The organism is Mesorhizobium sp. CA5 (genome assembly GCF_020165105.1).
Lineage (GTDB): Bacteria > Pseudomonadota > Alphaproteobacteria > Rhizobiales > Rhizobiaceae > Mesorhizobium.
The window spans coordinates 1-95985 of record NZ_JAIUHJ010000023.1 but is presented as its reverse complement, the minus strand read 5'-3'; the positions used below and the strand labels follow the sequence as shown (position 1 = coordinate 95985).

The 95985-nt window shown below is 63.7% G+C and carries 82 protein-coding genes, 4 tRNA genes and 2 pseudogenes; 44 read left to right on the top strand and 44 right to left on the bottom strand.

Going from position 1 to position 95985, the window contains the following annotated elements:
• Positions 1–120: 120 nt before the first annotated feature.
• The 9 genes from LB529_RS24770 to LB529_RS24730 all read right to left on the bottom strand — a co-directional run bounded on the left by LB529_RS24770 (position 121) and on the right by LB529_RS24730 (position 11491).
• Positions 121–948 (bottom strand): tetratricopeptide repeat protein, encoded by an 828-nt coding sequence (locus tag LB529_RS24770; RefSeq protein ID WP_095765008.1) that lies wholly within the window; start codon positions 946–948, stop codon positions 121–123.
• Entirely contained in the window at positions 935–2659 is a 1725-nt protein-coding gene (ilvD, locus tag LB529_RS24765) for a dihydroxy-acid dehydratase (RefSeq protein ID WP_224601726.1), read from the bottom strand. Before ilvD ends, LB529_RS24770 begins: the two co-directional genes overlap by 14 nt.
• 293 nt (positions 2660–2952) lie before the next feature.
• Entirely contained in the window at positions 2953–4194 is a 1242-nt protein-coding gene (locus tag LB529_RS24760) for an OmpP1/FadL family transporter (RefSeq protein WP_224712555.1), read from the bottom strand.
• Positions 4195–4555: 361 nt separating this feature from the next.
• Complete coding sequence (locus LB529_RS24755) at positions 4556–7339, bottom strand: valine--tRNA ligase (RefSeq protein ID WP_224712554.1); 2784 nt, start codon at positions 7337–7339, stop codon at positions 4556–4558.
• A gap of 209 nt (positions 7340–7548) precedes the next feature.
• Complete coding sequence (locus LB529_RS24750) at positions 7549–8379, bottom strand: DUF2497 domain-containing protein (RefSeq protein ID WP_224712553.1); 831 nt, start codon at positions 8377–8379, stop codon at positions 7549–7551.
• Between the two features lie 279 nt (positions 8380–8658).
• Positions 8659–10041, bottom strand: a complete 1383-nt coding sequence (locus LB529_RS24745) for a TolC family outer membrane protein (RefSeq protein ID WP_095765004.1) — start codon at positions 10039–10041, stop codon at positions 8659–8661.
• Between the two features lie 186 nt (positions 10042–10227).
• Positions 10228–10902, bottom strand: a complete 675-nt coding sequence (locus LB529_RS24740) for a protein-L-isoaspartate O-methyltransferase family protein (protein WP_224712552.1) — start codon at positions 10900–10902, stop codon at positions 10228–10230.
• A gap of 92 nt (positions 10903–10994) precedes the next feature.
• A tRNA-Cys gene (locus LB529_RS24735) sits at positions 10995–11068 on the bottom strand.
• A 162-nt stretch (positions 11069–11230) separates the two neighbouring features.
• Positions 11231–11491 carry a hypothetical protein gene (locus tag LB529_RS24730; protein WP_095765002.1) on the bottom strand — a complete coding sequence of 87 codons (261 nt, stop codon included), beginning with the start codon at positions 11489–11491 and terminating at the stop codon, positions 11231–11233.
• A gap of 208 nt (positions 11492–11699) precedes the next feature.
• On the opposite strand from LB529_RS24730, the gene LB529_RS24725 reads away from it, so the two are divergent.
• Positions 11700–11774 (top strand) — tRNA-Asn (locus LB529_RS24725).
• A gap of 338 nt (positions 11775–12112) precedes the next feature.
• On the opposite strand, the gene LB529_RS24720 is transcribed toward LB529_RS24725, so the two are convergent.
• Positions 12113–12400: a hypothetical protein gene (locus LB529_RS24720; protein WP_095765001.1), complete on the bottom strand. Its 288-nt coding sequence runs from the start codon at positions 12398–12400 to the stop codon at positions 12113–12115.
• A gap of 532 nt (positions 12401–12932) precedes the next feature.
• Between LB529_RS24720 and LB529_RS24715 the strand changes: the two genes are divergently transcribed.
• The gene (locus tag LB529_RS24715; RefSeq protein WP_224712551.1) at positions 12933–13703 is read left to right on the top strand and encodes a hypothetical protein; all 771 of its coding nucleotides are present in this window, start codon (positions 12933–12935) and stop codon (positions 13701–13703) included.
• Between the two features lie 597 nt (positions 13704–14300).
• Here LB529_RS24715 and LB529_RS24710 read toward each other — a convergent pair.
• A complete protein-coding gene (locus LB529_RS24710) occupies positions 14301–14537 on the bottom strand; it encodes a hypothetical protein (protein WP_224712550.1) in 237 nt (78 codons plus the stop codon).
• A gap of 206 nt (positions 14538–14743) precedes the next feature.
• Here LB529_RS24710 and LB529_RS24705 point away from each other — a divergent pair, with 206 nt between their 5' ends.
• The 3 genes from LB529_RS24705 (at position 14744) to LB529_RS24695 (ending at position 18074) form a co-directional block, all read left to right on the top strand.
• Complete coding sequence (locus LB529_RS24705) at positions 14744–15961, top strand: HlyD family secretion protein (protein ID WP_224712549.1); 1218 nt, start codon at positions 14744–14746, stop codon at positions 15959–15961.
• Positions 15958–17574 (top strand): DHA2 family efflux MFS transporter permease subunit, encoded by a 1617-nt coding sequence (locus LB529_RS24700; RefSeq protein ID WP_224712548.1) that lies wholly within the window; start codon positions 15958–15960, stop codon positions 17572–17574. The genes LB529_RS24705 and LB529_RS24700 overlap by 4 nt, the downstream gene beginning before the upstream one ends.
• Before the next feature lie 68 nt (positions 17575–17642).
• Positions 17643–18074 (top strand): cupin domain-containing protein, encoded by a 432-nt coding sequence (locus LB529_RS24695; protein WP_224712547.1) that lies wholly within the window; start codon positions 17643–17645, stop codon positions 18072–18074.
• 42 nt (positions 18075–18116) lie between these two features.
• Here LB529_RS24695 and LB529_RS24690 read toward each other — a convergent pair whose 3' ends face one another.
• The 3 genes and pseudogenes from LB529_RS24690 to LB529_RS24680 form a co-directional block, all read right to left on the bottom strand.
• Complete coding sequence (locus LB529_RS24690; protein WP_224712546.1) at positions 18117–18572, bottom strand: carboxymuconolactone decarboxylase family protein; 456 nt, start codon at positions 18570–18572, stop codon at positions 18117–18119.
• A gap of 87 nt (positions 18573–18659) precedes the next feature.
• Positions 18660–19115, bottom strand: coding sequence for an SRPBCC family protein (locus tag LB529_RS24685; RefSeq protein WP_224602259.1), 456 nt, complete (start codon positions 19113–19115; stop codon positions 18660–18662).
• A 12-nt stretch (positions 19116–19127) separates the two neighbouring features.
• A pseudogene (locus tag LB529_RS24680) lies at positions 19128–19292 on the bottom strand (SRPBCC family protein); the annotation flags it as partial.
• A 231-nt stretch (positions 19293–19523) separates the two neighbouring features.
• Between LB529_RS24680 and LB529_RS24675 the strand changes: the two are divergent.
• The 4 genes from LB529_RS24675 to LB529_RS24660 all read left to right on the top strand — a co-directional run bounded on the left by LB529_RS24675 (position 19524) and on the right by LB529_RS24660 (position 21880).
• Positions 19524–20279 carry a copper homeostasis protein CutC gene (locus tag LB529_RS24675; RefSeq protein ID WP_224712545.1) on the top strand — a complete coding sequence of 252 codons (756 nt, stop codon included), beginning with the start codon at positions 19524–19526 and terminating at the stop codon, positions 20277–20279.
• An 11-nt stretch (positions 20280–20290) separates the two neighbouring features.
• A complete protein-coding gene (locus LB529_RS24670) occupies positions 20291–20785 on the top strand; it encodes a GNAT family N-acetyltransferase (protein WP_140840509.1) in 495 nt (164 codons plus the stop codon).
• A 150-nt stretch (positions 20786–20935) separates the two neighbouring features.
• The gene (locus LB529_RS24665; RefSeq protein ID WP_140840510.1) at positions 20936–21298 is read left to right on the top strand and encodes an Imm8 family immunity protein; all 363 of its coding nucleotides are present in this window, start codon (positions 20936–20938) and stop codon (positions 21296–21298) included.
• A gap of 93 nt (positions 21299–21391) precedes the next feature.
• Entirely contained in the window at positions 21392–21880 is a 489-nt protein-coding gene (locus LB529_RS24660) for an SRPBCC family protein (RefSeq protein ID WP_140840512.1), read from the top strand.
• Between the two features lie 6 nt (positions 21881–21886).
• Here the strand turns inward: LB529_RS24660 and LB529_RS24655 are convergent, their stop codons facing one another.
• The 4 genes from LB529_RS24655 to LB529_RS24640 all read right to left on the bottom strand — a co-directional run bounded on the left by LB529_RS24655 (position 21887) and on the right by LB529_RS24640 (position 27008).
• Entirely contained in the window at positions 21887–22906 is a 1020-nt protein-coding gene (locus LB529_RS24655) for an acyltransferase family protein (protein ID WP_224712544.1), read from the bottom strand.
• A 206-nt stretch (positions 22907–23112) separates the two neighbouring features.
• Positions 23113–23910 (bottom strand): FAD binding domain-containing protein, encoded by a 798-nt coding sequence (locus LB529_RS24650; RefSeq protein ID WP_140840516.1) that lies wholly within the window; start codon positions 23908–23910, stop codon positions 23113–23115.
• Positions 23911–24029: 119 nt separating this feature from the next.
• Complete coding sequence (locus LB529_RS24645; protein WP_224712543.1) at positions 24030–26375, bottom strand: xanthine dehydrogenase family protein molybdopterin-binding subunit; 2346 nt, start codon at positions 26373–26375, stop codon at positions 24030–24032.
• Between the two features lie 132 nt (positions 26376–26507).
• Positions 26508–27008, bottom strand: a complete 501-nt coding sequence (locus tag LB529_RS24640; protein WP_140840520.1) for a (2Fe-2S)-binding protein — start codon at positions 27006–27008, stop codon at positions 26508–26510.
• 262 nt (positions 27009–27270) lie between these two features.
• Between LB529_RS24640 and LB529_RS24635 the strand changes: the two genes are divergently transcribed.
• From LB529_RS24635 to LB529_RS24620, 4 genes are all read left to right on the top strand, one after another.
• Positions 27271–28455, top strand: coding sequence for an FIST signal transduction protein (locus LB529_RS24635; RefSeq protein WP_224636216.1), 1185 nt, complete (start codon positions 27271–27273; stop codon positions 28453–28455).
• Positions 28456–28461: 6 nt separating this feature from the next.
• Entirely contained in the window at positions 28462–29799 is a 1338-nt protein-coding gene (locus tag LB529_RS24630; RefSeq protein ID WP_224712542.1) for a hybrid sensor histidine kinase/response regulator, read from the top strand.
• A gap of 239 nt (positions 29800–30038) precedes the next feature.
• On the top strand, positions 30039–36251 hold the full coding sequence (locus tag LB529_RS24625) for an RHS repeat-associated core domain-containing protein (protein WP_224712541.1): 6213 nt from the start codon (positions 30039–30041) through the stop codon (positions 36249–36251).
• 11 nt (positions 36252–36262) lie between these two features.
• Positions 36263–36727 (top strand): Imm26 family immunity protein, encoded by a 465-nt coding sequence (locus tag LB529_RS24620; RefSeq protein WP_140846127.1) that lies wholly within the window; start codon positions 36263–36265, stop codon positions 36725–36727.
• A gap of 235 nt (positions 36728–36962) precedes the next feature.
• Here LB529_RS24620 and LB529_RS24615 read toward each other — a convergent pair whose 3' ends face one another.
• Complete coding sequence (locus LB529_RS24615; protein ID WP_224625947.1) at positions 36963–37646, bottom strand: response regulator; 684 nt, start codon at positions 37644–37646, stop codon at positions 36963–36965.
• A 208-nt stretch (positions 37647–37854) separates the two neighbouring features.
• Between LB529_RS24615 and LB529_RS24610 the strand changes: the two genes are divergently transcribed.
• Genes LB529_RS24610 through LB529_RS24600 form a run of 3 tightly spaced genes read left to right on the top strand, consistent with a single transcriptional unit; the run spans position 37855 to position 40259 of the window.
• Positions 37855–38553, top strand: coding sequence for a fumarylacetoacetate hydrolase family protein (locus LB529_RS24610; protein WP_224712540.1), 699 nt, complete (start codon positions 37855–37857; stop codon positions 38551–38553).
• Positions 38550–39200 carry a maleylacetoacetate isomerase gene (gene maiA, locus LB529_RS24605; RefSeq protein WP_224712539.1) on the top strand — a complete coding sequence of 217 codons (651 nt, stop codon included), beginning with the start codon at positions 38550–38552 and terminating at the stop codon, positions 39198–39200. Before LB529_RS24610 ends, maiA begins: the two co-directional genes overlap by 4 nt.
• An 18-nt stretch (positions 39201–39218) precedes the next feature.
• Entirely contained in the window at positions 39219–40259 is a 1041-nt protein-coding gene (locus tag LB529_RS24600) for a zinc-dependent alcohol dehydrogenase family protein (protein WP_224712538.1), read from the top strand.
• Between the two features lie 67 nt (positions 40260–40326).
• Here LB529_RS24600 and LB529_RS24595 read toward each other — a convergent pair whose 3' ends face one another.
• Positions 40327–41190, bottom strand: a complete 864-nt coding sequence (locus LB529_RS24595; RefSeq protein WP_224625951.1) for a DMT family transporter — start codon at positions 41188–41190, stop codon at positions 40327–40329.
• 102 nt (positions 41191–41292) lie between these two features.
• Between LB529_RS24595 and LB529_RS24590 the strand changes: the two genes are divergently transcribed.
• Positions 41293–42711, top strand: a complete 1419-nt coding sequence (locus tag LB529_RS24590) for a PLP-dependent aminotransferase family protein (RefSeq protein WP_224712537.1) — start codon at positions 41293–41295, stop codon at positions 42709–42711.
• Between the two features lie 17 nt (positions 42712–42728).
• Here LB529_RS24590 and LB529_RS24585 read toward each other — a convergent pair whose 3' ends face one another.
• The 3 genes from LB529_RS24585 to LB529_RS24575 form a co-directional block, all read right to left on the bottom strand.
• Complete coding sequence (locus LB529_RS24585) at positions 42729–43226, bottom strand: MaoC family dehydratase (protein WP_095764985.1); 498 nt, start codon at positions 43224–43226, stop codon at positions 42729–42731.
• Positions 43227–43406: 180 nt separating this feature from the next.
• A complete protein-coding gene (locus tag LB529_RS24580) occupies positions 43407–43835 on the bottom strand; it encodes a phasin family protein (protein ID WP_095764984.1) in 429 nt (142 codons plus the stop codon).
• Between the two features lie 65 nt (positions 43836–43900).
• Positions 43901–45196, bottom strand: a complete 1296-nt coding sequence (locus LB529_RS24575; RefSeq protein WP_224712536.1) for a DUF445 domain-containing protein — start codon at positions 45194–45196, stop codon at positions 43901–43903.
• 200 nt (positions 45197–45396) lie between these two features.
• On the opposite strand from LB529_RS24575, the gene rirA reads away from it, so the two are divergent.
• Positions 45397–45858, top strand: coding sequence for an iron-responsive transcriptional regulator RirA (rirA, locus tag LB529_RS24570; protein WP_140543679.1), 462 nt, complete (start codon positions 45397–45399; stop codon positions 45856–45858).
• Between the two features lie 285 nt (positions 45859–46143).
• On the opposite strand, the gene LB529_RS24565 is transcribed toward rirA, so the two are convergent.
• From LB529_RS24565 to hemP, 5 genes are read right to left on the bottom strand one after another with little or no spacing between them, the layout of a single operon-like run.
• Entirely contained in the window at positions 46144–46932 is a 789-nt protein-coding gene (locus tag LB529_RS24565) for a heme ABC transporter ATP-binding protein (protein ID WP_224712535.1), read from the bottom strand.
• Positions 46933–46939: 7 nt separating this feature from the next.
• A complete protein-coding gene (locus LB529_RS24560; protein WP_224712534.1) occupies positions 46940–48037 on the bottom strand; it encodes a FecCD family ABC transporter permease in 1098 nt (365 codons plus the stop codon).
• A gap of 6 nt (positions 48038–48043) precedes the next feature.
• Positions 48044–48937 carry a hemin ABC transporter substrate-binding protein gene (locus LB529_RS24555; RefSeq protein ID WP_224712533.1) on the bottom strand — a complete coding sequence of 298 codons (894 nt, stop codon included), beginning with the start codon at positions 48935–48937 and terminating at the stop codon, positions 48044–48046.
• Between the two features lie 14 nt (positions 48938–48951).
• A complete protein-coding gene (locus LB529_RS24550; RefSeq protein ID WP_224712532.1) occupies positions 48952–50013 on the bottom strand; it encodes a hemin-degrading factor in 1062 nt (353 codons plus the stop codon).
• Between the two features lie 46 nt (positions 50014–50059).
• Entirely contained in the window at positions 50060–50266 is a 207-nt protein-coding gene (gene hemP / locus LB529_RS24545) for a hemin uptake protein HemP (protein WP_095765558.1), read from the bottom strand.
• 199 nt (positions 50267–50465) lie between these two features.
• Between hemP and LB529_RS24540 the strand changes: the two genes are divergently transcribed.
• The 3 genes from LB529_RS24540 to LB529_RS24530 all read left to right on the top strand — a co-directional run bounded on the left by LB529_RS24540 (position 50466) and on the right by LB529_RS24530 (position 54249).
• The gene (locus tag LB529_RS24540; RefSeq protein ID WP_411962574.1) at positions 50466–52682 is read left to right on the top strand and encodes a TonB-dependent hemoglobin/transferrin/lactoferrin family receptor; all 2217 of its coding nucleotides are present in this window, start codon (positions 50466–50468) and stop codon (positions 52680–52682) included.
• Positions 52683–52933: 251 nt separating this feature from the next.
• Complete coding sequence (locus tag LB529_RS24535; protein WP_224712530.1) at positions 52934–53890, top strand: energy transducer TonB; 957 nt, start codon at positions 52934–52936, stop codon at positions 53888–53890.
• A 44-nt stretch (positions 53891–53934) separates the two neighbouring features.
• Complete coding sequence (locus LB529_RS24530; protein ID WP_224625968.1) at positions 53935–54249, top strand: antibiotic biosynthesis monooxygenase family protein; 315 nt, start codon at positions 53935–53937, stop codon at positions 54247–54249.
• A 36-nt stretch (positions 54250–54285) separates the two neighbouring features.
• Here LB529_RS24530 and putA read toward each other — a convergent pair whose 3' ends face one another.
• Entirely contained in the window at positions 54286–57894 is a 3609-nt protein-coding gene (putA, locus tag LB529_RS24525; RefSeq protein ID WP_224712529.1) for a bifunctional proline dehydrogenase/L-glutamate gamma-semialdehyde dehydrogenase PutA, read from the bottom strand.
• 165 nt (positions 57895–58059) lie between these two features.
• Between putA and LB529_RS24520 the strand changes: the two genes are divergently transcribed.
• On the top strand, positions 58060–58512 hold the full coding sequence (locus LB529_RS24520) for an Lrp/AsnC family transcriptional regulator (RefSeq protein WP_040981793.1): 453 nt from the start codon (positions 58060–58062) through the stop codon (positions 58510–58512).
• A gap of 1 nt (position 58513) precedes the next feature.
• Here the strand turns inward: LB529_RS24520 and LB529_RS24515 are convergent, their stop codons facing one another.
• Entirely contained in the window at positions 58514–59719 is a 1206-nt protein-coding gene (locus LB529_RS24515) for a cytochrome-c peroxidase (RefSeq protein WP_224712528.1), read from the bottom strand.
• Between the two features lie 7 nt (positions 59720–59726).
• Complete coding sequence (locus LB529_RS24510; protein ID WP_224609327.1) at positions 59727–60170, bottom strand: FixH family protein; 444 nt, start codon at positions 60168–60170, stop codon at positions 59727–59729.
• A 158-nt stretch (positions 60171–60328) separates the two neighbouring features.
• On the opposite strand from LB529_RS24510, the gene LB529_RS24505 reads away from it, so the two are divergent.
• On the top strand, positions 60329–61246 hold the full coding sequence (locus LB529_RS24505) for a sugar kinase (RefSeq protein WP_224712527.1): 918 nt from the start codon (positions 60329–60331) through the stop codon (positions 61244–61246).
• Between the two features lie 45 nt (positions 61247–61291).
• Here LB529_RS24505 and LB529_RS24500 read toward each other — a convergent pair whose 3' ends face one another.
• The 3 genes from LB529_RS24500 to LB529_RS24490 form a co-directional block, all read right to left on the bottom strand.
• On the bottom strand, positions 61292–62317 hold the full coding sequence (locus tag LB529_RS24500) for an aldose epimerase family protein (protein WP_224712526.1): 1026 nt from the start codon (positions 62315–62317) through the stop codon (positions 61292–61294).
• Positions 62318–62501: 184 nt separating this feature from the next.
• Complete coding sequence (locus tag LB529_RS24495) at positions 62502–63959, bottom strand: NAD-dependent succinate-semialdehyde dehydrogenase (protein WP_224712525.1); 1458 nt, start codon at positions 63957–63959, stop codon at positions 62502–62504.
• 170 nt (positions 63960–64129) lie between these two features.
• Positions 64130–65080, bottom strand: coding sequence for an AEC family transporter (locus tag LB529_RS24490; protein WP_224712524.1), 951 nt, complete (start codon positions 65078–65080; stop codon positions 64130–64132).
• A 174-nt stretch (positions 65081–65254) separates the two neighbouring features.
• Between LB529_RS24490 and LB529_RS24485 the strand changes: the two genes are divergently transcribed.
• Entirely contained in the window at positions 65255–65803 is a 549-nt protein-coding gene (locus LB529_RS24485) for a histidine phosphatase family protein (RefSeq protein WP_224609313.1), read from the top strand.
• A gap of 1 nt (position 65804) precedes the next feature.
• On the opposite strand, the gene LB529_RS24480 is transcribed toward LB529_RS24485, so the two are convergent.
• Together LB529_RS24480 and LB529_RS24475 are read right to left on the bottom strand one after the other, a co-directional pair.
• Positions 65805–66269, bottom strand: coding sequence for a hypothetical protein (locus LB529_RS24480; protein ID WP_224712523.1), 465 nt, complete (start codon positions 66267–66269; stop codon positions 65805–65807).
• Complete coding sequence (locus LB529_RS24475) at positions 66253–66471, bottom strand: hypothetical protein (RefSeq protein ID WP_224712522.1); 219 nt, start codon at positions 66469–66471, stop codon at positions 66253–66255. The genes LB529_RS24480 and LB529_RS24475 overlap by 17 nt, the downstream gene beginning before the upstream one ends.
• A gap of 301 nt (positions 66472–66772) precedes the next feature.
• Here LB529_RS24475 and LB529_RS24470 point away from each other — a divergent pair.
• The 8 genes from LB529_RS24470 to LB529_RS24435 all read left to right on the top strand — a co-directional run bounded on the left by LB529_RS24470 (position 66773) and on the right by LB529_RS24435 (position 73590).
• Positions 66773–66847, top strand: a tRNA-OTHER gene (locus LB529_RS24470).
• Between the two features lies 1 nt (position 66848).
• Positions 66849–66916 (top strand) — tRNA-Thr (locus LB529_RS24465).
• Positions 66917–67278: 362 nt separating this feature from the next.
• The gene (locus LB529_RS24460) at positions 67279–68478 is read left to right on the top strand and encodes a slipin family protein (protein ID WP_224712521.1); all 1200 of its coding nucleotides are present in this window, start codon (positions 67279–67281) and stop codon (positions 68476–68478) included.
• A gap of 173 nt (positions 68479–68651) precedes the next feature.
• Positions 68652–68933, top strand: coding sequence for an acyl carrier protein (locus LB529_RS24455; RefSeq protein ID WP_027167184.1), 282 nt, complete (start codon positions 68652–68654; stop codon positions 68931–68933).
• 55 nt (positions 68934–68988) lie between these two features.
• The gene (locus LB529_RS24450) at positions 68989–70176 is read left to right on the top strand and encodes a beta-ketoacyl-ACP synthase (protein ID WP_224712520.1); all 1188 of its coding nucleotides are present in this window, start codon (positions 68989–68991) and stop codon (positions 70174–70176) included.
• A 78-nt stretch (positions 70177–70254) separates the two neighbouring features.
• Complete coding sequence (locus tag LB529_RS24445; protein ID WP_095764965.1) at positions 70255–71526, top strand: beta-ketoacyl-ACP synthase; 1272 nt, start codon at positions 70255–70257, stop codon at positions 71524–71526.
• Between the two features lie 36 nt (positions 71527–71562).
• Positions 71563–72591: a zinc-binding dehydrogenase gene (locus LB529_RS24440; protein WP_224522664.1), complete on the top strand. Its 1029-nt coding sequence runs from the start codon at positions 71563–71565 to the stop codon at positions 72589–72591.
• A 6-nt stretch (positions 72592–72597) separates the two neighbouring features.
• On the top strand, positions 72598–73590 hold the full coding sequence (locus tag LB529_RS24435; protein ID WP_224712519.1) for a lipid A biosynthesis lauroyl acyltransferase: 993 nt from the start codon (positions 72598–72600) through the stop codon (positions 73588–73590).
• A 1-nt stretch (position 73591) separates the two neighbouring features.
• Here the strand turns inward: LB529_RS24435 and LB529_RS24430 are convergent, their stop codons facing one another.
• Positions 73592–74023: a L,D-transpeptidase gene (locus LB529_RS24430; protein ID WP_140846163.1), complete on the bottom strand. Its 432-nt coding sequence runs from the start codon at positions 74021–74023 to the stop codon at positions 73592–73594.
• Positions 74024–74284: 261 nt separating this feature from the next.
• Here LB529_RS24430 and LB529_RS24425 point away from each other — a divergent pair, with 261 nt between their 5' ends.
• The 5 genes from LB529_RS24425 (at position 74285) to LB529_RS24405 (ending at position 80724) form a co-directional block, all read left to right on the top strand.
• Entirely contained in the window at positions 74285–75562 is a 1278-nt protein-coding gene (locus tag LB529_RS24425; RefSeq protein WP_224712518.1) for an acetylornithine deacetylase/succinyl-diaminopimelate desuccinylase family protein, read from the top strand.
• Positions 75563–75679: 117 nt separating this feature from the next.
• Positions 75680–77161 carry an ABC transporter substrate-binding protein gene (locus tag LB529_RS24420; RefSeq protein WP_224712517.1) on the top strand — a complete coding sequence of 494 codons (1482 nt, stop codon included), beginning with the start codon at positions 75680–75682 and terminating at the stop codon, positions 77159–77161.
• Between the two features lie 28 nt (positions 77162–77189).
• Positions 77190–78239, top strand: coding sequence for an ABC transporter permease (locus LB529_RS24415; protein WP_224712516.1), 1050 nt, complete (start codon positions 77190–77192; stop codon positions 78237–78239).
• Positions 78236–79105 (top strand): ABC transporter permease, encoded by an 870-nt coding sequence (locus LB529_RS24410; RefSeq protein WP_224712515.1) that lies wholly within the window; start codon positions 78236–78238, stop codon positions 79103–79105. The genes LB529_RS24415 and LB529_RS24410 overlap by 4 nt, the downstream gene beginning before the upstream one ends.
• On the top strand, positions 79102–80724 hold the full coding sequence (locus LB529_RS24405) for an ABC transporter ATP-binding protein (protein WP_224712514.1): 1623 nt from the start codon (positions 79102–79104) through the stop codon (positions 80722–80724). Before LB529_RS24410 ends, LB529_RS24405 begins: the two co-directional genes overlap by 4 nt.
• A 4-nt stretch (positions 80725–80728) precedes the next feature.
• On the opposite strand, the gene LB529_RS24400 is transcribed toward LB529_RS24405, so the two are convergent.
• Entirely contained in the window at positions 80729–81214 is a 486-nt protein-coding gene (locus LB529_RS24400; protein ID WP_224712513.1) for an NUDIX domain-containing protein, read from the bottom strand.
• 38 nt (positions 81215–81252) lie between these two features.
• A complete protein-coding gene (locus LB529_RS24395) occupies positions 81253–81678 on the bottom strand; it encodes a TerB family tellurite resistance protein (protein ID WP_224712512.1) in 426 nt (141 codons plus the stop codon).
• A gap of 108 nt (positions 81679–81786) precedes the next feature.
• Between LB529_RS24395 and LB529_RS24390 the strand changes: the two genes are divergently transcribed.
• From LB529_RS24390 to LB529_RS24375, 4 genes and pseudogenes are all read left to right on the top strand, one after another.
• Positions 81787–82572: a TSUP family transporter gene (locus LB529_RS24390; protein WP_224712557.1), complete on the top strand. Its 786-nt coding sequence runs from the start codon at positions 81787–81789 to the stop codon at positions 82570–82572.
• Positions 82573–82625: 53 nt separating this feature from the next.
• Positions 82626–82796: a hypothetical protein gene (locus tag LB529_RS24385; RefSeq protein ID WP_095764956.1), complete on the top strand. Its 171-nt coding sequence runs from the start codon at positions 82626–82628 to the stop codon at positions 82794–82796.
• Between the two features lie 84 nt (positions 82797–82880).
• A complete protein-coding gene (locus tag LB529_RS24380) occupies positions 82881–83714 on the top strand; it encodes a helix-turn-helix domain-containing protein (protein ID WP_224712511.1) in 834 nt (277 codons plus the stop codon).
• A gap of 83 nt (positions 83715–83797) precedes the next feature.
• Positions 83798–84213 (top strand): annotated as a pseudogene (locus LB529_RS24375) (VOC family protein).
• Positions 84214–84477: 264 nt separating this feature from the next.
• On the opposite strand, the gene LB529_RS24370 reads toward LB529_RS24375, so the two are convergent.
• Both LB529_RS24370 and LB529_RS24365 read right to left on the bottom strand, forming a co-directional pair.
• Positions 84478–85953 (bottom strand): cobyric acid synthase, encoded by a 1476-nt coding sequence (locus LB529_RS24370; RefSeq protein WP_224712510.1) that lies wholly within the window; start codon positions 85951–85953, stop codon positions 84478–84480.
• A complete protein-coding gene (locus tag LB529_RS24365) occupies positions 85953–86558 on the bottom strand; it encodes a dimethylsulfonioproprionate lyase family protein (RefSeq protein ID WP_224712509.1) in 606 nt (201 codons plus the stop codon). Before LB529_RS24365 ends, LB529_RS24370 begins: the two co-directional genes overlap by 1 nt.
• Positions 86559–86696: 138 nt before the next feature.
• Between LB529_RS24365 and LB529_RS24360 the strand changes: the two genes are divergently transcribed.
• Both LB529_RS24360 and mmsB read left to right on the top strand, forming a co-directional pair.
• On the top strand, positions 86697–87863 hold the full coding sequence (locus LB529_RS24360; protein WP_224712508.1) for an isobutyryl-CoA dehydrogenase: 1167 nt from the start codon (positions 86697–86699) through the stop codon (positions 87861–87863).
• A 20-nt stretch (positions 87864–87883) separates the two neighbouring features.
• Positions 87884–88768, top strand: coding sequence for a 3-hydroxyisobutyrate dehydrogenase (mmsB, locus tag LB529_RS24355; RefSeq protein WP_095764951.1), 885 nt, complete (start codon positions 87884–87886; stop codon positions 88766–88768).
• A gap of 330 nt (positions 88769–89098) precedes the next feature.
• On the opposite strand, the gene LB529_RS24350 is transcribed toward mmsB, so the two are convergent.
• From LB529_RS24350 to LB529_RS24340, 3 genes are all read right to left on the bottom strand, one after another.
• Positions 89099–90478, bottom strand: coding sequence for an aspartate aminotransferase family protein (locus LB529_RS24350; RefSeq protein ID WP_224712507.1), 1380 nt, complete (start codon positions 90476–90478; stop codon positions 89099–89101).
• Positions 90479–90695: 217 nt separating this feature from the next.
• Positions 90696–92768 carry a prolyl oligopeptidase family serine peptidase gene (locus LB529_RS24345; RefSeq protein ID WP_224712506.1) on the bottom strand — a complete coding sequence of 691 codons (2073 nt, stop codon included), beginning with the start codon at positions 92766–92768 and terminating at the stop codon, positions 90696–90698.
• 72 nt (positions 92769–92840) lie between these two features.
• Positions 92841–94001 (bottom strand): MFS transporter, encoded by a 1161-nt coding sequence (locus LB529_RS24340; RefSeq protein WP_224712556.1) that lies wholly within the window; start codon positions 93999–94001, stop codon positions 92841–92843.
• A 309-nt stretch (positions 94002–94310) separates the two neighbouring features.
• Here LB529_RS24340 and LB529_RS24335 point away from each other — a divergent pair, with 309 nt between their 5' ends.
• On the top strand, positions 94311–95888 hold the full coding sequence (locus tag LB529_RS24335; protein ID WP_224712505.1) for a trimethylamine methyltransferase family protein: 1578 nt from the start codon (positions 94311–94313) through the stop codon (positions 95886–95888).
• The last annotated feature ends 97 nt before the right edge of the window (positions 95889–95985 follow it).

The following is a 95985-nucleotide window of genomic DNA, read 5'->3' as shown; positions in this document are numbered from 1 at the left end:
CTACCCCGTCGATCGGGGGAGAGGTGGCTCGGCGAAGCCGAGACGGAGTGGGGGTCGACCAGCGCTACATAAGACAACACATGCGCCAAGCTGCCATGCACCCTATCGCCAAACCGGCGCTTACTGGTCGCCGTTGTTGCCCTTGGTCAAGATATCGTCGGCGAGCGAGATCGCGGTCCGGCGATCGGCCTCGCCGGCCGCGGCGAAAGCCTCTTCCTGCATGTTGCGGATCCAGGGCTGGTCGGCCGCCGGAGCCCGCGCCAGCGCCGCGGTCATCATCGCCAGGCCGCGCACGACCTTGCCGCTCTGGAACAGTAGATTGCCGAGCGTCGCCTGCGCGCCGGCATGGCCCTTCTCGGCCGCGAGCTGCAGCCAGCGGCCTGCCTGCTTGACGCTGGCCTTCACGCCGCCCTCGCCCTTGAGGAACATCTGGCCGATCTCAAACTGGGCGTTTGGATTGCGGTAGTTGGCGGCGGCGCGCATATAATATTCCTGCGCCGCGACGTCGTTTTCCTCGACCGGGGTGCCGGGAATGCCCTTGCGAAGATAATCGCCGAGCGCCACCAGCGCGTCCGACACATAGCTTTCTTCCGGCGAGCCGGGCTCGACATCCTGATCGACGATTTCCGAGAAGAACTTGAAAGCGGCGTAATCGTCGCGCGTCACGCCGTCGCCTTCGGCATACATGCGCGCAAGCTTCCAAGTGGCGCCGATCTGGCCGTTCTCGGCGGCATATTTATAGGCTTCGACCGCCTGATCCTTATGGCCGCTCTTGTAGGCGGAGAACCCGAACTGGAACACCGCCCAGGGGCTCGACTGCGGCTTCACGCCGGTCTTGTCGTCGAACACCTTGTCGTCGAAGGCCATGGCCTGCCCGACGGCGCCCAAGGTCGCCAGAGCGACCAGTGCCGAAAAGACAGACGACCTCAACACCTCAGATGTCCGCATAGCAGTGCGTTTCTTTGGCGGCGCCCGGATGGGTCACCGCGCCGTCGCGGGCCGACCCGACGGCCTGCGCATATTTCCAGATCGCGCCGGACTGATAGTCGGTCTTGCGCGCCTTCCAACTCTTTGCCCGGGTCGCCAGTTCGGCATCCGACAGGGCCACCTCGATCGTGCCTTTCACGGCGTCGATCGAGATCACGTCGCCATCCCGGATCAGCCCGATCGGCCCGCCGACCGCCGCCTCGGGCCCGACATGGCCGATGCAGAAGCCGCGCGTGGCGCCGGAGAAGCGCCCGTCGGTGATCAGCGCCACCTTGCCGCCCATGCCCTGGCCGTAGAGCGCCGCCGTCGTCGACAGCATCTCGCGCATGCCCGGACCGCCGCGCGGCCCCTCGTAGCGAATGACGAGAACCTCGCCTTCCCGGTAGTTGCGCTGCGTGACCGCCTCGAAGCACTCTTCTTCCGAATCGAAGCAGCGCGCCGGACCGGAGAATTTCAGTTCCGACATGCCCGCGACCTTCACGATCGCGCCTTCGGGGGCAAGGTTGCCCTTCAAGCCCACAACGCCGCCTGTCTTGGTGATTGGCCGATTGGCGGGACGCACAACATCCTGGCTTTCATTCCAGGAAACGTGCTCCATATTTTCGGCCAAAGTGCGGCCAGTGACCGTCAAGCAGTCGCCATGCAGATAGCCGTGGTCGAGCAGCGTCTTCATCAGAAGCGGAATGCCGCCGGCCTCGAACATATCCTTGGCGACATATTTGCCGCCCGGCTTGAGGTCGGCGATATAGGGCGTCTTCTCGAAGATCGCCGCCACGTCGAACAGGTCGAACTTGATGCCGGCCTCGTGCGCGATCGCCGGCAGGTGCAGCGCCGCGTTGGTCGAGCCGCCGGTGGCCGACACCACGGTCGCCGCGTTCTCCAGCGCCTTGCGCGTGACGATGTCGCGCGGCCGGATGTTCCTGGCGATCAGCTCCATGACCTTTTCGCCGGAGGCGAAATTGAAGCGGTCGCGCATCTCGTATGGGGCCGGCGCGCCGCAGGAATAGGGCAGCGCAAGGCCGATCGCCTCGGCAACGGTCGCCATGGTGTTGGCGGTGAACTGGGCGCCGCAGGAACCGGCAGAAGGACAGGCCGCCTGCTCGATCTCGAGCAATTCGGCGTCGCTGATCGATCCGACCGAATGCTGGCCGACCGCCTCGAACACGTCCTGCACGGTGATCTGCCGGCCGCGATAGCTGCCGGGCAGGATCGAGCCGCCATAGATGAAGATCGACGGCACGTTGAGGCGCACCATCGCCATCATCATGCCGGGCAGCGACTTGTCGCAGCCGGCGAGCCCGACCAGCGCATCGTAGCAATGGCCGCGCATGGTGAGCTCGACCGAATCGGCGATGACCTCGCGCGACACCAGCGACGACTTCATGCCCTGGTGACCCATGGCGATGCCGTCGGTGACGGTGATGGTGCAGAACTCGCGCGGCGTGCCGTTGGCGGCCGCAACGCCCTTCTTGACCACCTGCGCCTGGCGCATCAGCGAGATGTTGCAGGGGGCAGCCTCGTTCCAGCAGCTGGCGACGCCGACCAGCGGCTGCGCGATCTCGGCCGCCGACAGGCCCATGGCATAGAGATAGGAACGATGCGGCGCCCGCGCCGGACCTTCGGTCACGTAGCGGCTGGGCAGCTTGGCCTTGGAGATTGCCTTGGCGTCCATCATCGTCCTTGCCGCACACCCCGCGGCCGGTCCCATCGCCGCGCCAACCTGGCACGCATCCCGGGACATATCTCGGGTGCTCCGGGTTTATGGCGGGAAATGGGCAGTTCCCCTCTCTCTGACTTCTACAGCAGGGGTTGTTCATAAACTGTTGCTGAAACGTCACAATCCTATCGGGGGGCCGGTGGTGCAGCGGATCTGCAACAGCGTGCGGGAGGGCGAAGCCATAGTGGCATTCACGCAATGAAAAAGGCCGGACATTGCCCGGCCTTTTTTATTGCATTTTCAGCAACTTAGAACTTGATCTTGATTCCGCCCGAAATCGCCGTGACCAGATCGTTACCGACGTCATATGTAGCGTCTTCGCCTGCGGTATAGCCATTCTCGTCGGTGAGTGTTCCAGAGTGGCCGCTGGTCATGACGCCGATAGCACCAGCCAAGCGTAGCTCGATGTTTGGCCGAGGCGTATAGGCGACGCCGCCGCCGAGCGTCCAGGTATCGGTTTGGACACCATAGCCATGTGAGGTGCCGCGATCCCAAGTGAGCTGACCAGCGGCACTCCATTGATCATTGAACTTGTGGCCGATACCGCCGGAAACGGTCCACCCGTCACGATACATCAGGTCAAGCGAAGTCGGTCTGACAGCCGGGTTCGTCACGCCGCTGTTACATGCCGCACCGAGCGCCTTCGATTGATCGGTACAAATCGGGACGATCTGGAGAACGCTCCAATTCACCCATTTGACCGAACCGAAAGCGAGCCAACCGGGCGCGATACCCGACTGCAGTTTGAACTCAAGCGTGTCCGGCATGGACTGGGTTGGAGCGTAGATCGGGGTGGAGACGACGCCCCCGATGTCCAAGGTGCCAGAAATGTTGTCGAGCTTCACCTGCGAGTTGTAAACAAGGCTAGCGCGCAAAGCGATGTCCGGGATTTCATACGCGATACCCGCGCGCCACCCCCAACCGCTACTGTCAAGATCGACACGCCCGACCATGGGGCCAAGCCCGATGTCCGTCAGACCTTCCTTGAAGCCATAGACCTTCTGGTAGAACACACCGCCGAGGAAGCGAAGCTGGCCCTTGCCCGCATCCATCTTGTAGGAGCAGGTCGCCGCATAATTGTCGCTCTTGATGTCGGTTTCGATGTTTGAAACCGCTCCGTTCCAAGTGCTGCCCGGGGCTGTATGTGCGCCCCACGGCTGCGAGTAGTCGAACATGCAGTCGACGCCTTGGACGACCTGGGCTTTGACGCCGATGCGCGGCACCCAATAAGGCTCCGCTCCATCGGCCGTAGAGCTAAAGCCCGGGCCCAGCGGAGCACCGCCTGGACCAAGTGCATTTTTGTACTTGCGATCCGGCATCACATATGTGGCTTCCGCTTCCGTCGCGACCGGCGCCGGATCGAACAGCAGATCGATGTCGTAGCCGCCGCGTTCGAGGCCGCCGGCATGCGCGGGATGCATCGCGCCGCCCATCAAAGCGATCGAAAAGCACCCTGCCCCCAGCAGCGCTTTGACTCGCAAAATGTTCATGGAAATCCCTCCCCAAAATACAAGTGGCTCAAGCTAGAACCAATTCGGGTTAATGACGCAACAACGATTTCAGGGGCTGTACATGTACATCTTGACAGCACCTATTTTTGCCATGGTCATCGACGCCGCAATCGGCGCCTAAGTCGCGCGAACCGGCCTCAAAAGATCGAAAAATCCGGGGAAACTGCCAAAAACGGGGCAAAAACAGCCGGTTTTGGGTCTGACGGCCCTCATTGTTACATTATGGCAACAATGGGGCGCAAACTTTCCGTTTACGTCAAAATTAACGTAGCGGCAGCCGCATTTTCGAGGCAGCTAACGTACCGGAAAGCGCCTTCGGAGCGGCGGCGAATCTTGCCGTTCAGCCGGCGTCGCGGACCCTGGTCAAAGCCACCGAAAGCTTCTCCTGCGCCTCGCGATATTCGGCAAGTTTCTCGCGCTCGGCCTCGACCACTTCTTCCGGCGCGTTGGCGACGAACTTTTCGTTCGAAAGCTTCTTGTGCAGGCGGGCGATCTCCTCGGTCACCTTGGCCAGTTCCTTCTGCAGCCGCGTGGCCTCGGCCTGGAGGTCGATCAGGCTGCCGAGCGGCAGGCTTACCGTCGCCTCGTTGATCACGATCTGCGCCGAACCTTGCGGCGGCGCATCGGCGAGCGCGATATCGCCGACACGCGCCAGCCGCTTGATCGCCTGCGCGTGGCGCTCCAGCCGCTCCTGCGTCAGCGTGTTGGCGCCGATCACCGTGAGCGGCGCGATTGCCGCCGGCGGCACATTCATCTCCGAGCGCACCGAGCGGACGCCCGAGACGAGATCGACCAGCCAGTTGATGTCGGCGGCGGCCTCCTCATCCTCGAAATCGGGCGACGGCCATGCGGCGTGGCAAAGCAGCGACGAGCGCTCCTTGCCCTCGCCCGCGGTCTGCGCCCAAAGCTCCTCGGTCATGAACGGCATCATCGGATGCAGGAGCTTGTAGATTTCGTCCAGCACGAAGGCGACGCAGGCCCGGCTCTCGGCCTTGGCAGCCTCGTCCGTGCCCATGAAAACCGGCTTCAACAGTTCCAGGTACCAGTCACAGAACAGGTTCCAGACGAAACGGTAGGCAGCACCCGCCGCTTCGTTGAAACGATAGCTGGTGATGCCTTCGGTGACCGCGCGCGCCGCCCGCGTCAGCTCGGTCAGGATCCAGCGATTGACCGGCAGCTTGGCGTCGTTCAGCCAGAACTCGTCGTTGCGCGCGACGTCGTTCATCTCGGCGAAGCGCGTCGCGTTCCACAGCTTGGTGCCGAAATTGCGGTAGCCGGCGATGCGCGCCGGATCGAGCTTCACGTCGCGGCCTTGCGCCGCCATGACGGTCAGCGTGAAGCGCAGCGCATCGGCGCCATATTCGTCGATCAGGTCGAGCGGATCGATGACGTTGCCTTTCGACTTCGACATCTTCTGCCCGTTCTTGTCGCGCACCAGCGCGTGTACATAGACGGTGTGGAACGGCTCCTCGTCCATGAAGTGCAGGCCCATCATCATCATGCGGGCGACCCAGAAGAAGATGATGTCGAAGCCGGTCACCAGCACGTCGGTCTGGTAATAGGTCTTGAGCTCCGGCGTCTGGTCGGGCCAGCCGAGCGTCGAGAACGGCCACAGCGCCGACGAGAACCAGGTGTCGAGCACGTCCTCGTCGCGGGTCAGGATCTCGCCGGGCTGGAAGTTCTCGAGCTTGTCCTCGACCCAGGCCTTCCACGGTCCTTCCAGCGCCAGGTAATATTCGATTGCCGCAGCGAGCGCCTCTTCCTCGGTCTTCTCGACGAAGACGTGCCCGTCCGGTCCGTACCAAGCCGGGATCTGGTGACCCCACCAGAGCTGGCGCGATATGCACCAGGGCTGGATGTTCTCCATCCAGTCGAAATAGGTCTTTTCCCAATTCTTCGGCACGAAGTTGGTTCGGCCCTCGCGCACTGAAGCGATCGCCGGCTTGGCGAGCTCGGCGGCGTTCACGTACCACTGATCGGTCAGGAACGGCTCGATCGGTACGCCGCCGCGGTCGCCATGCGGCACGCTATGACGATGGGCCTCGATCTTGTCGAGGAAGCCGCCGGCCTCCATCAGCTCGACGATCTTCTTGCGCGCCGTGAAGCGATCGAGCCCATCCAGCTCGTCCCATACCGCCTGGCGCTCCGGCGTGACCTCTAGGCCGGCCAGGAAGTCCTCATTGTCCTTCAGCTTGATGGCCGCTTCGACCGTCAGGATGTTGATCGCCGGCAGCTTGTGGCGCTTGCCGACCTCGAAGTCGTTGAAATCATGCGCCGGCGTGATCTTGACCGCGCCGGAGCCTTTTTCCGGATCGGAATACTCGTCGGCGACGATCGGTATCTTGCGGCCGACGATCGGCAGCACGACGTTGTGGCCGACCAGACCGGAGAAGCGCTCGTCATCGGGATGCACGGCCACGGCCGTGTCGCCGAGCATCGTCTCGGGACGCGTCGTGGCGACCGTGATGAAGGTCTTCGGGTTCTCAGGGTCGAACGCCTCGCCGTCGATCGGATAGCGGAAGTGCCAGAGATTGCCGTTCACCTCGTGCTGCTCGACCTCGAGGTCGGAAATGGCGGTGAGCAGCTTCGGGTCCCAGTTCACAAGGCGCTTGTCCTTGTAGATAAGGCCTTCCTTGTAGAGGGTGACGAAGACTTCGAGCACGGCCTTGGACAGCCCTTCGTCCATGGTGAAGCGTTCGCGCGACCAGTCGGCCGAGGCGCCGAGCCGCTTCAGCTGGTTGAAGATCGCGCCGCCGGATTCGGCCTTCCACTCCCAAACCTTCTCGATGAACTCTTCGCGCGTCAGATCGCGGCGGTGGATCTGCTTTTCCATGAGCTGACGCTCGACCACCATCTGCGTGGCGATGCCGGCGTGATCCATGCCGGGCTGCCAGAGCACGTTCTTGCCGCGCATGCGCTCGAAGCGCACCAGAATGTCCTGCAGCGTGTTGTTGAGCGCATGGCCCATATGCAGCGAGCCGGTGACGTTCGGCGGCGGGATGACGATGGTGAAGGCTTCGGCCCCTTCCTCCGCGCCGGCGCCGGCCCGGAAGGCGTCTGCCTCTTCCCAGATTTTGGCGATCTTCGGCTCGACGGCTTTGGCGTCGTAGGTCTTATCAAGCATGGAGGAGGTCCGAACTGTCGGGAACAAGCGTCCGGTGTAAATCGGAAGGTCTTGGCCGAGTCAACCGCGAGAGCAGCGATCGCTTCCACAGATAGGTCTGCCGCGGCCAGCGGCAATGCCGGCTAAGCCAGGACAGACGCGTTCATCCAGGCACCTTAAACAAAAGCGCCGCCCCAAGGCGGCGCTTGTCAGCCTGCATGTTGCGGCGGTTACTGCGCCCCGCGCGCCACGCGCTCGATCTCCTCGCGTACCAGCCTTTCGACCAGCGTCGGCAGGTTGTTGTCGAGCCAATCCTGCAGCATCGGCCGCAGCATCTCCTCGGCCATGTCGTCGAAGCTTTTCTTGCCGCGGCTGGCAAAAGCATCGGAAAGCTCGCCAAAGGCTGCTGCGACCTGCCGGCCCGTACGCTCGGAAAGGATCGCGGGCCGGGCCGGCTGCGCCTCCGGTTCGGAGGCCCGGGAGCCGCCGGCTTGCGCGGAAGCTTCCGCCGCCGACCGGACCTCTTCCTTTTCGGCCTCGACCTTCTCGATCTCGACCCGCGGCGCGGCTTCCGGCGCCCGGGCGGTCGGCTTCGCGGTGACCGTGCTGCCGCCCGCCGCGGCGATTTCCCGCCGCCAATCGGTGACGATGGTCTCCGCGGTCTGCGGCGCGTTTGCCGCGGCGGGCTTGCTGGCCGCCGGCGACACACTCGGCTGAGCAGCGCTGCGGGCCCCGAGCTCCGACAAGGTCGTCGGCGTGGATGTCGCCCTGACCGGCTCGTGGCGAGCCTCGGCACGCGCCGACGCGGGATCGGTCGCCGCAAGCTGGGCCTGGACCTCCGCCAGCGTCGGCGGCTTGCGGACGTCGGCATGCAATTCGGAACGAAAGGCATCCACCTCGACAGCCGGCACGCCAGCCGCGGCCGGCTCTAAATCCTGGCGCAGTTCGCCGGCCTCGGCCGGTTGCTTGCGCCCGGTGTCGCTGTCTTCGATGATCCTTCGGATGGAAGCCAGTATCTCTTCCATGGAAGGTTCGCGCTGCGCGCTGCTTGCCGTCGCCATCGTCACATCCGCCGCCCTAGTGACCTGTCCAAGAACTTGACCTGTTCCAGAACCGACCGTTCAAGAACTTGACCCGCCCAAGAATTCCGTCCTGCCCGGGCCGGAATTCGAATCAATGGAAACAGCGTAACCGACCGATCGTCATCCGAGAATCCCCAATCTGGGGACACGTTGGATTTCAACAGATTAGGCGGCACGCAGCCCGATGAGCCTCCCGGAAAGACAAACGCCGCGCGTCCATCGGACACGCGGCGCTCGCAGGAAGCATGCTGTCGGCAATCAGCGCCCGTCGGGCGTGCGCAGTCCGATCCACTTGTCCTTGACGGCGTTGTAGTGCTCTTCCGGCCGGTATTTGGCGACTGCCAGGCCAAGACGGTCGACCGACAGCCGGCCCATCGCCGACAGGATGGCATAGCTCGCCACCACCACGTCGCGCTCGGAACTGGCCTGGTTGATCTTGGCAGTGATGACCGCGTTCTGCGCGTTCAACACGTCCAGCGTCGTGCGCTGGCCGACATTGCGCTCCTCGATGACGCCGTTGAGCGCCAGTTGCGCGGCATCGATCACCTGCCTGTTGGCATCCACGCTCTGGCGCGCGGCGACATATTGCGTCCAGGCCGAGACCACGGCCTGGCGCACCTGGTCGCGGCTGACATCGACCTGGATGCGCGCCTCGCCCAGTGATTCCTTGCTCTGCCGCACCAGCGCCGAGGTCCGGCCACCCGAATAAATCGGAATGGTGAGCGAAGCGCCGATATTGGCCGATGTCGAACTACCGTTAGGACTGGTGATGGAACTGGGAACGGTGTGGGTGTAGTTGTCCGAAACGCCGGCGGAAGCCGTAAGCTGCGGCAGCAGCGCGCCTTCCGACGACTTCACCGCAAAAGCCGCGGCATCGACGAGGTGCTGTGTGGCAAGAATGGCGGGATGTTCGGCGGAAGCGATGGCCAAGGCGGAATCGACGCTACCCGGCAGCAGCTTGCCAAGCGGCGAGGCTGCCTTGAGCTTGCCCGGCTCGTCGCCGACGATCTGGTGATAGGTGGCGGCGCTCGCCAGCGCCGTCGCGCGGGCGGCGCTCAGCTGCGCCACGGCCGTCGCACGCGAGGCATCGGCCTGGGCCACGTCGGTGCGGGTGCCCTCGCCGACCTCGAAGCGCGAGCGGGCGGCGCGCGCCTGCTCGGTCAGGAACTGCAGGTTTTGCTCGGTCAACGCCGCGACCTGGCGGTCGCGAATCACGTCCATATAGGCGCTCGCCGCATTGAACAGGATATTCTCTTCGGTGTTGCGCAGGCTTTCGACCGAAGCCTTCACCTGCGATTCGGCGGCGGCGACATTGTTCTTGGTCTGAAACCCGTCGAACAGCGTCTGGTTGATCTGCACTCCGAAGCTGCCCGTCGTTAATCTCCGGCTGGTGCCAAAGCCATGTATGTTGGTGTAGTCGATGTTAGCCGAACCGGTGACGGTCGGGCGCCAGCCCGACTTGGCGATGGCCACGCCCTCATCGGTGACGCGAACGCCGGCGCGGGCCGCGTTGAGCTGCGAATTGTACTGATAGGCTTTGGCGAGCGCGCCCGTGATGGTTTCGGCGGAGGCGGCCAGCGGCGAAAGCGCGGTGGCCGAAACAAGGATAGCTACTAAAATACTCTTGCGTAGAGGCGGCACGTTATATCCCTCATTCGTTTTGCATGGGAACCACGCCACGCCAACCTATCCTTACGGATCGGCCAGCGCCGCGTTGTTTATCGTTCCCCCGCTGACGGCCTCCCAAAAACACCCGGTTAACCAAATCAGCAACGATTGTCAGGCGCAAGCGATCATGACAGCGCCTTCGCTGCAAGGCAAAAACGCTCAGAATTCAAATGCGTGAGCACGTTCGAAGCCCGGTAGTGGCTTAATTGCCGCATTAAAGGCACGCCTTCCGGTTACAACCCCCCCTGCCTTGACAAACAGCCGGGCCACGCCAGAGTTGCCACGCCCTTCGACCGCAACCAGGCGTCCATCTTCCGCGAGCTGGTCAAGCAATGCCTGCGGCACTTCCTCGACGCTGCCGCCAATGAAGATGACATTGTAGGGCCCTTTGGCGGCCTGCCCTTGCGGCAGCGGCCCGGTAACGACCGTGACGTTTTGGCAGCCAAGGCTGGAAAGTGTTGATTTCGCGGCCTCCGCCAGCGCTGCATCGCTCTCCAGCGCTACGACGGAACGCGCGAGCCTGGACAGCAACGCGGCGGAATAGCCGGTGCCGCAACCGACATCGAGCACCGAATCGCTCGCGTCGATCTCGGCCAGCTGCAAAAGCTTGGCGAGCGGCGACGGCTCCATCAGGTAGCGTGCGCCGCTGCCGTCAGCGCCGTCGGAAATGCGGATGTCTTCGTCGATATAGGCCAGATCCTGCTGTCCGGCGCCGACAAAGGCCTCGCGCGGAACGCTCAGCATCGCTTCGATGAGCGGCGCGCTGGTCACGTCTGTGGTGCGGATCTGGCCGTCGACCATTTTCACGCGGCGTTCGGAGAAATCAGCGTTCATGTCCCAACAATCCGCTCCCCGCGCCAGGCGCGCGGCCAAAACTTCAACCGGAACCCCGCTCCGGCGCGATTGCGCTGGAGCCCGCAAGCATCTGGAGGCCTCGCCCGGAATCGAACCGGGGTGCAAGGATTTGCAGTCCTCTGCGTAACCACTCCGCCACGAGGCCTCGCAATGCTCCCGGCGTTCCGAGCGAACTCATTATGTTGGCGCTCAAAGGTCGTCAAGCGCTCGCGCGTCATTCCCGGCGCTTTCGCATCGAGCGCCAAAGTGGTGATTACCAATCGGTTTCATGGGTCCGGAATCACTGCGGCGGAGGCCGCCCGTGCTCTCAGTCGGGCCGCCGCCGGCGTTCCCACCAGACGACGAAACGCCGCCGGTGGCGTCGGATCATGGCGAATTCATAGGATAGAACCAGGAGACCGAGCGGAATCATCCAGAAACCGAGAATCGGCAGAAAGCCCAGAAGCCCGCCGAGCGTAAGCAGCATGCCGATCGCGATTCGCCAGCCGCGCGAGCGCGGCATGGTGAACTCGCGGCCGAAGATCGAAATCTTCCGCGCTGGGGCGTTGTCATCATCCGCTGCGGTCATTCAAGCCAGATCCCATCTGCTGCCTAAGCCATATCAAGACGACAACCGGCCGCCTTGTTCCGCGCCGGTGTGAAGCCCTTCATATGTGGGCGCGCCGGACGATGGCACAAATAGCCGCATCAAAAACTGGAGAAAAATTGCGAAATGCTTCTTTGCAAAGCCGAAAGGTGTTTGCTATAGGCTGCGCCACTCACGTCAGAGCCTCCGTTCCCCGGTAGCTCAGTGGTAGAGCAACCGGCTGTTAACCGGTTGGTCGCTGGTTCGAATCCGGCCCGGGGAGCCAAGTTCCACTCGGAACGCCTTGTATCTCGACGTTTTCAAAGCCCGGCCTTTCCCAGCGGTCCACATTCCGGCACGCTCGAGGTTCAACCTCAAGGTAATGTCCGTCAAGCGCATCCACGACTGTGCCGAAACCGTCTGATTGTTGTCTGTTTCCAGATGCTGGCGATGCAGAATTGAGGGCAGGCGCCCGCCAAAAAAACCCGCCGCCCCATGGCAAGGCAGCGGGTTTTAAACGGCGGCCGCATCCATGCGGGATCGACCGCCTCAACCCGTCACCCGAGCGCATGGCGATTATTCGCTAGCGGGACAACGGTGTAACGGGCTCATAGAGGGGAGGCTTCAGCCTCCCATCTTCTTGGCCATCGCGCAGAAGTCCGCGTGCGCCTTGTTGATGGTTGCGTCGCCGCAGTCTTTCAAAATCGCTGTACGCTCATCCGGCTTCATGGCCATCCAGGCAGTCTTGAAATCCGCCTCGGTTCTCAATGTTTTCATGCCAGCGTCGGTGAAGAACGGCGACATCTTGGCCGGGTCATCGAGCGCGGACGTCCCGGTACTACTACCGGCCATCGCGGCACTACCCATCATTGCGAGCGCAACTGCGCTCATGCAGAGCATCTTGATTTTCATTTGAATATCCTCCGGTTAGGTCCCAATGAAATGTGACCGTGACGAAAGAACGCGCAGTCATTCGAGACGTTCCCACGCGTTGCAAACAACCAAGGCGGTTGCGCCCGAATTACAGTGACGGTGCAGCCTCACATTGCTCCAGGAGCGCTGGCTCTGATCATTAGCCACCGTAATTCCGCCAATCTGAAGCCTGGCATCTCGATTGCTCACCAATTGAACAACGCAGACAACGACGTTAGGCCCAACGGAATGGGGCATTCAGTCCAAATTGCTGGTCTTCACGCGGCCAAATAACCTCGTGAAGGAAAGGCAGGGGCAAATGGCCTGGAAACGAGCGATTGCTGTCAAAGACTGGTCTTGCGCCATGAGTGACGAGATTGGCCGCGTGGTCTTGGCCATAAACTCGACCGAAGGTGAAACGACCTACGTTCTGATGACAACCTTCCAGGCGGCGAAAATGGCTCAGGAGCTGCGGTCGCCGAAGATGGTCCCCCGATACGACATGTAGCCAGGCCAGCGGGGTTCCTAACGCATGATTGTTGAATTCGCAGGTCCGGCTGGGTCAGGGAAAACGACATTTGCGCATGCGCTTTATGAACAGTTGCGGGCTCACGGACACCCTGCACGGATCGTTCTCACTGACCGGCGGGTTGTTCACCGATCCATGCTGGACCCCGGCGGCATTGTCACTGCGATGTGTCGAGTCGCTCGCGCGGCTGCACGCTCGATTGGCATGGCCTGTCGCCCATCCGCTAATGCCGTCGACTTCAGAATTCGCGCAAACCTGGTGCAGACACTGCCTCCCAGAAACGTGATCTGGCGCATCAGGCTAAGTCAATACGTTCTCCGCCTTGCCCGCGCATGGCGCCAATCTGCCGCCAGCGAGGAAATTCTTATTTTCGACGAAGCCTTCGTTCAGGCGGTTTCAATGCTCGCCTGCTTCAGTGGAACAGCAGATGAGACGTGCCTTGCACATGCGCTGGATTTCATCCCGGAGTCGGACGTGGTGATTAGAATCGACGCCTGCGAGCAACTTCTCATCGAGCGGCTTGACCGGAGACAGAAGAGCCACACCTTTGCCGAGCGTTTGTTCGAAACCGGATTGGACAAAAGGCTTCAGTCGGCCACCGTCGTGGCGCGCGTATGCGGCTTGCTGACGGAGCGCGGCCGGTCGATCATTGACGTCGACGCCAACAATCAACGTGCACTAACGCTGGCGATCGATAAAATCGAAGAGGAAATCTTGGCGAGGTACAAACGCGGCTTGCACTCAGCAGCCTATCCGCCAATCCCGCTGGATTGATTGGCGGCCTACAACGGACTTCCAGTCACTGTCGGCGAAGACGGCTGCAGCCGCCAAACGTCTACACCCGCATGGGCAGTTCGGTCACCGTAGTTCCAGGAACAGCCGTCGGGACTTATTGGAAGGCGGGGTCTTGGTTCACACTGGCCGGCTAGGCATCCTCCATTTGTATGGCAAGAATCTTGGGTCGGACTGATAGGCTCGATCTCAGCCGGAGCGTTGCGAGCCTTGCTGGTCAGGCCCGGCCTGACTGGTTCTACCCCGCCAGCCTTGCCGGGCCGCTTCGCCGAGGTGACGACCCGCTGTCGTCGCCGGCTAGGCCTCGTCCTCTTCGATCCCATTGCTGTCCCGATCGCCACGGACCTTGTTCCGATCCCAGTCGTTGTTTTGTCGGGCGGCAGCATCTCGGATTTCGCATTGCTTATCCTTGCGCGGCTTGGGACCGGGCAGATCGCGCGATGATTTGGGGTCGATTGAGCTTATCCCTGCGGTCGAACGCCAAGGGCAGGCGGGCCCGAATATCCTGTTATGGGATGCAGCCGCCCGACTTGTAAGCGTTCGCCGCTGCTTGCCAGGGCCGGCGGCGCCGGCGCGAGGCTAGCAAGCCAGGTGGCTTGGCAGCGCGGCGGTTCGCCGTCGATATCCGTCGTCGCCTTCATTCAACAGTTCCAGCAGCGCGGTACAATCGATCAGATCGTGAAACTGGGCGCTTGGGTCAAGCCGAAGGCAGGAGCCGTAAGATCGCAGGCTTCGCAGCCCCTGCATTTTTTGCAGCCTCGCCCGACGTTCCGCTTCTCCCGGCAATGGCAAAGTTGAGCTTTTGTTCTTTTCCATCGGAGACTGCATGAGCAGCCCCTCCCTGAGGTTTCGGTCGCAGCAACGATCCTATAACTCGCGCAGCAACGCTGCCATCATCTATTTGCAGGCCAACGCCTCCGGCGGGACTGAGGAGAACCCGGCATCCGGCGACAGGAACCTTTGCGGAAAACACCCGTTGACCCTGCTGCGAGAGGGGTCGACGATATCTGGGGTCCGTTGCCTTGGACGCAAAAACTGACAGAAAAGAGCGCAAAACCGCTCCCGCCGAAGAATCGCGTGCTCAGCCGCGGTCCGATCGGCAGCAACGCCCGCCGGGCGACGACAAGCGCGTCGAAGACAGACCCGTAGAAGACAAGCGCGACGACGAGCAGGCGCAAGACAGGCAGGCGAATGACGGTTCGTCCGACGGCAACAAGCCCGGCCTCATCAGACGCCATCCCTATATAGCGGCGATCGTCGCCATCCTAATCCTGTTGGTCATCGCGGCCGTAGTCATCTGGTGGATCAACGCTCGGCACTATGAATGGACCGACGACGCCTTCATCGACGCGCGAACGGTAACGGTCGGCGCGGAAATTGCCGGGCGCATCACCGACGTTGCCGTGACCGACAACCAGCCGGTCGAGGCCGGCGCCGTGCTTCTGCGCATCGACGACAGCGACTACCAGGCCTCGCTCAAACAGGCACAAGCCGGCGTGGCGGCGGCGCAGGCCGAGATCGCCAACGTCCAGGCCCAGACCCAGGCGCAGAACGCCAAGATCGATGTCGCCGGAAAGCAGGTGGCCCAGGCGCAGGCCGCGTTCGAATTCGCCAAATCCGAGGACCAGCGCAACCGCGAGCTGCTCGTCAAGGGCACGGCGACGCAACAACAGGCACAGCAGGCCGCTTCGACCTTGCGCCAGGACCAGGCAGCGCTCGATGCCGCCAACGCCAATGCCGAGGCGGCGAAAAGCCAGGTTGCGGTTCTGCAGGCACAAGGCAAGAGCGCCGAGGCCAAGCTTCGGCAGGCTGAAGCCACCGAGGATCAGGCCAGGACCACTCTCGCCCGCACGATGATCACGGCGCCCGTGGCGGGCCACGCCACCAACATCACGGTGGCGAAAGGCACCTATGCGCAGCCCGGCCAGGTGCTGATGATGTTCGTGCCCAAGGACGTCTGGGTGAAAGCGAATTTCAAGGAGACGCAGCTCGACCTGATGCGGCCGGGCCAGCCCGTCGACATCGCCATCGACGCCTATCCGGAAAAGACCTTCCATGGTCATGTCGACAGCGTCCAGGCCGGCAGCGGCACGGCGTTCAGCCTGCTCCCGGCCGAAAACGCCACCGGCAATTTCGTCAAGGTGGTGCAGCGCGTGCCGGTCAAGATCATCTTCGACCAGCCGCCCGGCGTCTATCTCGGTCCCGGCATGTCTGTGGTGCCGACGGTCAAGGTCAGATGAGCGATGCCGCAACAGTCCAGGGCGACCAAAGCCGGTCGGCGGCCGGCGGGCGTAATCCCTGGCTCATCGCGATCGTCGTCTCGATCGCCACCTTCATGCTGGTGCTCGACACCTCGATCGCCAATGTCGCGCTGCGCAACATTGCCGGCAGCCTGGCCGCCGGCATGGATGAAAGCACATGGGTGATCACCACCTATCTCGTCGCCAACTCCGTCATCATCCCGGTCAGCGGCTGGCTCGCCAGCGTCATCGGCCGCAAGCGCTATTACATGATCTGCGTGGCCACGTTCACGCTCGCATCGCTGCTGTGCGGGCTGGCCCCCAATCTGCCGACGCTGATCGCCTTCCGCATCCTGCAGGGACTCGGCGGCGGCGGCATGGCGCCGAGCGAGCAGTCGATCCTCGCCGACACTTTTCCGCCGGAGAAGCGCTCCCAGGCTTTTGCCCTCTATGGCATTGCGGTCATCGTTGCGCCAACGGTCGGCCCGACCATCGGCGGCTGGCTGACGGACAATTTTTCGTGGCACTGGATCTTCTTCATCAATGTGCCGTTCGGCATCATGTCGCTGGCGCTCGTGCAATGGCTGGTCATCGAGCCCGACATTCTCGAGCGCGAGCGCCGCGAGCGGCTGAGCAAGGGGCTGAAGGTCGACTGGATCGGCTTCATCCTGGTGGCGATGGCGCTCGGTTGCCTTGAAGTCTTTCTCGATGAGGGCCAGCGCAACGACTGGTTCGCCTCGACCTTCATCACCATCTTCGCCGTGATCTCGGCGGTGTCGTTCCTGCTGCTTGTTCCTTGGGAGTGGACGAGGCGCGACCCGATCGTCGATATCCGCCTGCTTTTCAGCCGTCAGTTCGGCATGTCGTTCCTGGTCATGATGGCGGTGGGCGCGGTGCTCTTCAGCACCACCCAGCTTTTGCCGCAGCTGCAGCAGACGACCTTCGACTACACCGCCACCCTATCCGGCCTGTCGATGATGCCGGGCGGCATCGCCATGCTGATGCTGATGCCGATTTCGGGCTTTGCCGCCGGTATCGTTCAGCCGCGCTATCTCATCATGCTGGGCATGTCGGTGGTCGCGGTCGCGCTCTGGCACACGACTTCGCTGACGCCCGATGCCAGCTTCGGTTTCTTCGCCTATGCGCGCGTCTATATGATGATCGGCCTGCCGTTCCTGTTCATCCCGATCTCGACCGCCGCCTATGTCGGTCTACCGCCGCAGAAGACCGATCAGGCGTCCTCGCTGATCAATGTCGCGCGCAACCTCGGCGGCAGCATCGGCGTGTCGCTGTCCAACACGGTGATTGCCCAGAACGCCCAGCTCCATCAGTCGGTGCTGGTCAGCCACACTGCACAATCGAGCGACACCTATCAGCAGACGCTTCGCCAGATAACCGACCATTTCGTCGCCGAAGGCTCACCGCTGGCCGAGGCCAGGCAACAGGCCGTGGGTTGGATCGGCCAGGAGATCGGCCGCCAGGCTTCGCTGCTCGCCTATGTCGATGTCTTCTTCTATTGCGCGGTAGCGACGGCGCTGCTCGTGCCGCTCGCCCTGCTGTTGCGGCCGCCGAAGTCCGGGACAGCCAAACGGCAGGACAGCCCCGCTGTGTGACAGAGCCGCTTGCAAAAGGATGCTTGTGCGTCAATGTCGGGCGATGGTGCGGCAATTTGGAGGGGACTATGCGCAACATCACAATACCGGCACTGCTGGCGATAGCCGCCGTCTACGCGACTGCGGCCAACGCTTTGGACAGCGGCAACACGCCGGTCGTGGTGACGCCGCTGGCGGCGAAGACGACGACCGCATCGGGCCAGCCGATCACGCTGCCGCAAAAGAATGTCGAGGTTCAAGTCTCGTCATACCAGATAGCCCCCGGCGCTACCCTGCCGGTGCACAAGCACCCCTTCCCGCGCTATGCCTATGTCGAGCAAGGCACGCTCAGGGTCGCCAATGTCGAGACCGGTGCCGCCAACACCTACAAGACCGGCGACTTCATCGTCGAGATGATCGGCCAGTGGCACCAGGCCACCAATATCGGCACCGATCCGGTGAAGCTGCTGGTGATCGATCAGGTCGAGCAAGGCGCCAAGAACACGATCCTGAAACAATAGCCGGCGAGAGGCCCGCTTCAGAGCGGGCGCCCTCCTTCCACCTTATCTCCAGGCGCCCACGGGTTGCCGCGTGGTGGCGTTCAGGCGGTTGAACGCATTGATCAGCGCGATCTGGATCACCAGGGCGGCGAGCGCCTTGTCGTCATAGTGACGCGCGGCCTCGTCCCAGACGTCGTCCGGCACCGCGTCGGAGCGGTCGGCCATGCGCGTCGCGGCTTCGGCAAGCGCAAGCGCCGCGCGTTCGGCTGCGGTGAAATAAGGCGTCTCCCGCCATGCCGACACGGCGAAGATCCGCTCGTCCTTCTCGCCGGCCTTCTTCAATTCACGCGCATGCATGTCGACGCAGACGGCACAGGCATTGATCTGGCTGGCACGCAGATGAACGAGCTTGCGCGTCACATAAGGCAAGCCGCCGGCTTCGGTCGACTTGTCGAGCGCCAGCAGCGCCTGCAGCGCGCCGGGAATGAGCATCACCGGGTTCTTCAATCTTGCTTCCATCGTCGGTCTCCTTCAGACGTTTTTCTGCGAGCCCTGGATGCAGACGCATCAGGGGACTTGCACCACATGCCGGCGCAAATGTCGGGATCAGCCCGGCCGGGCGGCAACCTGCTCAAGCCGCTCCAGGATGCGCGGCCAACCGCTTCCCATGCCTTTGTAGCCAGGCTCGTCCTGCGGCCTGAAGCCGGATTGCTCCATCCGTACCCGGGTGGCATCGCCTTCTGGCGTCAACGACCATGTCACCACCGTCTTCAGGCCACTGTCGGACTCGCTTCCGTCGCCCCAGCTGTAGGCGAGCAGCCTTGGCGGTTCGACCCTCAGCACCACACAGTTCGTCACGCCCGACCAGCCGGGCACGGGCTTTGCGCGAAAGGTGAAGCGATGGCCTTCGACCGGCGCGAAGTCGTTCTCCATCAGCCATTCGGCAACGAGATGCGGAAACGTCAGCGCACGCCAAACCTTGTCGGCGCCGTGTGGAATGAGCCGCTCGACAACGATCGATTTGGTTTCATCCTTCGTCGGATCTTTGGCGATATCGTCCATGGCATCCTCCTTGTCCAATTGTTCCAACAATTTCTGCAAAGCCGCGAGACAGCGCTTCCAGTGACGGCTGGCGCGTCGATAGCTCTGCGCATCCCGCGGTCTGAAGCCCGATTGTTCCACGCGCAGATGGGTGCCGGTTTCGGTCGGCGTCAGCGTCCAGGTGACGACAGTACCCAGGCCGGTCTTTGTGCGATCCTCTTCACCATCTCCAGGCGGCACGCCGTCCTTCCCATTACATCAATAACTCACCAGCTATGGGTCATCTATAACCTGACAGTTATGAATGTCAACGGCATTCTGCACCAAGCCCCGATAATCACCGCCGGACCCTGGATCGATCGTTGCGGCTTTCGCGGCAATCGCCGCGATGCTAGGGCTGGCGATCTGTTGAAATATGGATGGACATTGGTGACCCACGCCCGACTCCCCCTGATCGAAATTTGCGTCGAAGGCATTGACGGGCTGCTCGCCGCGCAGGCCGCCGGCGCCGACCGGGTCGAGCTCTGCGCCAGCCTGATCGAAGGCGGCATCACACCGAGCCTGGGCACGGTGCGCGCCGCGCTCGAAAGCGCGACCATTCCCTTCCATGTCATCGTGCGCCCGCGCGGCGGCGACTTCCTCTACAGCGAGGCCGAATACCGCTCGATGCTCACCGATGTCGAAGCGCTGCGCGAGCTCGGCGTGGCCGGGGTCGTCGTCGGATGCCTGACCGCCGACGGCGCCATCGACGAGGCGCGCATGAGCGCATTGGTTGAGGCCGCCGGCCCGCTCAACGTCACCTGCCACCGCGCCTTCGACATGACGCGCGATCCGGCCGAGGCGCTCGAAGCCTTGATCCGCTGCAAGGTCGGCCGCGTGCTGACCAGCGGCCAACGCGACACGGCGGTCGAAGGCGTCGGGCTTCTGGCGGAACTCGTTCGCCAGGCCGGCTCGCGCATAATCATACTCGGCTGTGGCGCACTCGCCCCCGACACGATTGGCGAGGTCCGCAGGCGTACGGGACTGACCGAGATGCATTTTGCAGCACTTGCGGACGTGCCGAGCGCCATGCGCTACCGCAACCCGAATGTCGGCATGGGCGGCACCGACCTCGACCGCGAATACCGCAACACGGTGACCGATCAAGCCAAGGTGGCTGCGACGATCGCGGCCGCGAGAGCTTGATGGCGCAAGTGATGAGCAAGGAATTGTTGCCGATCGAACGCGTCTCACCCGCCGACGAGCCCGCGATCCTCGCGCTCAACAACCAGCATGCGGCGGAGCTGTCCTGGCTCGAGCCGGAACGGCTTTCCTTCCTGCTCGGCGAGGCTTTCTACACCCGCCGGATCGGCGCGCTCGAAGCCTTCATCCTATGCTTCGACCAAGACGCAAGCTACGACAGTCCGAACTTCCTCTGGTTCCGCGAGCGCTATACGCGCTTTGTCTATGTCGACCGTGTGGTGGTTGCGGCCGGGGCGCGCGGCCGTGGCCACGCCCGACGACTTTACGAGGATCTGTTCGAGCATGCCCGGCGCGCCGGCCAAGCAATCGTCACCTGCGAGGTCAACGCTGATCCGCCCAATCCGGCTTCCGACGCCTTCCACGCAGCGCTCGGCTTCGCCGAAGTCGGCGATGCGGTGATCCACGGCGGCAAGAAGTCGGTGCGCTATTGGGCGAAGCCCGTCGCCTGAAGGAGAGCCTGCGTAGTGTCTCACGCGGGCAATGGCGGCTGGCGTTTCGCAGACGCTTTGGTCGATGGACGATCTGTGCGAGAAGATGGAAGCCATTGCGCCTAAGCCAGGAAAGCGTGGTCCCTATCAGAAGCAGGAACAGCGAGTTTCATGAAAGCGGAGTATAAGGGTCATAGGATTGTGGACGCCGATAAACTCGCGTTCGATCTCTCTACATGGCGTCCGTCCGATCCAACTGATTTTTCGGTCACCATTGATTTCTACGCGGGAGAAGAGGGCAAAGAAGGGTCGGATGCTTTCACGGCCACGGTGTGTTCGCCGACATGGTTTCTTCGGTCCCACACAGAAGCGGTATTTTCTGGTGAAAGCGTGATTTTCATGCGGACGTTCGATCACCTTCAACTGGAAAAATTTCTCGTCGCTCGATGTGCTTCGGCTAAGGGCAATAGCTGGAATGAGATAGCCTTTGAGCTTTCGCGGGTCGGGCTATGGGAATTCGAATACAAGCTCTGAATTTCAAACTGAGACACTACCAGAGCCTGAGCCCGCTGGTCAGCAAAACAAGCAACAGCTAATATAGCCGCTCCGCTGTTTGGGGACGACATCATGGCGAGCAATGTCTTCCGCTTCGACGAGAGCTGGGACATCCCGGAAGGCACCCCGCAGGAAGTGTGGGACGTGCTGTCGGACGCGCAGCTTCTGCCGCTCTGGTGGGGCGATGCCTATAAGGAGGTCGAGCCGCTCGACAGGAAGGGCAAGGGCGTCGTCGGTGCGCGCGCCAAAGCGAGAGCGCGGGGCGCCCTGCCCTATGAGCTGAACTTCATCATCGAGGCGGCCGAGCTCGACTCCGGCCGGCTGGTGGTGGTGAAGACCTTCGGCGATTTCGACGGCTTGTGGCGGGCGGAGCTGTCGCCGTCCGGAGGAGGCACCCATGTCGATCTTACCTGGCAGGTCACGGTCGAGCGGCCGCTCCTCAAGCTGCTGGCGCCGATTCTGAGACCAGCCTTCGCCTGGAATCATCGCTGGACCACGCCGCGCGGCGAAGCCGGGCTTCGCCGCTATCTCGCCGCGCAGAAGGCGGCCACGCCAGGCTGAGAGCGCTCACCAATTGCGGTTGAGCCACCCGCGCGCGGGCTTTTCAACGATGTAGTAGCTCGCGAGCGCGCAGGCGAACGCGGCCGCCAGCATCGGGATTGTCGCGCTGCCGCGCTCATCGACGAATTTGTAGAAAGGCTGCTGCCACAGATAAAGCGAATAGGACCAGAGCCCCAGCATCACCATCGGCCGCGACGACAACGGCCCCGTCAGGTAGCCCCCCGCCAAGTCGAGCGTGTTGACGGCGAGCGCCAGCAGCGGCACGCCGACAAGATAGTGGATCGTGGTCGGCACCGGATCGAGGAACAGCAACACGCCGCCAACCGCCGCCGCAAGCGCCACATGCTGGTTTTGCAGGAAAGCCGGCAGCCGCCCGTCGGCCTTGAGCAGGCAGATCGCGGCCGATAGCAGGATCGAGGCGATATGCACGTCCGTGCGCCAGTAGGTAGTCTCGTAGCCCATGCCGAGAACCCCGTACGAAATGGCGCCGTTGGCCATCGCCAGCAGCGCCAGCACCACCAGCAGCCGCACGACATTCGCCCGACCGGTAACCACCACGCTGATCAGCGCCAAAAGGATATAGGAATGCTCCTCGACGCAGAGCGACCAGATGTGGTCGAGCGCGCCGGCGCGGGTGATCAGGACGCCGGCGTAATTGTAGGTGAAGGTCAGCGCCGTCAGCGCCGCTTTCCACTTGAAGGCGATGAAGGTTCCGGTCAGGCCGATCATGGCGGCAATCACGAAGATTAGCAGCGCTGGATAGATGCGCGAGAAGCGGCGCTTGAAGAATTTCTTCAGCGGAAAGCGCTCGATGAACAGGATTTCACCCATCAGCCGGCCGCTCAGCACGAAGAAGAACTCGACGCCGAGCACGCCGAGATTGAGCCCTGGGACCGGAAAGAAATGGCCGACCAGCACCATGGCGATCGACAGGCCTCGCCAACCGTCGAGATAGGCCAGTCTTGCCCTGGCTTCCCTGTCGGTCGCGGCCCGCGGCAGGACAACGGCTGCGGAGATGTCGGTCATACCGTGCCTTCGCGACTCGAGGTCCGCATGCGAGACATTGCCCGCAGCCTGGACCATCTGGTATTCCCGCCGGATTCATTTTGCAGTGCGGGATAACTTTGTGCAAGTGCGAAGCCGCAATTCGACAGGCGTTTGCGCCTAAACCATTGCCGCGGCGAAAGAAAAAGGGGCCGCGAGGCCCCTTCTTTCATGCATGGCGTCGCCGTTCAGGCGTTGGCTGCGGCCACGGCGCGCTTGGCCATCACCGCGATCAAATTGGCGCGGTAATCGGCGGAAGCATGGATATCGCTCATCAGCCCCTTTGCCGACACTTTGAGGTCGCCGAGCGCCGCGACATCGAAATTCTTCGCCAGCGCTGCCTCGATTTCCTTGGAGCGGAAGACGCCGTCCTCGCCGGCGCCTGTCACTGCCGCCCTCACCCCGTCCTTGCCCTTGGTCACGAACACGCCGACGATGGCGTAGCGCGAAGCCGGGTTGCGGAATTTCTGGTAGGCCGCCTTGGCGGGAGCGGTAAAGCTCACCGCCGTGACGATCTCGCCGTCCTTCAGCGCTGTCTCGAACAGGCCCTTGAAGAATTTGTCCGCCACGATCTCGCGCTTGTTGGTGACGATCGTCGCGCCCAGCGCCAGCAATGCCGCCGGATAGTCGGCCGCCGGATCGTTGTTGGCGATCGAGCCGCCGATCGTGCCCTTGTAACGCACCGCCGGGTCGCCGATCAGCGATGCCATATGTGCAAGCGCCGGGCAGGCCTTCCTCAGCTTCTCGTCGGTGGAGACGTCGTAATGCGTCGTCGCGGCACCTATGGTCACGGTCTTGCCGGACACCTTGACGCCCTGCAGGTCCTTCAGCCGCGAGACGTCGACGAGGTCCGACGGTGCCGCGAGCCGCGTCTTCATCGCCGGGATCAGCGTCATGCCGCCGGAGAGCAGCTTGGCGTCGCCGTTCTTCAGCAGCCTTGCGGCGTCGGCGACGGAGGAAGCGCGATGGTAGTTGACGGAATACATGTCTCTTTTCTCCCTTCGGGGAAAAGCGAATAGGGAGTAGCGAATAGCGAGTAGGATTACTTATTCGCCGCATCGCTCTCCTCTTCCCTGTTCGCTACTCCCTATTCGCTATTCGCTTTTCAATGCTTCGCCCGAATGGCCGACCACACCGTGGCGGGCGACGCCGGCATGGCGATGTCGACGACGCCGAGCGCATCGGTGATGGCGTTGATGACCGCCGGCGGCGAACCGATGGCGCCGGCCTCGCCGCAGCCTTTGACGCCGAGCGGATTGCCCGGGCACGGTGTGTTCGAGGTCGAGACCTTGAAGGACGGCAGGTCGGCCGCACGCGGCATGGTGTAGTCCATGTAGCTTGCCGTCAGGAGTTGGCCGCTGGCGTCGTAATGCGCGCCTTCCAGCAACGCCTGGCCGACGCCCTGGGCGATGCCGCCATGCACCTGCCCTTCGACGATCATCGGATTGATGATGTTGCCGAAATCGTCGGCCGCGACGAACTGGATGATCTCCGTCATACCGGTTTCCGGATCGATCTCGACCTCGCAGATGTAGCAGCCAGCCGGGAAGGTGAAGTTGGACGGATCGTAGAAGGCCGTCTCCTTTAGCCCTGGCTCCATGCCCGCCGGCAAATTGTGGGCGGTGTAGGAGGCAAGCGCCACCTGGAACCAGGGCAGGCTCTTGTCGGTGCCCGCGACCTTGACCTCGCCATTCTCGATGACGATGTCGCCCTCGTCAGCCTCCAGCAGATGCGCGGCGATCTTCTTGGCCTTGGCCTCGACCTTGTCGAGCGCCTTGACGATGGCCGACATGCCGACGGCGCCGGAACGCGAGCCGTAAGTGCCCATGCCCATCTGCACCTTGTCGGTGTCGCCATGCACGATCGAGACGGAGTCGATCGGCACGCCGAAGCGCTGGGTGACCAGTTGCGCGAATGTCGTCTCATGGCCCTGGCCATGGCTGTGCGAGCCGGTGAGCACCTCGATCGTGCCGGCGGCATTGACGCGCACCTCCGCCGATTCCCAGAGGCCGACGCCGGCGCCGAGCGAGCCGACCGCCGATGACGGCGCCAGGCCGCAGGCCTCGATATAGCAGCTCATGCCGATGCCGCGCAGCTTGCCCTGGTTGGCGGCGTCGGCGCGACGCTTGGTGAAGCCGGCATAGTCGGCGGCTTTCATCGCCCCATCGAGCGAAGCGTTATAATCGCCGGCGTCATAGTTCATGATCACCGGCGTCTGGTGCGGGAAGGACGTGATGAAGTTGCGGCGTCGGAGTTCCGCCGGCGACACGCCAAGCTCGCGCGCCGCGGTCTCCATCGTGCGCTCGAGCACATAGGTGGCCTCCGGCCGCCCAGCTCCGCGATAGGCATCGACAGGCGCCGTGTTGGTGTAGACGGCGCGCACATTGGCGTGGATCGCCGGGATGTCGTACTGGCCCGACAGCAGCGTCGCGTAGAGATAGGTCGGCACGCAGGACGAGAACAGCGACATGTAGGCGCCGAGATTGGCTATCGTATCGACCTTGAGAGCGGTGATGCGGTTGTCCTTGTCGAAGGCCATCTCGACGGTCGAGACATGGTCGCGGCCATGCGTGTCCGACAGGAAGCTCTCGGTGCGGTCGGCGACCCATTTGACCGGAACGCCGGTCTTCTTCGATGCCCACAGGCAGACGATCTCTTCCGGATAGATGTAGATCTTGGAGCCGAAGCCGCCGCCGACATCCGGCGCTATCACGCGCAGCTTGTTTTCCGGCGCGACATTGTAGAAGGCGCTCATCACCAGTCGCGCGACATGCGGGTTTTGCGACGTCGTCCAGCAGGTATAGTGGTCTTCCGCCTTGTCGTAGTGCCCGAGCGCCGCGCGCGGCTCCATCGCATTCGGCACCAGTCGGTTGTTGACGATCTTCATGCGCGTGACATGGGCCGCGGACTTGATCGCCGCGTCGGTCGCCTTGGCGTCGCCGAGCTCCCAGTCGAAGATCAGATTGTTCTCGGCCTCGGCATGGATCTGCGGCGCGCCGGGTTGGATCGCCTTCGTGGCATCAACCACGGCCTTCAGTTCCTTATAGGTGATCTCGACCGCTTCGGCCGCATCCCGCGCCTGGCCCTTGGTCTCGGCGACGACGACCACCACGGCGTCGCCGACATAGCGCACCTTGTCGACAGCGAGCGGCGACCACGCGCCCATCTTCATCGGCGTGCCGTCCTTGGAATGGATCATCCAGCCGCAGATCAGATTGCCGATGCCGTCGGCCTTGAGCTCCTTGCCCGTCAGGACGCCGATGACGCCCGGCATGGCCTGCGCCTTCTTCACGTCGATCTTCTTGATCTGCGCATGCGCGTGCGGGCTGCGCACGAATACCGCATGCTTCATGCCGGGGACCACCATGTCGTCGACATAGCGGCCGCCGCCGGTGATGAACCTCTTGTCTTCCTTGCGCGCCACGCGGGCGCCGACGCCTTCGATACCCATTGCGGAAATTCCTCCGGAATTTAGGGGAGTAGTGAGTAGCGAATAGTGAGTAGGAAAAGATTGGAGTAGAGGTCGGTCACAGAGACGCCGACCATTCGCTACTCACTATTCGCTACCCACTACTCACTCATCTCACGCTGCCTGCTTCGCCTTGCCCTTGGCGCCCTTCGACATCGCCTCCGATGCGGCGAGGATCGCCTTCACGATGTTGTGGTAGCCCGTGCAGCGGCAGATATTGCCGTCGAGCTCGGCGCGCACAATCGCTTCGTCGAGGCCTTGCGGGTGACGCGCGATCATGTCGGTCGCGGCCATGATCATGCCCGGCGTGCAGAAGCCGCATTGCAGCCCGTGATGCTCCTTGAACGCGGCCTGCACCGGATGCAGCTCGGCGCCGTCGGCCAACCCTTCGATGGTGACGATGCTCGAGCCCGAAGCCTGAACGGCGAGCATGGTGCAGGACTTCACCGCCCGGCCGTCGACATGCACGACGCAGGCGCCGCATTGCGAGGTATCGCAGCCGACATGCGTTCCGGTGAGGCCGAGATGTTCTCGCAGGAAATGCACCAGCAACGTTCGGTCTTCGGTACTACCGCTGACCCGTTTCCCATTCACAGTCAACGACACGTCCGACATGCAGCCTCCCTGGGTATTAACCTTGGTCCTCGCCTTGCCGATGCCGCGCCTGTGCTTCGGCAGCGCGCTATTTGCGTACCGTACAACGGGCAAAACAGTGCTGCCAGCGCTGCGCCCCTTGTACTTTCGGTCATGGCCGACAAGCTGTTGAGCATGCCGCCCGGCCCATTGCCAAATCAGGGATTGAGGGCAAAGATGCCCTCGACGCGAAGCGTGCCTGACACGCATAAGAAAAGACACGCATAATCAGCGTTGGAGGAAATTGCGGAGAAGGCGGCTGGCCAGTTCTAGCACACGCTATGCATCGGGCCTTTCGGCGCTCACCACGGATGAGCCCGATCCGAATGTTTTTGCCCGGGCCATCGCGGCCGAAGCGGCGATCGTCGACGCCGGCTTCGCGCTTTTGTTCTTCTCCCAGAGCCTGGTCGACGCGGCGGCGCTCGCGCAGGCGTTGAAGGTACACGCTCCGTCGCTTGCCTATGCCGGCTGCTCGACCGCCGGCGAGATCACGCCGCAGGGGCTGGAGGAAGGACATGTCCTTGCCCTGCTTCTGCCGTCGGCATCGTTTTCGACCGTCGCCACCATGGTCGAGAACCTCTCCTCGTCGGGCATGGACCGGATCACCGGCGAGGTCGCCTCGCTGCGGCGCCTGCTGCGCGGGCGCGTCGGCCAGGATCGGGCCAAGAACATATTCGCGCTCTGCTTCATCGATGGGCTGTCCTATGCCGAGGAAGCGGTTACCTCGGCCATCCACTGGGGGCTGGACGACATTCCGCTGATTGGCGGCTCGGCCGGCGACGACCTGAAATTCGAGACGACGAGGCTGATCGCCAACGGCACGGTCGCGTCCGACAGCGCCATCGTCGTGCTGGTCGCGACCGAGATCCCCTTCCACGTCTTCAAGACCGATAATTTCATTCCGACCGACGAGAAGCTGGTGGTGACGGCGTCCGACCCGGACCATCGTGTCGTGCGCGAGTTCAACGCCACCAACGCGGCGGAAGAATATGCCGCCTCCGTCGGCATCGTGCCGCAGACGCTGACGCCGCTGAGCTTTGCCTCGCACCCCGTGGTGGTGAAGGTCGGCGGCGAATATTATTGCCGCTCGATCCAGCGCATGCACCCTGACGGCTCGCTGTCCTTCTTCTGCGCCATCGACGACGGCGTGGTGCTTTCCATCGCCCAGCCCAAGAACATGGTCGAAGCGACGCGCACCGCGCTCCAGGATGTCGAGCATCGTCTCGGCGGCATCGACATGATCCTCGGTTTCGACTGCGTGCTACGCCGGCTCGACGCGCGCAACCGCCAGGTTTTTCGCGATATCTCCGAGCTCTACCGGACCAACAAGGTCATCGGCTTCGGCACCTATGGCGAGCAGTATCGTTCGATGCATCTCAACCAGACCTTTACCGGCATCGCCTTCGGCGAGCGCCAGGCAGCCGAGTGAGTGCAGATGCCGCTTCGCGACATCGACGACCTCGAAAGGCTGAAGAAGATCAACGCCGCGCTGGTCAGCCGCGTCGAGCGCTCGATGGACCAGCAGGGCAACGCCTTCTCGCTGTTCCAGACCGCGATCTCGCTGGAAAACCGGGTGCGCAACCGTACCGAGGAACTGCACGCGACGCTGCGCCGGCTCGAACAGTCGAACATCGACCTCAGCGCGGCTAAGGAGAGCGCCGAGCTGGCGAACCTCTCCAAGACCAGGTTTCTCGCCGCCGCCAGCCACGATGTGCTGCAGCCGCTGAATGCCGCGCATCTGTCGGTCTCGGCGCTGGCAGAGGTCCAGGCCAGCGATGAAGGCAGGAAGCTGGTGCGCCAGGTCGAGCGCTCGCTGGAGACCATGGAAGATCTGCTGCGCACGCTGCTCGACATCTCCAAGCTCGACGCCGGCGTGGTGCAGCCCGAGATCGGCGACGTCAGCCTGGAGGCGCTGTTCTCCTCGCTGCGCTCGGATTTCCTCCCGGAAGCGGCAAAGAAAGGCCTGTCGCTTAAATTCCGCCCCGTCAATGTCGCGGTGCGTTCCGACCGCACGCTGCTCAGGCGTATCCTGCAGAACATCCTCTCCAACGCGCTGCGCTACACCCGCTCCGGCGGCGTGCTGGTCGGCACAAGGCATCGCGGCGACACCATCCGCATCGACGTCGCCGACACTGGCTGCGGCATCCCCGAGGACCAGCGCGAGGCGGTGTTCGAGGAATTCCACCGCGGCACGTCCACGCTTGCCGACGCCGGGCTCGCCGGCGGGCTCGGGCTCGGCCTCGCGATCGTGCGCCGCATGGCGGCCGCCCTCGGCCACCCTGTGACCTTTTCCTCCAAGGTCGGGCGCGGCACCATCTTCCATATCGACGTGCCGGTCGGCATGGCCGCGGCCGAGCCGGCGATGGCTGCCGCCGACATGGAGCGGCCGCGCGGCTACGGCCTGTTCGGCACCAAGGTGCTCTTGGTCGAGAACGACGCAGACGTGCTCTCGGCAATGACCTCGCTGCTCGAGCGCTGGCAATGCCTGGTGCGCGCCGCGACCTCGACAGACGATGCGCTCGACCTGCTCGGCGATACCGCCTGGGTGCCCGACATCGTCATCGCCGACCAGCATCTCGATGGCGGCGACCTCGGCACGTCAACGATAGCCGAAGTGCGCGATTATCTCGGCCGGACCGTGCCGGCGCTGATCGTCACCGCCGACGGCTCCGAGCCCGTCGCCAAGGCCGCCCGCGCCGCCGGCATAGAGCTGATGCGCAAGCCGCTGAAGCCGGCGCAACTACGCGCGCTGCTGGCGCATTTGCTGGCTTAGGGCCACTGCCCTCTTCTGTCGCTGGAAAACAAAAGAACCATCGGCGTTCGAAGATAGTGCGTAGCCAGGCCGCTATATAAGTCTCGGACGCACGACAATTTGGCCGAAGCCGCATCGCACCTGCCTATGCATTTTGACGCCAAAAATTAAAGTTGTAGATAAGGCGTCAAAGACAAGTTTCCGTTGTATTCGGTTGATGGCGCCAAGCTAAATGTAAGAAACACGGATCGGGGGATTTCATGAAGCGGTTCCTTTTTGGCGCGGCTCTGCTTGCCGCTGGCGTTTTTGGTGCGGATGTTTCTTTCGTCTCTTATATTAGCAGAAGTGCAGATTCGGTAGCCTTCGCGCAAGGGACGCAAAGTCCCGCTGCCGGCTTCGACAATGGCGGCGCGGCGCTCGGATCGGGCGGCCAGGCGGGCGGACCGGCAACATCTGCCGACTCGCCTTCAGGCGGCGGCTCCGGGACCACGCAAGCCACCGGCAGCCCGGATGCGGCATCCAAGGTCGGCGCCAAACCGGACAATGCCAACTATGCTGATGGCAATGCCACGGATGGCAGCAAGGCCGCTGATAGCAAGACGACAGGCGCGGATAAAACTGGCAAGGCGGCCAAGACCGGCGAAACCGAGGCTGCACCCGAAGAGCCGGCGGCGCAAACGGTGGCAACCGCAGCCGCCACGACGACAACAACCACGAGCGGCGATCCTGAAGCGATCGGCACGCCGAAGGTCGATCTGCCCAAGGCCGCCGGCAACGGCAATCTCGGCTATTCGATTGCCATCGACGTGCCCGCCTTCCATGGCATCGAGCCGCAGATTGCGCTCAACTACAATTCCTCGCGCAAGACCAAGCTCGGCGGCCTCTACCAGGGTTGGCTGGGCTATGCCTGGGGTCTGGACGGCATCGATGTCATCGAGCGGGCCACGCCCGGCTACGGCATGCCGGCCTACGATGCCAACGACATCTTCCTGCTCGACGGTCAGGCGATGGTGGCGTGTGTCGCCGGCATGGTCTCGCCGTCCTGCTCGACCGGCGGCACGCATGCGACGGAGAATGAGAGCTATCGCCGCATTGCGCTCAACGGCTCAACCAATGAATGGAAGGTGACGGACCGGGATGGCACAGTCTCGACCTTCCGCTCGGTCGGCGCCATCGCCAACCTCAATCCGGCAGCCGGCACGCCGGCCTATGACCTGGCCTTCAGCTATCGTTGGCTGTTGACCTCGGTCACCGACACCAACGGCAACACGGTCTCTTACAGCTACACATGTCCGGCAGGCCCGACCTGCTATCCGTCAAGCATCACCTATAACGGCGCCAGCATCAGCTTCTACTACGAGACCCGTCCGGACCTGATCCTGATGGGCAATGGCCGCGACATCTCCGAGACCAGCCAGCGCATCAAGACGATCGGCATCACGGTCTCCGGCGCGGTGCGCGGCGCCTACAAGCTCACCTATGACCAGGCGCCGTTCTCCAATGCCTCGCGGCTGACCCAGGTCACCCGCTACGGCACCGACGCGGCAATCGCCCCAGACGGCACCATCACCGGCGGGACATCCAAGGTCATCGCCCAGATGACCTATCAGAACACCGATGGGGTGTATGGGACGGTGGCTGGCGCGCCCTCTAAGTTCGGACCAGGACAGGTCGGCGATTTGAATTTCGACGGCCGCGACGAAATCTTTGGCGATCGTATCCAGAACGTAATCATCGGGTCGCAACAGAATGGTACCAATGGACTGCTACGGACAAAGTACGTTCACAAATTCAACACCAACGGCTCCGTTGGCAGCACGGTGTCACTTCCGCTTGAAACGTTAACCGGGTCCAACACCGATTCAAATCCGCCGCTATATTTTTCGCAACCCGGTCGCTTTCTGGCCTCCAAGAATACGATGGATTTTGCCGACTCGGCGATCCAACCATATGTCAACGGCGCTACCGGTAGAGTTACCTACACAGCGATCAAATGGATCATCACGACGGATGCTGCGCTGGGGCTGACCAAAGCCGGATGCCCACCGACCGGTTATCAGGCCGTTTGCGATGCCCTGCCGATTGCCCCAGGTTTTAGTTTTTCGGCATCTGATGCGGCCACTGTGGCTGATGCGGATGGCGATGGCATCGGTGCCCTCAATGCCAATACAAGCCCAAATCTCGGCGTGGGCGATTTTCTCGGCAATGGCCGTCAATTGCCTTTGTTGGTGGCTAGCTCGTCCATAAAGAAGGGCGTGCTTTCGAACGGCAAATGGCAGCCGGGCGGGACCGCGTTCTCCATTGCATGCTCCACCGGCGCCTACGATGGTGGCCCAGGCAGTTGCGTGCTCGCCGACGTCAATGGTGATGGCGCGACCGACGTGGTCCTCTACAACGGCACCAGCGGCAATACCCAAGTCTGGCTTTCGACCGGGGTTGGTTTCAAGAGCTATACCGTGGGGTCGATAACGGGCACCTCTGCTGTCGTGCGCGATTTCGACAACGATGGACGTATCGACGTCATCACCATTGGTGGCACGATCACGTCGCAGTCGGGTAGAACCGGCACGGTGAGAGTGTTCTCGCTGCGCCCCTCGTCGACATCGATGACGCCGGTTCAATTCAATATGCCGGTTTCGCTGACGGCGGGCACTGTTGTCGGCGACTTCAACGGGGACGGCCTGCCGGACTTCACCAACTACAGCAGCATGTTCATCTCGAATGCAGGGACGGGCAATCCGAACCTTGTGAAGCAGATCGTGACGGAGCCCGGCGGCACGGTGGCGGTCGAGTACGCGCCGTCATCGACCTGGACGAACAACTACCTGCCGCAGCTGGTGCATGCGGTGACAAAACTGTCGGTGAGCGACGGCCGCGGCCAGACGTCGGTGAGCACGTACCAATATGCCGGCGGCAAATACGATCCTGCGGCGCGCAAGTTCTTAGGGTTTGCCTCGATCGTCGAGACGAAGCCGCTGGCCAATGGCGAGACGGCGGCACCGACGGTGACGACCAGCTATCGCCAGGACCTGGCGAGCTACGGCCTGCCGTCGCTGACGGTGTGGAAGGATGGCGCGGGTGTCGTGCGCAGGCAGGTCGCCGAGACCTATGCCGTCAATACGGCATCAAAACCCTACACCGTGCAGAACACGGCAACCGACACGACGCTGAACGAGAATGTCACGCGCACGCTGCGGGTCGAGCGCGGCTTCGACGCCTACAACAACATCGTCAGCCTGAAGGACTATGGCCGCACCGATGTCAGCGGCGACGAGACCTGGACGGAGCGCTTCTTCTCGCCCAACACGTCGGCCTACATCGTCTCTGCACTGATTGCCGAGCGGACGCATGCCGGGCTCACCGGCAGCGATCCCTACGTCAGCTACAAGCATAACTATTATGACGGCAACACCGATGTCTGGGCCGTGCCGACCAAGGGTAATCTGACCTGGGTGAAGACTTTCAGCGATGCCACAACGGGCAGCGCCACCGACCAGTATTTTGCCTATGACAGTTTTGGCAACAAAATCTCGGCCGCCAACAGCCTCGGCCACAAGACCGAGTGGGATTATGACGCGACCTACCATCTCTATCCGGTGACGGAGCGGGCGCCGCGCTATTTTGCCACCGGCGGCCAGGCTGCCGATACCCGCTTCGTCTCGAGCGCCACCTTCAACGCGATCTGCGGGCAGCCCTCGACCAGGACCGACCCCAACGGCCTGGTGAAGACGTTTGTCTACGATCCCTTCTGCCGGCCCTACCAGGTCTCGCAGAGCGTCACCGGCGCCTATGCCAAGACGCGGTTCGAGAACGAGGGCAATCCGGCAAGTCAGGCGCTGGTCAAATACACCCCGCTGCCGAACGGCGCCGGCGAGGACTTCACCCGCTCCTATTATGACGGGCTCGGCCGGGTCTACCGGGTCGAGACGCCCGGAGAGACGGCGGCTGGTCCAAGGCGCATTGCCGACACCGACTACGATCAGCGCTCCAATGTGCTGCGCACCGCCTTCCCAAGGTTCGTCGGCGATGCCGCACAGTGGACCACCAACTCCTATGACTGGGCCGACCGGCTGGTGGCGACGGTCAATCCGGATGCCAGCCAACGGACTTACCTGCACTATCTCGCCACCGCGACAGGCACCTTCAATCCGTGGCTTTTTGGCGTGGTGCTTACCGACGAGCTTGGCCACCAGACCGAGACCGTAACCTCGACGCGCGGCGATACCACAGCAGTGGTGCGTGACGTGGTTGGCATGGCGCTGACCGAGTACCGCAATTACGACGTGCTCGGCCGGCTGATCGGGGTCACCGACCCCGGCGGCTCGACCTGGTCCTACAGCTACGACATGCTCGGCAACAGGCTGTCGGCGACCGATCCCGATCTCGGCACCTGGGCTTACGTCTACGATGCCGCCAACCGGCTCGTCAGCCAGACCGACGCCAGGGGCACCGTCACCAATCTGAGCTACGACCAGATGGACCGGCTGACGCTGAAGACGGCAACGGCCTCGGGCGGCAGCGCGGTGACGCTGACCCAGAACACCTACGATCAGGCATCTGCCGGTTCCTACAACATCGGCCAGCTCACCACCTCGACCAATCCGGCCGCCACGCAAAGCTACAAGTATGACGGCTTCGGCAAGGTGGCGCGCCAGGATGCCACCATCGGCACGCTTACCCACACCACCATCACCTCTCGCGATGCCTCCGGCCAGCCGATCGCCACGCAATATCTGCCGGTGCAACTCGACTTCGGCACGGCCGCAGCGCCGCTGCAATACACAGCCGGCAACAAGCTCGCCTCCGCATCCGGCTTCATCACCTCGACGCTCTATGAGGCCGATGGGCAAACCAAGGAGATCAACTACGCCAACGGGGTAAAAACCGCCTTCACCTATTCGCCAACCCGGCGCTGGGTGACGCGCGTCACCACGTCGAGGGGCGCAACCATCCTTCTCGATGATCAATATGCCCGCGACAACCTTGGCCGCATCACCGGCACGACGGGGCTCACTGCCTCCGACAGTTGGGCCTATGGCTATGACAATGCTAGCCGCCTGACGTCGTCCGACAATCTCGGCAACAACACGCTCGACGAGACGTTTGTTTACGCGGCCAACGACAATCTCACCTCACGCAGCCGTGTTGTCGGCACCTATATCTATCCGGCGGCGACAGCGCCAAGGCCGCATGCGCCAACATCGGTCGGCGCCAAGACACTAGCCTATGACGCCAACGGCAATCTCACCTCCGACGGCAGCAGAACGCTGACGTGGGACGAAGCCAACCGGCTGAAGACGGTCAGTCTCGCCTCCAACACCGTCAACCTGACCTATGGTCCTGACGGCGCGCGGGCGAAAAAGGCCTCATCCTTCGCCACGACGCTCTATCCCGACGCTTCCGTCGAGATCGACCCGGCGATCCCGGGTTCGGAAATCTACACCCGCTATCCGCATCCCGACATCAAGGTGGTTGGCGCGACAAAATACTTCCTGCACCGCGATCACCTGGCCTCGGTGCGCATGGTCACCGACAGCTCCGGCGCCATCGCCGAAGCCACCAGCTACGCCACATATGGCGAGCGCCTCAACTCAGGCTTCCAGACCCAGAAGAGCTACATCGGCGAGCGCTTCGATCCCGAGACAGGACTCCTCTACCTCAACGCCAGATACATGGATCCAGTGCTGGGCAGGTTCATCTCGCCGGATGATTGGGATCCGACCAAGGATGGCGTTGGCACCAATAGGTATGCATATGCCCAGAACGATCCGGTCAATAAAAGTGATCCGAATGGGCATTCTCTATCTCCACGAGACTCCGATGCCGATGCCCCGACAGCACAACTTGGAGGAGGCGGCAATCAAACGAGCCCTGCCAATGGCCAAAACGCTGATTCGCAGAGACAAGCCAGCCATGCTCAAGAAAGCCTGACGGGCACCGCCAAGGACAAGAAAAAAGCGGACGGAACCTATCAGGTAGCCGAAGACGGTATCGACATGCCGGCAGGTTACGTATCACCCAATAGCGGGCTTCTTGCTCCAGGTGCTGCGCCAATTTGTGGTGGCGGTTGTGTGCCTCCCGGATTGGAGATGGGGCCTGGGCCATATGCCCAAGAAATGCCTGGAGGCTTCACGAATGTCCCAGCTGAAGGACCGCCTACGACACAGGTTCCCAAAGGAGGCACATATTCGCTAAGAAATAGCGCTGGTGAGGTTGTGAGGACGGGGCGGACAAACGATCTTGCCAGACGTGCTGCTGAGCATGCCCGCGCTGACGCAACCAAAGGCCTCACATTCACACAAGAGCATCTCACTGACGCACTGAAGGAGCAGAGAGGGCTGGAGCAAATGCTACATGAAAGCTACAATCCTTCCATGAACAAGGTATCGCCGATAAGCCAGAGAAACCCAAATCTAAATTCCTATATGAATGCCGCCCGCGATTTTCTAAGTAGGCAATTGAGTGGAGAGTAGGAGGTTTATTTATGAGAAAAATGCCATACAGAGAAGGTACGTTATTTGCTATTCCTTTGAAATCTGGCGGCTACGGAGTTGGCTTGGTGGCTCGCGCGACTCCAACCGGAAAGATTATTCTAGTATATTTATTTGGGCCCAGGCGCTTGGAATTACCGACGGTGGACGAATTAGATATGATGAGTCCGCACGATGCGATCAGATGTCTACGGTGCGGTGATCTCGGCTTAATTAATGGAAATTGGCCAATTATTGGGCAACTGAAAAGATGGGAGCGAGAGAAATGGCCTACCCCCCCCTTCGTGCACAAAGAAAGTCTTTCCGGCCGAATTCTCATTCGAAAATACTCTGATTCTGATCCATCAAAGCTAGAGGGCCAGGCTATTGTAGATTCGGCAGTTGATTTAGAGCCAGACGGATTACACGGGTATGAGATGGTCGAATTAATTCTGACAGAGCAGTTGAAACCGCACTAGCCGAAGAATGTCAACCTCAGCATTTCTTTCATCACTCCAGCCGGATCAGCCGCGAAGAACAGCTGAAAGATTCTAGTGAAGGAGCGAGATATAAGATTGTGGAATTTAAAGTCAACTAACGAAAGCGGGTATTTCTGTTAGAAATTTTAGAATGTTGTACGATATAGTGGTCGAATCGGTATATTCAAGAATTACGGTGACAGTGCACTAATTTTGGCGCGCCAGCTGATCCGCCTCAAAACCCAGCCTGATCTCGAAACAACTCCGCATTGTCGAGCTTCGACACCTCGATCACCGCCTGCGTCCTGCTATACACGTTGAGCTTGCGCAATATCTCCGAGACATGCGCTTTCACGGTGGTCTCGCCCACCTGCAGCTCATAGGCGATCTGCTTGTTGAGCATGCCCTGGCGCAGCATCTGCAGGACTCTCAGCTGCTGCGGCGTCAGCTTGGCCAGACGCTGCACCATGTCGGCGCGGTCGGTGCTGTCGGGGTCGGGCGGCTGGCTTTCGTAGTTTTCCGGCACGTAGACGGCGCCATCCATCACCGAGCGGATGGCGGCGGCGAGATCGCTCTTGCGGGCCGATTTCGGGATGAATCCGGCGGCGCCGTAGGAAAGCGCCTCGGAGATGATCTTCGGCTCCTCGTAGCCGGACACGATCACCACCGGCAGCCGCGGATAGCGGGTCCTCAGCTGCAACAGCCCCTCGAAGCCATGCACGTCGGGCATGCTCAAATCGAGCAGCGCGAGGTCGAACGGCTTGGCGTCGGCAAGAAGCTCGATCGCTTCCCCGATCGAGCGCGCCTCGACCGTGTCGACGTCCGGGTAGGCCATCTGCACGGCGCTGTGCAGCGCCTCGCGAAACAGCGGGTGGTCGTCGATGATCAGGAAGCGGGCGCGATCGTTGACTGCGGTCATTGCTCAGGATCAGGCATCGGTTCGGTTTCGGCCGGCACAGGATAGTCTCGTGACCATGGTCAGATTATTGGCAAATAGTATATCGCCCAATGGTATACGGCATTGTCGGTGAAGCGACAGGGCCAACATGTTCGCGGCCATAGAGCCTTGCTCGCCCGTCGAAATCGGCTGAAGGTGCGAACGATTCATGCCAGCACGGAGACCGCCCATGCCAGAGTTCGTCCTTCCGCCCCCGGCGATTGCTTCGGTTGCCGTCGCAGGCTCGGTGGAGCGGTTTGCCGTGCGCCGCATCTTCTGCGTCGGCCGCAATTACGCTGCGCATGCGCGCGAGCTCGGCAACGACGAGCGCGACCCGCCCTTCTTCTTCACCAAGCCGGCCGACGCGGTGGTCGACAGCGGCGCCGAGATCCCCTACCCGCCGCTGACCTCGAACCTGCACCACGAGATCGAGCTGGTTGTGGCCGTCGGCAAGGCCGGCTTCCGCGTTCCGCGCGAAGACGCGCTCGCCCATGTCTGGGGCTATGGCGTCGGCGTCGATCTGACCCGCCGCGACCTGCAGGATCAGGCCAAGAAGGCGGCGCGGCCCTGGGATTGGTCGAAGGCGTTCGACCAATCCGCGCCTTGCGGGCCGCTGGTTCAGGCCGCGAAATCGGGACATCCGCAGAAAGGCCGCATCTGGCTCGCCGTCAACGGCGCGGTGAAGCAGGACGGCGACCTGGCCGAGCTGATCTGGCCGATTGCCGACATCGTCGCGATCTGCAGCGAGGCGGTTGAGCTGCAACCCGGCGACCTGATCTTCACCGGCACGCCGGCCGGCGTCGGCGCGGTCCAGGCCGGCGACAGGATCACCGGCGGCGTCGACGGCATCGGCGAGATCGCGGTGACCATCGGGCAGCCGAGGCCATGAGCGACCTCGTCCTTCATAACTACTACCGCTCCTCCACCTCCTACCGGGTGCGGATCGCGCTGGAGATGAAGGGCCTGAGCTACACTTATGTGCCGCACCACTTGCGCCATGGCGAGCATCTCGAGCCCGCCTATCGCGCCGTCAACCCGCAAGGGCTGGTGCCGGCGCTGGTTCTGGACGGCGGCACGCTTTTGACCCAGTCGCTGGCGATCATCGAATATCTCGACGAGATACAGCCTGAGCCGCCGCTGCTGCCGGAAAATGCGCTGGGTCGGGCCCGCGTCAGGATGCTGGCGCAGATGATCGCCTGCGACATCCACCCGGTGAACAATCTGCGCGTGCTGACCTCCCTTCGTAGCTTGTTCGGCGCCGGTGACGAGGATGTCGTCAACTGGTTCCGGCACTGGGTGAACGAAGGTTTCCAGCCGCTTGAGAAGATTCTGGCTTCGTCGCCTGAGACCGGCACCTTCTGCCACGGTGACGCGCCTGGCCTTGCCGACATCTGCCTTGCCGCGCAGGTCGCCAACAATGCTCGCTTCGGCGTCGACATGGCGCCCTATCCGGTGATTGCGCGCATCAACGCCGCCTGCATGGCGCTGCCAGCGTTCCAGAAGGCTGCGCCGCAGAACCAGATCGATGCCGAATAACGAACTGAAGGACTCCCCATGAAAGCTGTCGTCTTTGAAAAATTCGGCGAGGCGCCGACGATCCAGACCGTTCCCGATCCGAAGCCCGCCCCAGACGGCGTGGTCATCAAGGTCGAGGCTACCGGCCTGTGCCGCAGCGACTGGCACGGCTGGATGGGCCATGATGACGGCATCACGCTGCCGCACGTCCCCGGACATGAACTGGCTGGCGTCGTCGTCGCCGCCGGCAAGCAGGTCGGCCGCTGGAAGGCCGGCGATCGCGTCACGGTCCCCTTCGCCGTCGGCTGCGGCCGCTGCTTCGAATGCACTTCGGGCAACCATCAGGTCTGCGAGCATCAGACACAGCCGGGCTTCACCGGCTGGGGCTCATTCGCCGAATATGTCGGCATCGAGCATGCCGACACCAACCTCGTGCGCCTGCCGGAGGAGATGGAATTCGCCACCGCAGCCAGCCTGGGCTGCCGCTTCGTCACTTCGTTCCGCGCCATCGTCGACCAGGGCCGGGTGACGCCGGGCGAATGGGTGGCGGTGCATGGCTGCGGCGGCGTCGGCCTCTCGGCGATCATGATCGCCAGCGCCATGGGCGCCAATGTGATCGCCATCGACCTCACCGACGAGAAGCTGGAATTCGCTAAAAAGATCGGCGCGGTCGCGACCATCAATGCCTCGACGACGCCGAACGTCGTCAAGGCCGTCAAGCAGATCACCAATGGCGGCGCGCATATGTCGATGGACGCGCTCGGACACCCGACCACCTCGTTCAACTCGATCGCCAATCTGCGCCGCCGCGGCCGTCATGTTCAGGTCGGCTTGATGCTGGGCGAGCATGCCCGGCCGCAGGTGCCGATGGACAAGGTGATCGCCTTCGAGCTCGAAATCCTCGGCAGCCACGGCATGCAGGCCTACCGCTACAACGCGATGATGGAGATGATCCGCACCGGCAAGCTGAAGCCCGAATTGCTGGTCGGCAAGAAGATCAGCCTCGAGGAAGCGCCCGCCGCCCTGATGGCGATGGGTGGCTTCGAGGGCATCGGCATCGGGGTGGTGACGAAGTTCTGAGCAATTCCAGGAAAAGTGTGAAACGGTTTTCCGTCCGGAATTGCGTCAAAACAAATCAGTAGGCGCTTTACCGCGCGAACTTCTTCGCCCCGAACACGCAGGCCACCACGCCGAGCGTCACGAGCACCATCAGCGGGCTGACTTGCTCATGCAACAGGCTCGCCGCCAGCGCCAGGCCGAAGAAGGGCTGCAGCAGCTGCAGCTGCCCGACGGCGGCGATGCCGCCTTGTGCCAGGCCGCGATACCAGAACACGAAACCGATCAGCATGCTGAACAGCGAGACATAGCCGAGACCGATCCAGGCGCCCGAACCGATGGCGGCGAAGGATGGCGGCAGTGTCGCGAAGCTCAACGCCAGCATCACCGGCAGCGACAGCGCCAAGGCCCAGCAGATCACCTGCCAGCCGCCGAGCTTGCGCGACAGCTTGGCGCCTTCCGCATAGCCCAGACCGCAGACGATGATGGCGCCGAGCATCAGGCCGTCGCCGACCGGCGACGCGGTCACGCCTTGCGCCAGAGCGAAGCCCGCCACTAAAGCGCTTCCCAGGCACGAGAACAGCCAGAAAGCCGGGCGCGGACGGTCGCCGCCGCGCAGCACGCCGAAGATCGCAGTCGCCAGCGGCAGCAGGCCGACGAAGATGATGGAATGCGCCGAGGTGACATGTTTCAGCGCCAGCGCCGTCAGCAACGGGAAGCCGACCACGACACCCAGCGCCACGACGACGAGCGAGATCAAGTCGCTGCGCTCCGGACGCTTCTCGCGAAACAGCAGCAGCATCGCAATCCCGAGCAGACCGGCAATCGCCGCCCGGGCCGCCGTCAGGAAGGTCGGGTCGAAATCCATCACCGCCACCCGCGTCGCCGGCAGCGATCCGCTGAAGATCAGCACACCGATGAAGCCGCTGAGCCAGCCGTCAAAACTCTTTTCCATCATATGCTCCGTTTGCGCTTTCGTACCGGTGCGGGCCATGGTGTTGCCAGAGACAATGAGGTACAATTCTACAAAACTGTAATGGCCGGCAGGGAAGTACAGATGGACGCATCAGGCCCAAATGGAAGCGGCGCCACCCTTGTCGAAACCGTCATGGCGGCAATCCGCCAGCGCATCGCGGCGCGCACGCTGACGCCCGGAGCCCGCCTGCAGTCGATACGAGCCATGGCCAGATCCATGCAGGTTTCAAAATCGACCGTGGTCGAAGCCTATGAGCGCCTTGCGGCGGAAGGCACGATCCGTTCGCGGCCTGGCTCCGGCTTCTACGCCGCCGGCCAGCTCGCACCATTGTCGCTCGCCGAGATCGGCCCACGGCTGGACCGAGCCGTCGACCCGCTCTGGGTGTCGCGGCAATCGCTCGAAGCCGGCGAGGAGATGCTGAAACCCGGCTGCGGCTGGCTGCCGGCGTCCTGGATGCCGCTGGCCGCCTTGCGCCGGGCGCTGCGCGCTGCTGCCCATGCGGACGACGTGACGCTTGCGGACTATGGCACGCCGCTTGGCCTGCCGCCGTTGCGCCAATTGCTGGCAAGGCGCATGGCCGAGCATGGCGTCGAGGTCTCGCCGGACCAGATCATGCTGACCGATTGCGGCACCCAGGCGATCGACCTTCTGTGCCGCTTCCTCATCGAGCCCGGCGATGCGGTCCTGGTCGACGACCCCTGCTACTTCAACTTCCATGCGCTGCTGCGCGCCCATCAAGCCAAGGTGGTTGGCGTGCCTTATACGCCTTCGGGGCCGGACATCGAGCTATTCGCTGAGGCGCTCGCCGAGCACCGGCCGCGCCTCTACATCACCAATTCCGCCATCCACAACCCGACCGGAGCGATCCTGTCGCCGGTCACCGCGCATCGGCTCCTGAAGCTCGCCGACCAGGCGGATCTCACCATCGTCGAGGACGACATCTTCGCCGACTTCGAGCACAGCCCCACTCCGAGGCTCGCGGCCTTCGACGGGCTGCAGCGCGTCGTCCAGATCGGCTCCTTCTCCAAGACGCTGTCGGCCTCGGTGCGCTGCGGCTTCATCGCCGCGCCCCGCGACTGGATGGAGGGGCTTACCGATCTCAAGATCGCCACGACATTCGGCGGCGCGCGGCTATCCGCCGAGCTGGTGCTGACCCTGTTGAAGGACGGCAGCTACCGCAAGCATGTCGAGCAGTTGCGCACGCGCCTGTCGCGCGCCATGGCCGAGACCGGCGGCAGGCTGAAGGCGATGGGCATCGTTCCCTGGATCGACCAGCCAGCCGGCATGTTCCTATGGTGCCGGCTGCCCGACGGCATCGACGCTGCCGATATCGCCCGCCATGCGCTCTCGGACAATGTCGTGCTGGCGCCCGGCAATGCCTTCAGCCTGTCGCACACCGCCGGCCGCTTCATGCGCTTCAACGTCGCGCAATGCGAAGACCAGCGCATTTTCCGGGTGCTCGAAAAGGCGATAGCCGCGTCTCGTCGCAAGGCCGCGTAGTCCAGTCTCGGCAGGCCTTACGCCCCTGCCCGTTTGCGGCGCTCATACATCATCACCAGCGTTTCGGCGGTCAGCGCCGGCTTCTGCTCGCCTTCGATCTCGACGGTGTTGGCCGCCTTCATCAGATACTGGCCGGGACCCCGGTCCTCCATGGAAAGCAGCGTGGTGCGCAGCCTGATCCGCGCGCCGGCCTTGACCGGCGCCAGGAAGCGCACCTTGTCGAAGCCGTAGTTGAAGGCGGCCTGGGTGTTTTCCGGCACGATGCCCATCTCCAGCGCCAGCGCGCCGATGATCGACAAGGTCAGGTAGCCATGCGCGATCGTGGTGCGGAACGGGCTCTGCCGTTTCGCCCTTTCCGGATCGACATGGATCCACTGGTGGTCGCCCGTGCATTCGGCGAACTGGTCGATGCGCTGCTGGTCGACCGTCGTCCAGTCGGACACGCCGAGCTCCTGCCCGGACATCGTGCGCAACTGTTCGAAGGTCGGCGGCGTTCTCGGCCGTGTTTCCGTCATTCCGGCTTTCCCATCACTCTTGCCTGTCTCCCGACCATGAAGCGGCGGCCTCTGTCAATTCGCCGCCCCGCGATTTTCGCCGGTAGAGTTGATGCTTTGGGGCAGGCCGAGAACGCTCGGACACCTGCGCCGGTTGCATCGCATGTCGGTCGGTGATGGGGTCCGAAATCGCCAGGTAGCCTATTTCTTTTCGTAGCCGGCGCGGATTTCCGCCATCGCATCCCGGATCCGGTCGCGCAGGATCTCGACCGATTCGGTGCTGGATTTGCGCACAAGGTCGGCCACTTCGCTGGCATTCTTCAGCGTCGTCTCGAACGACCTGCGGGCAAACTCCGCCTGCTTGCTCATCAGGTCCTGCGGATTGCCGGGCGTCTGATAGTTCTGCGCCATCCGCGTGATCTCATGCATGGCATTCTGGACCATCTCATGCTGCCTCGCCAGCACCGAGGATGCGCCGGCCGCACTTGCCCTCGCCGATTTTTCCAGGGCTTCGAGGTTTTTGCGGTGATGGTCGAGGATCGCCTGGACGTCGACATTCGGCAGCTTGAGGTCGCGGCCGAACCTGCTGAACATGTCGAGGAACGAGTCCGGTTCCGGTTGTCTTGCCATGCCCTGCCTCCCTGCCGGCCGCCATAGGGCGCCCTTGAACGAGAATAGTGCTCCTTGGGCCCGCGTCAATTGACGAGGAACAGCCGCTCCGCCGTATGGAGCGCCAGCCCGGCAAGCCCGCCGACGATCATGCCGTTGAAGCGGATATATTGCAGGTCCCTGCCGATATTGGTCTCGATCAGCCGCGTCAGCTGCGCCAGGTCCCAGCGCTTGACCTGGTCGGCGATGAACGTCGACACCCCGCTCTTCTGGCTTTCCACGAACGAAGCCAGCGCCACGACAAAACCCTGGTTCATGTCGGCCCTGATCTGGGCGTCGTCGGCCAGATGCCTGCCGACCTCGACGAACATGTTGGCGAGGTGCTCGCGGATCGTCGAATTCGGCGCATTGACGTCCTGCTCGATGAACAGGCGCAGGCTCGTCCACGCATCGCCGGCCAGCGCCCGCACTTCCGGACGGCCGAGGAAATCGCGCTTCAGCTTCTCGGCGCGCCTTGCATATTGTTTCGAGGTCCTGAGCCGCTCGATGAAGCCAAGCACGAAACCGTCGAATTCGGCACGCATCGAATGGTTGGGATCGGCCCGCACCTCGTCGAGCAGCGAGCCTGCCGAAGCGACGATCTTCTTCAGAAGATAGGCGTCGGCGCGAAACAGGTTGAACAGCGACGGCAGTTCCTCGCGGATCTTTTCACGCATCGTTATCAGCGCCTGCTCGTCATTGAGGAAACGTCCGACGACCCGGATGAACTCGTCGAACAGCTTTTGGTGGCGGCGATCGTCGGTCAGCGCTGACAAAAGCTCCGCCGCGAGCGGCGCCAGCGGCACCTTTTCGATCTGCTCCAGCATGCGGCTGGTGACGAAGTCACGGAGACCTGATTGTTCCACCGCCGTCAATGTCTGTGGCACCAGGCGTACGACGAATCGCGACAGATCGGAGGCGCGTTCGGCGTCGGCCAGCCAGTCGGCGACCAAAGCGGCGAAATCGACCTCGGCGAGCTTCTCGCGCACCGGCTCCGGTGCCAGGAAATTGGCCTCGATGAAGCGGCCGAGATTGTCGGCGATCCGGTGCTGGTTCTCCGGAATGATGGCCGTGTGCGGGATCGGCAGCCCGAGCGGCCGCCGGAACAGCGCCACCACGGCATACCAGTCGGCGAGGCCGCCGATGGTCGCCGCCTCGGCGAAGGCCGCGACGAAGCCGAGCCACGGATGGCCGCCCTCGAAGGACTTGGCGAGCGCAAAGACGAGGATGCACAGCGCGAGCGCCGCGGCAGCGACGAACTTGGTCCGCCGCAACGCCGAGAGCTTCGCCTTGGCATCGGCGTCGAATCGAACCGGCGCGAGGGCCGAAGCTGACTGTGGCATGGAAAAGCCGTTTCCTGTTTGCACCCGCTTCTATCTAGTGGCTGCGCCGGCAAAACGCTCGTTCGAAGCGCGGGAGCACCAATCTGCGCCGGCATGCACAAAAAGTTGACACGATTATTCAGCTATGTGCCGGTCCAGTCTGGAATTGTTCCAAACTATGGGCCATATTCGGCTTCAAGCTAATATTTCGCGAGGATATCATGCGGCTCACGCGCCAGACCAATTATGCGATGCGCATTCTGATGTACTGCGCCGCTAACACCGAAAGGCTGAGCCGCATCCCCGAGATCGCCGCCGCCTATTCGGTGTCCGAGCTGTTCCTCTTCAAGATCCTGCAGCCGCTGGTCGAGGCCGGCCTGGTCGAGACCGTGCGCGGCCGCAACGGCGGGGTGCGGCTCGGCCGCGCGGCGGAACAGATCAACCTGTTCGATGTCGTGCGCGTCACCGAAGAGAGTTTCGCCATGGCCGAATGCTTCGAGAACGACGCAGCCGAATGCCCGCTGGTCGACAGCTGCGCCCTGAATTCGGCGCTGCGCGAGGCGCTCAACGCCTTCTTCGCCGTGCTTTCCCGCTACACGATCGCCGACCTCGTCGCCGCGCGCCCGAATGTGCGCAGCCTGCTCGGCATCGACCTTCTCGAGCAGCGCGCCCCAGCGGCGTGATCGGGCCCTGGCGGCTTGGTTCTCGAGGAAGGCTCGTCAACTTCGTCATCCACGGGCAGAGCGGGAGCGAAGCGGACGCGGCGACCCGAGGATCCATTCCGTTACATCGAACAAAGAATACAGCGATCCAGAAGAGGCACTGGCTCTTTAGGGTCGCTATTTCTGCATCGTCGCGGCGCACGAAGGTCACGGAATGGATTCTAGGGTCTGCGCGCGTCGCTGCGCTCCTTGCTCCGCCCTAGAATGACGAAGTCATGAGCGATGGCGCCCCTCTCGCCGCCAAGCCTAAGCCGCCGACTGCGGCAGCACGAACGGCACGCTGCCGGCGGGCAGAGCACCAACCTTCAGCCTGCAGTCAAACACCTTTTCGATCATCTCGTCGTTCAGCACGTCCGCCGGCGACCCCGCGGCCGCCAGCTGGCCGCCATGCAGCACAAAAATTCGGTTGGCATACATGGCCGTCAGATTGAGGTCGTGCAGGATCGCTACCACGCCGCCGCCGCGCCGGGCAAAATCGCGCGCGATGTCCATGATGATGAGCTGGTGCTTGATGTCGAGGCTGGAGACCGGCTCGTCGAGGAACAGATAGCGCGGCCGCCCTTCGAGCACCGGCGCCCAGACCTGGCAGAGCACGCGGGCAAGCTGCACGCGCTGCTGCTCGCCCCCGGAAAGCTCCTGGTAGAAGCGGCCGACAAAGCCGTCGAGATCCACCCGCGCCAGCGCCCGCTCGGGCAAACGCGCATCCTCGCCGGGCAGCACGCCGGAGCGTCCGCCGATCAGGCCGAGGCGAACGATCTCGCGCACGGTGAACGGGAAGGACAGCGTCGTGGCCTGCGGCAGCACCGCGCGCAGCGTGGCTGCCTCGGCCGGCTTCATGACCGACAGGTCGCGGCCGTTGAGGGTGACGGTGCCGGTATAGGCGAGCTCGCCCGTCAGCGCCTTGAGCAAAGTCGTCTTGCCGGATCCGTTCGGTCCGACGATGGCCGTCACCTCGCCGGGCCGCGCCGTGAAGTCGACATGGGAGACGACGCGCTTGCCGCTGATCGCCACCGAAATATCGCGCGCTTCGATCATGGCGAACTCATAGATCAACGATGCCGCGCTTGCGCAGCAGGATCCAAAGGAAGAACGGCGCGCCGGCGACCGCGGTGACGATGCCGATCGGCAGTTCGGCTGGCGCGACGATGGTGCGGGCGACCGCGTCGGCGATGAGAAGCAGCGATGCGCCGAGCAGGGCCGAGGCCGGCAGCAGATAACGGTTGTCCGGCCCGATCGCCAGCCGCAGCACATGCGGCACGACAATGCCGATGAAACCGATGCCGCCGCTGACCGCGACCGAAGCCCCGACCGCCGCCGACACCGCGACAACAGCCGTGTATTTCAGCCGCTGCACCGCAATGCCGAGATGGCCCGCGGTCGCTTCGCCCAGCGCCAGCGCGTTGAGGCCGCGCGACAGGAACGGCGTCGCCGATAGCGCCAGCGCGATCACCGGCCCCACCGTGCCGATCTTCGGCCATGTCGCGCCCGCAAGCGAGCCGAGCTGCCAGAAGGTCAGGTCGCGCAGTTGTCGGTCGTCGGCCATGAAGATGAGGATGCCCGTCAGCGCCATGGCAAGAGCGCTGATGGCGATGCCGGCAAGCAGCATCGTGGCGACCGACGTCCTGCCCTCGCGCGTGGCGATGGCGTAAAGCAGCAACGTCACCGCGAGCCCGCCGCAGAATGCCGCGAGTGGCAAAGCGAGCGTGCCCAGGGCAAGCGTGACGGGCGCAAGCCAGGTCGTGCCGACCACGATGATCGCCACCGCACCGAGACTGGAGCCGGCGGAGACGCCGATAAGGCCGGGATCGGCAAGCGGGTTGCGGAACAGCCCCTGCATCACCGCGCCGCAGACGGCGAGCGCCGCGCCAATCAGCACACCGAGCAGCACGCGCGGCATGCGGATGTCATAGACGATCAGCCGGTCGCGCGCCGCAAGCGCCGCGTCGGCAGGCATGGTGCTCGTAAACCAATCGCGGATGACGCGGACTGCGGAGGCGTCGGAGGCGCCCGATGTCAGCGACAGGAATACGGAAAGGGCCAGCGCCAGGCACAAGAGCGCTATGACGAACCTTGCCCGGGCCGAGCGGTCGCCATCGACCGCCATCACCCTGCCCGCCCCGGCAATGGACTGTTCGGCCATCGCCACTCAGTCCGCGACCTGGTTGCCATAAAGCGAAACGGCAAGATCATGGATGGCTTCGGCGGTGCGCGGCCCGAAGCCGAGCAGGTAACCGCCCGCCATGCTGATCATCTTGCGGTCGGCGCCCGCCGGTGTTGAAGCGACGGCCGGGTTGGCAAACAGCTCCTCTTCCGAGATCGGCAGTCCGCCGCCCTTCATCGTCAGGATGACGTCCGGCCTGGCGCTGACGATCGCCTCGTCGGTCATCGACTTGTAGCCGGAAAAACTCTCGACCGCATTGACCGCGCCGGCCATCTTGACGATGCCGTCGGCCGCCGTGTCGCTGCCGGCGGCAAGGATCTTGCCGCCCTGCGTCGACAGCACGAACAGCACGCGCTTGCGATCTTTGATCGCAGCCGTCTGCTTTTCGGCCGCCGTCAGCTTCGCGTCCGTCTCGGCGGCGAGCTTCTCCGCCTTGGCCTCGACCCCTAGCGCTTTTCCCACGACGCGGATCTTTTCGAGAATGCCCTCATGATTGTAGTGGTCCGGCACCTCGACGAAAGGCACGCTCGACTTCTTCAGCACGTCGACCGCTTCTTTCGGGCCGCTGCCCTGCAGCGCCAGGATCCCGGTCGGATTGACAGACAGGACACCCTCGGGCGACAGCGCGCGCATATAGCCGACATCCGGCAGCTTCGCCGCCGCCTCGGGATAGCTGCTGGTCGAGTCGCGGGCGACGAGGCGGCCTTCCTCGCCGAGCGCATAGACGATCTCGGTGATCGAGCCGCCTATGGAAGCGATCCGCGAGCTGTCCGAAAAGACTGTCATGCCTTCGTCCGCCTTGGCCGGCTGCAGGGCGACGGCAAGCAGGACGCCGAGCATCGGCGCGAGCGCTGCCCGGAAACTGAGAGCAAAGCGCATTGGGTGCTACCTCCTCACGCAGCGGTCGGATTAGGAATGCGGGGCAGGTTCTCGGCGAGAAAACGCCAGTCTTCCCGCTCGCCTTCGCCTTCATGGCGCTTGCCGAAGAACTGGATGATCATGCCGCCATTGGCGTCATAGGCCTCCAGCGAGGTGACATGGCCGTCCTTGGTGGGTTTGCGCACCGCCCAGACTTCGCGGATGTGGTCGGTCCTCAGATGCAGATGGAAAGTCTCGTCGAGCACGTTGAGCCACGGACTCATCGGCTTGACCGACTTGATCGGGCCGGAATGGATCTGGATGCAGCCGCGGTTGCCGACGAAGCACATGATCGGCATCTCGCTTGCCGCAGCGTGGTGGAACATGGCGATGACCGCATCATTGTCGAGCAGCCAGGCATAGTCCTGGCCCACCATGCGCACGGCCTCGCGGCGGCTGAGCTTCAACGTCTTCAGCATGCCGAAGAACTGATGCACGTCGGTAAGCCGGCTCCAGCGGTCGCGCAGATCGCCGATCGAGGCAGCCGCGCCCTGCTCTTCATCCTCTCCTTCCGCGGCGCTTGGAAGGATCGCGACGGTCGGTTCCTGGTTCGACGATTCGAGGCTCGCCACCAATTTCTGGTAAGCGTAGAGATTGGATGCGGGCTTCAGATGCACCTTGTGCACTGCCTCGCCCGCCGCGTCGAAGAACTGCAGGCTGCGGCGGATCTCGCCGCCGTTGCGCTTTTCGACGGCAAAGCCATGCGCCCAGGCCTTCGGGAAGATGCGCAGGTCGATGTTCTCGCCAAGCACCATGGCGTTGTGGTTGCCGGTGACGACCTTGTCGTAGACGCCGATCTTCTCGTGCACAGCGCTTTCGTTCCGGGTCAGCGCCATCACCTCGCCGACCGCCTCGAGGCCGGTCAAAAGGTCGTTGACGCGCGGCTCGACACGGACAGTGCCGAAGCCGCAGTGCGCTGCAACCAGTTCCGCTTCCGAAATGCCCAATTGCGCCGAGAGATCGCGCTCCCGCATTTTCGGATTTTCTTCTCGCGCCCGCCGGATTTCCTCCGGCGACGGCTTAACGCGCTGGTCCATTTCGTCCACCCGTATTGTCTGATGTCTGCTCGCCCGCCGGTTCCGATCACTTGTTGAGGATCAGCTTGCCCTGGCGGGTGATCTTCAGGCGGTAGAGAGCGCCATGATGCTCGATGCCGATCTCGTGCTCGCCCTGGAACAGCGTGTTGCTGGAGAGCGTCCTCACCGCCAACGGTACCCTTTCGTAATGCATCTGCGTGTCTTCCGGGCGGCGGACGCGATAGCGGAAATCGTTGGGATTGTGCGTGTTCATCGGGTCGGTCCTTTCCTCTGACGGCCACCTTGGCCGCAGCCTCATAAAATGCCGATTCAATTCTTGACTATAATAGTCATGTTTACTAGTCGTGCATTACCGGAGTAAATGAGTCAAGATTTAAGACGCCGGACGTGATCAAAAATGCGAGCGAGCCACCGGCCAGCCAGCTGCGAGCCTGAAATCTGGAGTTGGGGCAATGGGGTTGGCGACTTGGGGACGGACAGGCCTTGCAGGCAATAGTGCGGGGCCGGGCTTTCGATCGATTGCAAAGACAATCGCCGCATTGATGGCCGGAGCGGCGGCGATCGCGCTCAGCGCGCACGCCGCCAAAGCGCAGCAAGCCGCGCAGCCGGTCAACCAGCAGCAGGCCGATCAGAAAAAGAAGGCTGACGAGAAGGCCGCGGCCGAAGGGACGCTGCTCGACAAGATCCTCGTCATCAGCCGCACCGGCGAAACCGCGATCCAGTCGCTGGCTTCCGCCAGCCATGTCGACCAGGAGCAGCTCGACCGCCGCATGGCGACGACGCCGAACGAGATGCTGCTCGGCGTGCCCGGTGTCACCGTGCAGGCCGACGCGCGGCGTGTCTCTTCGAGCATCAACATCCGCGGCCTCCAGGATTTCGGCCGCGTCGCGGTGATCGTCGACGGCGCAAGGCAGGACTTCCAGCGCTCGGACCACGGCACGCAGTCGACCTTCTATGTCGATCCCGAGCTCATCAAGTCCGTCGACGTCATCCGCGGCCCGGTTGCCAACACGTATGGCTCCGGCGCCATCGGCGGCGTCGTCTTCTTCGACACCAAGGACGCGGCCGATTTCCTCAAGCCGGATGAGACTTGGGCCGGCTCGCTGACCGGGCGCTATGAAAGCAACGGCAAGGGCTGGACCACCAGTGCGACCGGCGTTTACCGGATCAACGAGAACTGGGATGTTCTCGGCAACATCGTCTACCGCGACTACGACGACTATAAGAACGGCGGCGGCGACACCGTTGCCGGCACCGGTTTCAATGTGCTGAGCGGCCTGCTCAAGACCACCATACGCCCAACCGAAAACAGCGAATTGAAGCTCGGCTGGGTTGGCTCCAAGGACGGCTGGACCGAGACCAGCGGCGGCGTGCCGGCGAATGACGTCGACCTCAAGTCGAACACTTTCACAGCTCGCTACAACATCACCGACGATGCCAGGAGTTGGCTCGACCTCCACATCAACGCCTCCTACAACAGAACCAATCTCGACCTGACGACGCTTACTGCGCAGAACCGCTTCGATCCGGTGACCGGCCTGCCCGTGCTGCTGCCCGCCGGCTCGCTGTCGACCTTCGATGTCGGCACGACCGGCATCGACATCTGGAACACGTCGCGCTTCGAGACGGCGAGCGTCGCCCACGAACTGACCTATGGCGGTGACTGGGTCGGCGACGACGTCGATACCGGCGGCACAGCCGGCGGCGACTCCTTCTACACGCCGTCGGGCAAGCGCAACGTCTCCGGCGCCTACATCCAGGACAAGCTGACTTGGGAGTGGCTCGAGGTCATTGGCGGCCTGCGCTACGACCATTACAGTCTGGAGGACGACACGAATGAGACCTCCGGCGACCGAGTATCGCCGCGCATCACGGTCGGCGTCTCGCCCTTCGAAAGCGCCGGCCTGGCCGGCCTGCAGTTCTACGGCACCTACGCCGAAGGCTACCGCTCGCCCTCGCTGACCGAGACGCTGATCAGCGGCAACCATCCGGCCGGGGTCAGCTTCCCGTTCCTGCCCAATCCGAACCTCAAGCCCGAGACCGGCAAGACAGTCGAGTTCGGCGTCAACTACCAGCAGAACGACATCATCGAGGGCGGCGACGCGCTGCGGCTCAAGGCAGCCTACTTCCACAACAATGTCGACGATTACATCGACGGCGTGACGCTCTCGCCCTTCGATCCAACCAGCGGCTGCCCGTTCGGTCCGGGCATTCCAATCTGCTTCCAATACCAGAACTTCGCCAAGGCCAAGATCAATGGTTTCGAGCTGGAAAGCGTCTATGACGCCGGCTGGGGCTATGCCGGCCTGTCGGCCTCCATCATCGACGGCCACACCATCTCCTATGAAGGCGAGCGCGCCGACCTCGCGACCATCCCCTCCTCGCAGGTGACGGCCCAGCTCGGCCTGCGCTTCCTCCAGGACAAACTGACCGTCGGCGGCGAGGTTCAGTACAACGGCAAGCCGAAGGGCAATCCGGTTGCCAAGGATTTTACACTGGTCAACGCCTTCGCCAGCTACCAGGCGACTGATAATCTCAAGCTCGACTTCCGCGCCGACAATCTGTTCGACGTCAAATACACCAACCCGCTCAACGGAAGCACGACCGCCATCCTCTATGAGCCTGGCGTCACGCTGAAGCTGGCGGCAACCATGCGTTTTGGCGGCTGAGGAATGGAAAGCTTGACGGCATCGCCTCGCCTGCTGACCTCGGCGCTGGCGATGTCGCTCGGCCTGGCGCCGGCGTGGGCCCAGTCCGCGCCGACTCCGGCCCGAGGCGCTTTCGGCGTATAGGGATGGGATTGCATCCGGCCATTCCGCATGGCGCCGTGGCGTGGCCTGCCTCCGGTCCAGCGCCATGGGCGGCAACCGATCTTGATTTGACAATTCCTTCTCGCGTGCGGCAGGTCTCGGCGCCAGACATGCAGGACATCAATCACCCTTCCGATGCAGGCAATGAACCGGCGATCAAGCCGGACGCGCCGCTCATGCAGACGCGGCAATCCGCGGGAGACCGCAGATGGGCAGTGGCGATCATCGCCTCCGGCCTGCTCCATGGCGCCGCCGCGGCAGCGTTTCTGATCGCACCCGCGGGGACATTCGTTTCCGCGGACGCGATCAGGGCCGAGGGCGCCGACCAGTCCGGCGCCAACGTCATCGGCAGCGCCTTGGACGACCAGGCGTCCGGCGCGGTGGATGTTACCCTGGTCCCGAATCCGCAGCCGGTGAAGCGCCAGGCCGCGAAACCCGCTCCGCCGGCCGAGGCGACGCAGCCGGCAAGTGAGCAAGTGGCGCGCCAGCCTCCGCCGGAAGCCGTCAACGAGCCGGCCTCGGATATCCTGGCGGCCGCCACACCGCGCCAGGATGATCAGAGCGTCTCCACGGACAGCAAGCCGACGCCTGCGATCGAGCCGCAAAGCCCCCAAGCGCCTCCTGCCGAGCCCGAGCAATCGCCGGTCCCGAGCGCGACATCGAGCGCATCAGCCGCGCCGGCGGGGCCAAGCGAAACCGTTGAACCGCGAGGCACGGCGGATGGCGATACGCGCGACGCGCCGGTCGTCGCCAGCAAGGGCAAGAAACACGCCGCCGGCAATGCTCTGGAATCCCGCTACAGTGGTGAAATCCAGAAGAAGCTTGCCCGCGCCAACCGTCGCGTTTCCAAATCGATCCAGGCCAAGGCTCGCAACAATGCCCGGGTGGTTTTCGTCGTCGCGGCCGACGGCACCGTAAGCGACCTGCAGCTCGCCGAAAGTTCAGGATCCGCCGAGCTCGATCAGTTCGCCTTGACGCTGGTGCGCAAACAGGCACCGTTCCCTCCCATTCCACCCGAGACCGGAAAATCGAGCTGGGTGTTCAAGGCGCGGATCGGCCCTTTTTAAAACTTTCGCCATCTCAAGAATTCGTGCATTTCGAAAGGAAACCAATGTATATCGCCATGAACCGCTTCAAGGTCCAGAACGGCTCGGAAGAAGCCTTCGAGAATGTCTGGAAGAACCGCGATTCAAGCCTCTCCGGAATGCAGGGTTTCAGGGAATTCCACCTGCTGCGCGGCCCGGTCAACGAGACCGAGGGCTACACGCTGTTCGCCTCGCACACGGTCTGGGCAAGCCAGGAGGATTTCGTCGCCTGGACGAAATCGGAGAACTTCCGCGCCGCCCATCGCAATGCCGGCGGCTCGAAGGTGCACTATCTGGGCCACCCGCAGTTCGAAGGATTCTCGGTCGTCGAAGGCGCCTGAAACGCGCCTCCGCCAAAAGAGCCCGTCTCGAGCTGACTATGCCGCGGCGAGCAAACTGGCGTTCCCGCCCGCCGCCGTGGTGTCGACGCAGACCGCGCGTTCATGCGCGTAGGCCGCCGGGTTGAGCACCTCGCTGACCAGCGGGACGATCGGCCCGGAGCGCTCGGCAATCACCTTGCGCACGATGCGCGCCGCCTCCGGCGTGCCGGAGAAGGCGACGACATCGACGCGCAGCGAACGCGCCTCGACCGGATCGGGCCGGCCGTCGATCGCCGCCAGCGGCAGACCCTTGCCGGTCAGCGCCGATAGCGCCGCCGGCGCGCCCGGCGCCACGGCCAGCACCGCATTGCCGGCCGCAAGCGCCTGGATCGTCTGGGAAAGCAGCGTCTCGGCATCGGGGCCTAGACACAGCACTCGGCCACGCGGTGCCAGCGACAGCGTGTTGGCCTCGCCGGTCGGTCCCGGCAGGTCGACCTGGCCGAAATCGAGGCTGGCGGCTGCGGCGATTGCCGCCGCGCCCTTGCCGCGCAGATGCTTCCTCAGGATCGCCACGCGGTCCGGCCGCGTCGACCAGCCGCCCAGCGTCGGATCCGGCAGATTGCCGGCAAGCTCGGTCGCGGTCACCTTGTGGCCTTCCCCAACCTCGGTGCCGGCCTCAGGCCCCTTGCGGAAGCGGCGCAGATAATGCGGTCCGCCGGCCTTCGGGCCGGTGCCTGAAAGCCCCTCGCCGCCGAAGGGCTGCGAGCCGACGACGGCGCCGATCTGATTGCGGTTGACATAGATGTTGCCAGCATGGATGCCGTCGACGAAATGCTGGACGCGGCCTTCGATGCGGGTGTGCAGGCCGAAGGTCAGCCCATAGCCCTTGCGGTTGATGGCGGCAATCACTGCGTCGATCTCGTCAGCATCGAAGGTCGCGACATGCAGCACCGGGCCGAACACCTCGCGCTCCATTTCCTCGATACCCTTGACCCGGAAGACATGCGGCGCGACGAAACGGCCGGTTGCCGGCGCTTCGAATCTCGCGATCAGCCTGCCTTCCAGCCCCTTCTTCTTGCAATAATCGCTGATCGACGCTTGCGCCTCATCGTCGATGACAGGGCCGACATCGGTCGAGATGGCCCAGGGATTGCCGACATTGAGCGCTTCCATCGCGCCCTTCAGCATCTCCAGCATTTTCTTCTCGACGTCCTTCTGGACATAGAGAACGCGCAACGCCGAGCAGCGCTGGCCGGCGCTCTGGAAGGCCGAGGCGAGGATGTCGCGCACCGCCTGTTCCGGCAGCGCGGTGGAATCGACGATCATCGCATTCAATCCGCCGGTCTCGGCGATCAGCATCGCATCGGGCGCCGCGGTCTCGGCCAATTGCTTCTCGATCAGCTTGGCGACCTCGGTCGAGCCGGTGAAGCAGACGCCGGCGATGCGCGGATCGGCCGTCAGCGGCGCACCGACCGAGGCGCCATCGCCCGGCAAAAGCTGAATGACGTCTTCCGGCACGCCGGCCTCGCGCAGCATCTCGACGGCGCGGAAGGCGATTAGCGGCGTCTGCTCCGCCGGCTTCGCGATCACCGAATTGCCGGTAACCAAAGCCGCCGCGATCTGGCCGGTGAAGATCGCCAGCGGAAAATTCCACGGCGAGATGCACACGATCGCGCCGCGCGCTTGCGTGCCCGCTTCGGCATTGGCCGCCTCGGCGGCGTAGTAGCGCAGGAAGTCGACCGCCTCGCGCACTTCGGCGACGCCGTCGGCCAGCGATTTGCCGGCCTCGCGGGCGGCGAGAGCGAAGAACTCGACCGCATTGGCCTCGTAGAGGTCGGCGGCGCGATTGAGGATCGCGGCGCGCTCGGCAACCGGACGCTTCGCCCAGGCGGGTTGCGCGTCGACGGCGATGCGCACGGCGGTCGCCACCTGCTTGGCTGCCGCCTCATGCACCGTGCCGACGATCTCGTCGGGCTTGGCCGGATTGACGATCTGGCGCGGCTGGCCGTAGCCCGCGGCGCGCGTCACCGGCTTGGCGTGCCAGCGATCCGCGCCGGCGAACGCCGTCCTCGCCTTCTCGATGGCCGCGAGCGTCACCGGATCGGTGATGTCGAAGCCCTTGGAATTGCGGCGCCCGGCGCCGAAGATCGCGGCGGGACGGGCGATCGCCGGATTGGCGGCCGGCCCCTGCGTCTCGACCACCGCGAGCGGATCGCGCGCGATCTCCTCGGGCTCGACCTCCTCGTCGGTCAACTGGTGAACGAATGAGGAGTTGGCGCCGTTTTCCAGCAGACGGCGCACCAGATAGGCGAGAAGGTCCGAATGCGCGCCGACCGGCGCATAGATGCGACAGCGCGTGCCCTCGGCCTGCCGCACCGTCTCGTGCAGCGCCTCGCCCATGCCGTGCAGGCGCTGGAACTCGAAGCTGTCGGGGTCCTTCGCCATCGATAGGATGGCGGCAACCGTGTGCGCGTTATGTGTGGCGAATTGCGGATAGATGCGGTCGGTCATCGACAGCAGCTTCTTCGCGCAGGCGAGATACGAAACATCGGTGTTAGCCTTGCGGGTGAAGACGGGATAACCGGACAAGCCAAGCGTCTGCGCCCGCTTGATCTCGGTGTCCCAATAGGCGCCCTTCACCAGCCGCACCATGATTTTGCGATCGTATTTCCTGGCAAGCGCATAGAGCCAGTCGATGGCGAAGGCCGCGCGCGGGCCATAGGCCTGGATGACGACGCCGAAACCGTCCCAGCCGGCAAGCTCCGGCTCGGCCAGCACGCGTTCGATGACGTCGAGCGACAGGTCGAGCCGGTCCGCCTCCTCGGCATCGATGTTGAGGCCCATGCGCGAATGCCGGGCGGCAAGCGCCAAGGACAGCAGCCGCTCGGCCATCACCGGCAGCATCGTCTCGCGCTGCGCCACCTCGTAGCGCGGATGCAGCGCCGAGAGCTTGACCGAAATGCCGTGATTGTAACGGATGTCGGGACCGTTCGACCCTGCATCGAGCGAGGAGATCGCGTCGGCATAGGCGCGGTGGTAGCGCAGCGCGTCGGCTTCGGTGCGGGCCGCCTCGCCCAACATGTCGAAGGAATAGAGGTAGCCCTTCTGCGTCATCGGCCGGCCGCGCCTGACGGCCTCGGCGATGGTGCGGCCGAGCACGAACTGCTCGCCCATCTCGCGCATTGCCGCGGCGACCGCCTTGCGGATCACCGGTTCGCCCAGCCTGCGCACCATGGCGCGCAGCGTGCCTTCGATGCCGCCCTCGCCCTCGTCGAGCACGCGGCCGGTCAGCATCAGCGCCCAGGTCGAGGCGTTGACGAAGATGGAGCTCGAGCCGCCCGAATGCGCCGACCAGTCATGCGGCGCGATCTTGTCGGCGATGAGATCGTCCATCGTCTCGGCATCGGGCACGCGCAGCAGCGCTTCGGCCAGGCACATCAGCGCCACGCCTTCCTTGGTCGACAGGCCGTAGGCCGAGAGAAAGACCTCCATCAGCCGTGGATCGGTGGATCCGCGCACCGCACGCACCAGATCGGCCGCGCGCGCCGAGATCGCCTTGCGCTCTTCCGCCGAAAGCCCGGCCGCCGCTGACAGGCGCTTCACCGCCTCGTCTTCGTCGGGCAAATAATTGGCGCGGATCTGCTGGCGGATGGCGTCGAGCGGCATGTCGGGGTCCATGAAAGCGAGCGTGAGCGAACGGTCTGGCGGTCGCCGGACCGAATGGCGCAAGCTAGCACAGCTGCAGATTCCAGTCGGTCCAAAGAATTCGACATGGCAGACTGATCGATCTAACATATAGCGACTAGTCCCATCATTTCGACTGCAATTTTGATGACCGAAGACCAATTGGACCGCATTGACCGCAACATCCTGTCCGCGCTCGGGCGCGACGGTCGGCTTTCGATGTCTGAACTGGCTTTGAAGGTCGGCTTGTCGAAGACGCCGGTGCAGGCGCGCGTGAAACGGCTGGAGAAGGACGGCTATATCAGAGGCTACCGCGCCGTCATCGACCGCGAGCGCATGGGCGAAGGCCACGTCGCCTTCGTCCAGGTGAAGCTGTCAGACACCCGCTCGGCGGCGCTCGACGCCTTCAACCGCGCGGTGCAGGGCGTGCCCGAGATCGAGCAATGCCACATGATGGCGTCGAGCTTCGATTATCTGCTGAAGGTCCGCACCACCGACATCGCCGCCTACCGCCGGGTGCTCGGCGAGCGCATCTCCGCCCTGCCCCACGTCGCCCAGACGTCGACCTTCGTGGCGATGGAGACGGTGAAGGATCGCTAACCTACTCGGACAAGGTCTTGAGGAAAGCCACCAGCGCGGCCCGCTCGCGCTCGGACAGGTCGAGCGGGTGCACTTCGGAGACCCCTTCCACGCTGGGCGGCGCCTTCGAATAATGCGCCACCACCTCCTCGAGTGTCGCGAACTGGCCGGCATGCATGTAGGGCGGCCGGCTTGCGGCCCCCCTGAGCGACGGCGTCTTGTAGGCACGCATGATTTGCGGACCGTCCTTGACCATGAAACGCAGCTCGCGGCAGGCGCTCTCGTCGCCGTCGCGGAACTTGCCGAAGCAGTTGAAAGGATCGGCCCCGACCTGCGCCACGGCATCGACGCGCCCGCGGTCAGGCGGCAGGCCGTCGACCGGCGGCACGCCGGTGTTGTGGAAGGAGTTGTCGGTGAAGCGCGGGCCGTTGTGGCAGGTCACGCAATTGGACTTGCCGATGAACAGCTTCAGCCCAAGGACTTCCTCCGGCGAGAATGCCGCTTCCCCTTCCGGCTTGGCGCCGGTCGCCAGATCGATGGCGAAGCGGTCGAAGCGCGTCTGCTCAGGCTCGATCGATCGCTCGAAGGCGGCGATCGCCTTGCCGATATTGGCGAAGACGCGGTTGACGTCGTCTTGCCGGCCGGCGGGCATGGCGTTCCACGCCGCCTTCTCGGCATCGCTGCCGAGTGGGGTGGCATTGGCCGGCACGCCGGAAAGGTCCGGCAACGGTCCGAAGATGCGCTCATAGCGCTCGCCGAACCGCTTCTTGATGTAGTGCGCGAAGGCGGCCCGGTTGCCGGCCTGCTCCAGCGGGTTTTCAAGCGGCGTCAGCGCCTGCGCCCACAGGCTGTCGCGCCTTCCGTCCCAGAACAACCATGGATCGCGCGCCACGCCCGCCAGCGGCATCGTGCGGCGGTTGGTGTGGCCGACGCCGACCGCCTGCGGCAGGTCGTCCTGGAACTGGCGGTCGATCTTGTGGCAGGTCGAGCAGGACACCGTACCGTCGCGGCTCATGCCGGCATCGAAGAACAGGGTCGAGCCGAGCGCGGCAGCCGCCGGCACATCCGCATACTGGTTCGTGGTGTCGGGTTTCAATGACGGCAGCGTGTTCAGCACCAAAGATGCAATGGTCTTCTTCTCGGCGTCGCTGAACTGCGGCTCACCGCAGCCGCCCAAGGCGAGAGCGGCTAAAGCCAAGAGGCTCGCAACGCTGATCAGCCGCCTCATCGCCCGCTCACAACACGATATTGAAGACGACGGAATCGGAGCCCGCCGCCGCCGAAATACCGAAGTGCAGCTGCCACCAGCCGCTCATCGTGAACTTCACGCCGTCGATGCGATAGCGCCCCTGGCCCAAATAGTCGGTCGCCTGCGGACTGGTCGGCAGGCCGTGATCGTGCCGCGGCATCCCGCCGGAAACGGTGATGGCCGCTCCTTCCACCGGCGCGCCGGCGGCGGTCTTCAGCGTCAGCAGCCAGGACTGCAGCTCGCCCTGCCGGACGACGCCGCGCTCCGGCTCGAAGCTCGCGACGAACAGGCCGTTCGCCGTCTTTTTCGAGCGCGACAGGTCCGGTCCGGGCGCCGATTGCGGCAGCGTCAGATAGACTGCGGCCACGATGCCGACCAGCAGCACGGCAAGACCGAGACCCGCAAGAATGTAACGCCATATCGATGCCAAGCCCGTTCCTCTTCGGCTGCTAACGTCGCGGGCCGCTTGTCGCGTCCCGCCCTGCCTGTGGGAAATCGCTTCTGGCGCAAAATTCGCCGGTAGCTAAGCATGGCGCTGCCGGCCGCAAAAAGCTACAGCAACAATATCTTAGGAAGGGATAAGCCCGCATGGCCAATGGTATCGCGTCGATCGGCGAATGCATGCTGGAATTGTCGGGCCAGGCCGGCCCGAACTGGCGGATGGGTTTTGCCGGCGATACCTTCAACACGCTCTGGGCATTGCACGCCTTGAGCCCGGATCGGCCCGCGACCTATGTGACGGCCTTCGGCGACGATCCCTTCTCGCACGACCAGATCGCTTTCTTTGCCGAGAACGGCATCGGCATAGGCAACAGCCCGGTCATTGCCGGCGCGCGCCCCGGCCTTTACGCCATAACGCTTACAGGAGCCGAGCGCGCCTTCACCTACTGGCGAAGCGACGCGGCCGCGCGCCAGCTCGCCTCGGATCCGGCAGCACTGGCAAAAGGCCTTGAAAACCAGGCGCTTGTCTATTTTTCCGGAATCACCCTGGCGATTCTGGACGCGGCGGCGCGCCAAACCCTCCTCTCGGCCGTGGCGACTGCCCGCAAGGCCGGCTCGCTCGTCGCCTTCGACCCGAATTACCGGCCGCGTCTGTGGCCGAGCCGCGAAGCGGCGCAGGCCGCGATCCTGGAAGCGCTTGCGGTGGCCGATATCGCGCTTCCGACTTTTCCGGACGAGCAGATGCTGTTCGGCGACGCGACGCCGCAGGCAACGGCGGAACGCCTTGGCAAGCTGATCGGCGAGGTCGTGGTCAAGAACGGCGAACAGCCGGCTCTGATTGCGCTGAACGGCGCTTCGCAGACCGTTGACGCGCTGCATGTGGCTGCCCCCGTCGACACAACGGGCGCCGGCGATTCCTTCAACGGCGGCTATCTCGCCGCCCGGCTTGCCGGCCGCGCGCCTGCCGACGCGACACGCCGGGCGCACAAAGTCGCCGCCGCGGTGGTGCAGGTTCGCGGTGCGCTGGCGCCGTTTGAGACCTTGCGGACCGCCTTCGACAGTTAAGCGCTATCGAAGCTTGGGTGGACTTCACTTCAATATTGGAAAACTTTAGGGCAAGCGGAACCGATATTCCGTCACCTGATGATAGATCTGCCCGGGCCACAGCGTCGCCTGCGGGAAATAAGGCCGGTTCGGCGCGTCCGGCCATGTCTGAGCTTCGAGGCAGAGGCCTGAAAACGCCTTGTAGCGGCGGCCGTCGAGCCCCGGCGATGTCGGCGCGACGAACTGACCGCTATAGAGCTGCAGTCCCGGTTCGGTGGTCCAGACTTCCATCTCGACGCCGGAATTGGCGCCTTGCACCCAGGCAGCCTGGTGCAGCGGCCCGCGGCTGGAGGCCAGGCAGTAATTCAGGTCGTAGCGAAGCTGCTCGCCTTCCATTTCCATGCGCAGCGGCCGCGCCTGCCGGAAATCGTAGGGCGTGCCGTCGACCGGCTTCACGACACCTGTGGGGATCATCTCATCATCGACCGGCGTGTAGGCGCCGGCGTTGAGCATCAGCCGGTGGTCGAGGATGTCGCCGGCGCCGCCGTCGTCGAGATTGAAATAGGAATGCTGCGCGAGGTTGCAGAGCGTCGGCTCCTCGCAGGTCGCGGTCAGCTCCATGCTGAGCGTGCCTGGGATCTTCAGCCGATACGTGCAGGTGACGTCGAGCGCGCCGGGAAAGCCCATCGCGCCGTCCGGATCGTGCAGCGTCAGCGTCACGAAATCGCGGCCATGCAGCGAGACCGTCCACGGCCGGCGGAAAAAGCCTTCCGAGCCGCCATGCAGCGTGTGCTTGCCGAGAAAATTCTGCTCGGTCTGGAAGCGGTTGCCGGCGATGGTGAAGCGGCCGCCGCCGATGCGGTTGGCGAAGCGGCCGACGATGGCGCCAAAGAAGGCGCGGTCGGTCTCGTAGGGCTCGAATCGGTCGTAGCCAAGCACCAGCGGCGCGTCATGGCCGCTCAGCCTGAGGTCCTGAATGATGGCGCCGAGCCCGATGATGTTGGCCGTGATGCCGCCGCCGCGGATGGTGAAGCGGCGCACGGCCTCGCCCGCCTGCGTCGTGCCGAAGACCTCGCCGTCTTTCATCGCCATGCCCGAAATGTCATTACCGATCCGTGGATTTTGGCCGGCTGCGTATCATCCGGCAAGCGCAGGCTAAAGCAATTCCAGGAAAAGTGCGCAGCGGCTTTGCGCCAAGACAAGGCGATAGAGCAGTCCACCGTTGTCTGAAACGGTGGACTGCTGGGTGCGCCTGCCCCTGTTCCGGGGATCGATATCAGAGCCCTAGGCCGCCGAAGCAGGCATATTTGGTGTCGAGATAGTCCTCGATGCCCTGATGCCCGCCTTCGCGGCCGAGACCGGATTCCTTGACGCCGCCGAACGGCGCCTCGGGCGTGGTGATCAGGCCTTCATTGACGCCGACCATGCCGTATTTCAGGCCTTCCATCACCCGGAAGGCGCGGCCGAGATCGCCGGTGTAGAAATAAGCGGCAAGGCCGAACTCGGTGTCGTTGGCCAGCGCGATCGCCTCTTCTTCGGTCTCGAACTTGAACACAGGCGCGATCGGCCCAAAAATCTCTTCCTTCATGAAGCGCATGTTCGGCGTGGCGCCGGAGATCACCGTCGGCTGGAAGAACGAACCGCCGAGCGCATGGCGCTTGCCGCCGGCGACGACCTTGCCACCCTTCGACGTCGCATCGGCGATGAATTCTTCGACCTTCTCGACCGCTTTCTCGTCGATCAGCGGCCCCTGCTGCACGCCTTCCTCGAGGCCCGAGCCGACCTTGAGATTGTTGCTGGCGGCAGCCAGCTTCTCGACGAACTTGTCGTAGATGCCGGCCTGCACCAGGAAGCGGTTGGTGCACACGCAGGTCTGGCCGGAATTGCGGTACTTGGCCGTGATGGCGCCAGCGACGGCGCGATCGACATCGGCGTCGTCGAAGACCAGGAACGGCGCGTTGCCGCCAAGCTCCATCGACACTTTCTTGACCGTCGCGGCCGACTTCTGGATCAGGATCTTGCCGACCTCGGTCGAGCCGGTGAAGGTGATCTTCTTGACCAGCGGGTTGGCGCAGATCTCGTCGCCGATCTCGCCGGCCGAACCGGTGACAACGTTGACGACGCCTTTCGGGAAACCGACCTCCTCGACAAGCGCGCCCCAGGCGAGGCCCGAGTAAGGCGTCTGCGAGGCGGGCTTGACCACCGCGGTGCAGCCGGCGGCCAAAGCCGGGCCGATCTTGCGGGCGAGCATCGAGGACGGGAAATTCCACGGCGTGATGGCGGCGATGACACCGACCGGCTCCTTGGTCACCAGGATGCGGCGGTCGCCCCATGGCGACGGAACGATGTCGCCATAGACGCGGCGGCCTTCCTCCGCGAACCAGAGGATATAGCTGGCGGCCGAGCCGATCTCGCCTTTGGATTCGGTGAGCGACTTGCCCTGCTCGATGGTCAAGAGCTCGGCCAGCACATCCTGATTGTCCATCATCGCGTCATGCAGCTTGCGCAGGAGCTTCGAGCGCTCGAGCGCGGTGGTCTTGCGCCAGCCCTTGAAGGCTTCCTCGGCGGCTTCGATCGCGCGGCGGGTCTCGGCCTTGCCGGCCTTAGGCACGGTGCCGATCTTGAGGCCGGTCGCCGGATTGTTGACGTCGATGGTCTGGCCGCTGTCGGCCTGCACCCATTCACCATTGATGAGGTTGGCCTGGCGCATGAAATGGCTGGTTTTCTGAAGCATGGTCTGGCCTCCGTTCGGCGCGCTGATCGGCCGTTTTTCTGGATATCCGTTGAGGCGTGCTTCAAGAGCCGCACGCCGGCGCATTGCTCTTACCTAGGGAAAGGCGGGCAAGCAATCACAAGATGGCATATAGGGGTTGGGCCAGCAAAAGCGAGCCGCCTTCAGCGGCTCTATCCGAAGACGTGGATCACCACCGTCAGCCAGAACGACGTGGTTACCACCGCGCTTGCGGTGGCAAGCGTCATCTGGTTCGAGGCCAGCGCCTGGCCGGTGTTGAACTGGACGGCGATCAGATAGGAGTTGATGCCCGAAGGCAGTGCCGCAACCACCACCGCGACCTTGGCCGTCAGCGGCGGCAGGCCGAGCAGCCAGACGAAGGCCAGCACCAGCGCCGGCATCACGAACAGTTTCAGCACCGACAGCGCCAGCGCCGGCCTGATATTGCCTGAGATGCCGAAGCGGCGCAGGCTGAGCCCCATGGCGAACAGCGCCACCGGACCGGCCGTGTCCGCGAGCGTATTGACCAACCGTTCGACCAGGTCCGGCAGCGGCGCGCCGGTGAGGCGCCAGGCGAGCCCCACCAGGATGCCGATGATCAGCGGATTGAGGAACAGGCGCCTGAGGAAGTTTTTGACGACGCGCAGCGGATGCACCGTCTCGCCGCTGCCGCGCCCGAACATCTCGAACAGCACGATCGAGGCCATCATCATGATTGGCAGGTGGACCGAGACCAGCAGCGACAGCACCTCGAATCCTCTGGCGCCGAATATGCCGAGGACGAAGGGCGCGCCGAGCAGCACCACATTGGAATAAGCCGAGGACACGCCGCCGACGATGCCGGCGCGTGCATCTCGCTTGAAAACGCGCGTCATCATCAGATGGCCCGTGGTCCAGGTGATGGCGGCGGCCGCAAAATAGGCGCCCCACAGCGACCAGGGCGTTACGCCATGGAAATCCGATTTGACCATGGTCCGGAAGAGCAGCAGCGGCATCGCCACGCTGACGGCGAATTCCGAAATGCCCTCCCCGCTCGCCGGCTTCAGATAGAAGGTGAGCCCGGTCAGATAGCCGAGCGCCACAAGGCTGAAGACGAAGAGGACGGTTTCGGTAAGCGGCGTCATTTCTTGGGCGGAGACATTTTTCCCGTGATAGGCGGGCCTTGACTGCGGCGCAATCGCACCGAACGGAACGGCGCTCCATTTGCTCTGCTGCCCCGCTGCTTGTCTTTCAGCCTGCTTTGCGGTCCCTATATGCCAATCACCTCCTTGCCTTTGCGGGCTGCCATAGGACTTCCGATGCTGCGACTTGCCCTGGCGCTCTTCCTGCTTGCCGTTCCCACCCTGGCCCACGCGACCGACGCGGGCTGGGCGTTGCTGCGCGACGGCGGCCATGTCGTTCTGCTTCGCCATGCCTTCGTCACCGGAGCTGCCGACCCGGCCAATTTCGACATCGGCAATTGCGCCACGCAGCTCAACCTGTCGGAGCGCGGCAAGCAGCAGGCAAGCCGCATCGGCGCGCTGTTCGCGGCGCGCTCGGCGCCGATCGATCACGTACTCTCCAGCCGCTACTGCCGCTGCCTCGATACTGCCCGCATCGCTTTCGAATCCGAGCCGCAGCCCTTCGCGCCCCTCGACCTGCTGAAAACCGACCCGGCCGAAAAGGCCGCGCAAATGGCCGCGATCATGAAGGAGATCCGTGGCTATTCCGGCTCCGATAATCTGGTGCTGGTCACGCATGTGGAGAACATCGAGGCGCTCACCGGCGTAGCGCCGCGCGAGGGCGAGGCCGTGGTGGTGGCGCCGGACGGTGATGGTCTCAAGGTGCTCGGCCGCGTGACTTTTTGAGTCAAGCCGGACTGGCCGCCCCATTCTTCGACAGCCAGGCGTTGATGCCTATCTTCCAGCTTTCGATCATATCGACGAAGGCGTCCTCCGTCAGCTCTGACAGATATGATTGTCCGGTCTCGCCCAGAGCCGTGAACGTATAGGCAATCGACGCCTGCGTGCTCTCGCCGCCAGTGTCTCGGCAGGTCACCTCGACAAATCCGAAACGCGATCCCGGCGTCACCCTTGCATAACGCACGCGATGCTCGCTAGGCTGCCAGTCGGTGCAGGCCCACAGCGTAGTCTCGTCGCCGTGGCTCGTCCGGAAGACCATCCCCTCCTGTGTTTCGCCGCCGCGCGGATGGAGGAATTCGGGATCCCAGCCCTCGACCCACAAGGTCTCTCCGATCGGCGTGAACAAGGGGAAGACGCGATCGATGGGGCCGGCAAGGTCGATGCTGTGGCAGTGCTCAAGATGGTTCGTCATTTGCTTTCTCCGTCGTTTCCACAAGCCGGTGGCTGTCGGCCGCGCCGAGTTCCAAGCCGTAGATGCGCTTCAACTGCCCGATCGTTTCGAGCGTCCCGGGCGAAAACGGCGTTTGCCCCTCGAAGGCATGCAGCACGATGCCTTCGATCAGATCGCCAAGACTGATGTCTTGATGCTCAGCCAAAGCCTTGAGCACCTTCACCAGCCGCTTTTCCAGCCGCACACCGGTCTGCACACGTTCTATCGTCACGTGTTCAATGTACCATGGTACATTGGTACATTGAAGCCTGGGATGTGATCGGCGCCACTGTTGCCGAAACGGCACAATGGAAAGAAGCCGCAAATCCGCCGCGACAATGCCGCTTGCGACAACCCGTCGCAGGGTCTATAGGCGCGCTCCCGGTCACGAAAACCGAAGCGAGCACAACGGTTGGAGCTTTCGTCTCCGCCCGCGCAGCCGGCTCTGCCGCGCTGTGTACGGCGCCGTTTCGGGTGTTGGGATCGCCGATGTAGCTCAGAGGTTAGAGCGCCGGATTTAGGTCCGGAGGTCGAGGGTTCGAGTCCCTTCATCAGCACCACGGATAGCTCAGTTTGGTTAGAGCATCAGATTTGTCATCTGACTGTCGAAGGTTCGATTCCTTCTCCAACGGCCTGATAAGCCGACACCTTCAGGTGGTGTTATCCAAAACGGTCCGGGGACCGGAATGCGAGGATTTCACGGACGGCAAGGCTTCGGCCTCGCCGGGCGGTGACGTTCTGCGCCATCGGCTCGCGGCCAGGCTCGCGGTGACGATCAAGGCGCGGCGCGGCCGGCAAAGGAAGCTTCGGCTTCCGGCGCCCGCTTCGCCGCCCCGCGATCCGCTCCCGAGGGCCCGCCGCGGATCGATGCCACCGATCCCCGGATCATTCGTGCCCGGGAGACGAAGTACGACGTGAAACGAGAAACGAAAGGATGATCGACGCATGACGTGACGCCTCACATGGGGCCATGCCCGACAGGAGTAAGACAATGAAGACCATTCTCGAAAAGCTTCTTGGACGCCAGCGCGTCCTCGTGAAGGAAAATGAACGTGCCGTCGCCCTCTACAAGGGTGAGATCCGGGCGATCCTGATGCCGGGCGAGCATTGGCTCGCCAACCGGCGCGGCAACCTGGAAATCTCCAGGCACGACCTGAAGAACCCGGAATTCGTTTCGGCTTACGAGAAGGCGTTGTTCGACAAGCTCCCGGATGTGGCCGCGCGTCACCTCACCGTCATCCGCACCGGGCGTACCGACGTCGCCGTCGTCGAGCGCGACGGCGCCTTGCATGCCGTGCTCAACCCGGATCGCAAGCTCGTGCTGTGGACGGATGCCGGCCCGTGGAAGGTCACGTCCGTCGACACGGCGGCCGATCTCGCCGTCGATCCGGCCTTGATGCGCCGGATCGGCCAGGCCCGGAAGACGGAACATGTGTTCCTCTATCCGGTCGTGGACGGCCAGGTCGGGTTGCTGTTCGTGGATGGCGTCTACACCCGCACGCTTGCCGCGGGTGTGCACGCCTTCTGGAATGTCGGGCGCATGGTCCAGGTGAAGGTCGTCGACGTCAAGCGCCAGTCGCTCGATGTCGCCGGGCAGGAAATGCTGACCAAGGATCGCGTGACGATCCGCGTCAACATCGCCGCCGAATACCGGGTCGTCGATCCGGTGACGGCGGTGAGCACGGTGAAGGACTTCTCCGAAGCCCTCTACCGCGCCCTGCAGTATGCCTTCCGCAAGACGCTTGGCGCGCTCACGCTCGACCAGATCCTCGACAAGAAGGTCACGGTCGACGAGGACTCGGCTGCCAAGGTGCGCGACGACATGGCCGTGATCGGCGTCGAGGTCAGCGATATCGCTCTCAAGGATGTGATCCTGCCGGGCGACATGCGCGAGATCCTCAACCAGGTGGTTTCGGCCGAGAAGCAGGCCGAGGCCAACGTCATCCGCCGCCGCGAGGAGACGAACGCCACCCGTTCGCTGCTCAACACGGCCAAGGTGATGGCCGAGAACCCGGTGATGCTGCGACTGAAGGAGCTCGAGGCTCTCGAGGCCATCGCCGGCAAGGTCGAGCGGCTCACCGTCCACAACGGGACGGGCGGGTTGCTCAACGACCTGGTCAAGCTCCGCGGCCGATGCATGTCGCCCAACGTGGTTCCGGCTTTGGGAAGACGGCATGCGACACAAAGCTGACGCGGCGTTAAATGGGAGGGGCCGCAGGGCAAGCCGGCGGCCCTTCTTGCGCTCCCAAAGCCCACATCCCATCTGCGTCGGCGCGTCAGGCCTTTTCCTGCCGGGAAAAACCGATTAGACAGCGCCCAAACAAAGATGCGGACAGATTCCGCCCGCAACCGAAGGAAGAGCCCTTGTCCACCACGTTCGAGAAAGTCGCCAAGATTATTGCCGACACCAGCGAGATCGATATCGACACCATCACGCCCGAGAGCCACACGATCGACGATCTCGGCATCGACAGCCTCGATTTCCTCGACATCGTCTTTGCCATCGACAAGGAATTCGGCATCAAGGTGCCGCTCGAGAAGTGGACGCAGGAGGTCAATGACGGCAAGGCCTCGACCGACGACTACTTCGTCATGAAGAACCTGTGCGCCAAGATCGACGCGCTGGTCGCGGCCAAGGCCGCCTGAGCCGGCTCGGGCGCGGTCTTGACGCGCCCCGCCAGCTGACCCACAACAGCCGCCCATGAGTTCTCACGACGTCGTCATCACCGGCATCGGCCTGGTCTCTTCGCTTGGAGAGGGTCCTGATGCGCATTGGCAGAAGCTCACCCGACCGGGCCTTGAGCCGGTGCTCGAGGCAGAGCGCTTCGCGCCCTACACCATCCATCCCCTGCCCGAGATCGACTGGAACCTGCAGATCGCCAAGCGCGGCGACCAGCGTCAGATGGAAACCTGGCAGCGTCTCGGCACCTATACCGCCGGCCTGGCGCTCGACGATGCCGGCATCAAGGGCAATGACGAGCTTTGCACCACCATGGACATGGTGGTGGCGGCCGGCGGCGGCGAACGCGACGAAGCCGTCGATGCCGCGATCCTTGCAGCCTCCGAAAGCCGCAACGACCGCGACGTGCTGCTCAACGAGAAGCTGACGACGGAACTGCGGCCGACTTTGTTCCTCGCCCAGCTCTCCAACCTGCTCGCCGGCAACATCTCGATCGTCCACAAGGTCACCGGTTCGTCGCGCACCTTCATGGGCGAGGAAGGCGCCGGCGTCTCGGCCGTCGAGACGGCGGCCGCGCGCATCCGCTCGGGACAGTCGACCCATGTTCTGGTCGGCGGCGCCTTCCAGACCGAGCATTCCGACATGCTGCTCGGCTATGAGCTTGCCGGCTACCTGCATCGCGGCCCATGGAAGCCGGTCTGGCAACGCCAGGGCTTAGAAGGCGGCGGTGTGGTGACGGGGTCCGGCGGCGCATTCCTGGTGCTCGAGCAGCGCGAGCACGCAAAAAACCGCGGCCGCAAGATCTACGCCGAGCTTGGCCCCGTCGTCTCCGGCCGCGCCAGGCGCCGGCAAGGCGAGTTGAATTCAGAGATTGCTGCGCTGCTGAAGCAGGCTGCCCTTCCCGACGGGGATCTGCTCACGATTTCCGCCGCCTCCGGCGCCCACGCCGCGACGGCGGCTGAGAAGGCCGTTCTCGATGCCAATTCGGCTTTGGCCGTGCGCGCCTTCTCGACGCTGACCGGCCATATGAAGGAGGCTCAATTCCCCTTTGCGGTTGCGCTCGCGGCAATGGCTGTCGACCGCGGGGCCGGTTATCCTGCCTTCGATGCCACGATGGAGCGCTCATTTGAAGGCGCCCCCAATTCCGTTCTTGCAACCGCGATCGGCTATCACCAATTCGAGGGCCTGGGGCTGGTTAAAGCCGCTTAGATCGGTTTTTCGCAATTCCCGGGCGGAAAACCGCTACACACCTTTCCTGGAATCGCTCGATAACGAGGCAGACAAAGCATGGCCAATCTTCGCGACCACATGGGCAGGCCTATCGTCGCCGTTACCGGCATCGGCGTGGTGACCTCGCTCGGCGTCGGCAAGGCCGACAATTGGGCGGCGCTGACCTCGGGCAGATCCGGCATCCATCCGATCACCCGCTTTCCGGTCGACCACCTCAACACCCGCATTTCCGGCATGGTCGACTTCCTGCCCTCGAGCTCGAAGGGCGCCAGCCACCTCACCTACGAACTGGCCGAGACGGCGGCCCAGGAGGCCGTCTCGGAAGCTGGTTTGGAGTCCGGCGATTTCGGCGGCCCGCTGTTCCTGGCCTCGCCGCCGGTCGAGCTCGACTGGATCGACCGCTTCTCGCTCTATAATTCCGACAAGCAGGACGCCGGTGCCGAAAGGTTGCTGCGCGTGGCGCGCGGGCTGAAGGAGCTGGATGTGTTCGAGACCACGCAGTTCGGCTCGATCGCCGATCGCCTGGCCGACCGCTTCGGCACGCGTGGTCTGCCGATCACGCTGTCGACCGCCTGCGCCTCGGGCGCCACCGCCATCCAGCTCGGGGTCGAGGCGATCCGGCGCGGCGAGTGTGACAAGGCGCTGTCGATCGGCGCCGACGGCTCGGCCACCGCCGAAGCGCTGATCCGCTTCTCGCTGCTCTCGGCCCTTTCCACCCACAATGATATCCCCGAAAAGGCCTCAAAGCCCTTCTCCAAGGATCGCGACGGCTTCGTGCTGGCTGAAGGCTCCGGCGCGCTGGTGCTGGAATCGCTGGAAGGCGCCCTTGCGCGGGGCGCGACAATCCTCGGCATCATGCGCGGCTGCGGCGAGAAGGCCGACGATTTTCACCGCACCCGCTCCAAGCCCGACGGCTCGCCTGCGATCGCGGCGGTGCGCGCCGCTCTTGCCGATGCGGGCCTCGGGGAAGACGAGATCGACTACGTCAATGCGCACGGCACCTCGACGCCCGAGAACGACAAGATGGAGCACCTGTCGCTGTCCACCGTCTTCGGCGAGCGCATCGGCTCGATGCCGATCTCGTCGAACAAGTCGATGATCGGCCACACCCTGTCGGCCGCCGGCGCGGTGGAGGCCGCCTTCTCGCTGATGACCATGCGCGAAAGCGTCATCCCGCCGACGATCAATTACGACAATCCAGATCCGGCCATCGTGCTCGACGTCGTGCCGAACAAGAAGCGCAATGCCGAAGTGGGCACGGTTTTGTCGAATTCCTTCGGCTTCGGCGGCCAGAACACCTGCCTTGTCATGGCGCGGGAACCGGTCTAAGCGGACTTTTCCGCTCTTACAGACCCGACAGGCCACATGCGCGCATTGCAACTTATCGAGGACCGCCGCCTTGAAACGGTGGACCTGCCGCCTCCCCCGCCGCCTTCGCTGGGCGAAGTGACGCTCCGCATCAAGGCGGTGGCGCTCAACCATATCGACGTCTGGGGTTGGCGCGGCATGGCGTTTGCCAAGCGCAAGCTGCCGCTGGTCGTCGGCGCCGAGGCCGCCGGCGAGGTCGAGGCGGTCGGCCCCGGCGTCTCCAACCTGCTGCCGGGACAATTGGTGTCGATCTACGGCGCGCGCACCTGCGGGCTTTGCCGCGCCTGCCGCGAAGGCCGCGATAATCTCTGCGAGCATGTTTCCGGCGTGCATGGCTTCCATCTCGACGGCTTTGCCCAGGAAAAGATCAACCTGCCGGCGCGTCTTCTGGTGCCCGCGCCTCCCGGCGTCACCGAGATCGGCGCGGCGGTCGCGCCTGTCACCTTCGGCACGGTCGAGCACATGCTGTTCGACAACGCCAGGCTGGAACCAGGCGAAACCATCCTCGTCCATGCCGGCGGCTCCGGAATCGGCTCCGCTGCCATCCAGCTCGCAAAGAAGATGGGCTGCACTGTCATCACCACGGTCGGCTCGAACAACAAGATCGACAAGGCCAAGGCGCTTGGTGCCGACCATGTCATCAACTACCGCGAGGACCGTTTCGAAGGCGTTGTGCGCAAGCTGACCAGGAAGAAGGGTGTCGATGTGGTGTTCGAGCATGTCGGCGCCGACACCTTCGCCGGTTCCATGCTGTGCTTGAAGCGTGGCGGTCGCCTCGTCACCTGCGGCTCGACCTCGGGCGTGTCGACGCAGGTCAACCTGATGCAGCTCTTCCAGCAGCAGCTGAAGCTGCTCGGCTCCTTCGGCTGCCGCATGGAGAACATGGCCAACGCCATGCAGAAGATGGCGGCCGGCCTCGTTGCGCCGGTCATCGATACCGAAGTCGGCTTCGACGACATCGACGCCGCGCTGAAGCGCATGGAAGGCCGCGACGTCTTCGGCAAGATCATCCTACGCGTTTCCTAAGACAGGATGGTCGGCAAGGTGTTCAGGAAAGCCCGCCGGGACTTCATGTTCCGCTACGGCCGACGGCTGCGCCAGCTGGAGCATTGGCTGGTCGCCAAGCTCGCCATCGTGTTGCTCTCGCTGCTGCGCCTGTTGCCGCCGGACAGCGCGCTCAACTTCGCCGACCGTGTCGCCCGCCGCATCGGCCCGATGGTCGGGCGCCACCGCGTTGCGGTCAACAATCTGCGCCTTGCCTATCCGCAAAAGAGCGACGCCGAGATCGAAGCCATCGCGCGCGACATGTGGGGCAACATGGCCCGCCTTGCCGCCGAATACATCTTCCTCGACGCGCTGTTCGACTTCGATCCGAACGCTTCGGAGCCGGGCCGGGTCGAGGTAGGCGGCGTCGAGCATTTTCACGAGATCGCCGGCGAGAAGAAGCCGCATATCCTGTTCACCGGCCATCTCGGCAATTTCGAGTTGCTGCCGGTGGCCGCGGCCACCTTCGGCATGAACATCACGGCGCTGTTTCGCCCGCCGAACAACCCCTATCTCGCCGACTACATCCACTCGACGCGCCGCTCCTCGATGGGCGCCCTGCTGCCCTCCGCCGCTGGCGCGTCCTTCGCCCTTGCCGCCATCCTCGAAAAGGGCGGCAATATCGGCGTGCTGGTCGATCAGAAATTCTCGGGCGGCGTGGATACGACCTTCTTCGGCCGCCCATGCCAGAGCAACCCGATGCTCGGCATGCTCGCCCGCCACTATGACTGCGGTGTCTACCCCGCCCGCTGCGTCAGGCTGCCGGGCAACCGCTTCCGCCTGGAAATCGAGGACAGGCTGACCTTGCCGCGCACCGAAGGCGGTAGCGTCGATGTCAGCGCCACCACCCAGCTGCTCACCGATGTGGTCGAGCGCTGGGTGCGCGAGGACCCCGGCCAGTGGATGTGGTTCCACAAACGCTGGGAAATCAGCGGCCGCCGCCGTAAGCGCGGACAGTCGCAGGCGACGGTCGGCCTTTAGGTCAGTTGGTCACGACAATCCGCGTGTTGCCGAAGCCGACTTCCTTGACCATCGAATAAAAGGCCGCGGCGTTAGCCGGATGCAGGCGCACGCAGCCATGCGATGCCGGTCGTCCGAGATTTCTCACCGACCCGGTGCCGTGAATGGCGTAGCCGCCGTGGAAGAACACCGAATAGGGCATCGGCGAGTTGTCATACTTGCGCGAATACCACATCCGGGCAGTCCATTGCGGCCGGTAGCTGCCGCGCGGCGTGAAATAGCCCTTGCGCGCGGTCGACACGCTCCAGCGATAAACCACCTGGCCGTATTTGCTGACGGTCATGGTCTGCGACGAGACGTCGATATTGGCCACCAGCGCAGCCGCCCGGCTTGCGATGGACATGCCGAACAACGCGGTTGCCAGCACGGTTGCCATGAGAACGAACTTTTTCATGCGATCAAACCCCTTTGATTGCCCCCTGCCGTTCGCGCGGTTCTTCCATCTTTTCGCCGGCAGATGCGTTAAGTACCACACACTCCTTGACGAATCCGCCAATGCAACGCGGTGAATTTGAACGATTTTCGCGGTATAGTTGCTGCCGCACCACGCACCCTCTGAAGTTTAGGCGAGGCGTTGGTCCATGCTTCGGTCGTTGTGTGGCAATGAGCGACTCGTCGCTTGCAAAAGTGCTGCGTTCCTTCTTCAATCCGCCGGATGAATGAACGACTTCTCAAGGCGGTCGAGGATCGGGCCGACGACCTCGTTGCGCTGACCGCCGACCTGATCCGCTTTCCGACCGTAAACCCGCCGGGCGAAGCCTACCGGCCATGCGCCGAGTTTCTCGGCGCGCGCCTGAAGAAACTCGGCTTCGAGACCGAGTTTATTCGTGCCGAAGGCGCGCCAGGCGACAGCGACCGCTACCCGCGCGTCAACGTCGTTGCCCGTTTCGAGGGCCGCTCGCCCGGCCCCTGCGTGCATTTCAACTCGCACATCGACGTGGTCGAGGCCGGCGACGGCTGGACCGTCGATCCCTTCGCCGGCGTGGTGAAGGACGGCAAGGTCTATGGCCGCGGTGCCTGCGACATGAAGGGCGGCCTGGCTGCCTCCGTCATCGCCGTCGAAGCCTTCGTGGAAGCCTATCCCGATTTTCCCGGCGCCATCGAGATATCGGGCACGGCGGACGAGGAATCGGGCGGTTTCGGCGGCGTCGCCCATCTGGCGAGGCTCGGCTATTTCTCGAAGCCGAAAGTCGACCACGTCATCATCCCCGAGCCGCTGAACAAGGATCGCATCTGCCTTGGCCATCGGGGCGTGTGGTGGGCCGAGATCGAGACCAAGGGCGAGATTGCGCATGGCTCGATGCCTTTCCTCGGCGACAATGCGGTGCGCCATATGGGCGCCGTCCTGCAGGCCTTCGAGGACGAGCTGTTTCCGGCCCTCGACCGCAAGATGACGCGCATGCCGGTGGTTCCGGAAGGCGCCAGGCGCTCGACCATGAACATCAATTCCATTCATGGCGGCCAGACCGAGGATTTCCGGCCGGGGCTCCCCTCGCCCAACGTGCCCGATTGGTGCCGGCTCACCATCGACCGGCGTTTTCTGCTCGAAGAAGACATCGCCTCCGTCAAAGGCGAAGTCACCGGCATCCTCGAACGGCTGAAACGCGAGCGCGAGAAATTCGACTACGAGATCCGCGATCTGATGGAGGTGCTGCCGCTGATGACGGAGCGCGACGCGCCGGTGGTGAAGGCCGTCGCGAAGGGCATCATGGAGGTCTTCGACCGCGAACCGGATTATGTGATCTCGCCCGGCACCTACGACCAGAAGCATGTCGCGCGCATCGGCCACCTCTATGACTGCATCGCTTATGGCCCGGGCATTCTCGACCTCGCCCACCGGCCGGACGAATGGGTCGGCATCGCCGACATGTTGGAATCGGCCAAGGTGATGGCTATCGGCCTCAATGTGCTCTTGCGCGGTACAACCGGCTGATCCGCAAAAACATTCTGCCTGGCGCCGCCCGGCAGCACGAAACGCAATTTACTCGCAGGCCAAATCACGCTTCTATCCGCCAGCTTGAGCGCATTTTGAGCAAATGGGAGTTCAGCGATGAAATTGTGGAAGACCATCCTGGCCGCGGCTGTGCTGTCGCTTGCCGCCGCCACGTCGGCCTTTGCCGCACGCACCGACCTCATGCTCGGCATTGTGCTTGAGCCGCCGCATCTCGATCCGACCGCCGGTGCGGCCGCGGCCATCGGCGAAGTCACCTATGCCAACGTCTTTGAAGGGCTGACACGCATTGACGACAACGGCCAGGTTCAGTCAGGTCTCGCCGAGAGCTGGGCCGTCTCTGACGACGGCAAGGTCTACACGTTCAAGCTGCATTCGGGCGTGAAGTTCCACGATGGCTCGGCCTTCAGCGCCGACGACGTGAAGTTCTCGCTGGACCGGGCGCGCGCCAAGGATTCGCTCAATCCGCAAAAGCAGCTCTTTGCCCACATCACCGATGTCACGGCGGTCGATCCGGCGACCGTCAAGGTCAGTCTCGATGGACCGCAGGGCAGTTTCCTCAGCGACATGGGCCAGGTTGCGGCGGTAATCGTGGCGAAGGCATCGGCCGACGGCAACAAGGACAAGCCGATCGGCACCGGTCCGTTCAAGCTCGATCATTGGGCCAAGGGTTCCGAGATCACGCTGGTCAAGAATCCGGACTACTGGGGTACGCCCGCCGCGCTCGACAAGGCGACGTTCCGTATCGTGCCCGACGCGGCCGCGGCTGTCCCCGCATTGCTCTCGGGCGACATCCAGGCTTTCGCCAACATGCCCGCACAAGACGCGCTCGAGCAACTTCAGTCCGATCCGCGCTTCAGCGTCGTGATCGGCTCGACCGAGGGCGAGACGATCCTGTCGATCAACAACAAGAAGCCGCCCTTCGACAAGCTTGCGGTGCGGCAGGCGCTCGCCTCCGCGATCGATCGCAGCGCCATCATCGCCGCGGCCTCGAACGGTCTTGGAAAGCCGATCGGCTCTCATTTCTCGCCAGGCGATGCGGGCTATGTCGATCTCACCGGCGTCTATCCGCACGACATCGCCAAGGCCAAGGCGTATCTGAAGGAAGCGGGGCTGGAGAACGGCTTTTCGGCCACGATCAAGCTGCCGCCCGTACCCTACGCACGCGACGGCGGCCAGGTGATTCAGTCCCAACTGAAGGACATCGGGGTCAATCTGCAGATCATTCCGGTCGAATGGGCGGAGTGGCTGAGCCAGGTCTTCACCAACAAGGACTACGACCTGACGATTGTTTCCCATGTCGAGCCAAACGACATCGATATCTATTCGCGGCCCGGCTACTATTTCCAGTATGACAACCCGAAGTTCAACGATGTCATCAAGGAGCTCGGCACCACGGTCGACAAGGACAAGAGGCTGGAGCTGCTGGGCGAGGCGCAGAAGATTCTCGCGCACGACGTGCCCGCCGTCTACCTGTTCGAGCTGCCCAAGATCGGCGTCTGGGACGCCAAGCTGCAGGGCATGTGGACGAACTGGCCGATCGAGGCGGACGATCTCACCAAGGTGAAGTGGACGGATTGAGGCCGGCGCGATCGCCCGATCGCCTCCCATGACCGCCTATCTCCTGAAACGCATCATTATCGCCGCCCTCACCCTGGTGCTGGCCTCGATCGTGGTGTTCGCGGTCATGGAGATCCTGCCCGGCGACCCGGCGCGCCTGATGCTGGGCCTCAATGCCAGCGCCGATCAGGTCGAGGTGCTGCGCAACCAGATGGGGCTGAACGCGCCGCTGGTGCTGCGCTATCTCCACTGGGCGGCAGGCTTGCTCAGCCTCGATTTCGGCCGCTCCTACACCTATTCGGTGCCCGTCATCGACCTGGTGCGCGAACGCGTCGTCGTCTCCCTGCCGCTGGCGCTGATCGCGCTGGCGCTCTCGACCATCATCGCCATTCCGGTCGGCGTGTTCTCCGCCAGCCGCCAGGGCCGCGCGGGCGACACGCTCGTCATGGGCGCGGCCCAGCTCGGCGTCGCCGTGCCGAATTTCTGGTTCGCTCTGATGCTGATCTATCTGTTTGCCGTATGGCTGCGGCTGGTGCCGGCCGGCGGTTTCCCAGGCTGGAGCGCCGGCATCTGGACGGCGCTGAAATCCCTGCTGTTGCCCGCCATCGCGCTCGCGCTGCCGCAGGCGGCGATCCTCGGACGCGTCGCCCGCTCGGCGCTGATCGAGGTGCTCAACGAGGACTATATCCGCACCGCGCGCGCCAAGGGCCTGCCCTATCGTGCCGTGCTGTGGCGCCATGCGTTGCGCAACGCCATGATCCCGGTGCTCACCATCCTCGGCCTGCAATTCGCCTTCCTGCTTGCCGGCACCATCATCATCGAGAATGTCTTCTACTTGCCAGGCCTCGGCCGGCTGATCTTCCAGGCGATCACCCAGCGCGACCTGATCGTGGTCGAGAGCATCGTCATGCTGCTGGTCGCCGCGGTGATCCTGATCAATCTCCTCGTCGATTTCTCCTACGCTATCGTCGATCCGCGCCTAAGAGCAATTCCAGGAAAAGTGCGTAGCGGTTTTCCGTCCGGAATTGCGCCAAAACAAATACTGAGAGCGGTTCAGCGATTCCGCGAAACGCGGAACCGCTCGAGAGGCCGGCAATGACCATGCGCATCGACCTGCCCGAAGAAACCATCGCCGGCGTGCTGGCCAAGGCCTTCGGCAACCGCTCCTTCCTGATCGGCTTGATCATCACGCTGCTGGTTGTGGCCGTCGCGCTCCTCTCCTTTGCCTGGACGCCTTACGACGTCACCAGGCTGGTGATCGCCGACAAGACGCAGGCGCCCTCCTGGGCGCACTGGTTCGGCACCGACCATTTCGGCCGCGACATCCTGTCGATGATCATGGTCGGCGCCCGCAACTCGATTGCGGTGGCGTTGGTCGCGGTCGGCATCGGCATGGGCTTCGGAGTGCCGCTCGGCGCCGTCGCCGCGGCGCGCGGCGGGATAGTCGACGAGGCGCTGATGCGCCTCAACGATCTGGTCTTCGCCTTTCCGGCGCTGCTTTCGGCAATCATGATCACCGCGATCTTCGGCCCGGGCGCCGTCAACGCCATCATCGCCATCGGCATCTTCAACATCCCTGTCTTCGCGCGTGTCGCCCGCGCGGGCGCGCTGGCCATCTGGCCCCGCGAATTCATCCTTGCCGCGCGCGCCGCCGGCAAGGGCATGACGCAGATCACCGTCGAGCACATCCTGCCCAACATCGCGACGCTGCTGCTGGTCCAGGGCACGATCCAGTTCGCGCTGGGCATCCTCGCCGAAGCCGGGCTTTCCTATGTCGGCCTCGGCGCCCAGCCGCCGATGCCGAGCTGGGGCCGCATGCTGTTTGACGCGCAGACGCGCATGGTGACCGCGCCCTGGATGGCGATCTTCCCCGGCATGGCGATCGTGATCACCGTGCTTGGGCTGAACCTGCTCGGCGACGGCATTGCCGACATCCTCGATCCGAAATCGCGGCGGCGTAGATGAACCTGCTCGAGATCGAAAACCTGTCGCTTTCGATCGGCGATACGCCGATCCTGAAAGGCGTCGAGCTGACAATCGCGCCGGGCGAGGTCGTCGGCCTGGTCGGCGAATCCGGCTCCGGCAAGTCGATGACGGCGCTGACAATCATGCGGCTGCTGCCGCATCTGGCCCGCGCCGAGGGCCGCGTCGCCTTCGACGGCATCGACATCCTCGCTGCCACCGAGGACCAGATGTGCGCCTTGCGCGGCGACGATATCGGCATGGTCTTTCAGGAGCCGATGACGGCGCTCAACCCGGTCAAGACCATCGGCGAGCAGGTCGCTGAAGGCATACGCTGGCACACCAAAGCGGGCCGCGCCGAAGCGGAGGAACGCGCGCGAAAAACCCTCGACCGCGTCGGCCTGCCCGAGGCCAAATTCCCGCTGTCGCGCTACCCGCACGAACTGTCCGGCGGTCAGCGCCAGCGCGTCGTCATCGCCATCGCCTGCGCGCTGAAACCGAAGCTGCTGATCGCCGACGAGCCGACGACGGCGCTCGACGTGGTGCTGCAGGCACGAATCCTCGATCTTTTGCGCGACCTGGTCAGCGAGAACCGCATGGGGTTGCTGCTCATCTCGCACGACCTCGCCGTGGTGACTGAGATGGCCGATCGCCTGACCATCCTGCGCAACGGCGAAGTGATGGAAGCCGGCGACACCGCCCGGACCTTGTCGGAGCAACAGCATCCCTATACGCGCGAGCTGGCGCTGGCCTCGATGCATATGCCGGCGCGCCCGAAACCGCACCTTGCCGGATCGGCAAAACCCTTGCTCGAAGTGGAGGGCGTCGGCCGGGACTATCCGGGGCGGCGCAAATCGCTGTTCCGGCCGGCGCAACCGATCCGCGCCGTCGACGATGTCTCGCTTACCATCGAGCCCGCGCAATCGGTGGCGCTCGTCGGCCGCTCGGGCTGCGGCAAGTCCACGCTTGCCCGCATGATCCTCGCCTTGGACAAGCCGACGGCGGGCACGATCCGCTTTCGCGGCGAGCCCATCACCGGCAAGCCGGAACGGGCGCTAAAGCCGGCCCGGCGCGACATGCAGGTGGTGTTCCAGGATCCTTACGGCTCCTTCGACCCGCGCCAGAAGGTCGAGAAGCTGGTGGCCGAGCCGCTGCATCTTCTGGAAAAGCAGCCGGCAAAGGCCGAGCGCCGCGAGATGGTCGCGCATGCGCTGCATGAAGTCGGCCTTAGCCAGCGCGACATGGACAAATACCCGCATGAATTCTCCGGCGGCCAGCGCCAGCGCCTGTCGATCGCCCGCGCCATCATCACCCGTCCGAAGCTGGTAGTGGCCGACGAGCCGGTATCGGCGCTGGACGTCTCGATCCGCGCCCAGATCCTTGACCTTTTCGCCGAGCTCAACCAGAAGCTCGGCATCGCCTATCTCTTCATCACCCATGACCTGACGGTCGCCCGCGCCATGGCGGACGAGGTGCTGGTCATGCATGAAGGCAAGATCGTCGAGCGCGGCCGCGCCGCCGATGTGCTCGACCATCCGCGCTCGGAAGCGGCGCAAGCGCTTGTTGCCGCTGCCCCTGACCTGCATCGGGCCATCGCTCGGCGGTTGCAGGAACAGGGCTAGCCTCTCATATCATCTGGAATTTTCCAGAGACCTTGAACCGGAGATAAGCCTCTACGCTGCGTGCCATGTTGGGCAGCATTTCGGGTAAGCGGTCGGGCGCAAACCAGCCGACCGCTGTGCTTTCGTCATCTGTGACGGCCGGCTCGCCTTCAAAGGAACGCGTGTAAAACACCAGCGCGAAAAACTGGGTGCGATCGCCATTCGGAAACTGGAAGGTTTCATATTGTGGATCGCAGCCGAACCCGAACGGTTCGATATCGCTGACGATCAACCCGGTTTCCTCGACGACCTCCCTGATCACCACCGCTTCCAAGCCTTCGCCTTCCTCGGCATTGCCGCCAGGCAGACCCCACAAGCCGAAATCGGTTCGCTTCTGCAGCAGGATGCGTCCGTCGGCGTGCTCGATGACGATGCGTGCGCCTGGCATGAGCACCAAACGGTTCCCAATCAACGCCCGCAATTGCCCAAGATAGCTGTCGGCAAAGGCCATTCAAACGCTCCCAGCGCCAGCGAACAGTTTGCTTACTCTTACGGCTTCACCAAATCGACGGGGCTGATGTCGAGCAGGTCGAGCGTGCGACGCAGAAGCTTCACCTCGCTCTCCGCCAGCTTGGAATCGGCTTTGGCGATCTCAGCCATGTGGCGCGCAAGCAGCTTCCGGCGCTCGACATCGAGGTCGCGGAACAGCGCGATCGCCTGCGAGCCGTTGGTCTCGTAGCCATAATCGTTGAGATATTCGATGACACTGTCGATGCTGGCCTCCGGAATGCCGAAGGCTTCCTTGCAGATATGCCGGAAGACGACCATCTCGCTCTCCGAGACCGAGCCGTCGGCCAGGATCATGCGGAACAGCATCAGCAATTCCGCCGACAGCACAGGGTCGTCCGCCACCTTGCGCACACCCGGGTCACCGTCGAAGATCGAACGTATCTGGTCGAGCAGCGCCATCGCCACCAAGCTCCCTTTGCGAGTCTGATCTGATTGTTAGCTTGGAATCGCTCTTGCGCAAACGGGGCGAGCGTGATGGAAGCTGCGGCTCCCTCCTCGCCTCACTCCAGCCCGATGATCGACCTTACCCTGCAGACCGTCCTCATCCTCATTGCCGCCGCCTTTGCCGCGGGCTTCGTCGACTCGATTGCCGGCGGCGGCGGGCTGATCACGATCCCGGCGCTGCTGCTTGCCGGTTTTTCGCCGGTCGCAGCACTCGGCACGAACAAATTGCAAGGCATGTTCGGTTCCGGCTCGGCGACCATTCATTATGCCGCCAACGGCCAGGTCGACCTGCGCCGCCAGCTGCCGTCCGCCGCGCTGGCGCTTGCCGGCGGCGCGGTCGGGGCGCTTTTGGCGACCGTCGTGCCGGGCGATTTCCTGCGCGCCCTGCTGCCGCTGCTGCTGATCGCCATCGCGCTCTATTTCGCGCTGAAGCCGAACATGGGCGACGTCGACCGCGCCGAGCGGCTGTCGCCTTTCCTGTTCGGGCTGATCATCCCGCCGCTGATCGGCTTCTATGACGGGCTCTTCGGTCCTGGCGCCGGCTCCTTCTACATGCTCGCCTTCGTCACCCTTGCCGGCTACGGCGTGCTCAAGGCGACGGCGCACACCAAGCTGCTCAATTTCGCGTCCAACATCGGCGGCTTCGTCGTTTTCGCCGCCGTCGGAGTCATCGACTGGAAGATCGGCCTGATGATGGGCGTGGCGCAGTTCATCGGCGCCCGTGTCGGCGCAAGCCTGGCTATCCGCACCGGCGCGAAGCTGATCAAGCCGCTGCTGGTGGTCGTGTGCGTGGCGCTCGCGATCAAGCTCTTGGCCGACCCCGCCAATCCCTTACGCCAACTGTTTGGTGTGTGAGGCCTCCTGCTGGTAGAGTTCTGGTGTTGCGAATCATGTTGGAGGGACCAGACATGAATCTCAGTGCGCCCACCCAGATCGTGTTCATTATTTCGTTGGTTATCGCCGTCATCGGCCTTCTCGCCGCGCTTGGCGTTCTCGCATTCATTCCGCTTGCGTCCGTTTGGATCATGCTTATCGCCTACATCGTGCTCGCCGCCGGCTGTTTGATGCGCGGCACCTGAGCACAGCATTCTCAGGCAACTCGGAGCGCCCGGCCCTGCCGGGCGCTTTTGATTTTCGAAGGGGTGTTCTGCTAGGCTCGGATCATGTCCGACGAGCCAGAGCGCCATCGCCAGGATAATCGCTCTCCCGCCCTCCATTTCGAGATGGTGCGGCGCAAGCCCGCCGCCTCGCTTGCGGGCGTCGTCACGGATATCTGCGGCTATCGCGAGACCTGTCCCGGCCATTTCCGCATCGTCGAATATGCTTCGCTGACCGTGCCGCTGGTGATCAGCTTCGCCGAAGCCTTCGCCATCGGGCTCGGCCACAGCCCGGGCGACAACGATCGCTACGCCAGCTTCGCCGCCGGCCTCTATGCCGGGCCGGTCATGATCGAATCCTTTGGCGGCGCCTGCTGCGTTCAGGTCAATTTCACCCCGCTTGGCGCCAGGCAGTTCTTCGGCCTGCCGATGAGCGAGTTGCGCGATCGCATAGTCGGGTTGGACGATGCGCTGGGCTTTGACGGCATCGCATTGCGCGAACGGCTCGGCGAGGCATCGGATTGGAACGCGCGCTTCGACATTGCCGAGGGATTCATTACCAGCCGCCTTGTCGAGGCGAATGCGCTTTCACCGGAAATCGCCTGGGCCTACAGGGCGGTCATTGCGTCAGGCGGCCGCACCCGCATTTCGACGCTCGCCGGCGAGATCGGCTGGAGCCGCAAGCATCTGGCGGCGAGATTCACCGACGCGATCGGCATCGGCCCGAAGACATTGTCGCGCATCGTACGCTTCAATCGCGCGCTGTCCCTGTCGAAGCGGCAGGACGATGACTGGGCCGGCATCGCCGCCGATTGCGGCTACGCCGACCAGGCGCATCTGGTGCGCGAGTTCCGTCAGTTGGCCGGCGAAACGCCGACCGGTCTCGCGGCGTCGATGTAGGCCTGACCCAGGTAACATTTCTTCAAGACGCCGAGACCGCCTTTGCACAGACTGGCATTCATCAACCGACCAGGGAGATTGTCATGCCGACAGCAAACGAAGCACCCCGTCTATACCCGGCTCTGCGCTACAGGAACGCCGCCAAGATGATCGACTGGCTCAGCGAGGCCTTCGGCTTCGAACTGCGCGCCCGCTATGGCGAGGGCGACATTGTCCACCATGCCGAGCTCACCTTCGGGTCCTCAATGATCATGCTGGTACGGCGCGCGACGACGATTACGGCAAGATGGTCGGCGAGCCCGGCGGCGGCGGCAAGTCGATCTACATCGCCGTCGATGACGCCGACGCCGCCTATGCGCGTGCCAAGAAGGCCGGCGCGAAAATCATCCAGGAAGTGGTCGACCGCGACTATGGCAGCCGCGAGTTCATCTGCCTCGACCCGGAAGGCAATGTCTGGTCCTTCGGCACCTATTGGCCGAAGGTGGAGGAGAAGGCGTGAGGCCATCAGCGACGCTGGAGATTGGCCGCGATCTGCCAGCTTCGTCATCCACGGGCGAAGCGGACGCGCAGACCCGAGGATCCATTCCGTTACCTCACGCGAGGGGTGCAGCGGAGCAGAATTCTGCCCTGTTGCAAACGCCTTGACGTCACGGAATGGATCCTCGGGTCTGCGCTGCGTCGCTTCGCTCCTTGCTCCGCCCGTGGATGACGACCCGAGGGGCGTTTTCGCCAATCACAAACCCTGTGGGTTCGATAGAGCTATCTAGCGCGCGATGGCAAAAATCGCGTCGCAGTCGAGATGCCTCTCCAGCTCGGCCGCGACCTCGTCCAGCGCCTTCTCGACATCCGCGCGATAGTCGATACCGCCTCCCCTGACGCCAAGGCCCTCCAGGTATGCGGCGCGAAAAGCGTCGGCGGAAAACAGTCCGTGCAGATAGGTGCCAATCACCTTGCCGTCCGCGGAGACCGCGCCGTCCTCGACGCCGTTGAGGATCGTCGAGGGCCGCGCCGTGTCCGGGCCGGTGGTGCGGCCGAGATGGATCTCGTAGCCTTCGAGCGGCAGGCCGAACTGCACTGACTGCGCGCTTGAATTGCGCACAGTCTTCTCAGGCTCCATCACCGTTTCGATGTCGAGCAGGCCAAGACCTTCGGCCTCAGTGACGCTGCCTTCGATGCCGTCGGGATCGCGCACCATGCGGCCGAGCATCTGATAGCCGCCGCAGATGCCGACGACATGGCCGCCGCGCTTGCGATGGGCGAGAAGATCGCGATCCCAGCCGTTCTCGCGGAATTTCAGGAGATCGCCGATCGTCGATTTGGAGCCGGGGATGACCACCAACCCGGCATCTTCCGGCAGCTTCTTGCCCGGCGGCACGAACACCACCTCGACCTGCGGCTCGGCTTTCAGCGGATCGAGATCGTCGAAATTGGCGATGCGCGCCAGCATCGGCACCGCCACCTTCAGCGCCCGCTTCTCGCCGGAAGCGAGGCGTTCGAGCACCACCGAATCCTCGGACGGCAGCCGCCCGGCCGCCTTCAGCCACGGCACGACGCCGAAGCAGCGCCAGCCGGTGAATTTTTCGATCGCGCTGATCCCGTCGTCGAACAACGAGATATCGCCGCGGAACTTATTGATGAGATAGCCGGCGATCATGCGCCGGTCTTCCTCCGGCAGGATCAGATGCGTGCCGGCCACGGACGCAATCACGCCGCCGCGGTCGATGTCGCCGACCAAGATCACCGGCACATTGGCGCACGTGGCAAAGCCCATATTGGCGATGTCGCGGCTCCTGAGATTGATTTCGGCGGGCGAGCCCGCGCCCTCGACGACGACCAGGTCCGCGCCCGCGCCGACCTTCGCCCACGAATCCAGCACCGCGTCCATCAGCCCGGCTTTCATCGCCTGGTAGTCGCGCGCCCGCGCCTCGCCATAGACTTTGCCCTGCACCACCACTTGCGAGCCGATATCGCTCTGCGGCTTGAGCAGCACCGGGTTCATATGGACGGTCGGCCTCACCCCACAGGCCAGCGCCTGAAGCCATTGCCCGCGGCCGATCTCGCCTTCGCCGGTTGTGGCGTCGCCCGAAATATTGGCAACGGCAGCATTGTTCGACATGTTCTGCGGCTTGAATGGCCTAACCTTCAGCCCGCGATTCTTCGCAACGCGGCAAAGCCCCGCCACCAGCACGGTCTTGCCGACATCCGAGCCGGTGCCCTGCAGCATGATCGCTTTCGCCATCAGCCCCTGCCCCCTGAGCCAATGGTCGATTTCTGTGCCAGCGGCCCGCCGCGCCAGAGATAGAGCGCCATCAGCGGTTCCTTGCCCGTGCGCATGGCATGGCTGACATTGGACGCGTGGTGAATGACCTCGCCGGCGTCGCGCGTATGAAAGTTCCCTTCGCCCATCCGCCACTCCGTGTCGCCGGTCAGCGGGATATAGATCTCCTCGGCGAGGTGATGATGGTCGGGATAGACGATGTTGGGCCCAAGGATCAGCAGGCCGGCCGCGACCTCGTCATTGACGAAATGCCCGCGCGTGCCGAACACTTCCAGCCAGCCGTAATTGTCGACAAAACTCTGCCCGAAATCGGCGGCGGTATAGGTCTGCCCCCAGCGCAACTCGTCCCGGTGGTCGGCAACAAATCGCGTCAACGGCCCGGCATCGGCCGGAGCCAACTCGGCGATGCGATCGAGATGGCTAAGGCAGCCAAGCGCATGCGGCTCGAGAGAACGCGCAGGCATGTCCCAGCCGATGCGCGCGACTTCATCCGTCACCAGATCGTTGTCGGCGCCGGCGAGATAGGCGCGGAATCGCTCCAGCAACTCATCGAAAATTGTCGGCACGCAAGAACTCCGTTCGTCATTCCATGCACAGCCGGTTCTCAACGGCCCGGGTTGCGCGGCGGCATCATTGGTCTAGATTGAACGGCGCGCAAAGCCAAAAACGACAGGCCAGAAGGCCTGAACGACAGGGAGCACGCCATGGACGCGGCAGTCGATGCGGGCACTGGCCAATTCGAACTCAACGAGGAACAGCGCGCCATCCAGGAGATGGCCCGAGCCTTCGCGGCGGACCGCGTCGCGCCCAATGCACTCGACTGGGACAAGGCAAAGCACTTCCCCGCCGATGTGATCCGCGAGACCGGGCCGCTCGGCCTTGGCGGCATCTATGTGCGCGACGATGTCGGCGGCTCGGCGCTGGGGCGGCTGGATGCCGTGCTGATCTTCGAGGCGCTTGCCCACGCCGATCCGGCCTTCTCATCCTTCATTTCCATCCACAACATGGCGGCCTCGATGATCGACCGCTTCGGCTCAGACGAGCAGCGCCGGCGCTTCCTGCCGAAACTGACCTCTATGGAGTGGCTGGCGAGCTATTGCCTGACCGAGCCCGGCTCAGGCTCGGATGCGGCTGCACTGAAGACGCGTGCGGTGAAAAGCGGCGGCGATTATGTCTTGAACGGCGCCAAGCAGTTCATCTCCGGCGCCGGCGACAGCGACCTCTATGTTGTGATGGCGCGCACCGGTGGCGATGGCCCGAAAGGCATTTCGACCTTCGTCGTGCCCAAGGATGCGGCCGGCCTTTCGTTCGGCGCCAACGAGCACAAGATGGGCTGGCACATGCAGTCGACCCGCCAGGTCATCTTCGAGGATTGCAAGGTGCCGGCCGACAACCTGCTCGCCGCGGAAGGCGCCGGCTTCGGCATCGCCATGGCCGGGCTCGACGGCGGCCGGCTCAACATCGCCGCCTGTTCGCTTGGCGGCGCGCAGTCGGCGCTCGACAAGGCGCTAGCCTATACCGCCGAGCGCAAGGCCTTCGGCTCCAAGATCAACCAATTCCAGGCGCTGCAGTTCAGGTTGGCCGACATGGAAACGGAACTGCAGGCGGCCCGCATCTTTCTCTACGCCGCCGCTTCCAAGCTCGACCGCAAGGCGCCGGATGCCGGCAAATGGTCCGCGATGGCCAAGCGCTTCGTCACCGATATCGGCTTCGACATCGCCAACCAGGCGCTGCAATTGCACGGCGGCTACGGCTATCTGCACGATTACGGCATCGAGAAGCTGGTGCGGGATCTGCGCGTCCACCAGATCCTCGAAGGCACCAACGAGATCATGCGCGTCATCATCGCGCGCTCGTTGATTGGGCGCTGACGCAAAATCGGGAGAAAACGATGGCAACCATCGCCTTCATCGGCCTCGGTAATATGGGCAATCCCATGGCCGCCAACCTCGTAAAGGCGGGTCATACGGTGCTGGGCTTCGACCTCGTGCCCGAGAACCTAGCCACTGCCAAGGAACACGGCGTCACCGTCATGGCGAACGCCGTCGCGGCGGTGAAGGACGCTGACGTCGTCATCACCATGCTGCCGGCCGGCAAGCATGTGCTGTCGGTTTATGAGGACATCGCGCCCAAGGCCAGGAAAGGCGGGCTGTTCATCGATTCCTCGACCATCGATGTCGAATCGGCGCGCAAGGCGCATGCCATTGCCGCGAAGCATGGTCATCCGTCGATCGACGCACCCGTCTCCGGCGGCACGGGCGGCGCCGCTGCCGGCACACTCACCTTCATGGCCGGTGGCTCGGATCAGGCGTTTGCCGCCGCCGAGCCGATCCTGAAGCCGATGGCCGGGCGCGTCGTTCATTGCGGCGGCGACGGCGCCGGACAGGCGGCCAAGATCTGCAACAACATGATTCTCGGCATCTCGATGATCGGCGTCGCCGAAGCGTTCGTGCTGGCCGAAAAGCTCGGCCTGTCGCACCAGGCGCTGTATGACGTCGCCTCCACTTCCTCGGGCCAGTGCTGGTCGCTGACCACCTATTGCCCGGTGCCCGGTCCTGTTCCGGCCTCGCCGGCCAACCGCGACTACAAGCCCGGCTTTGCCGCCGCGCTGATGCTGAAGGACCTGAAATTGTCGCAGGAAGCCGCGCAGAACGCAGGCGCCGCGACTCCGCTCGGCGCCGAAGCCACGCAGCTCTATGCCTTGTTCAATGCGCAAGGCCACGCCGGCGCCGATTTTTCCGGCATTATTAATTTCCTGCGCGGAAATCCGGCATAAGTCTCTGCTTTTAAAGGGTTATTTCCAAGATTTGCCGGTGCGAAGCCGGCAAATTTAGATTTGCTTAAGGTCTTGCTAACGCACCGGTAACGATGTGCCTTTAAAACGGACTGCGAGGCGGACATCGCGTCTGCCCGGCGCTCCGGATCAGGTCTCGCGTACCGGAGCCCGTAAATTTCGCAAGTATTCTCGTAGCGAAATGCCATGTGTATCTGGCAAAGCCGCGTTCCCGCAGGGACGCGGTTTTTGCGTTTCGGAGACGCCCTCCGCGAGCCGTCCAGGAATGGACCGGGCGCTTAGTCTAGTCAGGAGCGCCCGGAGAATATCCGCTTAGCGCTTGCGCAAATCGGCGTCAGCGAGATCGAGCGCCCTGGCGATGCGCTCGCAGGCCATGTCGATCGTGGCGCGCGTCCAGATCAGCGGCGGCGAGAGAATCATCGTGTCGCCGGTGGCCCGCAGCATCATGCCCTGCGCGATCGCGTGGTCGCGCACGACGACCGCCGCACTTCCCGATGGCAAATAGCGTTCCTTGGTCGCCTTGTCCTTGACGATCTCGATCGCGCCCATCAGGCCGATCGAGCGCACCTCGCCGACCAGCCTGTGCCCGGCGATCCGCTCCTGCAGCGCCTGCGCGAAATAGGGACCGGTGTCGTTCTTGACCCTTTCGACAAGCCCTTCCTTCTCGATGATCTCGAGGTTCTTGAGCGCCACCGCGCAAGCCACCGGATGACCGGAATAGGTGTAGCCATGGTAGAACTCGCCGCCTTTCTCGACCAGCGTCTTGGCGATGCGGTCGCCGACCAGCAGCGCCGAGAGCGGCTGGTAGCCCGAGGTCAGCGCCTTGGCGGTGGTGATGGTGTCGGGCTCGATCCCGAACGTCTGCGCCGCGAACCATTCGCCGGTGCGGCCATAGCCGGTGATCACCTCGTCCAGCATCAACAGCACGTCGTATTTGCGGCAGATGCGCTCCACTTCCGGCCAATAGCTCATCGGCGGGATCTTCACGCCGCCCGCGCCCATCACCGGCTCGCCGATGAAGGCGGCGACCTTGTCGGCGCCGGCTTCGAGGATCGCGTCCTCGACCGCCTTGGCCGCGCGGATGCCGAAATCATGGTCGCTTTCGCCGGGCGACGCGAGCTCATAGGCATAGGGCATCATCACATGGACGATGTTGGGCACCGCGCCGCCGAGCTGCTTGTGCATCGGCTCCATGCCGCCGAGCGACGTGCCGGCGACGGTCGAGCCGTGATAGGCCGACTTGCGCGAGATGACGCGGTTCTTCTCGGGCTTGCCTTCAAGCGCCCAATAATGGCGCACGAGCCTGAGCGCCGTGTCGTTGGCCTCCGATCCGGACGAACCGTAGAAAACCTGGCTGACATGCGTCGGCGCCAGCTCCGCCAGCTTCTTCGACAACAGCACCGGCGTCGGCGTCGAGCATTTGAAGAAGGAGTTGTAGTAAGGCAGCTCCTTCATCTGCGCGTAGGCCGCCTCGGCCAGCTCATCGCGGCCATAGCCGACATTGACGCACCACAGGCCCGCCATGCCGTCGAGGATTTCGGTGCCGTCGGCATCGTAGATGAACGGGCCGTTGGCATGGGTGATGATGCGCGAGCCCGTCTCGCGCAATTCCTTATGGTCGGTGAAGGGATGAAGGTGATGCGCGGCATCGATCTGCTGAAGCTGCTTCAGCGAATAATTCTGATACGTCATGGATTTGATCTTTCCTCTTGAATCAATCCGGCAGCGGCCGGGGCGGATTCGTCAGAGGAAACGGGGCGGCGAATAGCCGATGCGGGCGCACAGCCGCAGCAGCTCGGCGCGAAGGGTCCGCGGTGACGGCGTCACCGCGACCCCGAAGGCGCCTGATGTGCTGAAGCGGATCATGGCAGCAGCTTATGCCGCCTGAGGCCTAGAATTCAAGCCATGCCTATGAGGCAGGCTTACCCAGCGCCCGTTGCAGGAAAACATAGCGCATTGCCGTCTGCGCCGCTTGCGGCCGGCGATCGCCGCGCCCGCCATGGCCGCCTTCGGTCTCTTCGAAGAACAGCGTCCTGCCGTGTCCTGCCTCCTGCAGCCGCGCCGCCATCTTGCGGGCATGCCCGGGATGAACGCGGTCGTCGGCGGTGGACGTCATCAGGAGCACGGGCGGATAGGCGACGTTCGCCGCGACATGCTGGTAAGGCGAATAGGCGCCGAGCCAGGCCGCCTCTTCCGGCTTCGACGGATCGCCATATTCGGCGATCCACGAGGCGCCGGGCGGCAGTTCGGTGTAGCGCAGCATATCGAGCAGCGGCACGTCGATGATGACGGCGCCGAACAACTCCGGCCGCTGCGTCAGCGACGTGCCGGTGAGCAGGCCGCCATTGGAGCCGCCCTGGATGCCAAGCTGCGCCGCCGTGGTGATGCCGCGCCGGACCACGTCCTCGGCCACCGCCGCGAAATCGTCGAAAGCGTTCTGGCGCTTGCCCTTCAGCGCTGCCTGGTGCCAGGCCGGACCGAACTCGCCGCCCCCGCGGATGTTGGCCTGGACATAGGCATTGCCCTTGTCCAGCCAGAGCCGGCCGCGAATGCCGGCATAGCCGGGCAGCAGCGGCACTTCGAAGCCGCCATAGCCGTAGAGCAGTGTCGGCACCGGCCCTTTCTGGTCGCGCCGCCGCACCACGAAATACGGGATCATCGTGCCGTCCTTCGAGCGCGCCTCGAACTGCTCCGAGATATAAGGCGAGGCGTCGAAGCGGGCCGGCTGCGACTTCACCGTTTGAAGCGTCTCGCCATCGTCATCCGACCAGATGATCGAGCTCGGCGTCAGGAAATCGGTGAAGGAGAAGGAGACGCTCGCGCCGAAATGCTCGACATGGCTGATGCCGACATTGCCGTTGTCGGGCAGCGCTATCCGCTTAAGCGACCAGCCTTCTGCGGCGCGGTCGCAGGCGATGATCTTGCCGCGCACATTGTCCATCAGGTTGATGAACAGCCGGTCCTGCGTCCTGGCGAGGCCAGCGATCGAAACGCGGTGCGCCGGCTCGAGCACGGTCTGGAACGGCCCAAAGGCACCACTCTCGATCCAGCGATCGAAATCGACCGAATAGAGCCCGTCGGGCAGGCAGCGCGTGCCGTCCGGCGCCGTCCAGGGGCTGCGCACGCCGAAGATCAGTTGGCCCTTGAAGACCATCGTGTCGGTGGCGTCGTCGGGCAGCGGGATGCGCCGGTTCTCACCCGAAGCCAGCCGCAGGAAACTGTGCGAGGTGAAGAAGTCGAGCGTCTTGCCGAGCAGCACGTGCCGCTTGTCGCCGTCATATTCGACGCCGCCGCCGACCGCGAGATGTTGTTTCTCGCCTTCGAGGATCGGCGTGGCGTCCTCGAGCTTGGCGCCGCGCCGCCACAGCTTGATCACGCGCGGATAGCCGGACTGCGTCTTGTCGTCTTCCTCGAAAGCGGCGGAGACGATCACCGTATCCTCGTCCAGCCAGGAAAAGCCCGACTTGGAAGCGGGAGCGCGAAACCCGTCCTCGACGAAGGATTTCGTCGCGACATCGAATTCGCGCATCTCGCTGGCATCGCCGCCATCGGGCGACATGTAGAGCAGGCAGCGGTTGAAATCGGGATAGAGCCGGCTCGCCCCGCCGAACACCCACTTCACGCCTTCCTTCGCGGAAAGCTGATCGAAGTCGATGATCGTCTCCCAGTCGGGCTTGTCGGTCTTGTAGGACGCGACCGTCGTGCGCCGCCAGAGACCCAGCGCATTGGTCTTGTCCTGCCAGAAATTATAGACGTAGCCGGCAAGCGCAGCCCCGACGGGCATATTGTCCTCAGCGGTCATCAGGTCGAGCGCGGTCTCGAACGCGGCCTGATAGGAAGGATCGCCCTGCAGTTCGGCGACCGTCAGCGCATTCTGGCGATGAACCCAGTCCAGCGCTTCCTTGCCGTTGCGATCCTCAAGCCAGAGGTAGGGATCGTCGGCGGTCAATTCGAGCTGGGTTTTGGTCATCGTGCTGGTCATGCAGGTCTCCATCCGGCGGCCCCGCCTACATCGCGTTCGCTGCCTTGATATTCAAGAGCCATTCGGGGCCGATTACAAAACCCGCCGTCGAACAACTGTCGCCGCCGCCAGCGCCGCGCAGATGGCGCCAAGCGTGACCGGCAGGCCGGCGGCGCCGATGACATCCATGACGCCGCCGGTGAGCGGCGGCACGACGATGCCGCCAAAACCCCACATCAGCGAAAAGGCGGCATTGCCGGCAACCAGCGCCGACCCGGTGAAGCGTTCGCCGAGCTCGATGATCGACATCGTGTAGATGCCGTAGGAAACGGCGCCCCAGATAAAGACGCAAGCCCAGATCAGCGGCGTCTCGATCAGCGCCGGCAAAGCCACGCATCCAAGGACAGTCACCGCCACGCAGCCGAACCGCACCAGGCGCGCCGTCAATCTTTCGGCGAGCAGACCGAGCGGCACCTGCATGGCGATGTTGCCGGCGATCATCACGGAAAGCAGCGCCGACATGCGCGCCTCGGGAATGCCGTGATGCGTCCCGTAGACCGGCAGCAGCGCCAATATCGCCTGCTCGAACCCGGCTGCGACGATCACGGCCGACATAAGCAGCCAGGCCATCGGTATGAAGCCCAGCACCGAGACCTTGTTCTCGGCCTCGTCGACCTTCGGCAGCCGCTTCACCACCACGGCCAGGCAGCCGCCGCAGAAGAGGAAGGCAAGAATGCCGACAAGGAAAGGCGGCCAACCTTCCGTGCCGACGCCAAGCAGGCAGAGCGGCCCGGCCGCGAAGCCCGCCGAGATGATGGTTGAATAGATGCCCATGACGCGGCCGCGCCGCGCCGGCGGCGCCAGAGCGATCACCCAGATTTCACTCAAGACATAGAGCGGGTTGGTCACCACGCCGATCAGGAAGCGCAGCGGGAACCACAGATAGACATTTTGCGTCCAGCCGATCAGCGCCAGCACCAGCGCCGAAAGCGCCGCGCAGGTCAGCGCGGTGCGCCCTGCCCCGAACCGGCGCGCCAATCCCGGGATCAGCGGCGAGGACAGGATGAAGCCGACCGGCGTCATCGCCGCCGACAGCCCGATCATCGCCGGCGAAACGCCCTGGCGCTGCAGGATAAAGCTCAGCAGCGGATAGGAAAGCCCTTGCGCAATGGCGAAGACGGAAACCGTCGCGATCACGCCGGTGATCGCCGCCCACTGCACCGTCTCGTCGCTTTCCGAGCCCGCCAGCGCCATCATTGCCGCTCCAATCTTCGGAGCCTTAGCCGCTACCGGCAACAGCCGTAAGGGCCAACGGCGGCTAAAGCGCATGCTCCAGCCAGTCCCTGTCAGGAGCGCTGGCGCTGCCAGGATCAGCACAAGGTATCGGCACCCAGCAAGCATCGAGCCCGACGATGACGGCAGGCAGCCGAGCGGCCGATCGCCTGCGGCCGCCTCCCCTTCCGTCATGTCGCTTCCCTCGCCCTAGTGGTCGCCGCCTCCTCACCGGCTGCATTGCTGCCAGTCCATTATGCCGGCCAAATTCGCATCCTCACGAGGCTTCTCATGACTGCCGCCCTTCATCCCGCCGAGCCGGCACTGGCAACCGATCGCGCCCGCCGTGGCGGCCGCGCGGGAAAGCGCGCCGGCGGCTCGGCCGCCTTCGAGCAGCCCGCCTTCCGGCAGCTGAAGAACCCGCTGACGCCGACCAGGCTGGTGTCCGACGACGAGCTGGAATCGATCCACCTCGCCTCGCTGCGCGTGCTGAGGGAAATCGGCGTCGACGTTCTGCACGACGAGGCCCGCCGCATCATGAAGGCGCACGGCGCCGACGTGCGCGACGGCTCGGAGCGCGTGCGCTTCGACAGCGACATGATCCTCGAGCTTGTCTCGCACTGCCCGTCGGAGTTCACGCTGCATGCCCGCAACCCGGCGCATAATCTGCGCTTCGGCGGCAACAACGTCATCCTGTCGATGATGGCTTCGGCGCCGAACTGCTCCGACCTCGACCGCGGCCGCAGGCCCGGCAACCAGGCCGATTACCGCAACTTCCTGCGCCTGGCGCAGATGCACAACATCCTGCACTGCACCGGCGGCTATCCGGTCGAGCCGATCGACATCCATCCGTCGGTGCGGCACCTGGAATGCATCCGCGACCTCGCCATGCTGACCGACAAGGTCTTCCACATCTATTCACTCGGCAAGGAGCGCAATGTCGACGGCATCGAGATCACCCGCATCGCGCGCGGCATCAGCCGCGAGCAGCTGATGCAGGAACCGTCGGTCTTCACCATCATCAACACCAATTCGCCGCTCAAGCTCGACGTGCCGATGATGGAAGGCATCATCCAGATGTCGAGCATGGGCCAGGCCGTGATCGTCACGCCCTTCACGCTGTCCGGCGCCATGGCGCCCGTCACCGTCGCCGGCGCGCTGGTGCAGCAGAACGCCGAGGCGCTCTCAGGCATTGCCTTCGCGCAGATGGTCAAGAAAGGCGCGCCGGTCGGCTATGGCGGCTTCACCTCCAATGTCGACATGAAGTCCGGCGCGCCGGCCTTCGGCACGCCCGAATATATGAAGGCGCAGCTCGTCGGCGGCCAGCTTGCCCGCCGCTATCAAATTCCCTACCGCACCTCCAACACCTGCGCCGCCAATACGGTCGACGCGCAGGCCGCCTATGAAAGCGTGTTCTCGCTGTGGGGCGCGATCCAGGGCGGCGGCAATCTGATGATGCATGGCGCCGGGTGGCTGGAAGGCGGCCTGCGCTGCTCCTATGAAAAGACCATCCTCGACATCGACCTTTTGCAGATGGTGGCCGAATTCCTCACCCCGCTCGACCTCTCCGAGGATGCGCTCGGCTTCGACGCCATGCAGTCGGTCGGTCCTGGCGGTCATTTCTTCGGCACCCAGCACACGCAGCAGCGCTACAAGACCGCCTTCTATTCGCCGATCGTGTCCGACTGGCGCAATTTCGAGACATGGTCCGAGGCGGGCTCGCCGACGGCGATGGAGCGGACCAACAAGGTGTGGAAGGAGCGCCTTGCCTCCTACGAGGAGCCTTATATGGATCCGGCCATCCGCGAGGAGCTCAACGATTTCGTCGAGAAACGCCGCGCCGAAGGCGGCGCGCCGACGGATTTCTGATTTTCTGTGTTGCTGATGAGCAGTCGACCCCCACTCCGTCGAGCTTCGCTCGACACCTCTCCCCCGATCGACGGGGGAGAGGAAAGGCGCGCGGCGA

Excerpts from the sequence above, each read along its gene's own strand:
- LB529_RS24385 (WP_095764956.1), top strand. The coding sequence starts at position 82,626 with ATGAATCTCAGTGCGCCCACCCAGATCGTGTTCATTATTTCGTTGGTT.
- LB529_RS24495 (WP_224712525.1), bottom strand. The coding sequence starts at position 63,959 with ATGCTTCAGAAAACCAGCCATTTCATGCGCCAGGCCAACCTCATCAAT.
- LB529_RS24435 (WP_224712519.1), top strand. The coding sequence starts at position 72,598 with ATGGTCGGCAAGGTGTTCAGGAAAGCCCGCCGGGACTTCATGTTCCGC.
- LB529_RS24645 (WP_224712543.1), bottom strand. The coding sequence starts at position 26,375 with ATGGGTATCGAAGGCGTCGGCGCCCGCGTGGCGCGCAAGGAAGACAAG.
- LB529_RS24620 (WP_140846127.1), top strand. The coding sequence starts at position 36,263 with ATGAGAAAAATGCCATACAGAGAAGGTACGTTATTTGCTATTCCTTTG.
- LB529_RS24630 (WP_224712542.1), top strand. The coding sequence starts at position 28,462 with ATGCCGCTTCGCGACATCGACGACCTCGAAAGGCTGAAGAAGATCAAC.
- LB529_RS24710 (WP_224712550.1), bottom strand. The coding sequence starts at position 14,537 with ATGGAAAAGAACAAAAGCTCAACTTTGCCATTGCCGGGAGAAGCGGAA.
- putA (WP_224712529.1), bottom strand. The coding sequence starts at position 57,894 with ATGCCGCTCGACGCCATCCGCCAGCAGATCCGCGCCAATTATTTGCCC.
- LB529_RS24490 (WP_224712524.1), bottom strand. The coding sequence starts at position 65,080 with ATGACGCCGCTTACCGAAACCGTCCTCTTCGTCTTCAGCCTTGTGGCG.
- LB529_RS24350 (WP_224712507.1), bottom strand. The coding sequence starts at position 90,478 with ATGACGTATCAGAATTATTCGCTGAAGCAGCTTCAGCAGATCGATGCC.
- LB529_RS24580 (WP_095764984.1), bottom strand. The coding sequence starts at position 43,835 with ATGGCAAGACAACCGGAACCGGACTCGTTCCTCGACATGTTCAGCAGG.
- LB529_RS24430 (WP_140846163.1), bottom strand. The coding sequence starts at position 74,023 with ATGAAAAAGTTCGTTCTCATGGCAACCGTGCTGGCAACCGCGTTGTTC.
- LB529_RS24575 (WP_224712536.1), bottom strand. The coding sequence starts at position 45,196 with ATGCCACAGTCAGCTTCGGCCCTCGCGCCGGTTCGATTCGACGCCGAT.
- LB529_RS24400 (WP_224712513.1), bottom strand. The coding sequence starts at position 81,214 with ATGGCCTTTGCCGACAGCTATCTTGGGCAATTGCGGGCGTTGATTGGG.
- LB529_RS24515 (WP_224712528.1), bottom strand. The coding sequence starts at position 59,719 with ATGAGGCGGCTGATCAGCGTTGCGAGCCTCTTGGCTTTAGCCGCTCTC.
- LB529_RS24530 (WP_224625968.1), top strand. The coding sequence starts at position 53,935 with ATGTATATCGCCATGAACCGCTTCAAGGTCCAGAACGGCTCGGAAGAA.
- LB529_RS24670 (WP_140840509.1), top strand. The coding sequence starts at position 20,291 with ATGAGCAAGGAATTGTTGCCGATCGAACGCGTCTCACCCGCCGACGAG.
- LB529_RS24720 (WP_095765001.1), bottom strand. The coding sequence starts at position 12,400 with ATGAAAATCAAGATGCTCTGCATGAGCGCAGTTGCGCTCGCAATGATG.
- LB529_RS24555 (WP_224712533.1), bottom strand. The coding sequence starts at position 48,937 with ATGCGCTTTGCTCTCAGTTTCCGGGCAGCGCTCGCGCCGATGCTCGGC.
- LB529_RS24640 (WP_140840520.1), bottom strand. The coding sequence starts at position 27,008 with ATGTCGGACGTGTCGTTGACTGTGAATGGGAAACGGGTCAGCGGTAGT.
- LB529_RS24655 (WP_224712544.1), bottom strand. The coding sequence starts at position 22,906 with ATGACCGACATCTCCGCAGCCGTTGTCCTGCCGCGGGCCGCGACCGAC.
- LB529_RS24695 (WP_224712547.1), top strand. The coding sequence starts at position 17,643 with ATGCGCAACATCACAATACCGGCACTGCTGGCGATAGCCGCCGTCTAC.
- LB529_RS24335 (WP_224712505.1), top strand. The coding sequence starts at position 94,311 with ATGACTGCCGCCCTTCATCCCGCCGAGCCGGCACTGGCAACCGATCGC.
- rirA (WP_140543679.1), top strand. The coding sequence starts at position 45,397 with ATGCGGCTCACGCGCCAGACCAATTATGCGATGCGCATTCTGATGTAC.
- hemP (WP_095765558.1), bottom strand. The coding sequence starts at position 50,266 with ATGAACACGCACAATCCCAACGATTTCCGCTATCGCGTCCGCCGCCCG.
- LB529_RS24565 (WP_224712535.1), bottom strand. The coding sequence starts at position 46,932 with ATGATCGAAGCGCGCGATATTTCGGTGGCGATCAGCGGCAAGCGCGTC.
- LB529_RS24715 (WP_224712551.1), top strand. The coding sequence starts at position 12,933 with ATGATTGTTGAATTCGCAGGTCCGGCTGGGTCAGGGAAAACGACATTT.
- LB529_RS24360 (WP_224712508.1), top strand. The coding sequence starts at position 86,697 with ATGGACGCGGCAGTCGATGCGGGCACTGGCCAATTCGAACTCAACGAG.
- mmsB (WP_095764951.1), top strand. The coding sequence starts at position 87,884 with ATGGCAACCATCGCCTTCATCGGCCTCGGTAATATGGGCAATCCCATG.
- LB529_RS24485 (WP_224609313.1), top strand. The coding sequence starts at position 65,255 with ATGCTGCGACTTGCCCTGGCGCTCTTCCTGCTTGCCGTTCCCACCCTG.
- LB529_RS24665 (WP_140840510.1), top strand. The coding sequence starts at position 20,936 with ATGAAAGCGGAGTATAAGGGTCATAGGATTGTGGACGCCGATAAACTC.
- LB529_RS24730 (WP_095765002.1), bottom strand. The coding sequence starts at position 11,491 with ATGACCGCAGCGGATGATGACAACGCCCCAGCGCGGAAGATTTCGATC.
- LB529_RS24440 (WP_224522664.1), top strand. The coding sequence starts at position 71,563 with ATGCGCGCATTGCAACTTATCGAGGACCGCCGCCTTGAAACGGTGGAC.
- LB529_RS24615 (WP_224625947.1), bottom strand. The coding sequence starts at position 37,646 with ATGACCGCAGTCAACGATCGCGCCCGCTTCCTGATCATCGACGACCAC.
- LB529_RS24595 (WP_224625951.1), bottom strand. The coding sequence starts at position 41,190 with ATGGAAAAGAGTTTTGACGGCTGGCTCAGCGGCTTCATCGGTGTGCTG.
- LB529_RS24650 (WP_140840516.1), bottom strand. The coding sequence starts at position 23,910 with ATGTATTCCGTCAACTACCATCGCGCTTCCTCCGTCGCCGACGCCGCA.
- LB529_RS24415 (WP_224712516.1), top strand. The coding sequence starts at position 77,190 with ATGACCGCCTATCTCCTGAAACGCATCATTATCGCCGCCCTCACCCTG.
- LB529_RS24535 (WP_224712530.1), top strand. The coding sequence starts at position 52,934 with ATGCAGGACATCAATCACCCTTCCGATGCAGGCAATGAACCGGCGATC.
- LB529_RS24700 (WP_224712548.1), top strand. The coding sequence starts at position 15,958 with ATGAGCGATGCCGCAACAGTCCAGGGCGACCAAAGCCGGTCGGCGGCC.
- LB529_RS24560 (WP_224712534.1), bottom strand. The coding sequence starts at position 48,037 with ATGGCCGAACAGTCCATTGCCGGGGCGGGCAGGGTGATGGCGGTCGAT.
- LB529_RS24760 (WP_224712555.1), bottom strand. The coding sequence starts at position 4,194 with ATGAACATTTTGCGAGTCAAAGCGCTGCTGGGGGCAGGGTGCTTTTCG.
- LB529_RS24420 (WP_224712517.1), top strand. The coding sequence starts at position 75,680 with ATGAAATTGTGGAAGACCATCCTGGCCGCGGCTGTGCTGTCGCTTGCC.
- LB529_RS24480 (WP_224712523.1), bottom strand. The coding sequence starts at position 66,269 with ATGACGAACCATCTTGAGCACTGCCACAGCATCGACCTTGCCGGCCCC.
- LB529_RS24550 (WP_224712532.1), bottom strand. The coding sequence starts at position 50,013 with ATGGACCAGCGCGTTAAGCCGTCGCCGGAGGAAATCCGGCGGGCGCGA.
- LB529_RS24740 (WP_224712552.1), bottom strand. The coding sequence starts at position 10,902 with ATGAACGCTGATTTCTCCGAACGCCGCGTGAAAATGGTCGACGGCCAG.
- LB529_RS24685 (WP_224602259.1), bottom strand. The coding sequence starts at position 19,115 with ATGGACGATATCGCCAAAGATCCGACGAAGGATGAAACCAAATCGATC.
- LB529_RS24600 (WP_224712538.1), top strand. The coding sequence starts at position 39,219 with ATGAAAGCTGTCGTCTTTGAAAAATTCGGCGAGGCGCCGACGATCCAG.
- maiA (WP_224712539.1), top strand. The coding sequence starts at position 38,550 with ATGAGCGACCTCGTCCTTCATAACTACTACCGCTCCTCCACCTCCTAC.
- ilvD (WP_224601726.1), bottom strand. The coding sequence starts at position 2,659 with ATGGACGCCAAGGCAATCTCCAAGGCCAAGCTGCCCAGCCGCTACGTG.
- LB529_RS24750 (WP_224712553.1), bottom strand. The coding sequence starts at position 8,379 with ATGGCGACGGCAAGCAGCGCGCAGCGCGAACCTTCCATGGAAGAGATA.
- LB529_RS24445 (WP_095764965.1), top strand. The coding sequence starts at position 70,255 with ATGGCCAATCTTCGCGACCACATGGGCAGGCCTATCGTCGCCGTTACC.
- LB529_RS24625 (WP_224712541.1), top strand. The coding sequence starts at position 30,039 with ATGAAGCGGTTCCTTTTTGGCGCGGCTCTGCTTGCCGCTGGCGTTTTT.
- LB529_RS24770 (WP_095765008.1), bottom strand. The coding sequence starts at position 948 with ATGCGGACATCTGAGGTGTTGAGGTCGTCTGTCTTTTCGGCACTGGTC.
- LB529_RS24505 (WP_224712527.1), top strand. The coding sequence starts at position 60,329 with ATGGCCAATGGTATCGCGTCGATCGGCGAATGCATGCTGGAATTGTCG.
- LB529_RS24690 (WP_224712546.1), bottom strand. The coding sequence starts at position 18,572 with ATGGAAGCAAGATTGAAGAACCCGGTGATGCTCATTCCCGGCGCGCTG.
- LB529_RS24460 (WP_224712521.1), top strand. The coding sequence starts at position 67,279 with ATGAAGACCATTCTCGAAAAGCTTCTTGGACGCCAGCGCGTCCTCGTG.
- LB529_RS24405 (WP_224712514.1), top strand. The coding sequence starts at position 79,102 with ATGAACCTGCTCGAGATCGAAAACCTGTCGCTTTCGATCGGCGATACG.
- LB529_RS24755 (WP_224712554.1), bottom strand. The coding sequence starts at position 7,339 with ATGCTTGATAAGACCTACGACGCCAAAGCCGTCGAGCCGAAGATCGCC.
- LB529_RS24380 (WP_224712511.1), top strand. The coding sequence starts at position 82,881 with ATGTCCGACGAGCCAGAGCGCCATCGCCAGGATAATCGCTCTCCCGCC.
- LB529_RS24500 (WP_224712526.1), bottom strand. The coding sequence starts at position 62,317 with ATGGCGATGAAAGACGGCGAGGTCTTCGGCACGACGCAGGCGGGCGAG.
- LB529_RS24660 (WP_140840512.1), top strand. The coding sequence starts at position 21,392 with ATGGCGAGCAATGTCTTCCGCTTCGACGAGAGCTGGGACATCCCGGAA.
- LB529_RS24390 (WP_224712557.1), top strand. The coding sequence starts at position 81,787 with ATGATCGACCTTACCCTGCAGACCGTCCTCATCCTCATTGCCGCCGCC.
- LB529_RS24370 (WP_224712510.1), bottom strand. The coding sequence starts at position 85,953 with ATGGCGAAAGCGATCATGCTGCAGGGCACCGGCTCGGATGTCGGCAAG.
- LB529_RS24340 (WP_224712556.1), bottom strand. The coding sequence starts at position 94,001 with ATGGCGCTGGCGGGCTCGGAAAGCGACGAGACGGTGCAGTGGGCGGCG.
- LB529_RS24540 (WP_411962574.1), top strand. The coding sequence starts at position 50,466 with ATGGGGTTGGCGACTTGGGGACGGACAGGCCTTGCAGGCAATAGTGCG.
- LB529_RS24425 (WP_224712518.1), top strand. The coding sequence starts at position 74,285 with ATGAATGAACGACTTCTCAAGGCGGTCGAGGATCGGGCCGACGACCTC.
- LB529_RS24590 (WP_224712537.1), top strand. The coding sequence starts at position 41,293 with ATGGACGCATCAGGCCCAAATGGAAGCGGCGCCACCCTTGTCGAAACC.
- LB529_RS24520 (WP_040981793.1), top strand. The coding sequence starts at position 58,060 with ATGACCGAAGACCAATTGGACCGCATTGACCGCAACATCCTGTCCGCG.
- LB529_RS24585 (WP_095764985.1), bottom strand. The coding sequence starts at position 43,226 with ATGACGGAAACACGGCCGAGAACGCCGCCGACCTTCGAACAGTTGCGC.
- LB529_RS24345 (WP_224712506.1), bottom strand. The coding sequence starts at position 92,768 with ATGACCAGCACGATGACCAAAACCCAGCTCGAATTGACCGCCGACGAT.
- LB529_RS24610 (WP_224712540.1), top strand. The coding sequence starts at position 37,855 with ATGCCAGAGTTCGTCCTTCCGCCCCCGGCGATTGCTTCGGTTGCCGTC.
- LB529_RS24410 (WP_224712515.1), top strand. The coding sequence starts at position 78,236 with ATGACCATGCGCATCGACCTGCCCGAAGAAACCATCGCCGGCGTGCTG.
- LB529_RS24450 (WP_224712520.1), top strand. The coding sequence starts at position 68,989 with ATGAGTTCTCACGACGTCGTCATCACCGGCATCGGCCTGGTCTCTTCG.